Origin of the sequence: Neorhizobium sp. T25_13, assembly GCF_002968675.1 — a bacterium.
Classification (GTDB): Bacteria; Pseudomonadota; Alphaproteobacteria; order Rhizobiales; family Rhizobiaceae; genus Neorhizobium; species Neorhizobium tomejilense.
Genome location: NZ_PVBI01000014.1, coordinates 55,279 through 155,420, shown reverse-complemented (window position 1 = coordinate 155,420; position 100,142 = coordinate 55,279). Strand labels below are relative to the sequence as shown.

Below are 100,142 nucleotides of genomic sequence, written 5' to 3'. Positions count from 1 at the left end.
ACAAAAGCGCACCATCGATGACACCTGGCGTCACATCGGCAGACTGGTCGAAACAATCCTGCCCGACGAATGCGCCAACTATCTCACAAATGCAGGATATGCTTCCGTCAAAACATGAACCGCTCTAGCGTGGCAGACGCCTTGAGCGGCCAGAATAGCTGCGAAAGCGCAAGCCAATACAGAGAATTTTCTACAATAATACTATCAGTATACCGGTATTTTTATACACCATTACTATTTCCAGGCTTTCAGCGCAGGCCGAAACGGAAATTATTCTTTCGCTTCCATAGGTTACCGATATTTAAGTTTTATCATTTCCGGTTTCATGTCATTGAGAGAGCAGAAGAATTCCCTCCGGCGACCACGCTTCCGGCGGATTTGCGCCGCAGGACGGCGCAGCGGGAGATTTAGTCCCGGTTGTATCGCTACCCAGCAAAGGACAGACCGTTGAACGTGCAGAACACCCCCGACCCGGCAACAAAGACCAGCGGCACGCCCGATCTCGCCGCGATCCTGGCCACTTCGGGAAACCAGCGCAAGAAGCGCCGCTGGGTCTGGCCGACGGTCCTTGTTGTTGTCGTTGCCGCCGCGGCAGGCGCCTACAGCTATTTCGGCAGCAGCGGCCCGCGCTATGACTACACCACCCAGCCGTCAAAGCGCGGCGGCCTCTCGGTCATCGTCACGGCGACCGGCTCGGTCCAGCCGACCGATCAGGTGGACATATCGAGCGAATTGTCCGGCACTGTCCGCAAGGTCAATGTCAGCTACAACAGCGCGGTGAAACAGGGCGACGTGCTCGCCGAACTCGACACCAACAAGCAGGAGGCGGATGTCCAGAGCGCTCGCGCCCAGTTGGCATCGGCAAGGGCCAACGTGCTGAAGGCCGAAGCGGAAGCTGCCTCGGCCAAAAATTCGCTCGACCGCCTGACCGGCCTCGTCAGCAACCGCATTTCGACCCAGCAGGAGCTCGACGCGGCGAAATTTACCTATGATTCGGCGCTCGCCACCAAGGCCGTCAACGAGGCGTCCGTTCTTTCCGCCGAAGCCAATCTGCGGCTCTCGGAACTCAATCTTCTAAAGCTCAAGATCGTTTCGCCGATCGATGGAATCGTGCTGACCCGCGACGTGGATCCTGGCGCGACCGTCGCCTCCTCGCTGAATGCGCCGGTGCTCTTCACCATCGCCGGCGACCTGAAGCGCATGGAACTGCAGGTCGCCGTCGACGAGGCGGATGTCGGCAATGTCCAGGAAGGACAGTCGGCGAAATTCTCGGTCGACGCCTATCCCGACCGCAACTTTCCGGCCACGATCCAGGCGGTGCGCTTTGCATCCGAAACCGTCTCCAACGTCGTCACCTACAAGGCGATCCTGACGGTCGACAATGCCGACCTGCTGCTGCGTCCAGGCATGACGGCAACCGCCGACATCACCGTGCAATCGGTCACCGACGCGCTCCTCGTGCCGAACGCGGCGCTGCGCTACTCGCCGCCGACAACGGCGCGCAGCCGCGGCAACTTCCTCACCCGGCTTTTCGCACCGCCCCGGCCGCGCGGCAATCGCGGTGGCGACAATGCCTCGAGTGCAGGCCGTGCCGTCTGGGTGCTGCGCGCCGGCGTGCCGACACGGGTTCAGGTCGAGACCGGCCCGACCGACGGGCAGTTCACGGTGCTGAAATCCGGCGAGGTCAAGCAAGGCGACCTGCTGATCACGGACGCCGTCGCCCGGGCGAGCTGAGGAGGGTTTTGATGACGCTCCCTCCCATCATCACCTTCAGGCAGGTCTCGAAGTTCTACGGGCACGGCGAAGCGACGATCCGTGCGCTTGATCATATCGACCTGTCGATCACGGCGGGCGAGTTCGTATCGATCATGGGTCCGTCCGGTTCCGGCAAATCCACAGCGATGAACATCATCGGCGGGCTCGACGTGCCCACCTCCGGTGAATATCTGTTCCAGGGCATTCCGACGAGCGGCTTCGACCGCGCCCAGCTGACGCTGCTGCGGCGTCACATGCTCGGCTTCGTGTTCCAGGGGTTCAACCTGCTCGCCCGCACATCCGCTGTCGAAAATGTCGAGCTTCCGCTCGTCTATCGCGGCATGGATCATCGCGAGCGGCGCAGACGCGCGATGATCGCGCTGGAACAGGTGGGCCTCAAGGGGCGCGAGGGCCATACGACGCAGGAACTGTCCGGCGGCCAGCAGCAGCGCGTGGCGATCGCGCGCGCCATCGTCACCGATCCCGCCGTGCTGCTCGCCGACGAGCCGACCGGCAATCTCGACACCAGGACCAGCGCAGAGATCATGGAGCTGATCACCCGGCTCAACCGCGACAACGGCATTACCGTGATCATGGTCACCCACGAGGAGGACATCGCCGCCTATGGCAAGCGGCTGCTGCGCTTCATCGACGGTCATCTCGCTTCGGATCAGGCGCAGGTGAAGGAGCACGACCATGTTCTTTGAGACGGCGAAATTGGCCTGGCGTGCGATCAGCCGTAACATGCTGCGTTCCTTCCTCACCGTGCTCGGCGTGGTCATCGGCGTTGCAGCGGTCATCGCCATGGTGACGGTCGGCAACGGCACGACGGCGAAGGTGCAGGCCGAACTTTCCCGCCTCGGCACCAACACGCTGTTCGTTCGCCCGGGCCAATGGGGGCCGGGACGCGCCAGCAGCGAGGCCAAGCGCTTCAACGACAAGGATGTCCTGGCGATCCAGGAACAGGTGGCCGGGCTTCGCGCCGTGGCGCCCGTCAACCGCGGCACGGCGACCGTGATTGCCGGCGGCGCCAACCATTCGTCGAGCGTGATCGGCACCAACAACGATTATCTGATCGCCCAGGACTGGGACCTGTCGCTCGGCCGGTCATTCCTCGCCAACGAGGACCGCGGCAGCCAGGCTGCCTGCATCATTGGCGAGACGGTGCGCAAGGAACTCTTTGGCGCGGCCAATCCGGTCGGGCAGAATATCCGCGTCAGCAATATCGCCTGCCCGGTGGTCGGCGTGCTCGCCGTCAAGGGCCAGTCCGGCATGGGCGACGACCAGGACGACACGGTCATCATGCCCTTGAAACTCCACCAGCGGCGGATCGGCGGCACGACGACGATCAGCAGCATCATCCTGTCGGCGCAGGACGGCGTGGCGACCACAAAGGTCCAGTCGGACGTCGAAAGCCTGCTGCGCGAACGGCGCAGGATCGCGATCGGCCGCGAGGACGACTTCTCGGTCAACGACATGTCGCAGATTGCCGCGGCGATGACCGGCACGACGGTGCTGCTGACCGGCCTGCTTGGCGCGGTCGCGGCCGTGAGCCTGCTGGTCGGCGGCATCGGCATCATGAACATCATGCTGGTTTCGGTCACCGAACGCACCCGCGAGATCGGCATTCGCCTCGCGATAGGTGCGCTTGAGCGGCAGGTGCTGACCCAGTTCCTCGTCGAGGCGGTGATGCTGTCGATCTTCGGCGGCGTCAGCGGCATCGTTGCCGGCCTTGCGCTTGCCTATGGCGTCGTCAGCTTCCTCGGCGTGCCCTTCGTCGCCAGCCCGACGATCATCCTGCTTGCCTTTGCCTTCTCGGCAGCGATCGGCATGGTGTTCGGGTATTTCCCCGCGCGGCGTGCGGCGCAGCTCAATCCGATCGAAGCGCTTCGTCACGAATGAGCATCGCGCCTCTGGCCGCCAGGGCGCTGACGACCACTATATACCGCAGACTGATATATCAACTCGGCTTGCCATCCCAAATGCGACATGTCACCGTCTGATATATCAGAGAGGAACACCATGACTTCCGAAGCAGAATCGCTCAGCAGACAGGCCTATCACCGGCTTGAAAGCATGATCGTCACCATGAAGCTGCCGCCCGGTGCGCTGGTTACGGAAAAACAGCTCATCGGCCTTGCGGGCCAAGGCCGCACACCGGTGCGCGAAGCGATCCAGAAACTCGAATGGCAGGGATTGATGCGGGTGCGCCCGCGCGTCGGGCTGCAGGTCACCGAGATCATCGAGAGCGACCACGACAGCATCATGCAGGTGCGGCGCCAGCTTGAACCGGTTGCAGCAGCCTTGGTGGCGGAACATGCCAGCGATGAGCAACGCAGCGCCCTGCTCGACTGCGCCAAGGCAATGGGTGCCGCAGCGGCGACCGGTGACATTCACGGCTTCCTGGATGCCGACAAGCGTTTCGACGAGGTTCTGGAGGAGGCCTGCCCCAACCGGTTCCTGACGTCGGCGCTGGCGCCGCTCCAGACCCATTCGCGGCGGCGGTGGTTTTCGACGGCCTCTATCGAACGGCTGGATCAGGCCGTGACCCAGCATGTCGCCGTCATCCGCGCTATCCGGGCGGGCGACATCGAAGCGGCACGAAGAGCGATGGAGACGCTCCTCGCCTATCTGACGAATTCATGAAGGTAATCAGGCGTGGACTTCGGTTTCGCGCTGCTTTGCGAGCGCGGCGAGATCCGCAGGCTTCAGCTCGACCGATTCGCCGCAGCCGCAGGCAGACGTCTGGTTCGGATTGACGAAGGTGAAGCCGGAGCGCATCTGCGTGACTTCGAAATCCATCTGGGTGCCAAGGAGATAAAGCACGGCGGAAGGTTCGATCCAGACGCTCGCGCCGTCATGCTCGATCATGTCGTCCTTGGCATTGGGCTCGGTGACGAGATCGACCGTGTATTCCATGCCGGCGCAGCCGCCCTTCTTGATCCCGACGCGCAGGCCCTTGGCCTCCGTTCCGGAATTGGCGACGAGCTGCTTGACGCGCGTCGCCGCGGCATCGGTCATGGTCATAATGGCGAAGCCCATGGGCTCATTCTCCTTCCGCACACGGATTCAAGGTCCGGTGTTTCACGATTCAAATGTAGTACCGACCGATTAATCGATCAATACCAGCCGACAGCCACCTGGGCTTCTTCGGACATGCGCTCCGGCGTCCACGGCGGATCGAAGGTCATCTCGACTTCGACGCCGGACACGCCTTCGACGGCGCCGACGGCGTTTTCCACCCAGCCCGGCATTTCGCCGGCGACCGGGCAGCCTGGGGCAGTCAGCGTCATCATGATCTTCACCATGCGGTCGTCCTCGATGTCGATCTTGTAGATCAGACCGAGTTCGAAGATGTCGGCAGGGATTTCCGGATCATAGACCGTTTTCAGCGCTCCGATCACGTCGTCGCTCAGTCGCGCCAACTCATCGGCCGGAATAGCGGATTGGATCAGTCCTTCGCGGGCGTCCCACTTCAATTCCGTTTCATCGGCGGCCATGGCAATAGTCCTCAAGCAAAGAAATTTCGCGCGTAGTCGAGCGCATCGGCCAGCGCATCCACTTCGGCACGGGTATTATACATGCCGAACGATGCCCTGCATGTGGAGGTGACGCCGAAGCGCTTCAAGAGCGGCATGGCGCAATGGGTGCCGGCGCGGACCGCCACGCCCTTTCGGTCGATCACCATCGAGACGTCATGGGCGTGGACGCCCGCGAGCTCGAAGGAGAAGATGCCGCCCTTGCCCGGCGCATTGCCGATGATCCGCAGCGAGTTGATGGCGCGCAGGCGTTCCGCCGCGTAAGCGGCAAGATCCGCTTCATGACGGGCGATCGCGGCGCGGCCGATCTTGTCCATGTAGTCGAGCGCATAACCGAGCCCGATCGCCTGGACGATCGGCGGCGTACCCGCCTCGAAACGATGCGGCGGATCGTTGTAAGTGACGATGTCCTCGGTAACGTCGACGATCATCTCGCCGCCGCCCTGGAACGGCCGCATCTCCCTCAACCGGTCCGACTTGCCGTAAAGCACGCCGATACCGGACGGACCATAGAGCTTGTGGCCGGTCATCACGTACCAGTCGCAATCGATGTCGCGGACATCGACCGGCATGTGCACGGCGCCCTGGCTGCCGTCGATCAGAACCGGAATGCCGCGCTCGTGGGCGATACGGCAGACTTCCTTGACCGGAACCACGGTGCCGAGCGCGTTCGACATATGGGTGATGGCGACCAGTTTGGTCTTTTCGGTGAGAGACTTTTCGAAATCCTCGATATGGAAGGCACCCTCGTCGTCGACCGGCACCCAGACGAGCTTGGCGCCCTGCCGCTCGCGGATGAAATGCCAGGGCACAATATTGGAATGGTGCTCCATGATCGTCACGACGATCTCGTCGTCGGCACCGATATTCGGCATGCCCCAGCCGTAGGCGACCGTGTTGATCGCCTCGGTCGAGTTCTTGGTGAAGACGATCTCGTCCACCGAACCGGCATTCAGGAACCGGCGCACCTTTTCGCGCGACGCCTCATAGGCTTCGGTCGCCGCATTCGAGAGGAAATGCAGGCCGCGATGGACGTTCGCATATTCGCTGGAATAGGCGTGGCTGATCGCGTCGATCACCACCTGCGGCTTTTGGGCAGAGGCCCCGTTGTCGAGATAGACCAGCGGCTTGCCGTGCACCATCGTCGACAGGATCGGAAAATCCCGGCGGATCGCTTCCACATCGTAGGTCATCGAGGGTGCACTCTGGTCCATATCGGGCCCCTTCTCAGGCGTGTTTTTCAAGCCAAGCCGAGATGACGCCTTCCAGCGCCTCGACCAGCTTTTCTTCCTCGAGTTCCTCGACGATCTCGGCAACGAAGGCATTGACCAGCATGGCCCGCGCCTTGTTTTCCGGAACGCCGCGCGCCATCAGGTAGAAGAGATGGCTGCTCTCGATATCGGCAACCGTCGCGCCATGGCCGCAGACGACGTCGTCGGCGAAGATTTCGAGCTCGGGCTTGGCCGAGAACCCACCATCATCGGTCAACAGAAGCGTGTTGCAGGACATCTTGGCGTCTGTCTTCTGGGCATCCGGAGCGACCCGGATCATGCCCTGGAAGACGCCGTTGGCGCGGTCGAACACGACGTTGCGGATGATCTCCGTCGAGTTGGTGTTCGGCACGTTGTGGCCGAGAACGAGCGTGACGTCGGTGTGGCTTTCCGCGCCGAGCAGGTTGACGCCGCGCAGCGTCAGTTCGGCACCCTCGCCGGCCACGTCGATGCGCAGTTCCTGGCGCACCAGCTTGCCGCCGGCATTGATGACGAACAGGCGCAGCTTGGCATCGGTGCCGAGCTTTACGCGGATCTGGCCGAGATGGGTGTCCTCTGCGGCCTGTTGCTGCAGGATGATCCAGGTGATGTCAGCGCCGTCCTCCAGTGCGATGTCACTGATCGAGGACACAAGCGCTGAACCTTCCGCCACCGACCGGTGACGCTCGATGATCGTCGCCTTCGAAGCAGCGCCGAACGAGACCGGGAAGCGCGTATGGACCTGGCCCGCGCCGTGCAGGGCCTGCAGTTCGATCGGCGCATCCAGTTCCGTATTGGCCGGAACGGCGATCGCATAACCATCACGCACGAAGCTGCCGTTGATGCGGCCGATCGCGTCGTCCTTGTCGAGCGCCGTCAGGCCGGCCGCGGCTGAGCCGTCGGCGAGCCTGTCCCTGAAGAGCGCGATCTCGACACCGTCAACGGCGGCCTTCGCATCGGCAGTACCCTGCAGGATCGAAAGGACCTTCGAGCCCTCGACCAGAGGCGCGGCCGGATCGATTGCCGAAACGGTCGCGGCGTCTGGCAGGACGCGCAGCAGGTTCTTGAGGTCGGTATAATGCCAGGCCTCGATGCGGCGTGTCGGCAGGCCGGACTTCTTGAGATCGTCCAGAAGCCGGTCCCGCGTGCCGATCACGGCGCCATTGCCCGGCAGGTCGCCGATCTGCGCGCCGAAGGCTTCGACCAGCGCGGTTTCCGCAGCCGTGAGGCGGCTTGTCGTCTGCATGTTCATGACAACATCCTTCCCTTCGGGCCGCTTAAGCCGCTTCTCCGATGATATCGGCATAGCCGTTCTCTTCCAGCTCAAGCGCAAGCGCCTTGTCGCCGGAGCGGATGATCTGGCCCTTGTAGAGCACATGAACCGTGTCCGGCACGATGTAGTCGAGCAGGCGCTGGTAATGGGTGATGACGATGGTGGCGCGGTCCGGCGACTTCAGCGCGTTGACGCCGTCGGCGACGATCTTCAGCGCGTCGATGTCGAGGCCGCTGTCGGTCTCGTCGAGGATGCAAAGCTTCGGCTCGAGCAGCGCCATCTGCAGAATTTCGGCGCGCTTCTTTTCGCCGCCGGAGAAACCAACGTTGAGCGGGCGGCGCAGCATGGCCTGGTCGATCTTCAGCTTGTCGGCGGCTTCCTTGACGCGGCGGATGAAGTCCGGCGTCGTCAGTTCGGATTCGCCGCGCGCCTTGCGCTGCTCGTTCATCGCAACCTTCAGGAACTGCATGGTGGCGACGCCCGGAATTTCGAGCGGGTACTGGAAGGCGAGGAAGATGCCCTTGGAGGCCCGTTCGGCCGGGTCGAGTTCCAGAATGCTCTCGCCGTTATAGAGGATATCACCCTCGGTGACTTCGTAATCCTGGCGGCCCGACAGGATGTAGGAGAGCGTCGACTTGCCGGAGCCATTCGGGCCCATGATGGCCGCAATTTCGCCGGCCTTCACGGTGAGGTTCAGGCCGCGGATGATCTCGGTGCCGTCTTCGGCGATGCGTGCGTGCAGGTTCTTGATCTCAAGCATGTTTCTTATCCTTCCGGATTTATTCGGTGACGCGTCAATGCGCGATATTCGGACAGCGGGCCATCAGCCCACGGAGCCTTCGAGCGAGATGCCGATCAGCTTCTGGGCCTCGACGGCGAATTCCATCGGCAACTGCTGGATGACGTCCTTGACGAAGCCGTTGACGATCAAGGCGATGGCTTCCTCTTCGGGAATGCCGCGCTGCATGACGTAGAACTTCTGGTCCTCGGAAATCTTCGAGGTCGTCGCTTCGTGCTCGATCTGTGCCGATGCGTTCTTCACGTCGATATAGGGCACGGTATGAGCACCGCACTGGTCACCGATCAGGAGCGAGTCGCAATTGGTGAAGTTGCGGGCATTGGAAGCCCGGCGGTTGATCGACACCTGGCCGCGATAGGTGTTGTTCGAATTGCCGGCGGAAATGCCCTTCGAGATGATGCGGCTCGACGTGTTCTTGCCGAGATGGATCATCTTGGTGCCGCTGTCGATCTGCTGATAACCGTTGGAAACGGCGATCGAATAGAACTCGCCGCGGCTATCGTCGCCGCGAAGAATGCAGCTCGGATATTTCCAGGTGATCGCCGAACCGGTCTCGACCTGCGTCCACGAGATCTTCGAGCGGGCGCCGCGGCAATCGCCGCGCTTGGTGACGAAGTTGTAGATGCCGCCCTTGCCCTGGGCATCGCCCGGGTACCAGTTCTGGACCGTCGAATATTTGATCTCCGCATCGTCGAGAGCGATGAGTTCGACCACGGCGGCGTGAAGCTGGTTCTCGTCACGCTGAGGAGCCGTGCAGCCTTCGAGGTAGGAAACGTAAGCGCCTTCCTCGGCGATGATCAGCGTGCGCTCAAACTGGCCGGTGTTCTTTTCGTTGATTCGGAAATAGGTGGACAGCTCCATCGGGCACCGTACGCCCTTCGGCACGAAGACGAAGGAACCGTCGGTGAACACGGCGGCGTTCAGCGTCGCATAGAAATTGTCCGAGGTCGGAACGACCGAACCCAGGTATTTCTTGATCAGCTCAGGATGTTCGCGGATCGCCTCGGAGATCGACATGAAGATCACGCCGGCCTTCTGCAGTTCCTTCTTGAAGGTGGTCACGACCGAGACGGAGTCGAAGACGGCATCGACGGCGACCCGGGGCGTCTCGACGCCAGCCAGAATCTCCTGTTCGCGCAGCGGAATCCCGAGCTTCTCGTAGACCCTCAACAGTTCCGGATCGACTTCTTCGAGCGACTTCGGGCCGGCGCTGCTTTTCGGCGCGGCATAATAGTAGAGGTCGTTGAAGTCGATCTTCGGATATTCGACGCGTGCCCAGGTGGGCTCTTCCATGGTCAGCCAGCGACGATAGGCGTCGAGACGCCATTCCAGCATCCATTCCGGCTCCTGCTTCTTGGCCGAGATGAAACGGATGATATCTTCCGAAAGACCCTTTGGCGCCTTGTCCACTTCGATGACGGTTTCAAAACCGTATTTGTACTGGTCCACATCGATTAGGCGAACCTGATCGATTGTTTCCTGCACGGCAGCCATGTTCATACTCCAATTCTTGCCGGTTCAAATTCCGGCAATTCTTGTCATCAATCCGGGGGGACAATTGCCTCCCTTATGTAGGCGCCAGAAGGCGGTTTTCACACCTTTTGGCAAGCGGAAATTTGCGCATCCGCATTTTTGGAAGCGGTCACGCCGCCTCGCCCGCCGGTTTTCGCCGGCCGGCAATCTTGGCGAAGGCGGCCAGCGCCTGCGCGATATCATCTTCGGTCGTGTCGACGCCGAGCGAGATCCGCAGAGCACCGAGCTTCGGATCATGCCCCATTGCCGTCAAAACATGGCTTTCGCCAACCTTTCCGGCCGAGCAGGCGGAGCCGGCGGACAGAGCGATGCCTTCGAGATCGAAAGCGATCTGGCCGGTCTCCGACTTCAGCCCCGGCAAAGTGAAAAAGCAGGTATTCGCTACGCGCAGAACTGCCTCGCCATGGATGATCGCATCGGGCGCCGCCTGGTGCATTCCCGCTTCCAGCCGGTTGCGCAACTCTTCGATTGCGCCATTGCGGTCATGAAGGTTTTCGCGCATTGCTTGGGCCGCCGCGCCGAACCCGACCACGGCATGGAAATTCTCGGTGCCGGAGCGATGGCCCTTTTCCTGGCCGCCGCCGCGGATCAGCGGTTTCGGCATCAGCACCTCGCCGCGCGAGACGAGCGCGCCGACGCCCTTCGGACCGCCGATCTTGTGTGACGACAGGATCAGGAAATCCGCATCCAGCGCATTGATGTCCACCGGAATGCGGCCGACCGCCTGCACGACGTCCACCACCATCAGGCCGCCATGGGCGTGAGCGATCGCGGCAGCTTCCCGCACGGGCTGAATGATGCCGGTCTCGTTATTCACCAGCATCACGGCGACCATCGGCATGCCGGTGCTGCCGTCGTGTTCGGCCAGCAGCGCCTCGAGTGCGGAAAGATCGACGATACCCGCCGGCGTCACCGGCACTTCGGTCACCTGCGCCGGATCGAAGCGACCGCCTTCGCGGATCGCGGGATGCTCGATCGCAGAGACATAGACGCGGCCCATCGCCAAAGGCGCCCGGCCCATGCGGAAATCCGGGGTCAGGACGTGATTGGCCGCTTCCGTCGCGCCGCTGACGAACGTCACATGCGCAGGCTCTGCACCGACCAGCGCCGCCACCTGCCGGCGCGCCTTGTCAATTGCGGCGCGTGCCGCCCTGCCCTCGCCGTGAACCGACGAGGCATTTCCCGGCAACTGCAGCGCATCCAGCATGGCGGCGCGGGCCGGCGCGCTCAAGGGCGCCGTCGCGTTCCAGTCCAGATATGTGCGGTTCAGCGCCATTGCCTGATCGGCTTCCGTTTCTAGATAGATGTTGAATTACAGATGGGGCGGACGGGGACCCGCATTTTCCTTGAAATTTCCGTCGGCCTTGCCGTAAGAGACATCGCATCGGGCGCGCATCCAGCATGCAGCCCAAAGTTTCGAATGGTTCTAAACTGAGTTTTAGAAAAGCTGAGCGGCTTCGTCAAGTCCAACTCGACGTGATACTCGTCTAGAACCTGAACATATTGACCGGAGTACCGATGCCCGAAGTCATTTTCAACGGCCCAGCCGGCCGCCTTGAAGGTCGTTACCAGCCATCCAGGGAAAAGAGCGCCCCGATCGCCATCATCCTGCACCCGCATCCGCAGTTTGGCGGCACGATGAACAACCAGATCGTCTACCAGCTCTTTTACATGTTCCAGAAGCGCGGTTTTACCACCCTGCGGTTCAATTTCCGCGGTATCGGGCGTAGTCAGGGCGAATTCGACCATGGCGCCGGCGAACTTTCGGATGCCGCCTCCGCGCTCGACTGGGTGCAGAGCCTGCATCCCGATTCGAAGAGCTGTTGGGTCGCCGGTTACTCCTTCGGCGCCTGGATCGGCATGCAGCTCCTGATGCGCCGTCCCGAGATCGAGGGTTTCATGTCGATCGCGCCGCAGCCGAACATCTACGACTTCTCGTTCCTCGCCCCCTGCCCGTCGTCCGGCCTGATCATCAACGGCGACAGCGACAAGGTGGCGCCCGAAAAGGACGTCAACGGGCTTGTGGAAAAGCTGAAGACGCAGAAGGGCATCCTAATCACGCACCGGATGGTCGAGGGCGCCAATCACTTCTTCAACGCTCAGGTGGACACGCTGATGGCCGAATGCGAGGATTATCTCGACCGCCGCCTCAACGGCGAACTGGTGCCGGAACCGGCGGCCAAGCGCATTCGCTGATCTGTTTCCAGAACTGTTGGGAAAAACTATCGGAATGGCCGCCTCGGCGGCCATTTTCATTTGACGGCTTTGATCGATTTCGGCTGCGGGGAGCCGATGTGCGGCGCCTGCCTGACGCGGTTGCGGCCGGAGCGCTTGGCTTCGTAGAGAGCGGCATCGGCGTCCCGCATCGCCCCTGCAAGATCGCCGCCCGGCGCAAGCTCCGCCACGCCGAAACTCGCGGTTACCGCGAAGGAGGGCGCAAGCCCGCTTACAGCCATCTCCATCGTCCCGCCCCTGAGCGCCTGCGCAGACAGTGTCGCCATGTCGAGCGTCGTGCTCGGGAGGAAGATCGCGAATTCTTCGCCCCCGATACGGCCGACCACCGCATTCTTGGCAGCGCTTGTCTGCAACAGATCGCCGAAGGCCTGGATCACAAGGTCGCCGACGTGGTGGCCATAGGTGTCGTTGATGCGCTTGAAATGATCGAGATCGCAGATAATGACCGCGTGCGCGGCCTTCGGCGCCAGCGCCATCGCGGCCTTGACGCCATTCTCGAAGCCGCGGCGATTGGCGAGACCTGAAAGCGCATCCTTTTCCGAATTGCTGCGCTCGTCCGCCATGATCTCCAGGACCAGAACCGACAGCAGCGTCAATCCGACCGCGACCATCAGCACCGCCGTCGAGCTTTGCGAGATCAGCGCGTAGTTGGTGCCGATATAATCCTTGGCGGTCGTGCCCGCCCCCGCGATCACCGCAAGGCTCGCCTTGGCGAAGAAATGCAGGCCAGTCACCAGCAGCAGATAACCAAGTGCCCGGTCGATCGCCAGCCGGCGGGTCGATGAAAAGATGGCCGCCGCGCTCGAAAGGAGCGTCAATGCAAACGGTGTCTGGTAGGAAAAGGCATGTGCGGCAGTTCCGCGCGGCAGGTCGTAGATCAGCAGGTCGAGGCAGATGCCCGCCGCCAGGAAACAACCCGCCCAGACGGGCGCGACCTTGCGGCCGTAGAGACTGCCGATACCGACCCTGAGCAAGGTCATGCCGCCGAGCACTGATGCGAAGGCGCAGATTGCCCAGAATTTCGTGAGATACGCATAGGCGACCAGCAATTCGCAGACTGACGAGAGCGAGGCGACGGTAAAAGCGGCGGCAAACCAGAGCGCAGCCGTCCGCGAGCGGCTGCGCGTGGAAACCACAACGAAAACCGCGCCGAAGCATATGGCGATGATAAAATTCACCGCGAGGAAAAAGGCAGCCCCGTTCATCAGCCCATCAGTGCAGGAGACCTGCACACCACCCGGTTACCGTGTCCGGGCCGGATGTTAAAAGCGTATGAAACAAGAAACCGTTAATGCATAAACTGCCTTTTCGCACTCACTATTGCGTCTCGGGAACTGCATGGTCCCTTGGTGGCCGCCGCCCATTCGTCGCGCTGATCACACCTAACATCACTTTTGAAGTGATTACCGGCAAAAACAGTGCTAGAGGCGCGGCCACATATCCCAAAACCCCACCCTGCCAGAGTTAGATCATGTCCAGGTTCAAGTCCGATTTCCTCCGCACGCTCGACGAGCGCGGTTTCATCCACCAGGTCTCCGACGAGACCGGGCTCGACGAACTGTTTTCCAAGGAAATCGTCACCGGCTATATCGGCTTCGACCCGACGGCGCCGAGCTTGCATGCCGGCAGCCTGATCCAGATCATGATGCTGCACTGGATGCAGAAGACCGGCCACCGGCCGATCTCGCTGATGGGCGGCGGCACCGGCATGGTCGGCGACCCCTCGTTCAAGGACGAAGCCCGCCAGCTGATGACCATTGACACGATCGAAGGCAATATCGCTTCGATCAAGCGCGTCTTCTCGAACTATCTCGCCTATGGCGAAGGTCCGAAGGACGGGCTGATGATCAACAATGCGGACTGGCTGCGCAGCCTCAACTACCTCGAATTCCTGCGCGACGTCGGCCGGCATTTCTCGGTCAACCGGATGCTGTCTTTCGAGAGCGTCAAGACGCGCCTCGATCGCGAACAGTCGCTGTCCTTCCTGGAATTCAACTACATGATCCTCCAGGCCTATGATTTCGTGGAACTGGCCAAGCGGACCGGCTGCCGGCTGCAGATGGGCGGCTCGGACCAGTGGGGCAATATCGTCAACGGTATCGACCTCGGTCACCGCATGGGGACGCAGCAGCTTTTCGCGCTGACTTCGCCGCTCCTGACCACGTCTTCCGGCGCCAAGATGGGCAAGTCGGCGACCGGCGCCATCTGGCTCAACCCGGACATGTTGTCTGCCTATGATTTCTGGCAGTACTGGCGCAACACCGAGGATGCCGACGTCCCGCGCTTCCTGAAGCTTTACACAACGCTGCCGATGGACGAGATCGCGCGGCTTTCAGCGCTCGGCGGCTCGGAGATCAACGAGGTCAAGAAGATCCTCGCAACCGAGATCACGGCCATCCTGCACGGTCGCCCAGCTGCGGAAGAAGCGGCAGAGACCGCCCGCAAGACGTTCGAGGAAGGCGGGCTTTCCGAAAACCTGCCGTCGGTCGAGGTTCCCACCGCCGATCTCGAAGCCGGGATCGGCCTCCTGTCGCTGATCGTGCGCGCCGGCCTTGCCGGTTCGAACGGGGAAGCACGCCGTCACGTCCAGGGCGGCGCGGTACGCATCAACGACCAGGCCGTCAGCGACGAACGCATGACCATCGGCACCGGCGAAATCACTGGCGACGGCGTCATCAAGCTCTCGCTCGGCAAGAAGAAGCACATCCTGGTGCGCCCGGCCTGAAACCGCTCTCCTCAGCAATGAATTGAAACGGGCCGCTTTCGCGGCCCTTTTTATTGGAATTCAAAGATCTGGCGGAAAATGCCGGGCGCGATCAGCGACAGCGGGTTAACGGTCAGCCTCGGCTTTTCGAACGGGCCTTCGAGCTTGAAGGTGATGCCGAGCAGGCCGCGATCGCGGCCGTTGCCGAGAATGGCGCCGATCAGCGGCAGCTCGCCGAACAGGCGGTTCAGGCCGTAAGCCGGCATGAATGTTCCGGTCATCTCCATATTGCCCTTGGCATCGCGGACCAGGCCCTGGAAGGTCGCACCGATCTGCTCGCCGCGCACGACACCGTTTTCTATGGCAAACGAGCCATTGCGATAAAGCAGGCTTGCAAAACCGCGCTGGAATTTGGCCGAATTGACATCGATGTTCTTTTTCGTGGCCGTGTTCAAGCTGCGGCCTTCCTGATCCGGCGTCGCGACGAGAGACTGGAGCTTGGTTTCGTTGACCAGCGCGAAATTGCGCAGGTCGATGGCGCCGGTCCAGGCATCGCCCTGCGCCTTCAGGCGCAGGTTCAGGAGCCCGCCGCGCATGTTGTCGTAGAGGTTCATGAAGCGGATGATAGCGCCCGCGTCGCCGCTGGTGATCGATATCGTGTCGCCTGCATTCATCTCGCTGACGACCGCCTGACCGCTTTCCGTCGAGCCGGAAAAATCGGCCGTCGAGATATTGCCGCCGCGGCTTGAAAACAGGAACGACACGTTCGAGAGGGTCTGGTCGTTGAAGCCGATCATGCGGTCGAGCTTGCCGCGCACGGTGGCGTTGCTCGTATCGTCGTCACCGCGCTTGGCGCCGCTGCCGCTCTTTCCGCCTCCGCGGATCTTGGTGACGACAGGTCGCATATCGACGACGGAGCCGCTGATCGAGACGTCGAAATTACCCTTGGCGCGTTTGACGCTCACCGCATAATTGTCGGACGGCGAGAGCTGCATATGCGAGAAGTCCGCCGACGTCAGGCTCCCGCCATTGAGCGCGAAGCTGCCGCGCGCGCCAAAACCGTCGCCGGAGAGTTCGAAGTTGCGGATATCGGAACGCCCTCCGGTGTCAGACAGCTCGAACTGCGCCTTTGCTGGAATGCCGCCGCCCTTGGTCCAGCCGAGCCACGGGATGGAAAGCGTCGCCCGGCTGAGATCGAGCGAGACCGTCTGACGGGTTTCATCGATCCGCGTCAGCTGAGCCGTCACCGTCCCATCAATGACGTCGGAGAGACCGGGGGCGAGTTTTTCTCGCTGATCGTTGTTGAGAACGGTCTTGATGATCCGCTCGCGCTTCGTCGGAGAGCCCGGACCGACGGGTTCGACCAGCGTGATATCGGCCGGCACATCATCGATCTTCCCTTTGGCGCTGAGCCGCGCCGTCAGGTTGTCGATGTCGAGCGTGCCATCCAGATCGCCGATCTTGCGACCGGAAAATTGCGGGCCGAGATCGACGCCTTCGAGAGCGACATGGGCGTTCCAGGTGGGCTTCGGCGGGTTGTGCGCCAGGATCAGCCCCATATGGGCCTTGAGATCGACGCGCGCATGGCCGGTAAAATCCTCCGGCTTGAATTCGGTCCCCTTCAACGCATTGATCGGTCGGAAATTCGCAAGCTCGGTCATCGCGTCGGCGGGTCCGGCAATCTTGAGCGAAAGGTCGGCCATCAAAGGCTTGGCATAGGTGGACGGGATCGAGAACCGGCCGCCTTCGACGGCGACGAAACGACCGGACGGGAAGAAGGAGGAGGCGCGCGCGACATCGACCTGCATCACCTCGCCCTTCAAATCAAAGCGGCCGTCGATATCGCGCAGCGGGGGCACGTCGCCTGGCAGGTTGATCCGGGCATTGGCGAGATCGAAGCCGATCTGCAGCTCGTTCTTGTCGAGCTCCATCGGAATGCCAGGCCCCTTCATCCGGCCGGCCGGAATGAAGACGGCGATCGAACCGTTGGTAATGGTGCCGCCGAACATATTGTCCATCACCCAGTCGCGCGGTTTCCGCGCCATCCAGAACGGCCAGAGCTGTTTGACCCCGGTCACTTCCATATGCGGCAGCTGCGCGCCGAAACTGATCTCTGGAGACTGGTTGCCGAACCGTACCTTCAGGGAGCCGGCCATGCGGCCGAGGGGGCTGGAAACCGCCATTTCATCGAACTGAAGCTCGCGATCCGCCGACAGGTAACGCCCGTTCGCCTTGAGATCGAAGCGCGCAGGCTGCTCGCTTGTCGTGGCGCCGACGGCCGTCGCCCCGCTGATCAGAACGTCGAGGCCGAAACCGGGACGCTTGTCGTCCGGGTTGAGCCTGTCGAGATCGATCACCGCGCCCGTGAACGGCAGGATGGTCGGGCCGAAACGGGCTTCGGACTTCAGCAATTCGATCGAATTCTTCGAGAAGTCGTAGGCCACATTGATATTGGCGCCGCTCAAGATCTGCTGGATGCCGTCGAAATAGAAGTGGCCGGGCGACTGGCGAAGGGTCGCGGTGATAGCCGGCTTTACGGCCTCACGTGAGCGAACCGCGGAAAGATCGAGATCGAGGGAGCCCTCGATCCCCTCGCGCGGCCGGCCATCCTCGGTTCGCTGCAGCATGAAAGATGTCACTTCGAGGCCCGTCAACTTGGCCGAGAGCGACGAGGTGACCCCTTCGACGGTCTTCGACGCCGCCACGAGAACCGCCTTGCGGCCGTTGAGGCTGATCGCACCGTTGATCTCGACCTCTCCTTCGGCGCTGCGCGTGAGCTCGAGATCGTCGACGACCAGCGCGATCGGTTTGCGTCCGGGTGCTGCCGGCAGCAGGATTTCGATACCGGCGATGCTGACGGAGCCCGTCCCGGTTCGCTCGATGAGCGCGCGTGCTTCGTCGAGGCGCTGGAAAATTTCTTCCAGCAGCGCCGGCATGGCGTCGATGCGGAGTTCCGAGATCGGCAGCGGATCGCCCGACGGCAATTGCGCGGTGTCGAGACGGATATGTTCCGCCTCCATATGCTTGATCGACACCCGGCCGCCGAGAAGCGCCAGCGGATCGACCGCCATGCGCATGGCGCCAGCGCGGCTCAGATGTTGGCCGGTCGCCTGTTCGACGATATCGACGTCGCGTGCCTCAAGCGCAAGGCGCAACCTCGAATCGAACCGGATGGCCGTCGAGCCAACCGTGGCTACGTAACGCGGACCGATGGCGTTGTTGATGGCGCTCTGGGCGCGCGACGAAAGCGTGCTGTCGACCATGCCGCCCTCGATCGCGAAAACGGCGCTGCCGATCGCAAGAAACACCAGCAGGAGGAAAAGCAGCACGGTCTTGCCGAATCGCCTGCCCCGCCGGCTTGGCAGCGGGCAGTGCACGATGATCGGATCTTCGACCTGCGCGGAAGGCAATTCATGCAGCGGAACGAGTTCTTTCCGGCTGAAACTGACCCTTTCTCCGCGAATTTCCGACATCAGGTTGAGGACTCGTCTTTCTGCAATGGTATTCGGACCGGGCGCGACCGCTCTGGACGTCGCTCGGGCGAATATATACCGATTGCGGCAAATATCACTCACGATACCGGCGAAAGAAAGGAAATCCATGGCCAACCTGACCATTGGCGACATCGCACCGGACTTCGAACTTCCACGCGACGGCGGCGGCACCGTTTCCCTCAAGGCTTTTTCGGGAAAACCCGTCGTCCTCTACTTCTATCCCAAGGACGACACAGAGGCCTGCACCAAGGAGGCGATCTCGTTTACGGGCCTTTTAGCCGATTTCGAAAAGGCCGGTGCGCCGGTCATCGGCGTATCGCCCGATAGCGTCAAAAAGCATGACAAGTTCGCCCAGAAACACGCGCTTTCGGTCATTCTCGCGGCCGACGAGGACACTTCCCTTGCCAATCTCTATGGCGTCTGGAAGGAGAAGAGCATGTATGGTCGCACCTATATGGGTGTGGAACGCACGACCTTCCTGATCGGCGCCGACGGGCGCGTCGCCCGGATCTGGCCGAAGGTGAAGGTAAAAGGGCATGCCGAGGAGGTGCTAGAAAGCCTCAAGGCGTTGTAAGCAGGAGACATCGATGGCGGGCGAGTTTTCGATCACGTCGCTTCGGGGCGGCGCAACGGCGGCAATCCTGTCGGCCGATCTCGATATCAAGACGCGGCTGGCGCAGGAGACCGCCACCCGCTGGTTCGAACGTCGGCTGTCGCTCCGCTCGCCGCTCGATCCGCCCCTGCCCGAGCGGCCCGGCCGGCCGGCAAAGCCCGAGCTGGTGCCGCCGAAGGCAGTTGGCAAACGTTCGCTGCACACCGTCAACGGCCGTATCGCGACGCTGCATGCGATCGCCCATATCGAGCTCAATGCCGTCGACCTGGCGCTCGATATCGTCGCCCGCTTTGCGACCGAGCCGGTGCCGAACTCCTTCTTCGACGGATGGATGCAGGTGGCTTTCGAGGAGGCCAAACATTTCCGGATGGTGCGGGCTCGGCTGAACGACATGGGCGCCGACTATGGCGACATGCCCGCCCATGACGGCCTCTGGCAGGCGGCCCATTCCACCCGCAACGACCTTACCGCCCGCCTCGCCGTCGTGCCGCTCATTCTCGAAGCCCGCGGGCTCGACGTAACGCCATCGCTGCAGGCGAAGATGCGCGAGACCGGCGATCTCGAAAGTGCAGCCGTTCTCGACGTAATCTACAATGACGAAAAGGGCCATGTGGCGATCGGCGCGAAATGGTTCCGCTTTCTGTGCGCCCGCGAGCGCAAGGATCCGGCCGCGACTTTCCAGCAGCTGGTGCGCGCCAATTTCCGTGGATCACTCAAGGCACCGTTCAACGATATCGCCCGGGCCGAGGCGGGCCTTACGCCGTCATTCTACCGATCGCTGACCTCCACCAGCTACGCTTGAACGCCTCGATTAAAGCGTTCGTTAACCATATCCATGTGTAATCCCACCAATGGGAACAGCGGCCGGACGAGTCGCATCTCCGGGAGATCCGCGTGGCGAAGGGAACCGAAAACCGGGTATTTGGGAAGCGGGCGCCCCAGCACGTTCTCATTTTCGCCAGCGGTGAAAAGATCCGCCACATGACCATCCGGCCTTGGATGGCCGCGTTGACCTTCTGTTTTCTCGGCGTTTTCGCCATCGGCTATCTCGGTGCCACCTCCTATCTGGTCATCCGCGACGACCTGATCGGTGCGACGATGGCGCGGCAGGCTCGCATGCAGCACGATTACGAGGATAGGATCGCTGCGCTGCGCGCCCAGCTCGACCGCATCACCTCGCGCCAGCTTCTCGACCAGCAGGTGGTCGAGCAGAAAGTCGAAAAGCTGCTGGAACAGCAGAACGCCCTCTTTTCGCGCCACGGCAAACTTGGTTCTCTTCTGAACCGCGCCGAGGAGTCCGGCCTCACGACGCCTGAAACACCGGCACCGACCGTGTTTCAGCCGCCGGCCAAGGAACGCCAGGCCTCGCTTTCCGGTGGCAGCGGCGGCGTCAAGGCGATCGAGAAACTCCTCTCGGGCGAAACTTCCGCCACGCCGCTCCAGATGTCGACCGCGCTTGGTTATGCGCCGCTCCGCGAAAACATCGCCGACAGGGCCGATCGGGTCTTCTCCAGAGTGACGCTGTCGCTGAAGAACATCGAGAAGGAACAGCTTGCCAAGATCGCCAACCTGACGACCGGCGCCTCGGAAACCGCAGATGCGATCGCCGCAATCCTGAAGCGGACGGGCGTCGAGGTGGCATCCGCAGACAAGGTGACGGAAGACGCCACGAGCGGCGTTGGTGGCCCCTATGTCGCACCGCAAACCCAGATCGGTGCCTTCGATGCCTCGCTCGACGAACTCGATGCCGCACTCAGCCGGCTGGAAGCCGTGCGCGAGACGGCGCGCGACCTGCCCTTCGGCAATCCCGCGCCCGGCCGTCCGGTCACCAGCCGCTACGGCAACCGCATCGATCCCTTCCTCGGCCGGCTTGCGCTGCATGCGGGGATCGATTTTCAGGCCTCGACCGGCGACGACGTGAAAAGCACCGGCGCCGGCAAGGTGGTATCGGCCGGCTTCACCAGCGGTTACGGCAACATGGTCGAGATCGACCATGGCCAGGGCATCGCCACACGCTACGGCCATATGTCGAAAATCCTGGTGAAGGAAGGTGACGAAGTGGCTGCCGCGGACGTGATCGGCAAGGCAGGCTCGACCGGCCGCTCCACCGGCCCGCACGTCCACTACGAGGTCCGCCGCGACGGCAATCCCATCGATCCCGTGCACTTCCTCAATGCCGGCATGAAGCTCACCACCTACCTCAATTGAGGTAAGCTGTCGGCCAAAAGGCAATCCTTTGCCGGCAGAACGATAGCCGGCTTGCCCCGCGAGCATCTTCATTCACCAATCCGGCGGCCAATCGCCTTGCTTTCCTTGACTTTTGGACATTTTGGTCCTATGTCGCGGGCCAGTTGTCGAGCAGCCATGCATCGACTCCCATAGTGTTCGTACAGAACCGGAACGGAAACAGAATTCCCTTTGACCACATTTGCTGATCTTGGCCTGAGCCAGAAAGTCCTCTCCGCTGTCACAGACGCGGGTTATACGATCCCCACGCCCATCCAGGCAGGGGCGATCCCGCATGCTCTGCAGCGCCGCGATATCTGCGGCATCGCCCAGACCGGCACGGGCAAGACGGCCTCCTTCGTTCTCCCGATGCTGACGCTTCTGGAAAAGGGCCGCGCCCGCGCCCGCATGCCGCGTACGCTGATCCTCGAGCCGACCCGCGAACTCGCCGCCCAGGTCGCCGAAAATTTTGAAAAATACGGCAAGAACCACAAGCTCAACGTCGCGCTTTTGATCGGCGGCGTTTCCTTCGACGACCAGGACCGCAAGCTGGAACGTGGCGCCGATGTGCTGATCTGCACGCCCGGGCGCTTGCTCGACCATTGCGAGCGCGGCAAGCTGCTGATGACCGGCGTCGAGATCCTCGTCATCGACGAGGCCGACCGCATGCTCGACATGGGCTTCATCCCGGATATCGAGCGGATCGCCAAGATGATCCCTTTCACCCGGCAGACGCTGTTCTTCTCGGCCACCATGCCGCCGGAGATCCAGAAGCTCGCCGACCGCTTCCTGCAGAACCCGGAACGGATCGAAGTCGCCAAGCCTTCGTCGACCGCCAAGACCGTGACGCAGCGCCTCGTCGCTTCGCACAACAAGGACTACGAGAAGCGCGCCGTGCTGCGCGATCTCATCAAGGCCCAGGACGATCTGAAGAACGCGATCATCTTCTGCAACCGCAAGGTCGACGTCGCCGATCTTTTCCGTTCGCTCGAGCGGCATGGCTTCTCGGTCGGCGCGCTGCATGGCGACATGGACCAGCGTTCGCGCACGACGATGCTGCAGAATTTCCGCGACGGCAATATCCAGCTGCTGGTCGCCTCCGACGTCGCCGCACGCGGCCTCGATCTTCCGGATGTCGGCCACGTCTTCAACTTCGACGTACCGATCCACGCGGAGGACTATGTCCACCGCATCGGCCGGACGGGCCGCGCCGGCCGTTCGGGCCGCGCGTTTACCCTCGTCACCCGCTCCGACACCAAATATCTCGCTGCCATCGAGAATCTCATCAACGAGAAGATCGAATGGCTGAACGGCGACATTTCCGCCCTTCCGGCGCCGATGGAAAGCCATGAGAGCGAACGTGGTGGTCGCAAGGGCCGGGATCGTGATAAGGAGCGCGGCCGCGGCAGACGAAGCGATTCGGGACGTGCTGATTCTGGGCGCGGGGATTCGGGTCACAAGGCTGACACGAAGATTCAAGATAATCCGATTGAAGCAGTCGAAGAGGCATTTGTGGAAGCTAGGGTGGAAACCGTGAAACCGGAACGCAAGGCAGACAGGAAGCCGCAGAACAGTGGCGGCAACCGCAACTCGCGGCCGACACCTGCCCCGGCACCCGCAAACGACGACAATCGCGAGCGTCGCCAGCGTTACCACCGCGATCACGACGACGGCCCTACCCCGATCGGCTTCGGCGACGATATTCCGGCTTTCATGCTGATCGTCGCAAACGGCGGCAAGGCTTAACACTTCCGTGTTCACGCCCGGCGTTGATTTTCCTGGCGTCGGTGCCGGGCTGGTGATTCTGCGCGACGACGGCAAGGTTCTGCTTTGCCGTCGCCTGAAGGCGCCGGAAGCGGGCTTCTGGAACATTGTCGGCGGCAAGGTCGATCCGATGGAACCTTCCTCGGAAGCCGCCCGCCGCGAGGCGGAGGAAGAAACCGGCCTCACCATCGGCAAGGTCGATTTTCTCTGCATGGCCGAAGAGATCATCGAAGCCGACTTGCAGCACTGGGTGTCGCTGATCTACGTCACCAAGGATTTCACCGGCGAACCTTCGCTCACGGAGCCCGACAAACTGTCGGACATCGGCTGGTTTGATCCTCACAACCCGCCTCAGCCGCTTTCTGCCTTTTCTGCCAGGGCCTTTTCATATCTCCCAAAATGAGTGCAAACGAAAACCGCTCCGGAGAACCGAAGCGGTCGACTTGATGAAATCATTTTGACAGAATTTCCGGATGCAAGCTTGCCGAGAGATTCGGCGGCCGACGTCCCTCAATATGCGGTGAACGGTATGTGCTTCGGACCCTGTCGGGCAAGATGCGAAATCTAGCACTCAGGGTTGAAGTTCAGGATTTGGAGTTGGCGCGCACGGCCGCGTCGAATGCGAGCCGCACCCATTTGCGCATCTCGTCGGGATCGTCGAAGGCGTCTTCCGGCACCGACCAATAGGGCATCAGCACCGGCTTTCCCTTCTTTCCCTCATAGAACCATTGCCTGGCGCCGGCCGCTTCGAATTCCGGCGCGCTGACGGCATCCACCTTCAGCATGATCTCGCCGCGCAGATCGATCGCAACGATCAAACCATCGTGATAGATGCCCTTGCCGCCGAACATGCGGCGGATCGAGACCGGGCCGAGCCCCTCGAACATTTCCTCGATGTCGGAATTGTCCATTCGCCTACCTTTTCAAAATCCCGCCGGCGGCCGTCACCGCCTCCGGCGTATCCACGTCCAGATGCGCGGCAGGACCTATATCCACGTCGATCACCGAAAGTCCGGAGTTTTCGATGATCGCACGAGCTCCGACATCGCCTTCCAGCCGCAATACGGCATCATAGGCTATCCGCGGGAGAATGATCGGGTTGCCGCGCTTTCCATCCGAGACCGAACGGACCACAACACCGCCGCCGGCCTGCCGGAAGGCGGCGATCAGCATGTTCAGATGCTCCGTCGTGACGCCCGGCATGTCGGCCAGCATGACCAGGATGCCGTCCTTCTGGGCCAGTTCCGGACTGGAGAAACCGGCAACCAGCGAACTTGCCATGCCGGAGGCGTAGTCCGGATTGAAGTGAGAGCTGATATCGAGGCCGGTCAGCGCCATCTCGATCTCGTCGCGCCGATGACCGGTTACGGCGACCACGGGCGAGGCCTGCGACGCCAGCAGGATACCGGCGGTGCGGCGGACAAGCGGAATACCGTCGAACTCGGCGAGCAGCTTGTGCGGTCCCTCCTTGCCCATGCGCCGCGCCTGGCCGGCGGCAAGCATCAGGGCACCGACAGACAATGTTGCCGCCTTTTCCGCCGTGGCATCGCGCGGACGCGGGCGGGTCGGAATCTCCATCAACAGGCCGCCGACGCCCATACCGGTGATATCGAAGGAGGTCGGCGTCTCGCCGGCCATCAGCCGGTTCAGCACCCAGTCGAAACCGTTTTCCTTTGGCGAACGGGCACAACCCGGCGCGCCCAGCACCGGGACCTTGCCGATCCGGCCTAGAACCAGCAGATTGCCGGGGTCGACGGGCATGCCGACCTGATCCACCTCACCGCCTGCGCGGCGGATGGCGGCGGGAATGACGTCGTCGGGATCGGCCACAGCCGAGGCGCCGAAGACGATAATCATAGCCGGCTCATTAATTTCCTCCAGCCGAAGCCGCTGAAGAACCTCGGTAAGGCGTTCGGCGGAATGGGGAATGCGGATCTCTTTTATTAGCCGACTACCGGATGGCGCCAGCCTCTGCTCCAGCAGCTTCGCGGTCCGATCCATGACCGACACTTTCAGCGAGGCAAGCTCCGTCGCGACCAGCGTCACCGCACGGGGACTGAAGGCCTTTACCTCGAAGGCGACCGATTCCGCCAGCAGCGCCACGGCTTCCGCGACCTTTGCCCCGCCAACGGCAAGCGGAATGATCTTCACCGTCGCTACCATGTCGCCGGCGCGCACCGCCACATGGTCGGCAAGACAGGCAAGCGTGATCGCCGGATCGATCCGGTTCAGGGCGTCCACCACCGTCTTGTCGGCGACAAAAAGCCCATCCACCCTGGCATAGATGTTGACGCGGCCGGTCGTCGCCTCCGAGAAGCGCAGATTGTCCGGCGCGATCGCATCGGCGATCGCCTGGGCCGCGTCGTCCTCCAGCATGTCGCCGGGATCGAGCCGCACCGCGACGACGGATGCGACGCCCTCTTCCGAAAGCCGGGCGATATCATCCCGCGACAGCAGTTGCCCCTTCGACATGCGGCCGGCGGCCAGTCTGATACTGTGCGCCAGCACCACGCCTTCAGCTTCGCCGAGTTCGAACGTCCCGTATCTCATGGCGTCACCCCGCGGTGACGAGATCGCGCCGGCGGAACGCCTGGACGATCTGGGCCAGCGTGGCGAGCGCGATCTCGGCGGGGCTCGCGGCCCCTATGTCGAGGCCGATCGGAGCGGCTATACGGCCGATCTCGTTGTCGGTGCGGCCCATTTCCTTCAGCCGCTCCACACGCTTCGCATGGGTTTTCCGGCTGCCGAGCGCGCCGACATAAAAGCACCCGACCCGCAGCGCTTCGGAGAGCGGGAAATCGTCGATCTTCGGATCATGGGTGACCGCCGCCAATGCCGTATAGGCGTCGAGCGGGCGATCCTTCAACACGTCTTCCGGCCAGTCGGCGATCAGCTCGACACCCTCGAAACGCTCTTCGGTTGCGAAAGCCGTGCGCGGATCGATGATCGTCAGGTCATATCCGGCGACTGGGGCCAGTCGTGCCAACGCCTGGCTGATATGCACGGCGCCGATCACCACGATGCGCGGCGGCGGCAGGTGCACGTTGAGGAACAGCGACCGGCCTTCGACCTCGACCGTCCCCGCCTTGCCGCTGCGAAACGTCTTAGCGATCTCCTCGTCGAGCGGACCGGAGGCGGCCTCGCCCTCCAGGACGACCCGCGTGTCATCGCTGGCAAGATCGGTGACGACCATGGCAGCCCTGCGAGAGCGCCTTGCGGCGTTGAGTTTCGTCAATACCTCGAGCTGCATCAGCCGAGCCTTTCCACATAGACGCGAATCCGGCCGCCGCAGGACAGGCCGACCCGCCATGCGGTCTCGTCGGCAACGCCGAATTCCAGCATTTTCGGAGCGCCGCTCTCGATGACATCGATCGCCTCCGTGATGACAGCGCCTTCGACGCAGCCGCCGGAGACGGAGCCTTCGAAATTGCCCTCGCCGTCGATGACGAGATGGCTGCCGGTCGGCCGCGGAGCCGAGCCCCAGGTCTCGATCACCGTTGCGATCGCCACGTCGCGGCCGGCCTGCTTCCAGCTCTCGGCGGTCAGCAACGGGTCCAGAATTTCGGAAACGGTCATGCGACCCTCCTCATGTCCAAATAGCGCCGCGGGTCCGCGGCCTTTGTATGATCATCCGACAATGCAATCGCCAAATCGGCAAGCGAGCGCAGGTTATGGACGGCGCGAAACTCGTCCACATGCGGCAGCATGGCGCGTACGCCGCGCGCCCGGGCCTCGAAACCATCGAAGCGCAATAGCGGGTTCAACCAGATCAGACGGCGGCAGGAACGGTGCAGCCGGTCCATTTCCCGTGCCAGTTCCTCGACGCCTTCCCGCTCCAGGCCGTCGGTGATCAACAGCACGACGGCGCCCTGCCCCAGCACGCGGCGGGACCAGAGCCGGTTGAATTCGGCGAGCGTCGCGCCGATCCGCGTTCCGCCGGACCAGTCGCGCACCGCATCGGTGCAACCGGACAGTGCTTCATCCGGATCGCGGCGGCGCATCTGGCGGGTGACGTTGGTCAGCCGAGTGCCGAACAGGAAGGTATGCACCCGGGTGCGCTTTTCGGTCAGCGCATGCAGGAAATGCAGGAAGATTCGGGTGTACTGGCTCATCGAGCCGGAAATATCGGCGAGCACGACCAGCGGCGGCGGGGCCGTCTTTCGCTGGCGGAACCGCGGCAAAATGAGATCGCCGCCGCTCTTCATTGCCTGGCGCATGGTGGCACGCGGGTCGATCCTCGGTGGGCGGCTGGACGGCCGGAACCGCCGCGTTGCCACCTTATCCAAGGGCAGAGCGAGCTTGACCAATTGGCGCCGGGCTTCGGCCAGTTCGGCCGCGCTCATCTGGGCGAAATCCATGCGCTTGAGGATCTCGCCGGCGGAGGTCGTGAAGCGGGAATCCACCTCGATCTCCGGCGGTTTCTTGCGGTTTGGGGTCTCCGGGTGGTCGGCCGTGAGAGCCTCGCTGACGCGGGTGGCGCCGGCCTTCTGCTTTTCCCTTTCGCGATTGTCGGCAGCTTTCGGCGACATCATCGCGATCATCTTGCCGACCAGATCGCGGGAACGCCAGAACAGGCGAAAGGCCTCATCGAAGACAGGCTGGTCCTCGTGGCGCTTGACGAAGACGGCCGACAGCGCCGCGTGGAATTCCTCGCGCGAACCGATGCCGATCGCATCGACAGCGGCAATCGCGTCGCCGGCAGCGGCCGGCCCGGTCTTCAGCCCGGCACGACGCAATACACGCGAAAAATAGACGAGATTGTCGGCGAGCCGGCCATCGTCGGCAGACCTCGCCAGACCGAACCCTCCAGCGCCGGCCGGAACCGGCGGGACAATCATTCCGTCGTCGCTCAAGCCTGCCATGGCCCTACCCTGCTGCCAGAAGTTCTGCCTTCACTTCGGAAAGCACCCGCTCGCCCTCGCCGCCTTTGATGCGGGCGATATCGTCCTGATATTTCAAGAGCGTGCCGAGCGTATCGGCGATCGTTTCCGGATCGAGCGCGATCCGGTCGAGCTCGGTCAGCGCCGTCGCCCAGTCGATGGTTTCGGCGACGCCGGGGTTCTTGAAGAGATCGACTGTCCGCAGCCTCTGCACATAGGCGACCACCTGCCGCGACAAGGTTTCGGAGCATTGCGGCACCTTACGTCGGATGATCTCCAGTTCCTGTGCCGCATCCGGATAATCGACCCAGTGATAGAGGCAGCGCCGCTTCAGCGCGTCATGGATTTCGCGGGTGCGGTTGGTGGTGATGATGACGATCGGCGGCTCTTGCGCCTTGATCGTTCCAAGTTCCGGGATCGTCACCTGGAAGTCCGAAAGCACTTCCAGCAGGAACGCTTCGAAGGCCTCGTCCGTGCGGTCGAGTTCGTCGATCAGGAAGACCGGCGCCGGACCACCCGGCTGGCCGAGCGCCTGCAGCACCGGCCGGCGGATCAGGTGGCGTTCGGAAAACAGATCCGCCTCGATGCGGGTGCGATCCTTGACGCCGGATGCTTCCGAAAGCCGGATGTCCAGCATCTGGGCCGGATAATTCCATTCGTAGACCGCCGAGGAGATATCGAGGCCCTCGTAACACTGCAGCCGGATCAGCGGCCGGTTCAAGGCCTTGGCCAGCGTCTTGGCAATCTCGGTCTTGCCGACGCCCGCTTCGCCCTCGAGGAAGAGCGGGCGCTTCATCTTCAGCGCCAGGAAGATCACCGTGCCGAGCGAACGTCCGGCAAGATAATCCTCGGCGCCCAAAAGCGCGATCGTCTCGTCGATCGAGGTCGGTAGAGCGCTCGTTTTTCCTTCAGGCATAATCACACCCTTTCAAACGGCATCCTATATGCTACGAAAGCCGCGATCCAGATAGATGAGCGAGGGGTTCGCCTCGCCGAAATGCATGGCCTTCACTTCGCCGAACATGACGAAATGGGTCGAAACCCGTTTTATGTCGGTCAGCCGGCAATCGAAGCTGACGACGGCGTCGGCCAGTACCGGAGCGCCGGTCACCAGCGTCTTCCAATCTCCGAGCGCAAACCGCTCCTCGGCGGGAACGCCGCTCAGGCCCGCAAACCCCGTCGCCAGCGCCTGATGATGCGCCGCCAGCGAATTCAAAGCAAAAACGCCGCTCCTCTCGAAGATGGCATTGCTTGCATTGCTGCCGTTCAGGCAAACGAGCACGGTCGGCGGGTTGTCAGAGACTGAGCAGGCTGCCGTCACCGTCACGCCGCGCCGCACGCCTTCGAATTCCGTTGTCACAACCTGGACGTGGCCAGCGTATCGTGCCATGCCGTTCCGGTAGTGGACGGGATCGAGGAAAGGCTGGTCCGTCAAAGGCATCTCTTGAAAGGCATCGGGGGACTGCTGTCAGTCCCGCATTACTCTTTGAGATATGGTGGCAAAAACCCTTGATGTCCACCGGAGTTGCGGCTTTTTACTTCGACAAGCCGATTCTCTTTGACGGCTGCGATCAGAAAGCTAAATGTCGCTTCAAGAAAGAATCCCAGGAAAAACATGACAGCACGACGTTTCATCATCGCCGGACTGCTGGCTTCGTTTCTCGGATGCGGATCGGCACCGGCGGCAGTGATCGGGGTGGTCGCGCCGCGCTCCGGCCCATACGCACCGCTCGGCACCCAGGTCTTTCAGGGCGCACGCGCCGCAGCGGAGGCGGGCGGCGACACCGTCGTCGAGATCGACGAGAGCTGCGATGAAAACGGCGGCGCTGCCGCCGCCAAGGGCCTCGCCAACGCGAAAGTGTCCGCCGCGGTCGGTTTCCTCTGCGTCGAGACGCTCTCCACCGCATTGCCGCTGCTGAAGACCGCACAGATCCCGGCCATTACCGTATCAGTGCGCTCGAAGATCCTGATGGAAGACACGTTGCGCAACGGCTGGCCGTTCTTCCGCATGGCGCCAGCCGAAGGCGACGAGGCGGAGAAACTGTCCGAAACCATCCTCAGCATCTGGAAGGCGGAGCCGATCGCGCTGGTCGAGGACGGCACGATCTACGGCCGCGAACTTGCGAGCGCCATCCGTCAGCGCCTCGAACCGATGGGCATCACGCCGATCTTCACCGACACGTTCCGGCCTGGTCAGGAGCAGCAGGTGGCGCTGGTGCGTCGTCTTGCCAAGGCGGGGGCAAGCCATGTGTTCGTCGGCGGCGACCGCAACGACATGGCGATCATCGCCCGCGACGGCGCTTCGGAAAACTTTCCCCTCACCTTGCTCGGCGGCGATAACTTGCGTGCGGCCAACCGTCCGGTGCCCCTGCGCGAGGGCGTCCTGGCCGTCGCCCTCCCCGACTATGCCACCCTGCCCTCCGCGGCAGCGGCCGTCGCAGCCCTGCGCGCGAAAAATATCGACGCGGACGGTTATCTGCTGCCGGCCTATGCCGCGACCGAACTTGTTCACCAGGCGGTGACCGCGGCGACAGGCCAGCCCCTGGCGCAGACAATCGGCAGCCGTTCCTTCAATACCGTGATCGGCCCGATCGCCTTCGATCGCGGTCACGAACTGAAGGACAATCCGTTCCGCCTGCTCGAATGGCGCGGATCCACGTTCATCCTCTCGCGTCCGGCGACAGACTGACGATTGTTCCGTCCACGCCGCAATGTTAGAGGGACCGTCGACAACCGGAGACTTTCGACCATGACGCTCGCCACCGCCCTGCCGATCCGCATCGCCCCGTCCATTCTCGCGGCCGATTTTTCAAAGCTCGGCCAGGAAGTGCGCGACGCCGTCGAAGCGGGAGCAGAATGGGTCCATCTCGACGTGATGGACGGGCATTTCGTACCGAACATCTCGTTCGGTCCCGACGTCATCAAGTCGCTGCGGCCTTATACCACCGCCTTTTTCGACTGCCACCTGATGATCTCGCCGGCCGATCCTTACCTCGAAGCCTTCGCCAAGGCCGGATGCGACGGCATTACCGTGCATGTCGAGGCTGGGCCGCACCTGCACCGCTCGCTTCAGACGATCCGCTCGCTCGGCAAGAAGGTCGGCGTCACGCTCAACCCGGCAACGCCGCTCTCGGCGATCGAAAACGTGCTGGACGATATCGACCTGATCCTGATCATGAGCGTCAATCCGGGCTTCGGCGGCCAGAAGTTCATTCCCGCGATGACCGACAAGATCCGCGCTGCCAAGGCGATGATCGGCAGCCGGCCGATCGAGCTGGAAGTCGACGGCGGCATTACCGCGGACACGATCGGCGCGGCAACCGCTGCGGGCGCCAATGTCTTCGTTGCCGGATCTGCGGTTTACAAAGGCGAAGGAATCGCGGCCTATCGTGAGAACATCGCGCGGCTGAAGGCTGCGGCGGAGGACGGACGCAGATGATATCAGCCTTGCGATCTTCGGTTCCGGCATTTGCGGCGATGTTGTTCGCCGGTTCCACATCCGCGGCCGATATCGCAAGCGTGCGCCCGATCGGCTTTTCCTCCGACGGCGCCGTTTTCGCCTTCGAGGAATACGGCATCCAGGACGGATCCGGCTTCCCCTATGCCAATATCTACGCGCTCGACCTCAACAAGGATACCTACCTGCCGGGAACGCCATACCGGGTCCGGCTGGAACAGGATGGAGCGACGATCGCCAAGGCCCGCTGGCAGGTGCACAACGACGCGGATGTGATGATCGAAACCCACGAGCTCGCCAATCATCCAGGTGAACTGGTCGCTTTCAACCCCATCACCGAGATCGGCAACGCTCCTCATCAGCTGCGCTATCGCAGCGTTCCGGCCGTACCGCCGGTCGGAGAAGCCAATACGCTTGTCCTCGACGAGGTCCCGCAACCGCTCGGGCCGCAATGTGAAGGCATAGTCGAAAAGACGGTCTCCTTGCGCCTTCGCTTTACCGAGCGGAACGGGAAGCCCGTCAACGACGTGGTTCACGAAGACCAGCGCATTCCGGCTTCGCGCGGCTGCGTCACCGGTTACCGGCTGGCTGGCGTCGTCAGCAGCTCGTCGCTCGAAGGCGCTCCGGTGGAAGTCGCGTTGATCATGGTCCTCAGTGCCGGTTTCGAGGGCCAGAACGGCCGCTGGATCGCCGTTCCGGTCAAGACAGCGCCGTAATCCTGTTTGATTGCCTCAAAAACTTGAGCTTCGCCGCGCTTCTTGCTACAGCGCAGCCGACACTCGTGAAGGAAACGACAAGCCCATGATCCCCCGTTACTCGCGGCCCGAAATGGTCGCCATCTGGTCGCCCGAAACAAAGTTCCGCATCTGGTTCGAGATCGAGGCTCATGCCTGCGATGCGCTTGCGGCGATCGGCGTGATCCCGAAGTCGGCAGCGGAGACGATCTGGGCAAAAGGTGGCTCGGCCACGTTCGACGTCGCCCGCATCGACGAGATCGAAGCCGTCACTAAGCATGACGTCATCGCCTTCCTCACCCATCTCGCCGAATTCGTCGGACCCGACAGCCGCTTCATCCACCAGGGCATGACGTCTTCGGACGTTCTCGACACCTGCTTCAGCGTGCAGCTGGTGCGCGCCACGGATCTGCTGCTTGCCGATATCGACAAGCTGCTCGAAGCGCTGAAGCGTCGCGCCTTCGAGCACAAGGACACGGTCACGATCGGTCGCAGCCACGGCATCCACGCAGAGCCGACGACGTTCGGCGTCAAGCTCGCCCAGGCCTATGCGGAATTCGACCGCAACAAGACGCGCCTGCTCGAAGCCCGCGACGAGATCGCCACCTGCGCGATTTCCGGCGCTGTCGGCACCTTCGCCAACATCGATCCCCGCGTCGAGGAACACGTCGCCGCCGCCCTGGGCCTGAAGCCGGAACCGGTCTCCACCCAGGTCATTCCGCGTGATCGTCATGCCATGTATTTCGCGATACTGGGTGTGATCGCCTCGTCGATCGAACGGCTGTCGATAGAGGTCCGCCACCTGCAGCGCACCGAAGTCCTCGAAGCGGAAGAGTTTTTCTCGCCGGGCCAGAAGGGCTCGTCGGCCATGCCGCACAAGCGCAATCCGGTGCTGACCGAAAACCTGACGGGCCTTGCCCGCATGGTGCGCTCCTACGCGTTTCCGGCCATGGAGAATGTCGCGCTCTGGCACGAGCGGGACATTTCGCATTCCTCGGTCGAGCGCATGATCGGCCCGGACGCGACGGTAACGCTCGATTTCGCGCTGGCGCGCATGACCAGCGTGATCGACAAGCTGCTCGTCTACCCTGAGAACATGATGAAGAACATGAACAAGTTCCGTGGGCTTGTTCACTCGCAGCGGGTACTGCTTGCCCTTACGCAAGCCGGGATCTCCCGCGAGGACGCCTATCGCCTCGTGCAGCGCAACGCGATGCGGGTCTGGGAAGAAGGCAAGGATTTTCTCGAGGAGCTGCTGGCGGACCAGGAAGTCCGTGCCGCACTTTCCGAAGAGGACCTGCGCGAAAAGTTCGACCTCGGCTATCACACCAAACACGTGGACACGATCTTCCGCCGGGTCTTCGGCGAGGCTTGATCTTGACCCTCTGCGAACACAGATAGGCGCCATGAAGGCATCCGAAGCAGATATATTGATCGTCCCCGGCTACACCAATTCCGGACCGCATCACTGGCAGACCCGTTGGGAGCAGAAGCTGACGACGGCCCGCCGGGTCGAGCAGGAGGAATGGTCGAAGCCAGTGCGCGAGGACTGGGTCACACGTGTCGCCGAAGAGGTGAACCGTGCGACGCGGCCCGTCGTCATCGTCGCCCATTCGCTCGGCATCCCGACCGTCATTCATGCCGTTCCGCTGTTCACGAAACCGGTGGCCGGCGCCTTTTTCGTGGCTCCGCCGGAAGTGGACAATCCGTCCATCCGGCCCAAGCACCTGCAGACCTTCGGCCCCTACCCGCGCGATCCGCTTCCCTTCCCGTCACTGACGGTCGCAAGCCGCAACGATCCCTTCGGCTCCTACGAACATGCGGACGACATCGCTTCCGCCTGGGGTTCGATGCTGGTCGATGCCGGAGAAGCCGGCCACATCAACCAGGATTCCGGCCATGGGCCGTGGCCGGAAGGCACAATGGTTTTTGCCCAGTTCCTCAGTCGCCTCAAGCCCTGAAAATACGACGGAATAGGCGTTGACCCCTAATTTTCGGGTGCGTCAATTCGAACAGCATTTTTAAGCTGGACTTAATTGACACTTGTTAAGGTACGCGCTCGTTTTCTAGCGCGCCAGGCTGTGCCGATGCCGTCAAATGTTCTCTCACGCCTATTGGACTCCGGCCCGGGAGACGAGATCGGCGTTCTTGAGACGGTATTTGAAGCGGCTCCTTTCCCGATTGCCATTATCGATCATGCCGCGGTGCTGCTGTTCGCAAACAGTACGTTCAAACGCGAATGGATCGGCGAAGGCCGCCTGCCGACGACCTTGTCGGCCCTCCTGCATCCCGATGACCAAGCCAGCATACCTCGGGCGATCCAGGGCCTGAACATCGATTCCCCAGCGGAACGTCTGGAACTGTGCATCGTGAGCCCGGCCGGTTCTCAGCGATGGGTGGTGGCGACCGTCACGCCGCTCGGAAAAAATTTCAAAGGCCAGTGCCTGTTTGCGGCCCACCTGACTGACATCACTGACCAAAGGCGGCAGTTCGAAGAACTTGCCGAGCGCGAAAGCCGCTGGGACAACGCGCTGGTCAGCTCCGTCTCAGGCGTCTGGGACCATAATTACGCGACCGGCCGGAAGTATTACTCGCCGGTGTGGCGGCAGATTCGGGGAATGTCGCCGGAGGACCCGCTGGCCGCCAGCACGGAGGAATGGCTGGAGCTTGTCCATCCGGATGACCACGACCGTGTCATCCATGCGATGGAGCGGCAGAATGCCGGCGACCCGGCATATGCCGTCTTCGACTATCGCGAACGCCACAAGCAGGGGCATTGGGTCTGGATCGAATGCCGGGGCGCCTGCGTCGAATGGGACGCCAACGGCAAGGCGACCCGCGTCGTCGGCACCGACACGGACATCACCGCCCGCAAGGCCGCGGAGGAAACAACGGCGCAGATGTCGCGGCGGCTCGACATGGCTCTCGAAATATCCGGCATCGGCGTCTACGAATCCGACTTCGCCACCGGCGAGGTTGAATGGGACGAACGGATGTTCCGGATCTACGGACTGGAAAAGAGCGAGGAAGTGAAGATCGGCGGGCTCTGGGAGAGCTTCCTGCACCCGGACGATGCTGCCCGCGTCCAGGCGAACGTTCTCGACAATATCGAGGAGGGCAAACGCTTTTTCGATGAATACCGCGTGATACTGCGGGACGGCTCCGAACGTGTGATACGCACCCGCACCATGTCCTTCATCGACGGCAACGGTCACCAGAAGATGGTTGGCGCCAACTGGGATGTCACAGCCGATGTGACGCTCCACCGCGAACTGGAACGGGCAAAGACCCTCGCCGAGGCGCGCAACCGCGAACTCGAAGCCGCTCGCAGCAGCATCGAGCACAATGCGATGCACGACTACCTGACCGATCTCCCCAATCGGCGTTATCTCGACGAAATGCTGGATCGTATGGCGGCGGAATGCGCCCGCGACCGGCACGGCATCGCAATCCTGCATATCGACCTCGATCGCTTCAAGCAGATCAACGACACGCTCGGCCACAGTGCCGGCGACACGATGCTGAAGCATGTGGCGAAAGTTCTCAAAGGCACGATCCGCAAGGGAGATTTCGTCGCCCGTATCGGCGGCGACGAGTTCGTCATCCTGTCGAAATTCGAAGGATCGCCGCGCAAGCTCTCGCATCTGGCCGACCGCATCATCAAGGAACTGCGCAAGCCGGTATCCTATGAGGGCCACGACTGCCGTTTCGGCGCCAGCATCGGCATCGCCTGCCATACGGGAGCGGATGTGGATGCGAGACAGCTTCTCCTGAACGCCGATATCGCGCTCTACCGGGCCAAGAACCGCGGCCGCAACCGGCATGAATTTTTCTCTGCCGAGACACAGAACGAGATCATCAGCACCAAGCGCATTTCCGACGAGATCCTTCTTGCTCTCGAGCGCGACGAGTTCATTCCGTATTATCAGCTGCAGTTCGATGCGAAGACGCTGGAGATCGCCGGCGTGGAAACGCTGGCGCGGTGGATGCACCCGGAACGTGGCATGCTGTCTCCCGACAAGTTCCTCGATATGGCCGAGGAACTCGACGTCGTCTCGGTGATCGACGGGACCATCCTCGACAAGGCGCTTGCCGATTTCCGGGACTGGCGCGCGCAAGGCCTTCCGATCCCAAAACTTTCGGTCAACGTTTCCTACCGGCGCCTGCGCGATGCCTCGCTGGCGCGCAAGCTTAGGAAACTCAGGATCGAGCCCGGCACGGTATCCTTCGAGCTGCTCGAATCGATCTTCCTCGACGACTGCGACGAGGATGTCCTGAGGAACCTGGCGCGTATCAGGAAGCTGGGCATCGAGATCGAGATCGACGATTTCGGCACCGGCCACGCCTCGATCATCGGCCTCCTGCGGCTCAATCCGCGTGCGCTGAAGATCGACCGCGAACTGGTTCGTCTCGTCTCGCAGTCGCAAAAGCAACGAAAGATGGTCGGATCGATCATCGAGATCGGCAAATCGCTGAATATCGAGGTTGTCGCGGAAGGCGTCGAGACCACAGAACAGATCCGCATCCTCCGCGATCTTGGCTGCGACATCCTGCAGGGTTATGCGCTCGCAAGGCCGATGCCGCGCAGTAGCATTCCGGATTTCATACTTTCCGGCCGCTGGCGCCTCGGCGAAAGCCCGCAGCCCGACAGCCGCAAGCGGCTCCCCACTGACCGCTGAGAACCCGCTTTGAGGGGCATAAGAAAGGCCGCGCCCGACGGGACGCAGCCTTCATGCCAGGCTTTGAATAAGCTGGTTACTGGTTCTCGATCTGCTCAACCGCCTGAGCCAGGAGCTCCACCATCTTGGTGCGGATATCCTGGTCGGAGATGGAGACGCCGCCGGCATCGAGATCGCCGCGCAGCTTGCGGAATACATCCTCGTCGCCCGCTTCCTCGAAGTCGGCAACCACGACTTCCTTCGCGTAAGCGTCAGCGTCTGTTTTGCCGAGCAGGCCGGCTGCCCAGAGGCCTGCGAGCTTGTTGCGGCGGGCGAGCGCCTTGAACTTCAATTCCTGGTCCAGGGCAAACTTGTTTTCAAAGGCTTTTTCGCGATCGCTGAGGCCACTCATCTCGGGTCTCCCAAAGTGAACTTTATGGGAACCCCATAATCAAAAGAGGAGCGGAGCGCAATCGGCGGGATGTCGATTCCGGCAGAGACGGGAGCGGAATCGTGGCCGGCAATTGACGAATGCGAATTCCGCGTCAGGGCAACCGGCGCCACGCCGACTTTGCCCGCGCACCACTGACCTCGTCTGGCAGCAGGTCCGGCATCGCCAATCACAGATCCCTGCCTGGAATTGCGATACCGGCCGCGTCGAAATCATGACGCAATTTGGTGGCTAAGTCCTGCGGAGCCTCCCTGATTTCCTGTTCATTACCGCCCTTTCAGCCCGGGCGCCCCCAGTTGTTAGAGCAAAACCTTCGAGAACCCGTGTAATCTGAAGCTCACTGATTCCTGGTTGCGCTTCGCAACCCCTCACCCACAAAGGTTTGGAGGCCCGCATTGTGAAACCCGTTCTTTTCCGATAAGGGACCGCTCAACATCATCCATTGCGTCCGCCAGGGGCGCCAACAATGAGACAAGAATCATGAACCGTCGCCGCCGTATCTACGAAGGCAAGGCCAAAATCCTTTATGAAGGCCCCGAGCCCGGCACGCTGATCCAGTTTTTCAAGGACGACGCCACTGCCTTCAACAAGAAGAAACATGACGTCATCGACGGCAAGGGCGTTCTCAATAACCGTATCTCGGAATACCTCTTCACCCATCTGAACAAGATCGGCATCCCGACGCATTTCATCCGCCGGCTGAACATGCGCGAGCAGCTGATCAAGGAAGTGGAGATGATTCCGCTCGAGATCGTGGTGCGCAACGTTGCCGCCGGATCGCTCTCGGCCCGCCTCGGCATCGAGGAAGGCATGGTCCTGCCGCGCTCGATCATCGAGTTCTACTACAAGTCCGACGCGCTCGCCGACCCGATGGTCTCCGAGGAACACATCACCGCTTTCGGCTGGGCAAACCCTGCCGAACTCGACGACATCATGGCGCTCGCCATCCGCGTCAACGACTTCCTGTCGGGGCTCTTCCTCGGCGTCGGCATCCAGCTCGTCGATTTCAAGATCGAATGCGGCCGCCTGTTCGAAGGCGACATGATGCGCATCATTCTCGCCGACGAGATCTCGCCGGACAGCTGCCGCCTCTGGGATATCGAGACCCGCGAAAAGATGGACAAGGACCGTTTCCGGCAGGATCTGGGCGGGCTTGTGGAAGCTTATTCGGAAGTCGCGCGGCGTCTCGGCATCATCAATGAGAACGAACCCGTCCGCGGCACCGGGCCGGTTCTCGTCAAGTAATCTGGGGGTTGGATCTGTGATCAAGGCACGCGTGACGGTCACGCTCAAGAACGGCGTTCTCGATCCGCAGGGCAAGGCCATCGAAGGCGCGCTCGGCAGTCTCGGTTTTTCCGGCGTCGGCCATGTGCGCCAGGGCAAGGTCTTCGACCTTGAACTCGAGGGCACCGACAAGGCGAAGGCCGAGGCGGACCTCAAGGCCATGTGCGAGAAGCTGCTGGCAAACACTGTGATTGAGAACTATACTATCGCTCTCGACTGAAGGTTGCGGAGCGTGTGATGGCCGAAGTCACAAGTGAACTGATGTATGAGCTGATGAGGCGCATGCATGCGGATATTGCTGATTTGAAAGTCGGCCAGCGCGAGATAAAGGCTGAAATGAATGCGATGCGTGGGACAATGGTCTCCATGCATCAGGATATTCATAACATCTACATGACTTTGGAAAGGCACGGACAGCGCCTTGACCGCATCGAAAACCGCCTCGAACTGCGCGAGCTCGCCGAGGCCCAGGCAAGGTTTGAACCGCACCCATGAAATCCGCCGTCGTTCAGCTTCCCGGTCTCAATCGCGATCGCGACATGATCGCCGCCCTCACCAAGATTTCCGGCAAGGCGCCGATCACCATCTGGCAGACCGAGACCGACATTCCGAATGATGTCGACCTCATCGTCATTCCGGGCGGTTTTTCCTATGGCGACTACCTGCGCTGCGGAGCGATTGCAGCCCGCATGCCGGTCATGCAGGCGATCAGGGACAAGGCAGACAAGGGCGTCAAAGTGCTCGGCGTCTGCAACGGTTTCCAGATCCTCGTCGAAGCCGGCATGCTGCCCGGTGCCCTGATGCGCAATTCCTCGCTGAAATTCGTCTGCAAGGAAGTGAAGCTCGAAGTGGTCAATGCCGAAACGGATTTCACCCGGGCCTATGAAAAAGGCCAGGTGCTCCGTTGCCCGGTCGCCCATCACGACGGCAACTATTTCGTCGATGCGGAGACGTTGTCGGGCATGGAAGACCGTGGCGAAATCGTCTTCCGTTACGCGGAAGGCACCAACCCGAACGGCTCCCTGAACGACATCGCCGGCGTCATGAACACGCGCGGCAACGTGCTCGGCATGATGCCGCATCCGGAAAACCTGATCGAAGCCGCCCATGGCGGCAATGACGGGCGCGGGATTTTCGCCTCGGCGCTCGATGTGATCGCCGCGACCGCCTGAGCCTCCATCTTATCCGGATCGATCCCAGAACGATCGAAACCACGTCAGGACGTTTGATGCCGTTCACTTATCGCCTGCTCGCTGCATTTCCTCTCGCCGCCCTTGGCATAGCGCTTTCCGCCTGCCAAACGGAACGTCCGGCAGCGGTGACGGCGGACCGTGCGGCGCTGCCGACGATGGAACGCGTGGCGGTCGCCGCCAATAGCTGCTGGTTCAAGTCGGGCGACACGGCCTTCAAGCCCTATCGGCTGGCACCGGAACTCAACTCCTTCTCCGGCCGGCCGCGCATTCTCGCCGTGCCGCGCAACAGTCCCGAATCGCGCCCGATGCTGGTGGTCCAGGCGGAGGGCAACCCTGCCCGTCTCGACGCGTTCGGTCCGATGATGGGCGGCCCGGAAGGCGAAAGAATCAAGCGCGATGTGCTCCGCTGGGCCCGCGGCGCCAGCGGCTGCTGATATTAACCATTTGAATTTACATCTCTGTAAACAATCTGTTGCAGCTCTGCACCGGCCTGCCCGAATCTTTGCGTTTTTTCGCCACAAGTCATAACGGTCTGTGAACCGGCGCTGGACGGGCGCTACCCGTCATTGTACCACTTTCGTCATCGAGAAGCGGGCGGCCCGTATCGGGATCGCGCCAGCCGCAGAAAATCGCGGCGCGTATGAGGGCGATGGAATGAACAAGGCAATTTTCGGATCCGTGGTCGGTGCAATCCTGGCGGTGTCGACGCTGCCTTCTACGGCCGTTGCGCAGGAGCGGCTGTTCGATGAAGTGCGAATCGGCGTTTCCGGTTCGATCCAGAGCAAGAGCACGTTCGAGAAGGGCGCATTCCCGTCCGCCACAGTCTTCTTCGACCCCTTCGACCAGCGCCATGCCCAGAGCTTCGTGGACCACATGCTGCGTCCGCGCGTCCATGTCGGCGCGATCGTGTCGACGGCGGGCGAAGCGAGCCAGGTCTTTGCCGGCTTCACCTGGACGGCACCGATCACCGACAAGATCTTCGTCGATCTCGGCTTCGGCGGCGCCTTCAACAACGGCAACCTCGACAAGCCGAACGACGGTCCGAAGCTCGGCTGCCATGTGCTTTTCCATGAGTCGCTCGGTCTCGGTTACAACATCACCAACAACTGGCGCGTCCTTGCGACCGTCGAGCACTCTTCGAACGCCGATCTGTGCGATCACAACGACGGCCTCTCCTACGCAGGCATCGCGGTCGGCTACAAGTTCTGATCCAGATCGCGTATTTTCCAACTGAGGCGCCGGTTTTCCGGCGCTTTTTGTTTTCCGGCCGCCACGCCGTACCGCCGCATGGCAGTATTTTCCTGTCGCGCCGCACTGCGACATAGGTTAAAGAGCGCCAAGAGCTTGGCCCTTCAATCCAGAGAAGATCATGACCATCCCGAACAGTATCGCGATCACCCCCGAACTCGTCGCCTCGCACGGCTTGAAGCCCGACGAATATCAGCGGATTCTCGATCTGATCGGCCGCGAGCCGACATTCACGGAGCTCGGTATCTTCTCGGCCATGTGGAACGAGCATTGCTCCTACAAATCCTCGAAGAAGTGGCTGCGAACGCTACCGACCAAGGGACCGCGCGTCATTCAAGGGCCGGGTGAGAATGCCGGCGTCGTCGACATCGACGATGGCGATTGCGTCGTCTTCAAGATGGAGAGCCACAACCACCCGTCCTATATCGAGCCCTACCAGGGCGCGGCGACCGGTGTCGGCGGCATCCTGCGCGACGTCTTCACCATGGGCGCCCGCCCGATCGCGGCCATGAACGCGCTGCGCTTCGGCGCGCCCGATCATCCGAAAACCAAACATCTTGTGTCCGGCGTCGTTGCCGGCGTCGGCGGCTACGGCAATTCCTTCGGCGTCCCGACGGTCGGCGGCGAAGTGGAGTTCGATCCGCGCTACAACGGCAATATCCTGGTCAACGCGTTTGCGGCCGGGCTTGCCAAGTCGAATGCCATCTTCCTGTCGGAAGCCAAGGGCGTCGGTCTGCCGGTCGTCTATCTCGGCGCCAAGACCGGCCGCGACGGTGTCGGCGGAGCCACGATGGCATCGGCCGAATTCGACGAGTCCATCGAGGAGAAACGCCCGACCGTTCAGGTCGGCGACCCCTTCACCGAAAAGTGCCTGCTGGAAGCCTGCCTCGAACTGATGGCGACCGGCGCGGTGATCGCCATCCAAGACATGGGTGCGGCCGGCCTCACCTGCTCGGCCGTCGAAATGGGCGCCAAGGGCGATCTCGGCATCGAACTCGACCTCGACAAGGTGCCGGTGCGCGAGGATCGGATGACGGCTTACGAAATGATGCTTTCGGAGAGCCAGGAGCGCATGCTCATGGTGCTGCAGCCGGAAAAGGAAGACCAGGCCAAGGCGATCTTCGTCAAGTGGGGCCTCGATTTCGCGATCGTCGGCAAGACCACCGACGACCTGCGCTTCCGCGTTCTGCACCAAGGCGAGGAAGTCGCCAACCTGCCGATCAAGGATCTCGGCGACCAGGCCCCGGAATACGATCGGCCGTGGGTCCAGTCGGATGTTCGCCCCCCCCTGCCCGCCTCGCAGGTCGCAGCGCCCGCTGACTATAACCAGGCCCTGTTGAAGCTCATCGGTTCGGCCAACCAGTCCAGCCGCCGCTGGGTCTGGGAGCAGTATGACACGCTGATCCAGGGCAATTCGCTGCAGCGTCCGGGCGGAGATGCCGGCGTCGTGCGCATCGAAAGCCATCCGACCAAGGCGCTCGCCTTCTCGTCCGACGTCACGCCGCGTTATGTCGAGGCCGATCCGTTCGAAGGCGGCAAGCAGGCGGTCGCCGAATGCTGGCGCAATATCGTCGCCACCGGCGCGGAACCGCTCGCCGCGACCGACAACCTCAATTTCGGCAATCCGGAAAAACCGGAAATCATGGGTCAGCTGGTCGGCGCCATCAAGGGCATCGGCGAGGCCTGCAAGGCGCTGGATTTCCCGATCGTTTCCGGCAACGTATCGCTCTACAACGAGACCAACGGCGTCGCGATCCTGCCCACACCGACGATTGCCGGCGTCGGCCTGCTGCCCGACTGGCAGAAGATGGCGAAGATCGGTTCTGCCAACGACGGCGACAAGCTGATCATGATCGGCACGGATGGCAGCCATCTCGGTTCTTCGGTCTATCTGCGCGACATTCTCGACACGATCGACGGCCCGCCGCCGGAAGTCGATTTGAAGGCCGAGCGCCGCAACGGCGATTTCGTCCGCTCGCTCATCCGCAACGGCCAAGTGACGGCCTGCCACGACATTTCCTCGGGCGGCCTTGCGATCACGCTTGCCGAAATGGCGATGGCGTCAGCCAAAGGTATGAAGGTCAGCCTCAAGGAACAGCGCGGTGCAGCCCATGGGCTGCTGTTCGGCGAAGATCAGGCCCGCTATGTGATCGCGGTGCCAGCCGATCTCGCCAATTTCGTGCAAGCGAATGCTGAAGGCGCAGGTGTGCCCTTCCGCACGCTCGGTACCGTCGCCGGCGACAGCTTGGTGATCGACGACCTCATCAGCATTGCGGTCCCGCAGCTTGCGGAAGCCCACGAAAGCTGGTTCCCGGCCTTCATGGCCTGACACTCAGCCGGAACGCACCGGCGCGATAAACCGCGGCCCAGGGATCGCGGTTTATCTGCACGCGTGAACAAAAGTTGAAGCGCGGGGGATTGATGGACTCGGGCTATCCCGATAAGCATTGCGGTTTTCTGAAATAGGAAAGTAAGCGCGCAAAAATGCTTATGCCGATTTTGACCTGGTTGAGGTCATCGGGCCCGACCTGGCACTACAAGCGCATCTGGCTCGATGCACTGATCGTCACCCTTTGCCTGAACGTTCTGGCTTGGATGATTTTTTCGAAGATGGGTATGACCACCCGCGACATCTTCAATGAAGACGGCCCCATCGAAGACATTCAGTCTGCTTCGCTTGCCATCGCCGCCCTTTTTGCCGTCATGGCGGCATTGGGGACGCGGATATTGGCCCGGTTCGTCGCAATCACGACAGCCTGCATCTCCATCATCTTCTTCATGCGAGAGATGCCACTATGCCGCGACAATGTGACAGTTTATTGCGTGTCGAAGACCTGGCTGCCGATTATTATCGGCGCGACCGCTCTCATCCTGCTGATCGCGACGATCGTGTTCGAATATCGCCATAGAGGAGGTCTTCTCCGAGCCATTCACCCGCGCCTCTCCTGGCCGCTGGCCCTGATTGCCGCCGCTCTCGCCTGCAGCCAATTTGCCGAGCATTTCGATATTGTCGTGATGGAGGAGAGCATCGAATCCTACGGTTTCATGATCCTGACCCTGAGCTCCATCTGGCTTTTCCGCTTCTCCCGCACCCAGCATCTTCCACCGCTCAGAACCCGAGCCAAAGCCAGCCTCCACAAAGTGAAACACGTATTCTTGCACCATTGAGGCGGAGCTGTTCGATCCAGCTTTGACCGGAGAGCAGCTTTGAGGCAGTGTATCCTGACAAAAGGTTCTGCGGTCTTGAGTCCCGCGGAGAGATAAAAGGGATGACATCATGGCTATGAGACCCGGTGAAATCGAAGACCTGATCAAGGCCGGCATTCCCGGTGCCAAGGTCACCATCCGGGATCTTGCCGGCGACGGCGACCATTATGCCGCGGAAGTGGTGGCAGAAGCGTTCCGGGGGAAAAGCCGGGTGCAGCAGCACCAGATGGTCTACGAGGCCCTGAAGGGCAATATGGGCGGCGTGCTCCACGCGCTGGCATTGCAGACTTCGGCTCCGGCGGAGTGAGCGATGCCTGACCTGATCAAGGAGATCGTTACCGGCCTGGTCGAGACTGCCCTGAAGGAACTTCTCGGTAAGTCGCATGGTCGGACGCCCGCCAAACGCAAGAAGCGGCAGATCCGCTCGGCCACTACCGGGCGTTTCGCCAGAAAGACTGCACGCACCAAGACCACAGCCAGACGCTCGGCGAAGCCGGCGACGAAACAAGTGAGCCGCCGGCGCACGACGGCAAGTCGCAGCAAGCAGCGCAGCCGCTGACCCCAATGTACCCGGTCCAAGGGTTAAACGGCAGTCATGCGAGGCAATAAGCGCTTTCCGACGGACTATTCCGCTGGAATTCCCGATGCCACGTTGCTATTTAAGGCAGATGACGCAGCGCAGCGGCCCTTGAAACCGCATGTGAAAGGATAGGACATGAGCGGAATTACCGATTTTATCGCCAACGAAGTGAAGACCAATGATGTGGTTCTCTTCATGAAGGGCACCCCGCAGTTCCCGCAGTGTGGTTTCTCCGGCCAGGTCGTGCAGATTCTCGACTATCTCGGCCTGGACTACAAGGGTGTCAACGTGCTCGCCGATGCGGAAATCCGCCAGGGCATCAAGGACTATTCCAACTGGCCGACCATTCCGCAGCTTTACGTCAAGGGCGAATTCATCGGCGGTTGCGATATCGTCCGCGAGATGTTCCAGTCCGGCGAACTGCAGACTCACCTGCAGGAACAGGGCATCAGCGTCCGCGGCGCGGCCTGAGATCTTCCGGGCTTCGGTCCGGGATTTTTATAAGATATTTTCAAGGCGCCGCTCCCAACGGCGCCTTTCACGTTGTTTTTAGGAAGCTGCTGTGACCAATCCTTCACAAACGGCCCCGGACCGCCTGCGCGGCATGGGCCGGGTCGAATTCATCGCGATGATGGCGATGTTGATGGCCATCAATTCGCTCGCCATCGACATCATGCTCCCTGGCCTGCAGGAGATCGGCGCCTCGCTCGGCGTCGTCAACGAGAACCATCGGCAATATGTCGTTTCCGCCTATCTCTTCGGCCTCGGCGCCGCGCAGATCATCTACGGATCGATCTCCGACCGTTTCGGTCGCAGGAACCCGATGCTCTTCGGCCTCGGCCTCTATTTCGTCTGCGCGGTCGGTGCCGTCGTCGCGCCATCGTTCGGAGCGCTGCTGGCCCTTCGCTTCATCCAGGGTGCCGGAGCGGCCGCAACACGGGTGATTTCCATTTCGATCGTGCGCGACGTATATGGTGGTCGCGCCATGGCGGAAGTCATGTCGCTGATCATGATGGTCTTCATGGTTGTGCCGGTCATCGCGCCGGCGACGGGCCAGGTGATCATGCTATTCGGCAACTGGCACCTGATTTTCGTGTTCATGGCAATCGCCGCGCTCGGCATCGGCTTCTGGATGTATTCGCGCCTTCCGGAAACACTCGATCCGGCCGATGTGCGTCCCTTCACCATTTCCTCGATCCTGCACGCCTTCCAGATGGTTCTGACCAATCGCCTCGCCCTCTGCTACACGATTGCCAGCACATTCATCTTCGGCGCCCTGTTCGGCTTCATCAATTCGGCCCAACAGATTTATGTCGGGATCTATGACGTCGGCGTCTGGTTTCCGGTGGTCTTCGCCTGCGTGGCGGTGTTCATGTCTGCCGCATCCTTCCTGAACGCCAAGTTTGTTGGGCGTTTCGGCATGCGGCGCCTTTCGCACGGCTCGCTGTTTGGCTTTATCGGCATCACGCTCGTTTGGATGCTCGTGCAGATCTTCGGGCCTCAACCCATGCCGCTCGTGATCTTCATCGTGTTTTTCGGGCTCGCCATGTTCCAGTTCGGCTGGATCGGCTCGAACTTCAATTCGCTCGCCATGGAGCCGCTTGGCCATGTCGCCGGAACGGCGTCAGCCGTCCTCGGCTTCATGAGCACGGTCGGTGGCGCGCTGATTGGCGTCGCGATCGGCCAGGCCTTCGACGGTACGGCCCTGCCTCTGGTCGCAGGCTTCTTCACCGTCTCGATCATCGGACTGATCTTCGTGCTGATCGGCGAAAAGGGAAAACTCTTCCAGCCGCATAATCCGAAGATCTGAGATACATTCCCCAACGAAAGAGGCCGGAGCAATCCGGCCTCTTTCTTGCTGATGGCCGCTATTTCAGTGGCCAATGATCTCGTTGCGCAGCATCTGCCAGCTTTCCTTGTCGGTCGCGAGCAGCAGCCCGCCGTCGACATGGTGCGGCATGTAGGGGGAACCGTCGAAGCGCGCCACGTAACCGCCCGCCTCCGTGCCGATCAGCGTGCCGGCCAGATGGTCCCAGGGCATCAGCTTGTTGTAGAGCACGAACTGCACGTGGCCGCCGGCAAAGGTGCGGTATTCATGGGCCGAGCAGCGATAATTGGCGAAGAACCGGACCTTGGCGAGATTGCCGAGAATCCGCTCCCGCTCGCCGCCGAAGAAATATCCGGGCGATGCCATGCCGATCATGGCTTCGATCGGCCGGGTTTCGGCGACAGCAAGGCGGATCGCTTCGCCGTCCGGACGCCGCAGGAACGCTCCGGCGCCCCTTTCCGCCATGACCCAGTCATCGCCCATCGGATCGTAGATGATCCCGGCGACCGTCTCGCCCTTCCAGACGACGGAGGCCATGACGCCGAAGGCGGGGATGCCCGAGGCGAAGTTGAAGGTGCCGTCGACAGGATCGACGACGACGGCGAAATCCGCATCGGCGAGCTTGGCGAGCAGCGACGGATCGGCCGCCACCGATTCCTCGCCGACGAAGAGGGCGCCGGGCGCAAAGGCTTCGAGCTCACGGCGGATCATCCGCTCGGCGGCCTCGTCGGCCTCGGTCACCAGGTCGGACGGCTCGCTCTTGGAGCGGACGTCGCCGCTGCCGAGCCGCCGGAAACGCGGCAGGATTTCGGCCTTGGCGGCGAGGCGCAGAAGATCGGCAAGCTTCGTGATGTCGAGCGGAAGGGTCATGACGTGGTCTCTTGGGGGATTGGTGCGGGAAGACTGGGTTCGGGAGGAATTCAGAGACTTTGGGTGGCTTGCAGGCCGGAAAAATCGAAGAGTTTCGGATCGAGCAGGTGCGACGGGTTCACGTGCGCGAGCGCGCGCAGCATCGTATCCTTGCGGCCCGGCATGCGGGCCTCGATATCGGCAAGCATCGCCTTCATGGAATTGCGCTGCAGGCCATCCTGCGAGCCGCAGAGATCACACGGGATGATCGGGAACTGCAAGGCGGCGGCGAATTTGGCCAGATCGTCCTCGGCGCAATAGGCAAGCGGCCTCAGCACCATCACGTCGCCCTCGTCGTTCAAGAGCTTTGCCGGCATGCCCGCGAGCCTGCCGCCATGGAAAAAGTTCATGAAAAAGGTTTCGAGTATGTCTTCCCGGTGATGGCCGAGCACCAGAGCATCGCAGCCCTCTTCGCGGGCGATCCTGTAGAGGTTGCCGCGCCGCAGCCTGGAACAGAGCGAGCAATAGGTGGCGCCTTCCGGGACCTTTTCCTTCACGATCGAATAGGTATCGCGATATTCGATGCGGTGCTTCACGCCGATCGAAGCGAGGTATTCCGGCAATATATGCTTCGGGAAGTTCGGCTGGCCCTGGTCGAGATTGCAGGCAAGGAGTTCCACGGGCAGCAGGCCGCGCCATTGCAGATCGAGCAGTATGGCGAGCAGCGAATAGGAATCCTTGCCGCCGGAGACACCGACCAGCCAGCGTTTCTGGCCGTTCAGCATGCCAAAATCGTCGAAGGCCTGCCGCACCTGCCGGAGCAGGCGCTTGCGCAGCTTGTTGAACGAAACCGAGCTCGGCGCATCCCTAAAGAGCGCCGGCACGAGGCCGCTTTCGACCTCGTCCAGCTCGTCGTCGATCTTGGCCGTCACGCCCATTGGTCTTCCTTTGAAACCGAAAAGCGGGCCATACCCGCTTCCGGTGTTTGTCGTCAGGCGCCGAGAGCGGCTGCCACCGCGTCAAGCGCCTCATTGGCCTTGGCGCCATCGGGGCCACCAGCCTGGGCCATGTCCGGACGGCCGCCCCCGCCCTTGCCGCCAAGCGCCACAGATGCGATTCGGACCAGGTCCACGGCGCTGAAGCGCTCGACCAGATCCGGCGTGACCGCGACCACGGCGCTTGCCTTGCCGTCTTCCGAAACGCCGATCAGCGTGACGACGCCGGAGCCGAGGCTCGCCTTGCCTTCATCCGCCAGGCCCTTGAGGTCCTTTGCATCGATGCCGTTGAGCGCCTTGCCCATGAACTTGATGCCGCCGATCTCCTTGAAATCGCCGGCCGAACCGCCCTGCCCGCCGCCCATGGCAAGCCGGCGCTTGGCATCCGCCAGTTCCTTCTCGAGCTTGCGGCGCTCGTCGATCAGCGCTTCGACGCGCGACACCAACTCCGCCGGCTGCACCTTCAAGGCGCCGGCGAGCGTCTTCACGCGCTCATCCTGCTCAGCGAGATAGGCCCGCGCCGCCTCGCCCGTCACGGCTTCGACACGGCGAACGCCGGCGCCGACGGCACTTTCGCCGAGAACGCGGACAAGGCCGATATCGCCGGTCGCGTTGACATGCGTGCCACCGCAGAGCTCGACTGAATAGGGCTTGCCGGCCTTCGGACCTTCGATCGCCTTTCCCATCGCAACGACGCGAACTTCTTCGCCGTATTTTTCGCCGAACAGCGCCATGGCGCCTTCGGCGATCGCGTCGTCGACGCTCATCAGTCGGGTCGTGACCGGTGCATTCTGCAGGATGATGGCGTTTGCCATGTCCTCGACCTTCTGCAGTTCCTCCGCCGACATCGGCTTCGGATGCGAGACGTCGAAACGCAGCCGCTCGGGCGCTACCAGCGAACCCTTCTGGGCCACGTGGGTGCCGAGCACTTCACGAAGCGCCTCATGCAGCAGATGGGTGGCCGAATGGTTGGAACGCAGGCGCGAGCGACGGACGTGATCGACTGTCAGCGCCACCGCATCACCGACCTTCAACGTGCCTTCAGCGACGGTCGCGACGTGGACGAACAAGCCTTCGCCCTTCTTCTGGGTATCCGAGACATTCAGCTTGGCATTGTCGGTCGAGATTACGCCGGTATCGCCCATCTGGCCGCCGGATTCGCCGTAGAACGGCGTCTGGTTGACGACGATCTGGATCTGTTCGCCGGCGGAGGCGCTGTCGACAGCCTTGCCGTCGCGAACGATCGCCTGCACCACGCCTTCAGCGGTTTCCGTGTCATATCCGAGGAATTCGGTCGCGCCGTGCTTTTCCTTGAGTTCAAACCAGATCGTTTCCGTCGCCTTGTCGCCGGAACCGGTCCAATGCGAGCGGGCTTCCGCCTTCTGGCGCTGCATGGCGTCGGTGAAACCGGAAATATCGACGCCGATTTCGCGGGCGCGCAAAGCGTCCTGCGTCAGATCGAGCGGGAAACCGTAGGTGTCGTAGAGCTTGAAGGCGGTCTCGCCATCGAGCATGTCGCCCTTGTGAAGCGTGTTCGTCGCATCCGACAGCAGCGAAAGGCCGCGCTCCAGCGTCTTGCGAAAACGGTTTTCCTCGAGCTTCAGCGTTTCCGAAATCAGCGATTCCGCACGCACCAATTCCGGATAGGCGCGGCCCATCTGCTGGATGAGCGCCGGCAGCAGTTTCCAGAGCAGCGGATCGCGGGCGCCGAGAAGCTGCGCATGACGCATGGCGCGGCGCATGATGCGGCGAAGCACATAACCGCGGCCTTCGTTCGAGGGCAGGACGCCGTCGGCAATCAGGAACGCGGAGGAGCGCAGGTGGTCGGCGATGACGCGGTGGCTGCCGCGATGCTCGCGTTCCGCCTTGATGCCGGTCGCCTCTTCCGAGGCAGAGATCAGGGCGCGGAACAGGTCGATATCGTAATTGTCGTGCTGCCCCTGCAGGACGGCTGCAACACGCTCCAGGCCCATGCCGGTGTCGATCGACGGGCGCGGCAGGTCGATCCGTTCTTCCTTCGTCACCTGCTCGTACTGCATGAAGACGAGGTTCCAGATCTCGATGAACCGGTCGCCGTCCTCTTCCGGCGAACCGGGCGGGCCGCCCCAGATATGGTCGCCGTGGTCATAGAAGATTTCCGAGCACGGGCCGCAGGGACCGGTATCGCCCATCGCCCAGAAATTGTCGCTGGTCGGAATGCGGATGATCCTGTCGTCCGAAAGACCGGCGATCTTCTTCCAGAGGTCGAAAGCCTCGTCATCGGTGTGGTAGACGGTGACCAGGAGGCGCTTGGCGTCGAGGCCGAATTCCTTGGTGATCAGGTTCCAGGCAAGCTCGATCGCATTCGCCTTGAAATAGTCGCCGAAGGAGAAATTGCCGAGCATTTCGAAGAAGGTGTGGTGACGAGCGGTATAACCGACATTGTCGAGGTCGTTATGCTTGCCACCGGCGCGAACGCATTTCTGTGCCGTCGTCGCGGTCGTATAGGGGCGTTTTTCAAGACCGGTGAACACGTTCTTGAACTGAACCATGCCGGCATTGGTGAACATCAGCGTCGGATCGTTGCGCGGCACCAGCGGACTGGAGGAGACGACCTCGTGTCCGTTCTTTCGGAAATAGTCGAGGAAGGTCGACCGGATTTCATTCACGCCGCTCATGCTACGCCCTTTTTACCGCCGGATGCGGTCCTATTATTCGAAAACCAAAGGCTTGTATCGCCCACACCCCCAACTGTCCAGCCGCCCCGCCGCCTAACCGAACGAGAAACCGGCCGCACATCTTTCCATGCGCGGCCGGTTCAAAAGCAATCAGCCGGAGAAAACTCCGAGTGCGGCGGGAGGGCTTACATATCTGCAGCCGCGTCGCCGTCGTCAGCGTCCGGGCCGCCATTCTGCAGGAAACGGTCGGCGATGAGGCCGGCATTCTGGCGGAGCGACGTCTCGATCTCGCGGGCGAGTTCGGGATTGTCACGCAGGAAGGTCTTGGCGTTCTCGCGGCCCTGGCCGAGGCGCTGGCTGTTATAGGAGAACCAGGCACCTGACTTCTCGACGATGCCGGCCTTGACGCCGAGATCCACCAGTTCGCCGGTCTTGGAAACGCCTTCGCCATACATGATGTCGAATTCGACCTGCTTGAAGGGAGGCGCCATCTTGTTCTTGACGACCTTGACGCGGGTCTGGTTGCCGACCACTTCCTCGCGTTCCTTGACCTGGCCGATACGGCGGATGTCGAGGCGAACAGAGGCGTAGAATTTCAAGGCGTTGCCACCGGTGGTGGTTTCGGGGGAACCGAACATCACACCGATCTTCATGCGGATCTGGTTGATGAAGATCACCATCGTATTCGACTTGGAAATCGAAGCGGTGAGCTTGCGCAGCGCCTGGCTCATCAGGCGTGCCTGAAGGCCCGGCAGGCTGTCGCCCATTTCGCCCTCGATTTCGGCGCGCGGCGTCAATGCCGCAACCGAATCGATAACGAGCACATCGACGGCACCGGAACGGACCAGCGTGTCGGTGATTTCAAGCGCCTGCTCGCCGGTATCCGGCTGCGAGATCAGAAGGTTCTGGAGATCGACGCCAAGCTTGCGGGCATAGACCGGGTCGAGCGCATGTTCGGCATCGACGAAGGCGCAGATGCCGCCCTTCTTCTGGGCTTCGGCGATCGTCTGCAATGCAAGCGTCGTCTTGCCGGAGCTTTCCGGGCCGTAGATTTCAACGATGCGGCCCTTCGGCAGGCCGCCAATGCCGAGCGCGATATCGAGGCTGAGAGAGCCGGTGGAAACCGTCTCGATTTCGACAATGCTCTCGTTTGCACCGAGCTTCATGATCGATCCCTTACCGAAGGACCGTTCGATCTGCGACAATGCCGCTTCCAGCGCCTTACTCTTGTCCACGCCTTTATCCTCTACGAGCCGCAAACTATTCTGTGCCATCTGGTCCCACCTTTAGGTTATTGCCGCCGCGCACGCAATGAAGCAGCCGATAAAGGTGATGTACCTATTTTGTTCTCATTTGACAAGGGTCGCTCAAGCGATTGAGTCAAAATAGATATTTCGATTTCGTTCTCAGGATGTTCACGCCCGCCTGGGTGTGGAAAATTCCCGTTTGAAATCAAAGCTGCGCCGCAATTTGACGAGGAAATCGCGGCGCTTGAAATTTATGAGAGACAATCCGATTCTCACTCCGAATCGAGCATTTCCCGGACCGCCACGGCAAGCTGCTTCAGCGAGAAGGGCTTCGGCAGGAAGCCGAACTTGGCGTCGGCCGGCAGGTTGCGGGCAAACGCATCCTCGGCATAGCCCGAAACGAAGATGAACTTCATGTCCGGATAGATCTTGCGCAGCTCGGTCAAAAGCGTCGGCCCATCCATTTCCGGCATGACGACGTCGGAGACGACGATATCCACCTTGCCCTGCAGCTCTTCCATGATGTCGAGCGCTTCGGTGCCGGAACCCGCCTCGTGCACGGTGTAGCCACGGGTTTCCAGCATGCGCTTGCCGCCGCGGCGGACGGCCTCCTCGTCCTCGACGAGCAGGACCACCGCCGACTTTCCCGTGAGGTCGAGGTCGTCGGAAGCAGGCGTCGACACGACAGGCGCGATAGCGGCCGGCTGCGCCTGCGTACCGGTTGCGGTAACGTCCTGGACGATGACAGGCGTTTCGGGAATGTGGCGTGGCAGGAACATGCGGAAACTCGTGCCGCGTCCGACTTCCGATTCGGGATAGATATAGCCGCCGGACTGTTTGACGATGCCGTAGACCATCGAGAGGCCGAGGCCGGTGCCCTTGCCCACTTCCTTGGTGGTGAAGAACGGTTCGAAGATCTTGTCCATGATTTCGGGCGAAATGCCCGTGCCGGTGTCGGAAACCTCGACCATCACGAAATCCTCGGCCGGCAGATCCGCCTGGTTGAAACCGCCGGCATCCTCGGCGGATACATTGCGGGTCTTGATCAGGATCGTGCCGCCCTGGGGCATGGCATCGCGCGCGTTGACGCAGAGGTTGATCAGCACCTGCTCGAATTGCGACAGGTCGGTGCGCACCGGCCAGAGATCGCGGCCGTAGTCCACTTCGAGCTTCACATTGGTGCCGGAGATCAGCCGGTCGACCAGCATGCGCAGGTCGCCGACGACATCGGTGAGGTTCAGCACCGCCGGACGCATGGTCTGCTTGCGCGAGAAAGCGAGCAGCTGGCGCACCAGCACGGCGGCGCGGTTGGCGTTGCGCTTGATCTCCATCAGGTCGGCAAAGCTCGCGTCGGAGGGGCGCGCCTGCAGCAGGAGGTGATCGGAGGACAGAAGGATCGCGGTCAGGACGTTGTTGAAGTCGTGGGCGATGCCGCCCGCCAGCGTGCCGACCGCATTGAGCTTCTGGGTCTGGGCCATCTGGGTTTCGAGCGCCTTCTGCTCGGTCGTCTCGACGGCGTAGACGATCGCGGCTTCTTCCGGCGCCTCGTCGCTCTCGTCGATCACGGCGTTCACATAGAAGCGCACATAGCGGTTCTCGTCACCGGGGTGGCGCGAATCAATCGGGGCGATATCGCCCTGCCCGTCCTTGGCAGCGGCAATCGCCTGCATCAGATGCTGGCGTGAATTGTCGTGAACGATGCGGTCGAGTTCGATACCGGCATCCACGTCGTCGCGGGAAACGACGCCGGCAAACAGTTTGAGGAACGGCGCATTGATGCGCAGGATCCTGCCCTCGCCATCGACGGAGGCGATCGCCATCGGCGTGTTGTTGAAGAAGCGCGTGAAGCGCATGGCGGAAGCCGACTGGTCGCCCTCGCCGCCCTTTGGCCGTGCCAGCACGATGGTCCGGCTCTCGCCCGGCGCACCATCGCGGGTGGCGCTGACATTGTGCACCAGGCGCACGGGCAGGCTCTGGCCGTTGGCGCGGCGAAGGTCGAGATCGAGCGTCTCAGTGCGTTTCAGCCCGGGTGCGGCCTGCACCGACTGGATCAGCGCCATGCCCTCGCCTGCCACCAGATCGGCGATTGTCACCGAGCGCGGCACGAACTTGGTCAGGTCGATGCCGAGCCACTCGGCAAGCGTGGCGTTCAAATAGAAGATTTCACCCTTCTTGCCGGCGGAGAAGAACCCGGCGGGCGCATGGTCGAGATAGTCGATGGCGTTCTGCAGTTCGCGGAAGAACCGTTCCTGGTCGTCTCGTTCCGAGGTGATGTCGGTGATCTGCCAGATGTCGAGCTGGCCCTTGCGGCTGTCGGCGGGCGTCAGCAGCCGTGCCTTGAGACGGTACCAGTGTGCACCGGAACCGTTGCCGGTCGTCCGTCCGATCGGCTGGAGAAGCCGGAACTCCTCATGGCCTTCCCGGCCTTCGCGCAGAGCCGTCGTCAACCTGTAAAGCGCCTCGGTCGATTCGCGGGTCTTAGACAAAAGCGCTTCGAGCGACTGCACGTTGCTCGCCTTGGTCGCGCCGGTCATCCGGCCATAGGCGGCATTGGCGTAGAGAATACGGCCCTTGGCGTCGGTGATCAGAATTCCGTCGGGATGATTGGCGAGGAAACCGCGGGCCAGCTCGTCAGAACGCGACTGCGGCATGACCTCGACGAGGCCGATGATCGACGACACCAGGAAGAAGATGCCGACCATGGCGAGAATGCCGAGCAGGCCGAGCACCAGTTCGTTGTCGAGCGCATGCTGAAACAGCACGAATCCGGCGGCCACGCCACAGAGAACGAGCGCCAGGAGGACGATACGGATGATGGTGCCGCCACGCGTCCCTTTTTCCACCAGGGGCGCCTCGTAGTTGCCGCTCTGCTGCAACTTCGTCATCAATTCCTCGCATTTCGACCGGCGCTGCGGCCATGAACATTCAGGGATCGGGAATCCCGCGATTCCTTATTAGCAAGTTGCAGGTTAAGCAAAAAGCTCTGCTTCGCCACAAAACCCGGGACAGTTTGGCGGAGTGACCTATCTTTGCTTTTCTACGCTGTTTTTCAGCGCGGGACAGTGACAGTTAGCAGCTTGCTTCGGTAGGAAAAAAGTCGTTTTTTACCGCGGCGTTCATATGAGGAGTGGCAAGAGATGTTCGAAGAGCTGATGGGCGCCTATGGAGGCCGCCTGGTAATCGCAGTCGTCGGCGTCGGCATTGGGCTTCTCGTCCTGATCGGCGTGCTCTGGCTCATCCGCAGCCGTTCCGGCCCTTCGCCCTTCGTGCGCGGCGGCAAGAACCGCCAGCCGCGGCTTCAGGTCCTGGATGCGGCGGCCGTCGATGCAAGGCGTCGCCTGGTTCTGATCCGCCGCGACGGGGTCGAACACCTGATCATGATCGGCGGACCGACCGATATCGTCATCGAAAGCGGAATATCGACGGCCGCACATGCCATGCCGGCGACAGCGGCCAGCCGGTTCCAGCCGATGGACATGACGGTTCCCGCTCAGGCCGCAGCCGCCATGGAAGCCCGACCGGCTGCCGTTGCCGAACCACGCCCTGCCCCGATCCCACGCCCCGCGGCTCCGGAACCGCGCGTCGAGCCGGCCCGGGAAAGCGTCGTGCCGCCGCGAGAGACGCCGCGCGCCGCTCCGCCGGCGGCTCCCGCTAGCGGACCCATACCGATGAGCGGCACACTGGCGCCGCGGCCTGCATCGCCTGCCCAGGCCAACAACGCAGCAGCTGCCGAGCCGGCCGCCGCCCCCCGGATCGAACCGCCGGCACGTCAAGCCCCGGAGGTAAAATCCGAACAGTTGCGGCCGATCGCGGCACTGGCAGCCGCTGCTGCACCTCCGCTGCCGCCTGCCCCAGCCCCTGCCCAGGTTCCGGCTTTCGACGACGCAGCCGACGTGCTCGACGCCGCCCGCGGGCGGGTCTTCCAGGAAGCACCCGAGTCGCGCGCCGTGCCGGTCAGCGCCGCGATCGTGCCGCCTGCCCTGCAATCGGCCGCCGACAAGCCGAAACAGCTCGGCAGCGATTTTGAGCGGATTCTCGAAGAGGAAATGGCCAACAACCTTGCGGCCCGCGAAACTGCCGTCATCCCTCAGCCGAATCGCCAGATACAGCCAAGGAACCCCGGCGTCCCGCCGGTCACCGGTGCCACGCCGGAACCGAGCCTGCAGTCGGAAGTCGCCCGCATCTTCGGCGAGATGTCCGTCACCCGCGACAAGTGAGCTGGCACCCGCGACAAGTGAGCCGGCGCTAGGATTGAATTTTCTGCCAAGAAAAAAGGCACGGAAAACCGTGCCTTGAATTCGTTTTCGACTGATCGGGCGGATTATTCGTCCCGATAGACCTTTTCGCGGCGCTCGTGGCGTTCCTGTGCCTCGATCGACAGCGTGGCGATCGGACGAGCGTCGAGACGCTTGAGACCGATCGGTTCGCCCGTTTCCTCGCAGTAACCGTAGGTGCCATCTTCGATGCGCTGCAAGGCGGCATCGATTTTGGAAATCAGCTTGCGCTGGCGGTCACGGGCTCGAAGCTCGATAGCTCTGTCGGTTTCGGAGGAAGCCCGGTCGGCGAGATCCGGGTGGTTGGCGCTCTCTTCTGCCAGGTGACCCAGCGTTTCGCGCGCTTCTCTCAGGATATCGTTTTTCCAGGCGATAAGCTTTGCCCGGAAATACGCCTTCTGATTTGCATTCATGAACTCATCGTTTTCAGAGAGCACATAATTGCTAAGATCGATCTTCTCACTCAACGCGATTCTCCTGAAGAACATCTCATGCGGCGCTCTATATCCTATCCTCCCATCCGGATTCAAGCCTCGCGCTCAGTATTAAGGCATTTTTAAAACTGTCATAAAAATCCGCTAAACGGCTATTTTTTAAGCTTTTATTCTGAACGTCCGAAACTCTTCTCCACAGGAGGCTTTGCCGGGCCAGCCTAATTCAGAACATCTGCGGCAGTTGACGAGTCTCGTGCCGAAAGGCTACCCATCGCTTCCATCCTCTCACTAGCGGTGCCGGGCATGACGACGATCACTCCTCCTCCTTCCCGCATCTACCTGCTGCGCCATGCCAAATCCGGCTGGGCGGAGCCGGGACAGCATGACTTCGATCGCCCTCTCGACAATCAGGGTTTCGCACAGGCCGAGATCGTTGCCGACAAGGCCGCCGATCGCAACTACAGGCCTGATATCCTTCTCAGTTCCACCGCCACGCGATGCCGCCAGACCGCCGAAGCGATCCGCCGCGCGATCAGCGAGGAGATCGAGCCTGTCTTCATCGACGAACTCTACAACGGCTCGCTCGGCACCTACCTTGCGATTCTTGGCGGCCAGCGGGACAGCAACTCGGTCATGCTCGTCGGCCACAACCCGACCATGGAAGAAGTGCTGGAAGGGCTGATCGGCGCCGACCAGATGGTGGCGGCCATCCCCGGCGGCTATCCTCCTGCCGGCCTCGCCGTGCTCGACTATCGCGGCTTTGTCGCCGGCTCGGATGGAGCCTGGACACTGACCGACTTCCTGACGGCCTGAACTGGACCCAGGCGACGGCTTTGCGGCCTCGCTCCGGCTTCCTATATAGGCGTAAACTCTGGACCCGGAACGACGCCTTGCCGCCTTCGCTTACCAGCTTCTCGGATGACGCGCGCATCGCGCTCGACAATCTCGCCGACCGTGCCTCGGGCCTCGTGCATCCGACCATCAGGCTCGGCGTGACCGGCCTGTCGCGGGCCGGCAAGACCGTGTTCATCTCGTCCCTCGTCCACAATCTCCTGAACGGCGGCAGGTTGCCGCTCTTCGAGGCGTTCCGGTCCGGCCGGATCTCCGCCGTGCGGCTCGAGCCGCAGCCGGACGACGCCATCCCGCGCTTCCAGTACGAAGATCACATCCAGGCCCTGGTGCGCGACCGCATCTGGCCGGATTCGACCCGCGCTATCTCGGAACTGCGCATCACCCTCGACTACCAGAGCGCCAGCGGCTGGGGCCGGATGTTTTCGCGCGGTCGGCTGTCGATCGACATCGTCGACTATCCGGGCGAATGGCTGCTCGACCTGCCGCTGCTGGCGCAGGATTTTCGCACTTTCAGCGACAATACCGTAACCCTTGCCGGGACCGGCATCCGCGAGGAATTGTCGCGGGAATGGCTCGCCCTCGCAAACGGCATAGATGCGGACGCTCCGGCTGACGAAATGACCGCGAGGCGGTTGTCGGAAGCCTTTGCGGGCTACCTCAAGGCCTGCAAGGCGGACGAACGGTCGCTTTCGACCCTGCCGCCCGGCCGTTTCCTGATGCCCGGCGATCTCGAAGGCTCGCCGGCGCTGACTTTTGCGCCGCTGCCGAACATGTCCGAGACCAAAGCGCCGAAAGGCTCGCTGCGGGCGATGATGGAGCGCCGCTACGAGGCCTACAAGAACGTCGTGGTCAAGCCGTTCTTCCGTGAGCATTTCGCGCGGCTCGACCGCCAGATCGTGCTGATCGACGCGCTGCAGGCGATCAATCGCGGACCCGAAGCGGTGCAGGATCTCGAACGGGCGCTGACCGACGTGCTCGCCTGTTTCCGTCCCGGCCATAACAGCTTCTTCTCCTCCCTGATCGGCCGCCGGATCGACAAGGTGCTGGTCGCGGCCACCAAGGCGGATCACCTGCACCACGAAAGCCACGACCGCCTGGAACGGCTCACCGGCCGGCTGGTCGATCGCGCCGTGCAGCGGATCGGCATGGCCGGCGCCGGCATCGAGGTGATGGCGATCGCATCGGTGCGCGCCACCCGCGAGGCGACCGTCAAGGAAGACAATCATCTCCTGCCGGTCATCGTCGGCACGCCGATTGCGGGCGAGATGATCAATGGCGAACGTTTTGACGGAAACAAGAAGACTGCGATATTTCCCGGCGACTTGCCGGAAAATCCTGAAGCATTTTTTCAACAGCTGGATTCCATCCACGCGGAGCTTCCGGAGATCAATGTGGTGCGCTTTCGTCCGCCGGCGCTGGAAGAGGCTAACGGCGGCATGAAGCTCTCCGTGCCACATATCCGGCTCGACCGCGCCATGCAGTTCCTGTTCGGAGACCGCCTCGCATGAGACCGCCCGAATCACCTCAGAACGGCAAGCGCCGCCCCGCATCTTTCTTGGTCGAAGAGGAAAGTGCTGCCCGAAACGAAACCTTGCCTGTCCCTCGCCGCAGCCCGCGCAGCTTCGAGGACGGCGTCGTGGTGACGCCCGACGAACAGGATCCGTTCGCGACGCCGCCCGAACTCGCCGCAGAAGCCATCCCGGTCGCTGAGCCCCAGGCCCGCAAAAAATTCTCGTTCGTCAACCTGGCGGCGGCCGCTTTCGGCACCTTCCTGTCGCTCGCCTTCGGCCTGTGGGCCGATAGCGTCATCCGCGACCTGTTCACCCGTGCCGACTGGTTGGGATATGCGGCGCTTACCGCGCTTGCCATCGGGCTTGTCGCCGTCGCCGTGATCGTCGGCCGCGAAATCTTCGGCATGATGCGGCTTTCCGCCGTCCAGACCCTCAAGGCCCAGGCGGAAGAGGCAGCCCTTTCCCCTCGCCCTGCAGCTGCCCGCACCGTCGTCGCCGCGCTCACCAAGATCCTCAGTCACCGGGCAGAGACCGCCAAGGGCCGCGCCAACCTCGACGCCACCAAAGACGAGATCATCGACGCCCCGCAACTCATCGAACTGGCCGAACGGGAACTCCTGGCGCCGCTCGACCGCAAGGCCCGCGCGCTCATCCTCGGATCGTCCAAACGTGTCTCGATCGTCACCGCCGTCAGCCCGCGCGCCATCGTCGATCTCGCCTATGTGCTTTTCGAAGTGACGCGACTGATTCGCGCCATGGCCGAGCTTTACGGCGGCAGGCCGGGCACGCTTGGGCTCATGAGGCTGATGCGGGACGTCATCGCCCATCTCGCCGTGACCGGTTCGATCGCCGTCGGCGACGGTGTCGCGCAACAGCTTCTGGGACACGGCCTCGCCTCCAAACTGTCCAAGCGTTTGGGCGAAGGCGTGATCAATGGCCTGCTGACCGCGCGAATCGGCATCGCCGCTATGGATCTCTGCCGGCCGCTGCCCTTCCGGGCGGTCAAAAGGCCCGGGATCGGCGATTTCATCTCGGATATCGCGACCGTCGGCGGGCGAAAAGATGAACAATAGGGTGTCCGACCATGGCTCAAACCCGGCCATCGTCACCACTCGTTAACCATTCCCACCTAAATTACGGGACACTTAAAGTTGCTGCTCGTCAGGGGAAAGTTCATGTATTCGCGCTTCTTTTCGCTTCTTGGCGGGTTCGCCATTCTGACTGTCGCGGCCACCTCCGCCGTGGCGCCGCAGGCTGAGGCCGCTCCGCGTGACAAGGCTTTCTTCCAGTCGGTCGCGGGCGTCTGGAAAGGCCCAGGCGAAATCGTCGCCGGCAAGTACAAGGGCACGAAATTCAGCTGCAATTTGACCGGTGCAGCTATCCCGGACAGCGATGTCGGCATCAAGCTCGACGGGACCTGCCGCGTTGGCGTGTTTCAGCAGCCGATGTCGGCAACGATTACCCAGAGCGGCCGAGGTTACACCGGCAAGTTCCTGGACGGCGCCGAGGGCAAGGGGCTCGATATCATTTCCGGTTCGGTCAGCGGCGACAAGGTCGTCATGGGCATCAACCGCAATCAGCTCAACGGCGCGATGGTCGCGAGCCTGCGCGGCGAGAACAAGATGAACATCACCATCTCGATCAAGGTCGAAGACCAGATGGTTCCGGTGATCGGGCTCAGCCTCGACCGCGACATGGATTCGATCGCCGTCGGTTCGATCCAACAATGAGACACCAAGGGGCGCCTTAGGCGCCCTGCCACCAGTCCTGGCTGTCGCGCGCGACCTTGATGCCGGCAGTATCGGCTCCACCAAGCCAGTCGCGCACTTTCCTTCCCTTCACCAGAAGATCCGGGGCGATATCGGCGAGCGGCATCATCACGAAGCCGCGGTCGGTCATGCGCGGATGCGGCACTTCCAGTTTTTCGCTTCTCTGTTCCCGCGTCCCATAGGTCAGGATGTCGATATCGATGGTGCGTGGCCCCCAGCGCTCCAGGCGAACGCGCTTCATGCCGCGCTCGATCGACAGACAGACGTCCAGCAGGTCCTCCGGCTCCAACGAAGTCTCCACCAGAACGCAGCAGTTGAAGAAATCCGCCTGGTCGGTCTTGCCCCAGGGCGGGGTCGAATAGAGTTTCGAGACGGCGAGAACGCGGCAGTCTTCGCGCCCATCGAGCTGCCTGAGCGCATCGGCCATGGACGACGGCGGATCGCCGATATTGCCGCCGAGCCCGAGAGCCGCGACCTCGAACGTCTTTTCAGGCGAAATGCTCAACACGCACCTCCGCATAATCGAGGATGCCGGGGATCGGCACGCTCGGCTTGCGCACGGCGATCTCTGCCCGGCGGATCTGCGGCGACCAGGCGCAGAGCGCCTTGGCGATGTCCTTGGCGAGCGTCTCGATGAGGTTGCGGCGGTGGCCGGTCACCACCTTCTCGACGATTTCGTAGGCGATGCCGTAATGCACCGTGCTCGCGACATCGTCGTTTTCAAGTGCCTCGTCCGCCTCGACGTCCATGATGACGTCGATGAAGAACCGCTGGCCGAGCGTGGCCTCCTGCTCGAAAGCGCCATGCTTGGCGTAGAACGCACAGTTCTTCAGCGTGATCGTGTAGGTCGCCATCAAAGGCCCTCTCTAGCGTTGTAAGCGGAGGCTGCGGCGAGAACCGCGTCGGCCATCGCCAGCGCATCGCGGTTAGCAGCGACATTGTGGACACGGAAGATCGACGCCCCCGCAAGGCGCAGGATCGCCGTGGTCGCGGCGGTGCCGACGTCCCGCTCGCTCGCCTTTTCCCGTCCCGTCAGGGCGCCGATGAACCGCTTGCGCGAGGTGCCGGCGAGCAGCGGAAAATCGAGCCGATGCAGTTCGGCAAAACGCGCCATCAATTCCAGATCGTCGTCCCGGTCCTTGGCAAAGCCGAAGCCGGGATCAAGCACGATCGCCTCGTCGGAAATGCCGGCGCTGCGAGCGATCTCGAGAGACTGCCGCAGGAAAAACTCCTGGTCGGCGATACGATCGGGCCGCTTTTTCTGCTCACGTCCGCGGCCGGTATGCATGATGCAGACCCCGGCAGATGTTTGAGCCGCAACGGTCGCGATCTCCGGCTCACGCTGCAGGCCATGGACGTCGTTGATGATATGGGCACCCGCCGCCATCGCCAGGCGGGCGGTTTCGGCACGATAGGTATCGATCGAGATCAGCGCATCGGTCTCCGCGGCGAGTTTTTCGATCACCGGCAGGACCCGGTCCTGCTCTTCCGCCGCCGTCACCTCGGCGGCGCCGGGCCTGGTCGACTCACCGCCGATATCGAGGATGGCGGCACCGTCGCGGACGCAGGAAATGGCGTGAGCCACCGCAGCATCGATGTTTGCGTAGTTTCCGCCGTCGGAAAAGGAATCGGGCGTGATGTTGATGATCGCCATAATCTGGCCTTGGCGACCGAGTTCAAGGACACGGCCCCGCCCGACACGCCAAGTGCTGTTGCGCTGCGATATCACCGGCCGGCCGTCTTTCGAAGGGTAACGCAAAATTTGATGCCTTTGTGTTGCGCTCAGGCTGGCTATGCCCCAAGGTCCCCATAAGTTCAACGTCGCAGGCCATAGAATGTTCTCCATGCGCAGAGTCCGCCGGTTTTTCGGTGTCTTTCTTCTCCTCTGCGTGATCCCTGAGACGGCCATGGCAGAACCGATCATCAACAAGACCTATTCCTATTTCCGGATCGGCGGCCGCACGGCCGAGGACCTCGACAAGGAACTGGAAAACCGCGGCCCTCTCACCCGCAGCACCGGCCATCGCCATCCCGGCGCCACCGAGATCAAGTTCGGCGGCGACGTCACCTATGTGGAAAAGGGCGGCCGCTGCTCGGTCGGCGGGTCGCGCGTGACACTCCGAACCCACATTATCCTGCCGCGCTGGGGCAATCGCGGCCGTGCCACCGCCGACCTCGGCTTCATCTGGGATACTTTGTCGAAGGACATCAAGCGCCACGAGGAGCGGCATGCGGAAATCGCCCGCAACCACGCGCGCCAGCTCGAACGGGAACTGCTTGGCCTCCCCGCCAACAGAACCTGCGATGCGCTGGAAAGACAGGTGGCGGAGACGACCCGCCGTGTTCTTGAGGCGCATGACCGGGAGCAGCTGCGGTTCGACCAGATCGAGGCGGCCAATTTCGACTCGCGGATGATTCGGCTGCTGCAGTATCGCCTGAAGCGATCCGGCAACTGATCCGCTTTTTGGGGTGAATCAGCCCGACCAACCGCGCCCAGGCTTTTGCCGAGCTTGCGCCATCCCTCGTCAATGATGGGTGATTTATGGTGATAGTCTAAAATACGAATCCCGGATATAACCTAAGACATAGCTTACCTACCAACGCTTCGAAAGACGAAGCAGATGAGGTAGATAGCCGCAGGATCAGCGTACCTTTCCGGTTTTCGAACCGATGTGTCGGACGCGGTTGCTTCAGGTGTTCCTGAGTTTGGTTTCCAGTGTTTAGTTCTCCTGGCGCGTCTTCAAGCCGCAGGTGGTTCCTCCCTCCCCTGCTGGTGATGCGCCCGCCTGGCCTCGCTTGCCGCTTTTGCGGAGCGAGGCTTTTTTTTGCCCGGAAACATCTTTTGCTCTGGAACAGGCATGTCGGCAAAGTGGCGATCAGGCCAAGATCAGGCTTGACGCTCGGGTACGTTGACAACGAGCCCGTCGAGATCCGCTTTGATCTTGATCTGACAGGAGAGGCGCGAGGTCGGCTTCACCTCGAAGGCGAAGTCGAGCATGTCTTCCTCCATGGGAGCCGGCGGGCCGACCTTTTCGGTCCAGGCCTCGTCGACATAGACATGACAGGTGGCGCAGGCGCAGGCGCCGCCGCATTCGGCCTCGATGCCGGGAACGGAATTGCGAACCGCATTCTCCATAACCGTGGAGCCCGGCTCGGCTTCGATATCGAAGCGTGTTCCGTCAAAGGCAACGATGGTCAGTTTCGTCATGATAGGGAAATCCGGGATGTTGAAGGGTCAGGGCACACTATTTAAGGGCGCTGTCTTCCGATAAAACCCCGGCGCAGTCAACATTTTCGGGCGCCGCCGGCTGTTCAATCGGCGCCCTTGCGTACCGATTCGGCGAATCGCTCAGCGGCAGAGCTTGTTGATGAAGTTTTCGGCCTCGACGACGGCGGCAGCGACCGCGGCCCGCAACGAGGCGTCGGAGGCGTTGTCTTCAAGACGCTCGGCAGCGGTCGAAACCTTGAAGGCACCGACAGCGCTGGCCGCACCCTTCAGGCGGTGCGCGGCTGCGACGACATAGGCGCTGTCGGCGCTTGCGATGTCATGCAGTGCGCGGCGTGCCTGGCGCGCGAACATCTGGAGCACTTCGATTTCGAGGGTCTTGTCGCCCATGGTCTGTGTCGCGAGATGAACGAGATCGATCGGACGGGACTGGGAAGGGCTACCGCCCCTCAGCGTTTCTGGAGCTTCGAACGCGATACTGACCGCTGCCATTGCCATGAACCTGTTTTCCCTGTTGCTCTTCTGATAATGTCCCGAATTGTGCGGGCCAATCGGAGCTATCCCGTTAAATTCCGGCACAATCTGGGCCGGTTTCTTCCCATATGGTTAATTTCTGCTAAGCTCCCGGGATTTTAGGAGTTTTGCATCTTCGTATGGTTTAAATTCTGTTAACAACATTCCACGGCATCATTCGAAGGCAGGCGTCTTAATTGTGCAGGGTGGCCGAATGTGCCACTACAATACGCCTAAGGTGGCGAGGAATATCGTCCTTTTGCCCCGGATGGTAGGTTGGTAAGCTTTCATTATCATCCGTTTGAAAGAACGGCCATCCGACTTGAAAATGAATAGGAAACTGGAAATCCGCTTTGTGGGTGGAAAGTTTCCGGCAGGCAGCGTTCCATCTGTCGGTCTGCGGGCGGCAGCGCGTCAGATGGGATTTGCCGGGCGAGTATGTAACGAGGCGTAACCGCATGGCAAAGAACCCTAGCAGCGAGTCGATCGATGAGACGGCGTTCCAGGCGTTGGAAGATGCCCTAAAAATCAACTTCAACGATGATCAGTCGCGCCAAAGATCAGTGCCCCATGCCTCGGAGGCCAGAGTGCCAGATACTAACAAACCGCGTCAGACCCAGTACCAGGACGATGCCGCCGAATCATACAGATCGGCAGCCACCGAGACCGCTGCCAAATCCCCCACGTTCCAGCCCGCCAACGATGCGGGCAAACGCAGTTCGACTGCGATCCTGCGGACGCTGGAAGGCGGCGCGATGCGCTCGTCCATCCGCAATGCGGTGATCGTCTCGATCCTCTGGGCAATCGGCGGCATCGCGCTCGGGCAGATGATCTACGGCAACCAGCTCTGGCAGATCACCTCGGTCGAAGGCGTTCTCGCCGCTCCCGGCATTGTCGCGCTGGCGGTCTGTATCCTCATTCCCATCATGCTGTTCTTCGCCTTCGCGATCATGATGGCGCGCGCCCAGGATCTGAGAACCGCCGCCCGTTCGATGGCCGAAGTGGCACTTCGCCTGTCCGATCCGGAAACCGTCGCCTCCGAGCGTATCATGAGCGTCGGCCAGGCCGTGCGTCGCGAAGTCTCGGCAATGAACGAAGGCATCGAGCGTACCATCGCCCGCGCCGCCGAGCTCGAGACGCTCGTGCATTCGGAAGTGAATGCGCTGGAGCGGAGCTTCACCGACAACGAACTGCGCGTTCGCGGCCTCGTCCACGAACTCGGCGCCGAACGCGACGCGATCGTCAACCATGCCGAGCGCATCCGTTCGTCGATCGTCGGGGCCCATGATCAGCTCAAGGAAGAGCTGTCGCTTGCGACCGAAGAAATCTCCATTCGCCTGGCGACTTCAGGCGAAGCCTTTGCCTCGATGATCGAGACGCGCGGCGCGGCGCTGATGGAGAAGTCCAACGCCGCCGGCGAAGCACTCGGCAGCCTGCTGACGACCAAGACCGAAAACCTGCTGCAGACGCTCAATTCCTCAGGCTTCGCACTCGCCCACGAGTTCGACGAGCGCATGGATGCGATCAATACGGTGCTGTCGCAGCGCGGCCAGGCGCTTCTCAACGAATTCCAGACGCGCGCCTCTTCTCTCGACGCCAATACCGAAAAGCTCAACGCGGCGCTTGCGGACCGCACCCGCCAGCTGAACGAGACGCTGCTGGCCCGCACGAAGGAAATCACTGACGGACTTGCCGAAAGCGAACAGACGCTCACCGGTTCGCTCGGCGGCATCCTTGCGGCCCTCAACAGCTCGCTCGAAGAAAAGAGCTCGTCTTTCCGCCAGAACCTGCAAAGCACGGTCGAAGACGTTGTCCTCGACCTCGACATGCGCACCGGCTTCTTCGAAGAGCGCCTGCAGACGACCGTCGGCCTGCTCAGCACCACCTTCGACGACAACATCTCGCAGTTCACCTCCGCCTTCGACCAGCGTGCCGGCACGCTTGACAGCAAGCTGATGGACAGCCTCGCCCGTATCAACGAGACGGTGGCAAGCGGTTCGGATGCGTTCGAAAACATCCTGTCGTCCAGCGTCGAGCGCATCAGTTCCTCGCTGACCGACCAGTCGCTCGCACTCGAGACGACGCTCGGCACCGGCCAGGAAATGCTGGATGCCATGCTCGGAAGCCGCTCGCGCGAACTGTCCGACGCATTGTCGGCCCGCAGCACTGAAATTCAGGATACGCTGGCCTCCCGCGCCACCGAAATCCAGGATGCGCTCGTGACGCACACGGGCGAACTCCAGGACGTCCTCGGATCCAGGACCAGCCAGCTTCGGGATGTACTCGGAACACGCACCAGCGAACTCCAGTCCGTGCTCGTCTCGCGCACCGAGGAACTTCAGGGAGCCCTTGAAGCACGCACCAGCGAGTTCCAGGACGTCATCACCACGCGCACCGGCGCACTCCACGAAGCACTGGAAACACGCACCACCGAGCTCCAGGACGTATTGACGACGCGCACCAGCGAACTCCAGGGCGTACTCGCCTCGGGCACCGGGGAACTGCACGGAGTGCTCGGGACGGGCACCACCGAGCTTCAGGACGCGCTTGCATTGCGCACCGGTGAACTCAAGGACGTGTTTGCATCCGGCACCGGCGAACTTCACGCCGGCTTTGCAGGCGCGCGTCAGGACATCGAATCAACGCTCACGGAGCGCAGCAGCAGCCTTCTCAGCACGCTTTCGGAAAACCAGGCAAAGTTCGAACAGAGCCTGGCCATCCGCTCGGGCGCCATTGTCGCTGCCCTTTCCGGCAGCCACGATCATCTGACCGAAGTGCTGAGCCAGAAAGCCAGTGCGATCGAAACGCTGATGTCCGGCGCACCGGAGCGGCTCGCCGGCATGTTCGACGAAAAGTCGGAGCACATCTCGCGCACGCTCATTGCCAGCGAACAGCGGCTCGGTGACGAGCTGGGTCGGCGCGCTTCGCAAATGCAGACGTCGCTCGATACCAACCGCGAGCGGATTTCCGAAATCCTCGAAGACAAGTCGATGGAACTCGCCACGTCCTTCGCGCTCGGCGAAGATCGCCTCGCCGGCATGCTCGACGAGAAGTCGGATTCCATCACCCGCGCACTTTCGGAAACCGAACAGCGCATGAGCGGAGACCTGGCCCGCCGTAGCTCGGAAATCAACGAGGCGCTGGGCGTCAACCGGGACAGGCTCGCAGAAATCCTCGACGACAAGTCGATGGAAATCGCCACCTCCTTCGCGCTTGGCGAAGACCGCCTCGCCGGCATGCTGGACGAAAAGTCGACGGCAATCGCCAACACCTTCATCGATGCCGATGTCCGCATCGAGCAATCCTTCGCGGCCCGCGCCGAAGCGATCCGCAACGCCTATGCCGATAACCAGCTCAATCTCGACCTGTCGCTCGAAAACCGGACGGCCGAGATCGCCCGCGTTCTCGAAAGCGGCGGCGATCGCCTCGAACAAACCGTCGGCAGCGCAAGCGGCCGCATCGAGACCGCGCTCACAACCGGCGCACAACGTTTCGAAACGGGCATGGCGGACGGACTGGAGCGTGTCGAAGCCGTTCTCGGCTCGACGCAGGAGCGTATCGCCGCAACCATCGGCCTTGGTCACCAGCAGCTGGAAACGACGCTCGGTTCCGGTTACGAGCAGATCCGCGACACCCTGGACGACCGCACGAAGTCGCTCACGACAACGCTCAGCGACGCCCAGAGCCAGATCGGTGACCTGATGCAGGATCAGGTCACCTCCTTCGGAACCTCGATCGCGGCCAGCGCCGGAATGCTGGAAATGTCGCTTGAAACGCAGCAGAACGCGCTGCGCGACGCTATCGACACTGCGGGGCAGTCTCTCGAAGAACGTCTGCGCGACAATGTCGGTACGCTCGCCGTCCGGCTTTCCGATGCCGCGAGCGAAATCGGCCGCTCGGCCGACGCCTTCTCCAACCGCATCCGCCAGACGGTCGGCGGGGTTCAGGGCGCACTCGAAGAAACCGGCAGCCGCATCGAATTGACGTTCGGTGGGCTCGAAGGCCGGATCCGGGGCGAAATCCTCGAGGCGGCCCAGCTCGTCGACGAGGCCGGCGTCAATCTCTCCACCACGCTCACCAACCGCACGGCCGATCTGGAACGTGTCGCCGTCGAGGCTTCGGACCGCATCACCGAGACCATGGATGGCCGCACCGCCCGTATCGAGGAACGCCTCGGCACGATCGACCGCGCGCTGACCATCGGTCTCGACAACGTCACCAAGACCATCGAAAGCAAGGCCGTTGGCCTTGCCTCGACCCTGCGTGAAGCAGTCGGCGCCGCGGCCCAGAGCATGGACAGCGAAGCCACCCGCTCCGCCGAAGTGCTGGCGCGTGCCGGTGCCGAGTTCACCGAGGAACTCACCAACCGCAACGCCGAATTCACCAAGGCGATCGAGGAACGGTCGACCCAGATCGTCGGCCGGATTTCGGAAACCCAGAACCGGCTCGCCGGCCAGGCTGCTACCGTAGCACTTGCCTTCTCGGAAGCCGGCAATGCGATCGTCCACAAGGTCGCGGAGGCCGACAGCCTGGTGAAGCGCCAGGTCACGGCAATCTCCGAGGCGCTGGACGAAGCACAGAAAGCGCTTGACTCGCGCGGCGACGGTATCCGCACCACGCTCGCCGATACGGCAAACCAGCTCGACACCGCCATGGACGCCGTCGACCGGGCACTCGCGGCCCGCGGCGACGCCATCCACTCGGCTCTCGACGCCCGCGCCCGCGACCTGAACTCCATGCTCGCCGGTCGCTCGGCTGAATTGGCACGCCTTCTCGATGAAAAGGCAAAGCCCATGGTCGAGGAATATGCCGCGACCGGCCGAACCGCCATCGAACAGATGACGACCGCTGCCCAACAGGGTGCAGAGATGCTCTCGGCCGCAGCGCAAGAAACATCGGCACGGCTTTCCTCCGCTACGGAAGAATCGACGGCGCGCATTCGCAACGAGAACTCGGCGCTTGTCGACGCGATCGCCGCGCGGACCAACGAGACGCTCGCCGCCATCACGCAGCGGACCGAGAGTGCCGCCGGCACCATGCGTCACGTCGAACAGGGCCTGTCAGCCAGCGTCAACAGCCTTATCGACAAGCTGGCGGAAAGCAATTCGAACATTTCCGCGATGGTCCAGGAGACAGCGAAGGAATTCGGCAGCACCGCCGATGCCGTCGCCCATCACCTTTCGGAAGCCGACCGCAAGCTCGGCGTCACGGCCAACCGGTTCGTTCAGTCGGCTACCAACTCCGCCGATATCGTTTCCGGCTCGACCCGCATGCTCGAAGACAATATCGGCCGCATGTCGGACGTCTTCGGCAATACGCTCGAGCAGGTCAGCAGCCTCGTCGGCCGGTTTGACGACCACTCGAGGGTGCTTGTCGAAGCATCCGAACTCCTCGGTGCGGCACAGTCCAATCTCGTCAGCACGCTGGACGAACGCCAGAATGCACTGCGCAACCTGTCGACCGGCCTGGTCAAGCGTTCCGAGGAAATCGAGACGACGATGCGCAGCCTGACGACCCTGGTCGACGGCGCTTTCGAGCGGGCGGAAGAACGTTCGCTGCAGGTCGGCTCGCGGCTCCGCGAAAGCCTGCATGCCTCGTTTGCCGATATCGGCCGGACGCTCGGGGAAACCCAGCATCGCGCCGAAGTTACCGCCGATGCGATGCGCGAAGCGCTGATCAGCGCCGGCAGCGACGCCAACCACGCCATCGAGACGACGCTGTCCGACGCCGAGAAGCGCACTCGTGACCTTTCCGAGCGGATGCGCGGCAGCATTTCGCAGTCGCTCAGCGACGTCGAACAGCTGCTGTCGGATGCCACCAGCCGCTCCGGCAGCGCCGCCGAACAGCTGCGCGACACGCTCCGGGAATCGGTCGAGGAAGCCATCAACCGCTTCGCCGGCGCGACCGACGAAATCCGCCGCTCGGCGCAGGATATCCGCCGCGAGCTGGATACGACCCGCACCGAACTCAAGCGCGGCGCCTTCGACCTGCCGGAAGAAGCCAAGGAAAGTGCGGCCGCCATGCGGCGTGCCGTCGCCGAGCAGATCAAGGCGCTGCAGGACATCTCGGCGCTGGTCGGTCGCTCGACGCAGAACTTCGAGATTGCCGAGCCTTCGGCACCACGCCAGGCGCCTGCTCCGCAGCCGGCTCCTGCGCGTCCGCAGCCTCAGCCTGCTGCCGCAGCCATCCCGCAGCCACCTGCGCCACGCAACGATCCCTATGCTGGAAACGCCCTGCGCGGCACGCTGCCGCTCGATCGCCAGGCACAGGCGCCCGTCGCCCGCGCGCCGGAGCCACGCGGCACCGACGGCGGCTGGATCAGCGACCTGCTGCGCGGCGCATCTCGCGACGAGGTGGCGGAGACACCGCCGGCACCCCGCCAGCAGCCGCAGCCGGCACCGCGTGCGGCCGAGCCGGCCCCGGCTCCACGCGGCAACGGCGACAACCGCAACCCCCGCCATATGGTGGAATCGCTGAACTCGCTGTCGGTGGATATCGCCCGCGCCATCGATCATGACGCATCGGTCGACCTGTGGCGGCGTTACCAGCGTGGCGAGCGCGACGTGTTTACCCGTCGCCTCTACACGCTGAAGGGCCAGCAGACCTTCGACGAGATCAAGCGCAAGTACGACCGTGAACCGGAATTCCGCACCGCTGTCGACCGCTATATCGCCGATTTCGAAAAGCTGCTCGCCGACGTCGCCCGCACCGACCGCGACAAGACGGTAACCCAGAGCTACCTCACCTCGGATACGGGCAAGGTCTACACGATGCTGGCCCACGCCGCCGGCCGGTTCAACTAAGAACCGGATCGGAACAACTGATACTTAAAAGCCGCCTTTCGGGGCGGCTTTTTTGTTTGGAGACAACGAAGTCCGGATCAGAGATTGATGTCAAGAAGCGGCAAAGGCAGATCGGATTTCCGGTCGCTGGAAAAGAGGACATGCAAGGCTCTCGGCGGCCTATCCCATGACTCGCCTTCGGTCGCCGGCTTGGCCCACTCAGCACCGATAGCGTCGAGAGAACTCACGAACCTTTGGAAAAGATTGGGATTGTGGCGATATAAGAAGACGCCGTTCAGTATAACAATATTGATACTACCGGTTTCGATCCAAGACAGATCGCACATGGCCTCATCGAAACCGTCCCAATTAAGCTGGCTATAGGGCATGGACAAGCCGCGGATGACGGCAGCGAAGAGGTCTTCTTCTTTCGTACATCCATGAAAATCGATTTCGCGGGGTTGGACGCAGTCGCTCGTCGCGCTGATCCGACGAGACAGAGCATCCCCGTCGGCAGTGCACTGGATCACATAGGGTCGGCCCGTGGTATTTAGAACATCCCTGAACCGGACTTTGGCCATTGATGCATCACATCGACTTCAGTGACCAGTCGACGATCTCGGCGCCGACCTTGGCGAAGGCACGATCCAGGGCCTCGATGAAATCGCGGTTCTCGGCGCCCGAGACCGGGGCGGTCGCCTTGAACACGTTCTGAGCACGCACGGTGCCATTGCGGTCGTTGAGGATCTTTGCCGAGATTTCGACGTTGGCGAGACGCGGGCTGCCGGCCGTGACCTCGAAGGCGCGGATATCGGTGACGACCTGATAGTCGATCGCAAGGCCCTGCCCCGGCTTGCCGACGCCGCCGAGGCGGCCGGAATTCTCGAAGGCCTCGACCAGCTTCGACTGGACGAGCGCCGGCAGGCGGTCGCCCCAGCGGGAATCGGCGAGATACTGGATTTCGGAAGCGGAAACGCGCACCACGACCTGTTCGCTGTTCAGCAATTTCAGTGCCGTCGGTTCAGGCACGAGAATCTGCCGGTTGCGGGCAGAGACACCCTGGCCGGACGGGGTGATCGACAGGTCGAACGTGTCGTTGTTGGCCTTGCTGCCGCAACCGCCCAACAGCGCCGCGACAAGCGGCAGCGCAAGCATAACCGGGGCACGGGCCGCGCGTCGCATCAGAACCTCAGAACCGGTCATCAAAATCCACTCTTTCCAACACTGAAAATGCCCCGCCTACCGCCGCGTTCTGCCGTCATATTGCTTCACCGTCTCGCCGCCGAAGATCAGCCGCTGCGGGTTCTGGTCGAAATTGTTGATCGTCTGGTCGAGCGACTGCACCGTGCGGCGCGCGTCGTTGACCAGCGTCTGAATGTCCCTGAGGCCGCCTGCCGAAAAGCGCGACAGATTGTCGGCGATCGGCCCGACCCGCGCATTGATGTTGTCGGCAACGGTGCGGAAGGATTCCAGCGTCTTGCGCGCCTCGGCGAACAGGCCCTGCGAATCGTCGCTCGAAACAAGCCCGTCTACCTTGGCAAGAATGCCGTCGACACGGGTCGAGGCTTCGTTGAGCTTCTTTGCCAGGTCGGTGAAATCGCCGATCGCGCGGTCGATATCGTCCTTGCGGTGCGCGAAATTGTCGACCACGCTGCGGGCAGAGCCGATGGTCTGGCGGGCGTCCTCGGAGGCGGCGGTGATATTGCGGATCGTCGTCGCGACCTGGTCGGTATTGACGGCACCCAGCACGGTATCGGCGCGCTTCAGAAGGACCTGGGCGTCCGCTCCCGCCTTCTCGAAATTGGCGGCGGCGTTCCGGACATTGATCACCAGGTCGTCGAACTTATCCGAGGCCGTGGCGATATTGCGGGTGGCGCGCTCCGTATTGGAGACCACGGCATTGATCTTTTCCGCGTCGATCGCGCTCACCAGCCGTTCGGCGGCTGCAAGCGTGGAGTTCAGCGTTCCGGAGACCCGGTCAATCGTCGTCGAAAGCGTCGAGAGGCTGTTCAGGAACTTGTCGATGCTGTCGGAATTCTGGGCAAGTGCCGAGGTGAAGGTTTCCACGTTGCGGATTGTCTGGGTCAGCGGACCTCGCGCGTCGGCGACGAAGCCTTGAATATCGCTGATCGCCGCGTCGGCCCGGTCGAGGATCTTGTCGGCTGTGGCGAGCAGGTTGGTGACGCTCGACTGCTCGGCGATCAGCACCGCCGGCCGGCCGTTCTCGATCGATTTCTGGAGGATGTTCTCCTCCCCCTTGGCGCCGCCGGAAAGCTCTATATAGGCAGCCCCCGTCAAGCCCTGCACCTCGAGTGCGGCCTGGGTGGACTGATAGACGGGCGCATCGGCCCGCACTTCGGTGAAGGCGATCGAATAACGGGGGTCGTCCGGGTCGATCGTGAGGCTGCGCACCGAACCGACCGGAATGCCGTTGAACCGAACCGGAGAGCCGACGGACAAGCCGTTCGCCGAGCCCGGGATGCGGATCGCCAGGTCGGCCATCGGTCCGCCGCGGCCGGATTGCGCCATCCAGTAAACGAAGCCGAAAGCGGCAGCGATCACCAGCAAGGTGAAGAAACCGACAAGGGCGTAGTTGGCTCTGGTTTCCATAGATTACGTCACTCTTCTACTTCTGCCGCAGGCTGCTTTTCTTGGACCACGACTGACCGCGCCCGCTTGCCGCGGAAATAGGACTTTACCCATGGATCGTCACAGGCAAACATATCCTCAAGCGTACCCTCGACCAAGACCCGTTTCTCGCCAAGCACAGCAATTCTGTCGCAGACCGAGAAGAGGCTGTCGAGATCGTGGGTCACCATGTAGACGGTCAGGCCCAGCGTATCGCGCAGCCTGGCGATCAAAGCATCGAAATCGGCGGCACCGATCGGATCGAGGCCGGAGGTCGGCTCATCGAGGAAAACGAGGTCCGGATCGAGCGCCAGGGCACGGGCAAGTGCAGCGCGCTTGATCATGCCGCCCGACAGTTCGGATGGATATTTGTCGGCGGCGTCAGGGGGCAGGCCGACCATCTCGATCTTCAGATAGGCGAGTTCGTCCATCAGCGACTGCGGCAGATCGAGATATTCGCGCATCGGCAGCTGGATGTTTTCCTTGACCGTCAGGGCCGAGAACAGCGCTCCGTGCTGGAAGAGCACGCCGAGCCGCGTATCGAGCGCCATGCGCTCGTCTTCCGAAACCGTGTCGTAGTCAGCGCCGAGAATGTGGATCGTGCCGGAACGGTGCGGCAGAAGGCTGAGCACGGTGCGCATCAGCACCGATTTTCCGGTGCCGGACGCGCCGACGAAGCCCAGGATCTCGCCGCGATAGATGTCGAGGTTCAGGTGGTCGAGCACCAGCTTCTCGCCGAAGCCGACCGTCAGGTCGCGGACCGACAGCACCACCTGCCGGCCATTCGACTTGTCCTTGATCGCGGTCTGCGGCACCTCTTCCAAACCGTTCTCCATCAGAAATCGATCGCCGAATAGAAAAGGGCGAACATCGCGTCTATGAAGATGACGGCGAAGATCGATTTTACCACCGAGGTGGTGACGTGCTGGCCGAGCGATTCGGCGCTGCCGCCGACCTTCATGCCCTCGACGGCGGCAACGATGCCGATCGCCAGCGCCATGAACGGCGCCTTGATCATGCCCGAAGCGACGGAGGTATGGTCGATCGCCTCATGAAGGCGCGACAGATAGGTATCGAAAGTGATGCCGGAATAGGCAAGAGCAACGACGGCCGCTCCGAACAGGGCCGAAAAGTTGGCGATGATCGTCAACAGCGGCAGCGCCACGGTCAGGGCCACGAGGCGCGGGAAGATCAGCACGCCGACGGGGTTGAGACCGATCACCGTCAATGCGTCGATCTCCTCGCGCATCTTCATCGAACCGATCTCGGCGGTGATGGCGCTGCCCGAACGGCCGGCGATCATGATCGCCGTCAGCAGCACGCCGATCTCGCGAAGCTGCAGGATGCCGACCAGATCGACGACAAAAATCTCGGCCCCGAAATACCGGAGCTGGAAGGCGCCCTGCTGGGCGATGATCGCGCCGATCAGGAAGGACATCAGCACGATGATCGGCACCGCGCGCACGCCCATGCGGTCGATGTGGGTGACGACCGACGCCGGCGATACGCCGGCACCGCGGCCGAATTTCATCTGCGCGCCGCGAACCGCCGAGCCGAGAATATGCATGGCTGCGTAGAAATCGCCGCCGAGCGAAACCATTATTTGGCCAACCGGGGCAAACAGGCGCTCGAACAGGTTTCCCTTAGCTCCGCCGTCCGCAGGCGGCGCAGGAACGTGTTCCGGCAAGACGCCGATCAGTTCCCGGATGGGGCCTTCGCCGCCCACCAGGGCCGCTTCTCCGCCCTGCCCGCCCTTGGCGGTCATCAACCGCCGGATGAGCCAGGCGCCGGCCGTATCGACGCCGGTGATACCGGAAAGATCGATCTCCACCTTGCCCCGGTTTGCGGCATTTTCGAACCGTTCGAACTCCTTGAGCACAGGTGCTATCGTCGGGCCGCGCCATTCGCCGGCCAATACGTATCGTTCACCGCCATCGCCGGGCATATTTTCGGCCTTGATTTCGGCTGGCTGGAACGTCACGTGTTTCTTTCGCGCTTAGGCTTGTCAGAAGTTTCAATACGATGCGGTTGATCGCACTTTCGAGACCGGCAATATAGCTGCGTCATAGGGATTTGCCACAACGGGACGCGTAAAACCATGAGCCGTCACCTCGAAGCCACAATAGAGACGTTTCCAATCTCCGGTTCGTTCACGATCTCCCGCGGCTCCAAGACCGAGGCGGAAGTCATCACCTGCGTCGTCCGTGAAAACGGCGTTTCCGGCCGTGGCGAATGTGTGCCTTACAAGCGTTATGGCGAGAGCCTGGACGGCGTGATGGCGGAGCTCGAAGCGATCTCCGATGCCATCCGCGCCGGTCTGAGCCGTGCAGAACTGCAGAGGCGGATGAAGCCCGGCGCCGCCCGAAACGCCGTCGACTGCGCTCTCTGGGACCTCGAGGCGAAGCTCGGCGGACAGCGCGTTGCGGATATGATCGGCGCCACCAGCCGCAAACCCTTCGTCACCGCCTTCACGCTGTCGCTCGGGGAACCGGCGGCCATGGCGGCCGAAGCTGCAAGGAACGCGCAACGTCCGCTCCTCAAGGTCAAGCTCGGAACCGACAATGACGAGGCGCGGCTGAGGGCCGTTCGCGACGCCGCGCCGGCCGCACGGATCATCGTCGATGCGAACGAAGGATGGACCGAGGAAAACCTCGCCCACCACATGGCGATTGCCGCGGAAACCAATGTGTCGTTGATCGAACAGCCCCTGCCTGCCGGCCGGGATGCGGCGCTTGGCCGTATCCGCCGCCTCGTTTCCGTCTGCGCCGATGAAAGCGTGCACGCCACGCAGGACCTGGAAAGCCTTCGCGACCGGTACGACGCGGTCAACATCAAGCTCGACAAGACCGGCGGATTGACCGAGGCGCTGGCGATGAAGGCGGAAGCACAGCGGCTCGGATTTGCCGTGATGATCGGCTGCATGGTCGGCTCCTCGCTTGCCATGGCGCCGGCCGTGCTGCTTGCCCAGGATGCGGACTATGCGGATCTCGACGGGCCGCTGCTGCTTTCCCGCGACCGGCCGGACGGGCTGCGCTACGAGGGTTCCCTCGTCTATCCGCCGGAAGCGACCCTCTGGGGCTGAATTCTTGCCGCAAGCGCGATGATCGACAGGCCGACCAGCGCCAGAACCGACATCGCCACATAGCTCGTCGGGCCGAACTGGCGGTAAAGTACGCCGGAAAGCACCGTCGCAAGCGCCAGAAAGACGCCGTTGTAGAAGACATAGGCGCCTTGCATCGAGGCTTCCTGGTCTTCGCGCACCGCCTCGACCAGCCGGTGCTGGATGCCGATATGGACGAAGGCGAACGTGAAGGCGTGAGTGGCCTGCAGCGCCAGATATCCCCAGAAATCGAGCGGCATCGGAAAGAGCGTCCAGCGGACCACCGCGACCGCGCATCCGACCCGCATCAGCGTCCAGGGAGAAATCCGTCTGGCGATCCAGCCCGCCGCGAAAAAGACGATGATCTCCGACACGACGGCCGCGCTCCACAGGACGCCGATCGAGCCGCTCGAAAACCCGATCTGCTGCCAGTGGATGGTGCCGAACGTATAGAACATGCCGTGCCCTGCCTGCGCCACCGACGCGCCGATCATCAGCACGTGCAGGTCGAGCCTTCTGAGCGAGCTCGGCTGAGGCATCCTGTCCGGGTCCGGCCTTGCAACCGCCCGGCCGAGCTTCGGAGCTGCGAAGGCAACGGCGACGGTCAGGAGAAAACCGACCACTATCGCCCAAGGAATAGCCTGGAAACCCCAGAAGCCGCGCAGTTCGCCGACGAGGAGCGCCACGGCCACGAAACCGACGGATCCCCAGACGCGCATCGAACCATACTGAAAACCCCAGCGCCGGACCCCGCTGACAGCGATCGATTCGACGATCGGCGCATAGGGCGCGAAGACCGCCGCCTGAACGGCGATGACGATGAGAACCGGCCAGAAATCGCGGGTGAAGAACATGGCGAATGCCGTCAACAACGACAACGCGCCGGACCAGGCGAGCATCAGGGTCCGTTCCGTCATCCGGTCGGCAAGCAGGCCGGCAACCGGGGCGGCAGCCACGCGCAGGAAAAGCTGGGCTGCGAGCACGAGGCCGATTTCGAATTCGGTAAAGGCAAGCCCGTCGAGCCAGACGGGCAGATAGGGCAGAATCACTCCGTTCACCCCGAGCGGCGCCCCATAGGCGATCGCACAGCGCAACTGGAAGAACCGGGGCGCTGTCTGCGCCGTATTTGAGGGAATCACGATTTCACGGGTGGGTTGCTGAAGTTTCAGCTTACCTAACACACACCCTTGTGCCTGCCTATGGCAAGATATAGCCCTCTGGCAGGCCCATCCATCTGTTGCAGGCCGCTCAGGCGGCCCGCATGTCCTCGATGGATTGCGGCGCCGGCAAGGACTTGATTTCCGCCGTGGCGGCCATGTTCTGCCAGGAAATCAATTCCAGCGTGCCGTCGAAATTCTCGGCAATTGCCGTGCAGCTTTCCACCCAGTCGCCGGTATTGACGTAGTGGATGCCGTCGATGTCCTCCATGACGGCATGATGGATATGGCCGCAGATAACGCCATCGACATTGTTGCGGCGGGCTTCGTCGGCTACGACCCGCTGGAACTCGCCGATGAAATTGACCGCGTGCTTGACCTGCAGCTTAGCCCAGGCGGAGAAGGACCAATATGGCATGCCGAGGCGGCGGCGGATGGCAGCGAGCCCGATATTGATGACGATCGCCGCGTCATAGGCCCAGTCGCCGAGATAGGCGAGCAGGCGGGCATTGCGGACCACGACGTCGAATTCGTCGCCATGCAGGACCAGGTATTTCTTGCCGTCGGCCATCTCGTAGATTTCGCGCTCGGCGACTTCGATGCCGCCGAAATGCGTGCCCGGGAAGGAACGCAGGAATTCGTCGTGGTTGCCGGGGATGTAGACGATGCGGGTGCCCTTGCGCGCCTTGCGCAGCAGCTTCTGGACCACGTCGTTGCAGCCCTGCGGCCAGTACCAGTTGCGCTTCAGCCGCCAGCCGTCGACGATGTCGCCGACCAGGAAAATGGTATCCGCTTCATGATAGCGCAGGAAATCCAGGAGGAAGTCCGTTCGGGCTGCCTTGGAGCCCAGATGAACGTCCGAAATGAAGAGCGTTCTGAAATGTCTTGTATCCATCTCACCGGTCACGAAGTCGTCCTTTCGCTGCCGCTTCTGTTGGCTTCAAAACCAGACTCGTGTTTCAGGATGATGACAGGGACCGGGAAAGGTGCGTCCCGCGCCCGAGCGCCCATGTTCCAATTTCCGCGATGACCGCAAATTAGCTGCTGTTGCTTTGGGTCGTTTGATGTAATGAGGGGTCTCTCCTTTCGACCCCTCAAAGACAGAAAAAGCAAGCCAGGAGGAAACATGAACGCGCAGGACAAACCGAAGTCGCCGACCATGCCGGTCAGCGGCGATCTCGACGAGCAGGCGCTGTTCTTCCACCGCTACCCGCGGCCCGGCAAGCTGGAGATCCAGGCGACCAAGCCGCTCGGCAACCAGCGCGACCTGGCGCTTGCCTATTCTCCGGGCGTTGCCGCTCCCTGTCTGGCGATCCGCGACAACCCGGATTTGGCCGCGGACTATACCGCCCGCGCCAACCTCGTCGCCGTCGTCTCTAACGGTTCGGCCGTGCTTGGGCTTGGCAATATCGGCCCGCTGGCTTCAAAGCCCGTCATGGAAGGCAAGGCCGTCCTCTTTAAGAAATTCGCCGGCATCGATGTGTTCGACATCGAGATCGACGCGCCCGGCATCGAGGCGATGGTCTCGACCGTTTCGGCGCTCGAGCCGACCTTCGGCGGCATCAACCTCGAAGACATCAAGTCGCCGGAGTGTTTCGAGGTCGAACGCCGGCTGCGCGAAAAGATGAACATTCCGGTCTTCCACGACGACCAGCACGGCACCGCGATCATCGTCGCCGCCGCAGTCCTGAACGGGCTGGAACTCGCCGGCAAGAACATCGCCGACGTAAAGATCGTGACGTCGGGCGCGGGTGCCGCAGCACTCGCCTGCCTGCATCTCCTCGTTTCGCTCGGCGCGAAGAAAGAGAATATCTGGGTCCACGACATCGAAGGCCTCGTCTATGACGGGCGCAATACGCTGATGGACGAGTGGAAAGAAATCTATACCCAGAAATCGGACAAGCGTGTGCTTGCCGACAGCATCGGCGGCGCAGACGTGTTTCTCGGCCTGTCCGCAGCCGGCGTGCTGAAGCCCGAACTCCTGGCACAGATGGCCGAAAAGCCGCTGATCATGGCGCTTGCCAATCCGACGCCGGAAATCATGCCCGAGCTTGCCCGCGCCGCCCGTCCCGACGCGATGATCTGCACCGGCCGTTCGGACTTCCCGAACCAGGTCAACAACGTGCTGTGCTTCCCCTACATCTTCCGCGGCGCGCTCGATTGCGGCGCCCGGACGATCAACGAAGAAATGAAGATGGCGGCGGTCAAGGCCATCGCGGCGCTTGCGCGCGAGGAAGTCTCCGACGTCGCGGCGCGCGCCTATTCCGGCGAGTCGCCGATTTTTGGCGCAGACTATCTGATCCCCTCGCCCTTCGATCCACGCCTCATCCTGCGCATTGCGCCTGCGGTCGCAAAGGCAGCTGCCGAGACCGGCGTCGCCGCGCGTCCGATCCATGATTTCGAGGCCTATCTCGACCAGCTGAACCGCTTCGTCTGGCGCTCCGGTTTCGTCATGAAGCCGATCTTCAGCGCCGCCAAGGTTTCCGAAAAGAACCGCGTGATTTTCGCCGAGGGCGAGGACGAACGCGTATTGCGCGCCGCCCAGGTTCTGCTCGAGGAGAAGACCGCAACCCCCATCCTGATCGGCCGTCCTTCCGTCATCGAGGCGCGGCTGGCGCGTTTCGGCATCCGTATCCGGCCGAATGTGGATTTCGCGGTGGTCAACCCGGAAGACGATCCGCGCTACCGCGACTATGTCGACGAATATTTCGCACTGGTCGGCCGCGAAGGCATCAATCCGGAAGCGGCGCGCACCATCGTGCGCACCAACAATACGGTGATCGGTGCGCTGGCGGTCAAGCGCGGCGATGCGGACGCGCTGATCTGCGGCGTCGAAGGACGCTACGACAAGCACCTCGGCGACGTGAACCAGATCATCGGCAAGCGGCCGGGCGTCTGCGCCTTCTCGGGCCTCAGCCTGGTCATCTCCCAGCGCGGCGCGATGTTCTTCACCGACACGTTCGTGAATTACAACCCATCCGCGCAGGAGATCGCCGAGATCACCATTCTGGCAGCAGAGGAAATCCGCCGGTTCGGCATCGCCCCGAAGGCGGCGCTGATCTGCCACTCGAATTTCGGCTCGCGCGATTCCGAAAGCGCCCAGAAGATGCGGGCTGCCCTGAAGCTGGTCCGCCAGCGGGCGCCGGAGCTGGAAGTGGACGGCGAAATGCAGGGTGGCTCGGCATTGTCGGAAACGCTGCGCAAGCGGGCCATGCCGGACAGTTCGCTGACCGGCGAAGCCAACCTGCTGGTTTTCCCGAATCTCGATGCGGCAAACATCTCGCTCGGTCTGGTCCGCAACCTCACGGACGCTCTGCATGTCGGGCCCATTCTTCTCGGCGCGGCCCAACCGGCGCATATCCTGTCGTCCTCGGTGACGTCTCGCGGCGTGGTGAACATGGCGGCGCTCGCCGTCGTGGAAGCCTCGCAGCCAAATCTGCAGATTCAATCCTGAGTTGCCGATCTTCTCGTGCTTTAGCGCGGGCCCCGTTCGGGGCTCGAATGGCATGCGGGCTTGATTTCACCGTGCGGTGATCGCGGCTTTATGAGATTATCAACCGGCACGTTCCATGATGCCATCTCCCACTAGGAGAGGATGCCGGAATTGCCGATACCGCTTCGCGGCCTGCTGACCATACCGCTCTTGCTTCTGCCTGCCGCAGCGCTGGCGGGGGACCCTGCCGTTTGTGCAGCCCTTTACCGGAAACTTGGAAACAGCCCGCAGATCATCGGCAACACGTCTGCGGCGCGCAGCTACGCCCAGCAGCTTGGCGAATACAATGCCGATATCCGGGAATTGCGGGTCGACATGCGCCGGGCCGGCTGCGGCAATGGCAGCGTCGTGGTTCTGGGTGGCCCGAATGCCGAGGTCTGCGGCCAGATGCGGGATGCGCTGGAAAGAATGGAACAGAGCCGCGACGCGCTGGCGGCGGAACGGAACAGTTCGCGGCAGATGATCCTGCCCTCGGAAGAGCGGAATGCCATCCTCGCCGCCATTCGCGAACAGCGCTGCATCCCCTCCTTCGAGCCGCTGCCGCCTGTTGTCGACGACCGCCGAAAGGTGCCGGGCATCGAACTTCCGAGAGAAGAGCAACCGTATTCCGGGATCACCAAGCTGCCGACCCGCCCGCAAAAGCCGCAGGCCGCGGTCCAGCCGCCGGTGCTCACGCCGCCGCCGGAGCGGCCATACGATCCAAACAAGAAGGTGCGCACCGTTGGGCCGGCTTTCCTGCCCGAAGCGGATATCGACCTCAGCAATCCGAAATCCGCAGGACCGCAGCCGCAGCAGTGATCAACGGTTATCCCAGCGATCCTGAAAGATCAGCTCCTCCAGGGCCAAGCGCTGGCGCCAGCCCTTGAGCGCCAATTCCGGCTCGGCGTAGAGGCGGTCGGTATAACCGAGGCACAGCCACGCGACGATCTCGACGCGATCGGGAATGCCCAGCAGCGCACGCACGTCCTCCTCGCGAAAAATGCTGACCCAGCCGACACCGACGCCCTCGGCCCTTGCCGCAAGCCACAAGTTCTGCACGGCGCAGACGGTCGAATAGACGTCCATGCGCGGATTGTGGGTTCGGCCGAGCACGACCGGGCCGGCACGGTCCGGATCGCAGGTGACGCAGATCGACAGCGGCGCCTTGACGATGCCTTCGAGCTTGAGGCTGCGATAAAGGTCGCGGCTCCGCTCCGGAAACATCTCCACGGCTTCGTCATTGGCGCGCGAAAAGGCGGCGCGAGCCGCCTCCCGCACCGAGGGATCGCGGATGAGGATGAAATTCCAGGGCTGCATGAAGCCGACCGAGGGTGCCGAATGCGCGGCGCCCAGCAGCCGCTTTACCAGGTCGTCCGGCAGTGGATCGGGCAGGAACTGGTCGCGCACGTCCCGGCGCGTCTCGATCGCCCTGTAGACGGCCGCACGCTCGGCCTTCGAAAATTCACCGGCAGGCAGCAAGGCATGCGCGAAAGGATCAGGCTGCATCGTTTGTCCCCAACAATGCCGTCGCTCCCTTGCCTTTCAGAAGCAAGGAGAGGTCCGAAACCTTTCCGCCGTCCGCGCGGGCTGGTCTATCTTGTCAGGCCGGTCTTCTGACTTGGCTTCGTCCGCCTCAACCGCCGCCTTCCCGGTTTCCCAGTGGCTTATCCTGCGGCCGAGCGTCCACCTCACAGCGTTGGGCACGTTCCGGCTCCACCCGGATTCCCGATTCTCCGGCTTGTCGCCGGCACCTGACAGGATCGGTTATGCCCTTACGCTATCCTCGGCGCAAGGCGCTCATGCGACTAGGAAATAGCGCACGTAGGCAAACTCATCGCCATCCGGCGACCAGTTCGGTGAATTCATCGTGCCCTGCCCGCCGAAGAGCTCGAACAGCGTTTCGACATTGCCGCCGTCCATGTCCATCAGCCTGACGCGGACGTTGAGATCGCGCGGGTGGTCGAAGACATCGGCGTCGTAGGAGATGAAGACGATCTTGTCACCCTTCGGTGACGGATGCGGAAACCAGTCGCCGTAACCCCCGCCGGTGATCCGCTCGGCCACGCCGCCGGCGGCCGGGACGCGCCAGATCTGCGTCAGCCCGGTGCGACTGGAATTGAAATAGATCCATTTTCCATCCGGCGAATAGTCCGGCCCGTCGTTGCGGCCCTCGCCGAACGTCAGCCGCGTCTCGTTGCCGCCCTCGCTGCCGATCGAATAGATATCGAACTCGTCGCCACGGATGCCGCAATAGGCGAAGCTCTTTCCGTCCGGCGACCAGCCATGCCAGTAGGACGGCAGGTTCCGGGTCACCAGCCGCGGCACGCCGCCGCCCGCGGGAAGAACATAGATCGCCGATTTGCCGAACTCTACCTTGTCGGAAATGGCGATCAGCGAACCCTCCGGCGAAATGCCGTGGTCGTTGTTGCATTGGCGGGCAAAGCCCGTATCGACCAGTTCAGGCCCGTCATCACCCGCCGGTGACAGACGATAGATCAGGCCCTCGCTGTTGAGCATCAAGTAGCGCCCGTCGGGCGACCAGTTGGGCGCCTCGAACAGGGCTTCCGTCTGCCAGACCACCCGCATCGTCCTCGTCCGGATATTGAAGATCTCGACCGAGCTGCGCAGGGCCATGATCCTCTCCTACCGATCGCGGAAACGGTTGGTGATCGGATAACGCCGATCGCGGCCGAAGTTCTTCTTGGTGATCTTGACGCCCGGCGCCGATTGGCGCCGCTTGTATTCGGCGAGATAGAGCAGGTGCTCGATCCGGTGAACGGTTGCGATGTCGTGGCCGCGGGCAACGATCTCCTCGGTCCCCATCTCCAGCTCGACCAGGCATTCGAGGATGTCGTCGAGCACCGGATAGGGCGGCAGCGAATCCTGATCGGTCTGGTTGGGTCTGAGTTCCGCGGACGGAGCCTTGGAGATGATGTTCTTCGGGATCACCTCGCCGCTCGGGCCGAGCGCCGTCGGCGGCAGGTGTTCGTTGCGCCAGGCGGCCAGCGCATAGACCTGCATCTTGTAGAGGTCCTTGATCGGGTTGAAGCCGCCATTCATGTCGCCGTAGAGGGTCGCGTAGCCGACCGACATTTCCGACTTGTTGCCTGTCGTCACCACCATCGAGCCGAACTTGTTGGAGATCGCCATCAGGATCGTGCCGCGCGCGCGGCTCTGGAGGTTCTCCTCGGTGATCCCCTCCTCGGTTCCTTCGAACAGCTCGGCCAGCGCCGACGAAAAACCGTCCACCGGCTCGGCGATCTGCACGATGTCGTAGCGGCAGCCGAGCGCCTTGGCGCAATCAGCCGCGTCCTTCAGCGAGTCCTCGGACGTATAGCGGTAGGGCAGCATCACCGTGCGCACCCTCTCCTCGCCCAGCGCATCGACGGCGATCGCCGCGCAGATGGCACTGTCGATGCCGCCGGACAGGCCGAGCACAACCGACTTGAAGCCGTTCTTGTTGACGTAGTCGCGGAAGCCCAGAAGGCAGGCGCGATAGTCCGCCTCCTCCTTTTCCGGAATGCGGGCCATCGGCCCGCGGGCGCAATGCCAGGTCTCGCCAATCCGTCTCCATTCGGTGACGGCGACGGCCGGCTCGAACTGGCTCATCTGGAAGGCGAGCGACTTGTCGGTGTTGAAGCCGAAGCTTGCGCCGTCGAAGACCAGTTCGTCCTGGCCGCCGAGCTGGGCAGCATAGATCATCGGCAGGCCGGTCTCGATCACCTGCTTCAGAACGACCTGATGGCGGATGTCGACCTTGCCGCGAAAATAGGGCGAGCCGTTCGGCACGAGCAGGATTTCCGCCCCGCTCTCCGAGAGCGTCTCGCAGACGCCGAGATCGCCCCAGATATCCTCGCAAATCGGGATGCCGAGCCGGACGCCGCGGAAATTGACCGGGCCAGGCATCTCGCCGGCGATGAAGACCCGCTTCTCGTCGAACTCGCCATAGTTCGGCAGGTCGATCTTGTCGCGCACCGCGATCACCTTGCCGCCGTCGAGCACGGCGATCGAATTGTGCCGGCCTTCCGCGCCCTGACGCGGGAAGCCGATGATGACGCCGGGGCCGCCGTCCGCCGTATCGGCCGCAAGCTCCTCCACTGCCTTCAGGCAGGCGTTGAGGAAAGCCGGTTTCAGGACGAGGTCCTCCGGCGGATAACCGGACAGGAAGAGCTCGGTGAACAGGATGAGATCCGCCTCTTCGCGGGCCGCATCCTTTCGTGCTTCTCGGGCCAGCGCCAGGTTGCCGGCGATATCGCCGACAGTCGGGTTGAGCTGGGCAACGGCGATGCGGAGTGTCTGGCTGATGTCCTGGGTCATGGTATCGATTTAACGTTCCGTGCGAGAGGTCGCAACGTTGTTCCCGAGAGATTTTTCGTCCGCATCAAAAATGTTCCCGATTCGCGAACCCGGCCGCCCCCCCGCAAGAGCATGCAGCGCCCCACCCGAACAGCAGGAAATTGTGGATTGGAAGTGTAACCTATGGGCGTACGTTAAGTATTCTTTAGATTTTCGCGCCGATTATATTAGTGATAACTAACTCAACAATGGGGCGCATCGATGGGGTTTTTATCACTGATAAGATGCAAATCCGGAGGTTCAGCCGTCGAGTTCGCCATCGTCGCTCCCATCCTCTTCCTCACACTGTTCAGCCTGATTGCCTACGGCATCTACCTGAGTGCCGCACATGCGGTGCAGCAGATCGCCGCGGACGCCGCGCGTACTGCGGTGGCTGGCCTGAACGATACCGAACGCAAGCAACTGGTGCGCGACTTCCTCAGCCGTTCCACCCTCAATCACGCGCTGCTCGAGGTGAAGAACTTCACGCTCGACGTCAAGGAGGATCCGAAGAACCCCAATCAGTTCACGGTCTCCGTCGACTACGATGCGAGCCATCTGCCGATCTTCAACCTCTACAGCTACGCCATGCCCGACGCGCATATCCGGCGTTTCTCCACGATGCGGATCGGAGGCATCTGAAATGAACCGGCTCCTTCATCGCCTCTATCACAACAAAGCGGGCAATATCGCCATATCCGCCGCCATTACCATGCCGCTGGTCGTTGTCAGCCTGGCGCTCGGGGTTGACTACGGTCACTTGACGCTGCAGCAGCGCGAACTGCAGAACACCGCAGACTTGGCTGCCATCGCGGCGGCCGGACGCCTGAGCGAGCCGGAAAAGGCGGTACTCGACTATTTCATTCTCAACAGCGAGAACTTCGCGGTGCGGACTGCATCCGGGCTGCTGACGGCAGATGGTGAGGTTCCCTTCAACGAGGCAAGCGTCTACCAGGACTACACCGCCTATGCGCAACTGACGAAAGGCCGGTACGTGGCCGATCCGTCACGCCCGGTGGAAACCCGTTTCCAGGCCGGGGCAACACCCACCGATGCGATCCGCGTGACCATGCACCAGAAGGGGCAGATCTTCTTTGCCGGCAGCTTTGCAGAGGCGCCGGAACTTGGCGCCACCGGTACCGCCAGTGCCGACAAGCTCGCCGCCTTCTCGATCGGCTCGCGGCTCGCCAGCCTCAACGACGGCATCGTCAATGCCCTTCTCGGCAAGCTCCTTGGCACGACGATCTCACTGAAAGCCATGGATTATCAGGCGCTCGTCGATGCAAATGTCAACCTTCTGCAGACGCTCGATGTCCTTGCGATCAATCTGGGCGTCACCGCCGGCACCTATTCCGAACTGCTCGACATGGAGATCACCTACGGACAGTTTCTGGATGCACTCGGCAAGACGACCGGTCTCACGCCCTCCGTCCGTGCCGTCCTCGATACGCTCGAGAAAACCCTCAACCACACCCAGGTCAAACTGAAGCTGGAGGAAATCCTGGCCCTCGGGCCGCTTTCGGAGAACCTGATCGGACAGGGTAACGGTCTTAACGTCAAAGCCAGCGTGATGGACATCGTCTCGGCGGCCGCCGTTGCCGGCAGCGGCGGCAAGCAAATCGCCGTCGATCTCGGCGCGACCATCCCGGGACTTGCGTCGGTCACGCTTGACATCGCCATCGGCGAGCCTCCGGTCGGCACTCCACCGAACGCGGTCGGGAGGCCTGGCACCATCGTGCGCACCGCCCAGATGCGGGTGGCCCTCCACGTCGTCGTCGATGGCCTCGCCGGGATCGCCGGCCTCAAGGTCGACGTGCCGCTCTACCTCGAAGTCGCTCATGCGGAAGGGCGCCTTGCGGATATCCGCTGCGGCGGCGGTTCACGCAGCAACGGCACCGTCGATGTCGAAGTGGTTCCAGGCGTGGCTGCGATCGGGCTCGGCACTGTCAACCAGGCCGCGTTTGAAAATTTCGGTACCACGCCACGCGTCACGGAAGCCAGTCTTCTTGACTCCGCCCTGATCAAGATTTACGGCAAGGCCGATATCAACGCCGGCAATCTCGCCAAAAAAACGCTGACCTTCTCGGCCAGTGACATCGCCTCCGGCAAGATCAGAAGCGTATCGACGAAGGATACGTTGACCAGCCTGGTCACCTCGCTGCTGAAACGCCTGGAACTCGATATCAAGCTCGGGCCACTGGCTCTCGGCACGCCGACACTGATCCAAGCGGCTTTGGCCGACACGCTGACCGGCATGACGAAACCCCTCGACACGGTCCTCTACAATATCCTGCTGACGCTCGGCGTGAGGATCGGCGAAGCGGATGTCCGTGTCGGCGACGTCGCCTGCCGCAACCCCGTTCTCGTCCAATAGGCTCGGTACCTGGACGAGAAACGAAGAAGGCCGGCGTTCCCCCGCCGGCCTTCTTCAATTTCCAACGATCGCGCGCGACGGTTCAGCCGTTGACGACCATCCGCTTTTCGTCGCGGCCGCTCTTCATCCGCTCGGCGAGCAGGAAGGCGAGTTCCAAGGCCTGGTCGGCATTGAGGCGCGGGTCGCAATGGGTGTGGTAGCGGTCCTGCAGGTCGCCGGCCGAAACCGCACGGGCGCCGCCGGTGCATTCGGTGACGTCCTTGCCGGTCATCTCGATATGGATGCCGCCCGGATGGGTGCCTTCCGCACGATGGATCTGGAAGAAGCTCTCGACCTCCGACAGGATCCGCTCGAACGGCCGGGTCTTGTAGTTGTTGAGGGTGATCGTGTTGCCGTGCATCGGGTCGCAGGACCAGACCACCTTTTTGCCTTCGCGCTCGACGGCGCGGATCAGCTTGGGCAGGTTCTCGGCAACTTTGTCATGGCCGAAACGGCAGATCAGCGTCAGGCGGCCGGCTTCGTTGGCCGGGTTGAGCGCGTCAATCAATTCGATCAGGTTGTCGGGCTGCAGCGACGGACCACACTTGAGGCCGATCGGGTTCTTGATGCCGCGGAAATATTCGACATGTGCATGGTCGAGCTGGCGGGTGCGGTCGCCGATCCACAGCATATGGCCCGACGTCGCATACCAGTCGCCGGAGGTAGAGTCGACGCGGGTGAACGCTTCTTCGTAACCGAGCAGCAGCGCTTCGTGGCTGGTGAAGAAGTCGGTCTCGCGCAGGCTCGGCTGGTTTTCCGAGGTGATGCCGATCGCGGTCATGAAGTCCATCGTCTCGCTGATGCGGTCTGCGAGCTTGCGGTAGCGTTCGCCCTGGGGGCTATCCTTGACGAAACCGAGCATCCACTTGTGGACGTTTTCGAGATTGGCGTAGCCGCCCATGGCAAAGGCGCGCAAAAGGTTGAGGGTTGCCGCCGACTGGCGATAGGCCATCATCTGGCGTTCCGGATCGGGAATGCGCGACTCCGGCGAAAACTCGATGCCGTTGATGATATCGCCGCGGTAGGACGGCAGTTCGACGCCTCCCTGCACTTCGACATTCGAAGAACGCGGCTTGGCGAACTGGCCGGCGATGCGGCCGACCTTGACGACCGGAAGCTGGGCGCCATAGGTCAGGACAACCGCCATCTGCAGGAACGAACGGAAGAAGTCGCGGATGTTGTCCGCACCGTGTTCGACGAAGCTTTCTGCGCAATCGCCGCCCTGCAGCAGGAAGGCATTGCCTTCCGCGACACTGGCGAGCTGCTTCTTCAGGCGGCGGGCCTCACCGGCAAACACGAGCGGCGGAAAGGTGGCGAGCTGAGCTTCAGTCGCCGCCAACGCAGCCTTGTCCGGGAATTCCGGGAGCTGCTGGATCGGTTTTTGCCGCCAACTGCTCGGGGTCCAATTCTGTGCCATCTCGCTCACCTGTTTCAGCCTCGGCCATCTTCTGCCGGGCAAGTCTTTAAATCGAGGCGGCTTATAGACCTTAACAGCCGCGTTGCATAGCCGTTTTGCCCGCTTTCACCGCCGGCCCGTCCCCCGCGAAAGGCCACGAATATCAAGCTGACGCCGTACCCGGGCGGATCGTATGCAGTATGAAATCAGGACATGCCTTGAATTTTAATCCCGTTCTTAGCCACAATTTCACGAATTTGCGCGACGTTCCTGCAGGGTTTTCTTGCTGGGGAGCAGGCGATGCATCCGATGACACGTTTCTGGAAGGATCGCGGCGGCAATTTTGGCGTCATGACTGCCTTTCTACTGGTTCCGCTGATCGGAACGGCCGGCCTGGCGCTCGATTTCGGCCACGCGCTGACCGTCAAGCAGCAACTCGTCGGCGCGGCCGATGCGGCGGCCGTCGGCGCGATCGCTGAAAAATCGAAGGCTGTCGCTCAGGCGATGCAATTGCAGGGCGACGGAAGCGTGGCGCTCGATCCGGCCGAGGCCCGAAGCATTTTCCTCGGTCAGATGTCCGGCGAGCTTTCCACCCTGCCGGTCAACGTCGATATCGCGGTCGCGAAGAACAACGGCATCCTGACCTCGCGCGTATCGTTCAGCGCGACCTTGCCGACCACTTTCATGACGATCCTTGGCAAGGACGACATCACCGTTTCCGGCCAGGCCACCGCGCAATACCAGACGCCGTCGTTCCTCGACTTCTACATGCTGCTCGACAACACGCCTTCGATGGGCGTTGGGGCGACACCTGTGGACGTCGCCAAACTCCGGGCAGCCACTATCAATGGCCGCAACGGAAAAGACAAGGATTGCGCGTTCGCCTGTCACGTCGTTTCGGAAAGCGGCGTCGAGGACAAGGATAGCTATTACAACCTCGCCAAAAAGATCGGAGCGACGATCCGCATCGACGTTGTGGCCGATGCGGTCGCCGCGCTGATGACGACCGCCAAGGATACGCAGACCGTTAGCAGTCAGTTCCGGATGTCGGCTTATACGTTCGGGCGCTCCGCACTCGACGCGAACCTCTATACGGTCGCCAGTCCGACGACCGATCTGGAGGCCCTCGGCAAGGCCACGGAAAATATCGGGTTGATGAGCATCCCAAGTCACGATTACCCGAACAATCAGACGGACTACAATGCGGCTCTCGCCGGCATCGACGAGAAGATCAAGTCGACGGGCAATGGCACCAGCACTGCCGACCGGCAGGCGATCGTCTTCCTGGTTGGCGATGGCGTCAGCGATGCGCAGCGCTCCAACTGCAAGAAAAAACTGACCCACACGAAAAAGGGGTCGGAACAGCTGCCGCGCTGCATGGAACCGATCGACGTACAATACTGTAACGACATAAAACTTCGGGGCGTGAAGATTGCCGTGCTCTACACAACCTATCTGCCTCTTCCGGAGAACGACTTCTACAAGAGCTGGATCGCGCCATTCCAGCCAAGCATACCGAACAACATGCGGGCCTGCGCCACCGAAGGTTATTATTTCGAGGTCAGCCCGACCGAAGGCATCGCCGCCGCCATGAATACCCTCTTCCGCAAGATCGTCAGCGCGCCGCGGATCACCAGCTAGCGGGAACTCGCGAGCGCGTCAGACGCGCTCGCCGTTCTTCACCCGGTAGCTCGGGTTGTACATGGTGACGAGCTCTTCCGAAGCCGTCGGATGGACGGCCATGGTGCGGTCGAAATCATCCTTGGTGACGCCGGCCTTCAGCGAAATGCCGAGAAGCTGTGCCATCTCGCCGGCATCGTGGCCCAGGATGTGGGCACCGACCACCTTGCGGCTTGCCGCGTCGACGACCAGCTTCATAATCATCTTCTCCGACCGTCCCGAAAGCGTCGCCTTCATCGGCCGGAATTCGGCGCGGTAGACCTCGATCTCCGGATAGCGCTTGGCGGCCTCCTCTTCCGACAGCCCGACCGTGCCGATCTCCGGCTGCGAGAAGACGGCGGTGGCGATCAGGTCGTGGTCCGGGGCGGTCGGATTGCCCTTGTACTCGGTTTCGATGAAGCACATCGCCTCGTGGATCGCCACGGGCGTCAACTGTACCCGGTCGGTGACATCTCCGAGCGCATAGATATGCGGCACGCTGGTGCGGGAATATCTGTCGACGACGATGGCACCACGCTCGTTCATCTCGACGCCCGCGGCCTCCAGGCCCAACCCCTTGGTATTCGGATCGCGCCCGAGCGCCAGCATGATGGTGTCGACGGCCATCGTCTCGCCGTTGAGCGTCCTGGCAACAAGCCCACCGGCCGGCGCCTTGGTGACCTCCTCGATCACATCGGTCAGCACGATGCGGATGCCCTTCTCGACCATCGCCTTGTGCAGGCCCTGGCGCATGTCGTGGTCGAAGCGCGACAGGATCTCCTTGCCGCGGTAGATCAGCGTCACGTCGACGCCGAGGCCGTGGAAGATGTTGGCGAATTCGACGGCGATATAACCGCCGCCGGCGATCAGGATGGAGCGCGGCAACTCGGGCAGATCGAAGGCCTCATTGGACGAGATGCAGAGCTCATGGCCGGGCAGCGCCGCATGCGGGTTGGGCGCGCCGCCGGTGGCGATGACGATCCTTTCGGCGGTCACGGTCCTACCGGTCTTCACGAGCTGGATCGTATGGGCATCGACCAGCTCGGCGCGGGTCTCGAGGATTTCTGCACCGTTGTTTTCAAGACCCTTGCGATAGAGGCCTTCGAGGCGGGCGATCTCCCTGTCCTTGGCGGCGATCAGCTTCTTCCAGTCGAACGTGCTCGCACCGACTTCCCAGCCGTAACCGACCGCATCCTCGAAATGTTCGTGATATTGCGATGCGTAGACGAAGAGCTTCTTCGGCACGCAGCCGCGAATGACGCAGGTGCCGCCGAAACGATATTCCTCGGCGATCGCCACCCGCTTGCCGAGCGATGCCGCCACGCGGCCCGCCCTCACGCCGCCCGATCCGCCGCCAATCACGAAGAGATCATAGTCATAGGCGGTCATGGTATTCTCCTTGAGAGCAGGCGGCTGGATGTGGCTCACATATAGGGATGAGAGGCCCAAAAGGAAAAGCCCGGATTGCTCCGGGCTTCCTTAAAATTCGACGGGCCGACGATGTTATCAGGGCTTCGGCGCGGGCGCCGGAGCCGGCTTTGCAGCCGGGGCGGCGGGCTTTGCCGGAGCGGTAGCTGCCGGAGCAGCGGGCTTGGCCGCAGGCGCAGCAGCAGCGGGCTTGGCAGGGGCTGGCGGAGTGGCGGGCTTTGCCGGCGCGGGTGCAGCGGCCTGTGCTTCCGCCGGAGCCGGATCGACGACCGGCGCCTGGATCGGATTTGCGTCGATGATGCCGCGCAGCTTTTCCGAGCTGTGGTTGGTCAGGTCGCGGGAAATCCCGTTTGCCCAGATTTCAGCGGCCTTGGTCAATTCACGGCTGACGAGCGGCTGGTTGGTCAGCAGCTTCTTGCCGGTCTCGGTGTTGAAGAAGGTGGAAATCGACTTCAGTTCATCGACCGAGAAGCTCTTGGCATAAATGGTCGCCGCTTCCTTTTCGAGATCGGCACGGCGCGGTGCCAGCACGAGCGCCTGCTCGTCGACGACGTTGGAGATCTGGCCCTGGAAGTTTGGGGAGGCCTGGATGAACTGGGCCTTCAGACGCTCTGCCAGGTTGGGCAGGATATTGTCGTAACGATCCGTGACGTTGAGAGACGCGATCGCATCGCGCGCAGCGGCAAGCTGGGCTTCCGAAACTTCCTGCGCGCGAGCCGATACCGTGAAGGCGCCGGAGAAGAGGATGGCCACAGCGGCGGCACGGCCGAAAAGCGCGAATCTGATCATGAGTTGGTTGCTCCTAGTTTACTTCGCCTCGAGCGTCCGCGCTCCAGCCTCACCGGCAATGATCGCTAAGGACGCCATATGAATGAACAGCCCGTGTTCCACGACACCGGGAATGAAATTAAGCTCCGCCGACAGTGCGTCTGCATCAGGAATGCGGCCAAAAGATGCGTCGAAAATGTAGTGGCCGCCATCTGTCGTGAAGACTTCAGCCCCCGATTTGCGCAGCTTCAATTCACCGGTCAATCCTAACCGGGAAGCGGCCTTTTCGATGGCAATCTGCGTCGCTGTCTGGCCGAAAGGATTGATCTCGATCGGCAGCGGATAGGCTCCGAGCATATCGACCAGCTTGCTTTCGTCGGCAATCACGATCATGCGGGCAGAAGCCGCGGCGACGATCTTTTCGCGCAGCAATGCACCGCCGCCACCCTTGATCAGGGTCAGGTTGGCATCGACTTCATCGGCACCGTCAATCGTCAGATCGAGTTCCGGAAGCTCTTCGAGCGATTTCAGCGGAATGCCGAGTTCTACGCAGAGCCTCGCGGTGCGCTCGGATGTCGGCACGCCTTCGACTTTGAAACCGCCGTGGACCTTTTCGGCAAGTAGCCTGACGAATTCGTCCGCCGTCGAACCGGTGCCGATACCCAGCCGCATGCCGTCCTCGACATAGGCCAGTGCCGCTTGCGCCGCCTTGACTTTCATTTCCCGGGCGTCCATCCGCCAAAAGCTCCCCGCTGTTTTCGCCGACCCGCTGTTTACACGCCTCTCCCCACAAACGAAAGTCCCCTCGCGGCGGGTTTTACGAAGCCATGGGTTTTACGAAGATGGGCGAATCTCGCATATTTGCTTTTCACGGCAGCATTGCTTAATCCGGGGCATCTCCCGAACGACGCTCACGAGGTTCCATTGACCGCTCCACTCGTCATTTTCGACCTCGACGGCACGCTGATCGACACCGCACCGGATCTTATCGACAGCCTCAACTATACGATCGAGGACATCGGTCTCCAGCCAGTGACGTTCGAGGACCTCACCCATCTCGTCGGCCAGGGCGTGCGCGTGATGATCCGCCGCGCCTTCGAACTTCGCAGGGTTCCGCTCGACGAGCCGACGGCGGCCAGGCTGTTCGATCGCTATATGGAGCACTACGAGGCGCAGATGCCAGGCAGGAGCCGCCCCTATGACGGCGTCGTCGCATGTCTCGACCGCCTGTCAGCAGCCGGGATGCGGCTCGCGGTCTGCACCAACAAGTCCGAGCGGCTCGCCTTCCCGCTTCTCGAAAAGCTCGGCCTCCTGGATCGCTTCGTCGCGATGACCTGCGGCGATACCTTCGCCGTCCGCAAGCCGGATGCCCGGCACATTTTCGGTACGATCGAACGGGCCGGCGGAAATCCGGCGACGAGCGTCATGATCGGCGACAGCGTCAACGATATCCTTGCCGCACAGAATGCCGGCATTGCCTCCGTCGCCGTGACCTTCGGTTATTCCGACGTCGCAGTCGATACGCTCAACCCGGATCGGGTGATCAACGATTATGACGAGCTGACCGTGGGGATGGTGGAAACGCTGATTTCCGCCGACGTGAAGAAGCTGGCGGCTGCCAAATAAAAAGCGGCCCGGAGGCCGCCTTCTTCTGCAATCCGAAACTCATCCTCAACTCAAAGCTCAGCTCTGCGCCGCCCGGACCTTGGTGGTTGCCACGAAAGCCTTCACCGTCGCATTGTCGCGGCCGTAGACGTCGTCGAAATACTCGACCTTGCCGTCCTTGTTCGGCCAGGCGGTGAAGTAGGCGACGTAGACCGGTATCCTGACCGGCACCTTGGCCGAGACGTTCTCGCCGGCGGCGATCCGTCCGTTCACGTCGTCGATCGTGGTGCCGAGTACGGCGGCCGCCATCTTGCGCGGTTCGGCAAGACGCACGCAGCCGTGGCTCAGCGCCCGCATGTCGCGCTGGAAGAAGCTCTTCGAGGGCGTGTCATGCATGTAGATCGCGTGGCTGTTCGGGAACAGGATCTTCAGGTCGCCGAGCGCGTTGTCACCCGACGGTGGCTGACGCACGGAGATCTTCTCGGTGGAGCCGAACCAGTTGATGCTGCTCGACGAGACCGCCCTGCCGCCGACCGACACCTCATAACCCATTCGGTCGAGGTAGCTCGGATCCTGGCGCAGGTGCGGCAGCATCTCGTTGATGATGATCGACTGCGGCACGCCCCAATAGGGGTTGAACTCGACGGTTTCGATTTCGTCCTGGAAGAAATAGGTCTGGTTGGACTTGCTGCCGACCACGACGCGCATCGAAAACTGTTCGGCACCACGGTCATGGTAATAGACCGTGAAGGCCGGCTGGTTGATGAAGACGTAACGCTGGCCGAGATCGTCCGGCAGCCAGCGCGCCTGTTCCATGGCGACTTCGACCTTCTCGATCTTGTCCTTCGACGTATGGCCGACCATCTTGCGCACCGTCGCATTGCCGATGACGCCATCGGCCTTGAGACCGACTTCCGCCTGGAAGGACTTCACGACGTCGACGAGTTCCGGCGTGTAGTCCGGGGTCTGCTGATAGGCCGTCAGCGTCGCCGCATGCTTGGTCCTCAGCGCTTCCGAGCCGGTGTGCTGGATGGCGGCGATGATGCTCGCCATATCCGCGCTGCTCTTGCCCGGCTTCAGGAGAATGTCGCTCGGCAGCGAGATCTGCGGACCGTCATTGGCCGCTGCGGCGCGCAGCGTTGCAAGCTCGGCCTTCAGCGCCTGGAATTGAGGGCTCTGCGGCGCGAGGCCTTCGAGGTAGGCCGCGACATCGGTGCCGGTCTGCGCGAAAGGCAGGACGAGCGGGAGCTTGACGTCCTTGCGCTTGAAGTCGTGGTAGCCGGACACCTTGTTCGGGTCGATACGGCCACGCATCATGTCCTGCGCGAAGGTCAGCACCTTTTCCGACAGCGCCAGTTCGAACTGCATCAGCGCGCGATCGTGGCTGTCGGCGGCGGAAGCCGGTGCAGATGTCGTTGCGGAGACATTGATCGGGGCCGCCGCATCCGTCGGCGCAGCAACGCTTGCCGTGGTCAGTGCCGGGACCGGCAGGATGTAGTCGGCGGGTTCGAGCCCGTATTCGCCGGCCCGCTCGAAGAGCGACAGCACGCCCCTCGCCTTCTCGTTGACGTCACCGGCGGTGACCCAGAGAGGCTCCGCAGCCTTGCTGTAGAAGGCTTCGAGCGCGGTCGCGATTTCCGCCGGCGCCGAAACCTTGGCCTCGGCGATGAGGCGCGTGCCGTCCGTCGCGGACGCTGCAGCGAAGGCGGTCGTCTTCACGGCCCGCTCGGCATCCGGCTTGTAGGTGTAATATCGAGGACCGGAGACTTTCGGCAGCGGCTCGGGATCGGCGAGGCTGCGCTCGGTCGGCATGCCGGAATTGCCGCCGACGCCCGGCAGGCCGTTATCGTGCCGCCCTGCCCGTTCCGCGCCGGGACCGCCGCGCAAGAGATCGAGAAGTGTTACGGCATGTGCGGGAACGGCCGCACCGGTAAACATCGAGATGCCGGAGACGAGCGCCAATGCGATCGAAGTTCTTTTGTGTTTGTACTGCAATGTCGTCCCCGTCACCTGCATCCGCGTCTTGATCCGCGGGCTCGAATATATATCACGCCATCTAACCGATCGCGTGAGGGATGGAAAGAAACGCCCGAGCGGCCGGCGGGTTTCGGCTCCGCCGGAAACAGCATCGGTGCGCAGCCGGAAGGTTAAGAAACTATTCGTTAAATTTTTACTGACGACCATCGACAAGCACCCGGCCAGAGGGCGGATTCCGCTGTATAATTCCGCTGTCCGTGTCATAAAAGGCACGACGAAAGCCTGCCAAAAAGCCTGTTCGGCCGGCTTGCGGACGTTCACCAATCGTATAGTAATGCCGCCGGCCGGCTCCGACGCGGTAACGCGTTGTTGATCTTTCAAGACACCGGCAGCGACCACGAGCAAAAAGAGGCAGCGAAGATGGCATCGACCCGCACCGAAACCGATACGTTTGGCCCGATCGACGTGGCGAGCGACCGTTATTGGGGGGCCCAGGCGCAGCGCTCGCTCGGCAACTTCAAGATCGGCTGGGAAAAACAACCGCTCGCGGTCGTGCGTGCGCTCGGCATCGTCAAGCAGGCCGCCGCCCGCGCCAATATGGAACTGGGCGGCCTCGACGCTTCGATCGGCAAGGTCATCGTCGAAGCGGCCCAGGAAGTCATCGACGGCAAGCTCGACGACCATTTTCCGCTGGTCGTCTGGCAGACGGGCTCCGGCACCCAGTCGAACATGAACGCCAACGAAGTGATCTCCAACCGCGCGATCGAAATGCTCGGCGGCGTGATGGGCTCCAAGAAGCCCGTGCATCCGAACGACCACGTCAACATGAGCCAGTCGTCGAACGATACCTATCCGACGGCCATGCACATCGCCTGCGTCGAAACCATCGTGCGCCACCTAATCCCGTCGCTGAAGCAGCTGCACGAAGCGCTGGAAGTGAAGGTCAAGGCCTTCTCCCACATCATCAAGATCGGCCGCACCCACACGCAGGATGCCACTCCGCTGACGCTCGGCCAGGAATTCTCCGGTTATGCGGCGCAGGTCGGCTCGGCGATCGCCAATATCGAGCTGACGCTGCCGGCACTTTCCAAGCTCGCCCAGGGCGGCACGGCGGTCGGCACCGGCCTCAACGCCCCGGTCGGCTTTGCCGAAAAGGTCGCCGAGGAAATCTCGAAGATCACCGGCCTGCCCTTCGTCACGGCCCCCAACAAGTTCGAAGCGCTCGCCTCGCACGACTCGATGGTTTTTGCGCACGGCGCGATCAACGCCGCCGCCGCCGCTCTCTTCAAGATCGCCAACGACATCCGTTTCCTGGGCTCCGGCCCGCGTGCCGGCCTTGGCGAACTGTCGCTGCCGGAAAACGAGCCGGGTTCGTCGATCATGCCGGGCAAGGTCAACCCGACCCAGTCGGAAGCGCTCACCCAGGTCTGCGCGCACATCTTCGGAAACCATGCGGCTCTCACCTTCGCCGGCAGCCAGGGCCATTTCGAGCTCAACGTCTACAATCCGATGATGGCCTACAATTTCCTGCAGTCGGTGCAGCTGCTCGGCGACGCCGCGGTCTCCTTCACCGACAATTGCGTGGTCGGCATCGAAGCCCGGGAAGACAATATCAGACGCGGCGTGGAAAACTCGCTGATGCTGGTCACCGCCCTTAACACCAGGCTCGGCTACGACATCTGCGCTAAGATCGCCAAGACCGCCCATAAGAACGGCACAACACTTCGTGAAGAAGCGGTCGGCGGCGGATACCTGACGAACGAGGAGTTCGACCAGTATGTCCGCCCTGAAAACATGATCGGTCCCAAATAAGGGGACCTGATTTACAATATAACCAGCAAGCCCGCCTCCCGATTAGCGGGCTTTCTCTTTCGGTCAGCCTACATTGGTTAATTCCGACAATATATCAACATTCTACAGGTGAATATCTTTTCGGGCTCGAAGTCTGTAAACCCATTAGTTTTGAGGGAAAATCGGGTATTTCAGAAATGAGAAATAAATTTAAGAATAAGCTCTTCAGCTCGCACCCCTTAATTCTTTTCGAACATTTTTCACATACTACTTCAGTTTATAGCATACAGGTGGGATCTAGTGGGGATCGTCGATGACGACGGCAACGGCGCCGAGAGCGCAATCTAGCGATCTGATCGGCCAGATCATCTACGCGGTGCGATCGATGGGCGTCGCCCCGATCCCTCGCAATTATCAGCTTTTTTACGAGGCCTATATCGGCTCCAATCCTGACCTGACCCGTGATCTAGCGGGGCTCGGAAGCCGCGCCACGCAGGAGGAGCTGGACGCGCTTTCGCATCGCTATCTTGGTACCGGCCAGGTGGCGGTCATCGAAGACGCCCATACCAGGATTCTTGGCGAACTCGACGCGCTCCTGA

Annotated in this window: 88 protein-coding genes, 1 pseudogene and 1 riboswitch (1 of these 90 running past the window's edge); of the genes and pseudogenes, 46 read left to right on the top strand and 43 right to left on the bottom strand. The window is 62.1% G+C overall.

What is annotated here, in order from left to right:
• The 5 genes and pseudogenes from C5J22_RS25985 to C5J22_RS25965 all read left to right on the top strand — a co-directional run.
• Nucleotides 1-118: pseudogene (locus C5J22_RS25985) on the top strand (IS630 family transposase); the annotation flags it as partial.
• Nucleotides 119-447: 329 nt separating this feature from the next.
• Nucleotides 448-1,734, top strand: coding sequence for an efflux RND transporter periplasmic adaptor subunit (locus tag C5J22_RS25980; protein WP_371412670.1), 1,287 nt, complete (start codon nt 448-450; stop codon nt 1,732-1,734).
• 11 nt (nt 1,735-1,745) lie between these two features.
• Nucleotides 1,746-2,462, top strand: a complete 717-nt coding sequence (locus C5J22_RS25975; protein WP_105440580.1) for an ABC transporter ATP-binding protein — start codon at nt 1,746-1,748, stop codon at nt 2,460-2,462.
• Nucleotides 2,452-3,657, top strand: a complete 1,206-nt coding sequence (locus tag C5J22_RS25970; protein ID WP_105440579.1) for an ABC transporter permease — start codon at nt 2,452-2,454, stop codon at nt 3,655-3,657. The genes C5J22_RS25975 and C5J22_RS25970 overlap by 11 nt, the downstream gene beginning before the upstream one ends.
• Before the next feature lie 120 nt (nt 3,658-3,777).
• Entirely contained in the window at nt 3,778-4,401 is a 624-nt protein-coding gene (locus tag C5J22_RS25965) for a GntR family transcriptional regulator (RefSeq protein WP_105440578.1), read from the top strand.
• A gap of 6 nt (nt 4,402-4,407) precedes the next feature.
• Here C5J22_RS25965 and sufA read toward each other — a convergent pair whose 3' ends face one another.
• The 7 genes from sufA to C5J22_RS25930 form a co-directional block, all read right to left on the bottom strand.
• Nucleotides 4,408-4,797 carry a Fe-S cluster assembly scaffold SufA gene (gene sufA / locus C5J22_RS25960; protein ID WP_105440577.1) on the bottom strand — a complete coding sequence of 130 codons (390 nt, stop codon included), beginning with the start codon at nt 4,795-4,797 and terminating at the stop codon, nt 4,408-4,410.
• Between the two features lie 77 nt (nt 4,798-4,874).
• A complete protein-coding gene (locus C5J22_RS25955; RefSeq protein WP_038586774.1) occupies nt 4,875-5,255 on the bottom strand; it encodes an SUF system Fe-S cluster assembly protein in 381 nt (126 codons plus the stop codon).
• Between the two features lie 11 nt (nt 5,256-5,266).
• Nucleotides 5,267-6,508, bottom strand: a complete 1,242-nt coding sequence (locus C5J22_RS25950; protein WP_105440576.1) for a cysteine desulfurase — start codon at nt 6,506-6,508, stop codon at nt 5,267-5,269.
• A 13-nt stretch (nt 6,509-6,521) separates the two neighbouring features.
• Nucleotides 6,522-7,796, bottom strand: coding sequence for a Fe-S cluster assembly protein SufD (sufD, locus tag C5J22_RS25945; protein WP_105440575.1), 1,275 nt, complete (start codon nt 7,794-7,796; stop codon nt 6,522-6,524).
• Nucleotides 7,797-7,821: 25 nt separating this feature from the next.
• Nucleotides 7,822-8,577 carry a Fe-S cluster assembly ATPase SufC gene (sufC, locus tag C5J22_RS25940; RefSeq protein WP_105416098.1) on the bottom strand — a complete coding sequence of 252 codons (756 nt, stop codon included), beginning with the start codon at nt 8,575-8,577 and terminating at the stop codon, nt 7,822-7,824.
• 63 nt (nt 8,578-8,640) lie between these two features.
• Nucleotides 8,641-10,110 carry a Fe-S cluster assembly protein SufB gene (sufB, locus tag C5J22_RS25935; protein ID WP_105401464.1) on the bottom strand — a complete coding sequence of 490 codons (1,470 nt, stop codon included), beginning with the start codon at nt 10,108-10,110 and terminating at the stop codon, nt 8,641-8,643.
• A 148-nt stretch (nt 10,111-10,258) separates the two neighbouring features.
• Complete coding sequence (locus C5J22_RS25930) at nt 10,259-11,425, bottom strand: cysteine desulfurase family protein (RefSeq protein WP_105440574.1); 1,167 nt, start codon at nt 11,423-11,425, stop codon at nt 10,259-10,261.
• A 242-nt stretch (nt 11,426-11,667) separates the two neighbouring features.
• Here C5J22_RS25930 and C5J22_RS25925 point away from each other — a divergent pair, with 242 nt between their 5' ends.
• On the top strand, nt 11,668-12,345 hold the full coding sequence (locus C5J22_RS25925; RefSeq protein ID WP_105401381.1) for an alpha/beta hydrolase: 678 nt from the start codon (nt 11,668-11,670) through the stop codon (nt 12,343-12,345).
• Between the two features lie 56 nt (nt 12,346-12,401).
• Here C5J22_RS25925 and C5J22_RS25920 read toward each other — a convergent pair whose 3' ends face one another.
• Entirely contained in the window at nt 12,402-13,589 is a 1,188-nt protein-coding gene (locus C5J22_RS25920) for a diguanylate cyclase (protein WP_105440573.1), read from the bottom strand.
• A gap of 266 nt (nt 13,590-13,855) precedes the next feature.
• Between C5J22_RS25920 and tyrS the strand changes: the two genes are divergently transcribed.
• Nucleotides 13,856-15,109, top strand: coding sequence for a tyrosine--tRNA ligase (gene tyrS / locus C5J22_RS25915; RefSeq protein WP_046667109.1), 1,254 nt, complete (start codon nt 13,856-13,858; stop codon nt 15,107-15,109).
• Nucleotides 15,110-15,159: 50 nt separating this feature from the next.
• Here the strand turns inward: tyrS and C5J22_RS25910 are convergent, their stop codons facing one another.
• Nucleotides 15,160-18,561 (bottom strand): AsmA-like C-terminal domain-containing protein, encoded by a 3,402-nt coding sequence (locus tag C5J22_RS25910; protein ID WP_105440572.1) that lies wholly within the window; start codon nt 18,559-18,561, stop codon nt 15,160-15,162.
• Nucleotides 18,562-18,688: 127 nt separating this feature from the next.
• Here C5J22_RS25910 and bcp point away from each other — a divergent pair, with 127 nt between their 5' ends.
• The 5 genes from bcp (at nt 18,689) to C5J22_RS25885 (ending at nt 23,588) form a co-directional block, all read left to right on the top strand.
• On the top strand, nt 18,689-19,156 hold the full coding sequence (gene bcp, locus C5J22_RS25905) for a thioredoxin-dependent thiol peroxidase (RefSeq protein ID WP_105440571.1): 468 nt from the start codon (nt 18,689-18,691) through the stop codon (nt 19,154-19,156).
• Between the two features lie 13 nt (nt 19,157-19,169).
• Nucleotides 19,170-19,997, top strand: a complete 828-nt coding sequence (locus tag C5J22_RS25900; RefSeq protein WP_037082047.1) for a ferritin-like domain-containing protein — start codon at nt 19,170-19,172, stop codon at nt 19,995-19,997.
• 92 nt (nt 19,998-20,089) lie between these two features.
• Nucleotides 20,090-21,403 carry a M23 family metallopeptidase gene (locus C5J22_RS25895; RefSeq protein WP_105440570.1) on the top strand — a complete coding sequence of 438 codons (1,314 nt, stop codon included), beginning with the start codon at nt 20,090-20,092 and terminating at the stop codon, nt 21,401-21,403.
• Nucleotides 21,404-21,613: 210 nt separating this feature from the next.
• On the top strand, nt 21,614-23,167 hold the full coding sequence (locus tag C5J22_RS25890; RefSeq protein ID WP_105440569.1) for a DEAD/DEAH box helicase: 1,554 nt from the start codon (nt 21,614-21,616) through the stop codon (nt 23,165-23,167).
• A gap of 7 nt (nt 23,168-23,174) precedes the next feature.
• Nucleotides 23,175-23,588, top strand: coding sequence for an NUDIX domain-containing protein (locus C5J22_RS25885; protein ID WP_105440568.1), 414 nt, complete (start codon nt 23,175-23,177; stop codon nt 23,586-23,588).
• A gap of 181 nt (nt 23,589-23,769) precedes the next feature.
• On the opposite strand, the gene C5J22_RS25880 is transcribed toward C5J22_RS25885, so the two are convergent.
• The 7 genes from C5J22_RS25880 to C5J22_RS25850 are packed head-to-tail and all read right to left on the bottom strand — an operon-like array spanning nt 23,770 to nt 29,506.
• Nucleotides 23,770-24,096 (bottom strand): TfoX/Sxy family protein, encoded by a 327-nt coding sequence (locus tag C5J22_RS25880; RefSeq protein ID WP_105440567.1) that lies wholly within the window; start codon nt 24,094-24,096, stop codon nt 23,770-23,772.
• Between the two features lie 4 nt (nt 24,097-24,100).
• Nucleotides 24,101-25,735, bottom strand: a complete 1,635-nt coding sequence (locus tag C5J22_RS25875; RefSeq protein ID WP_105440566.1) for an NTP transferase domain-containing protein — start codon at nt 25,733-25,735, stop codon at nt 24,101-24,103.
• A 4-nt stretch (nt 25,736-25,739) separates the two neighbouring features.
• Nucleotides 25,740-26,435: an XdhC family protein gene (locus C5J22_RS25870; protein WP_105440565.1), complete on the bottom strand. Its 696-nt coding sequence runs from the start codon at nt 26,433-26,435 to the stop codon at nt 25,740-25,742.
• On the bottom strand, nt 26,435-26,761 hold the full coding sequence (locus C5J22_RS25865; protein WP_105440564.1) for an XdhC family protein: 327 nt from the start codon (nt 26,759-26,761) through the stop codon (nt 26,435-26,437). The genes C5J22_RS25870 and C5J22_RS25865 overlap by 1 nt, the downstream gene beginning before the upstream one ends.
• Nucleotides 26,758-28,023, bottom strand: coding sequence for a VWA domain-containing protein (locus C5J22_RS25860; RefSeq protein WP_245440544.1), 1,266 nt, complete (start codon nt 28,021-28,023; stop codon nt 26,758-26,760). The genes C5J22_RS25865 and C5J22_RS25860 overlap by 4 nt, the downstream gene beginning before the upstream one ends.
• Nucleotides 28,024-28,051: 28 nt before the next feature.
• Nucleotides 28,052-28,981 carry a MoxR family ATPase gene (locus C5J22_RS25855; RefSeq protein WP_105440562.1) on the bottom strand — a complete coding sequence of 310 codons (930 nt, stop codon included), beginning with the start codon at nt 28,979-28,981 and terminating at the stop codon, nt 28,052-28,054.
• A gap of 24 nt (nt 28,982-29,005) precedes the next feature.
• The gene (locus tag C5J22_RS25850) at nt 29,006-29,506 is read right to left on the bottom strand and encodes a flavin reductase (RefSeq protein ID WP_105440561.1); all 501 of its coding nucleotides are present in this window, start codon (nt 29,504-29,506) and stop codon (nt 29,006-29,008) included.
• Between the two features lie 174 nt (nt 29,507-29,680).
• On the opposite strand from C5J22_RS25850, the gene C5J22_RS25845 reads away from it, so the two are divergent.
• From C5J22_RS25845 to C5J22_RS25820, 6 genes are all read left to right on the top strand, one after another.
• On the top strand, nt 29,681-30,754 hold the full coding sequence (locus C5J22_RS25845) for an ABC transporter substrate-binding protein (RefSeq protein WP_105440560.1): 1,074 nt from the start codon (nt 29,681-29,683) through the stop codon (nt 30,752-30,754).
• A gap of 60 nt (nt 30,755-30,814) precedes the next feature.
• A complete protein-coding gene (gene rpe, locus C5J22_RS25840) occupies nt 30,815-31,504 on the top strand; it encodes a ribulose-phosphate 3-epimerase (RefSeq protein ID WP_046626418.1) in 690 nt (229 codons plus the stop codon).
• A complete protein-coding gene (locus C5J22_RS25835; RefSeq protein ID WP_105440559.1) occupies nt 31,501-32,238 on the top strand; it encodes a DUF2259 domain-containing protein in 738 nt (245 codons plus the stop codon). Before rpe ends, C5J22_RS25835 begins: the two co-directional genes overlap by 4 nt.
• An 85-nt stretch (nt 32,239-32,323) precedes the next feature.
• The gene (gene purB, locus C5J22_RS25830) at nt 32,324-33,631 is read left to right on the top strand and encodes an adenylosuccinate lyase (protein ID WP_105440558.1); all 1,308 of its coding nucleotides are present in this window, start codon (nt 32,324-32,326) and stop codon (nt 33,629-33,631) included.
• A 31-nt stretch (nt 33,632-33,662) separates the two neighbouring features.
• Complete coding sequence (locus C5J22_RS25825; protein ID WP_046606790.1) at nt 33,663-34,217, top strand: alpha/beta hydrolase; 555 nt, start codon at nt 33,663-33,665, stop codon at nt 34,215-34,217.
• A gap of 126 nt (nt 34,218-34,343) precedes the next feature.
• A complete protein-coding gene (locus C5J22_RS25820; protein WP_105440557.1) occupies nt 34,344-36,935 on the top strand; it encodes an EAL domain-containing protein in 2,592 nt (863 codons plus the stop codon).
• 76 nt (nt 36,936-37,011) lie between these two features.
• Here the strand turns inward: C5J22_RS25820 and C5J22_RS25815 are convergent, their stop codons facing one another.
• Entirely contained in the window at nt 37,012-37,326 is a 315-nt protein-coding gene (locus tag C5J22_RS25815) for a DUF1476 domain-containing protein (RefSeq protein ID WP_105416677.1), read from the bottom strand.
• A 519-nt stretch (nt 37,327-37,845) separates the two neighbouring features.
• On the opposite strand from C5J22_RS25815, the gene purC reads away from it, so the two are divergent.
• The 12 genes from purC (at nt 37,846) to C5J22_RS25755 (ending at nt 46,687) form a co-directional block, all read left to right on the top strand.
• Complete coding sequence (gene purC, locus C5J22_RS25810) at nt 37,846-38,610, top strand: phosphoribosylaminoimidazolesuccinocarboxamide synthase (RefSeq protein WP_105440556.1); 765 nt, start codon at nt 37,846-37,848, stop codon at nt 38,608-38,610.
• Nucleotides 38,611-38,626: 16 nt separating this feature from the next.
• Entirely contained in the window at nt 38,627-38,869 is a 243-nt protein-coding gene (gene purS, locus C5J22_RS25805) for a phosphoribosylformylglycinamidine synthase subunit PurS (protein WP_007770062.1), read from the top strand.
• Nucleotides 38,870-38,886: 17 nt separating this feature from the next.
• Nucleotides 38,887-39,144: a hypothetical protein gene (locus C5J22_RS25800; RefSeq protein ID WP_046636394.1), complete on the top strand. Its 258-nt coding sequence runs from the start codon at nt 38,887-38,889 to the stop codon at nt 39,142-39,144.
• Nucleotides 39,141-39,821: a phosphoribosylformylglycinamidine synthase subunit PurQ gene (purQ, locus tag C5J22_RS25795; RefSeq protein ID WP_105440555.1), complete on the top strand. Its 681-nt coding sequence runs from the start codon at nt 39,141-39,143 to the stop codon at nt 39,819-39,821. Before C5J22_RS25800 ends, purQ begins: the two co-directional genes overlap by 4 nt.
• A 56-nt stretch (nt 39,822-39,877) precedes the next feature.
• The gene (locus C5J22_RS25790) at nt 39,878-40,276 is read left to right on the top strand and encodes a hypothetical protein (RefSeq protein WP_105440554.1); all 399 of its coding nucleotides are present in this window, start codon (nt 39,878-39,880) and stop codon (nt 40,274-40,276) included.
• A gap of 220 nt (nt 40,277-40,496) precedes the next feature.
• Nucleotides 40,497-41,051, top strand: a complete 555-nt coding sequence (locus tag C5J22_RS25785) for an acyloxyacyl hydrolase (protein ID WP_105440553.1) — start codon at nt 40,497-40,499, stop codon at nt 41,049-41,051.
• A 160-nt stretch (nt 41,052-41,211) separates the two neighbouring features.
• Nucleotides 41,212-43,419, top strand: a complete 2,208-nt coding sequence (gene purL, locus C5J22_RS25780; RefSeq protein ID WP_105440552.1) for a phosphoribosylformylglycinamidine synthase subunit PurL — start codon at nt 41,212-41,214, stop codon at nt 43,417-43,419.
• A gap of 161 nt (nt 43,420-43,580) precedes the next feature.
• Nucleotides 43,581-44,258, top strand: coding sequence for a hypothetical protein (locus C5J22_RS25775; protein ID WP_105440551.1), 678 nt, complete (start codon nt 43,581-43,583; stop codon nt 44,256-44,258).
• A gap of 109 nt (nt 44,259-44,367) precedes the next feature.
• Complete coding sequence (locus tag C5J22_RS25770) at nt 44,368-44,604, top strand: BolA family protein (RefSeq protein WP_007770085.1); 237 nt, start codon at nt 44,368-44,370, stop codon at nt 44,602-44,604.
• Between the two features lie 3 nt (nt 44,605-44,607).
• On the top strand, nt 44,608-44,856 hold the full coding sequence (locus C5J22_RS25765) for a hypothetical protein (RefSeq protein WP_105440550.1): 249 nt from the start codon (nt 44,608-44,610) through the stop codon (nt 44,854-44,856).
• A gap of 156 nt (nt 44,857-45,012) precedes the next feature.
• The gene (gene grxD / locus C5J22_RS25760) at nt 45,013-45,348 is read left to right on the top strand and encodes a Grx4 family monothiol glutaredoxin (protein WP_007770088.1); all 336 of its coding nucleotides are present in this window, start codon (nt 45,013-45,015) and stop codon (nt 45,346-45,348) included.
• Nucleotides 45,349-45,439: 91 nt separating this feature from the next.
• A complete protein-coding gene (locus tag C5J22_RS25755; protein ID WP_371412669.1) occupies nt 45,440-46,687 on the top strand; it encodes a multidrug effflux MFS transporter in 1,248 nt (415 codons plus the stop codon).
• A 63-nt stretch (nt 46,688-46,750) separates the two neighbouring features.
• On the opposite strand, the gene C5J22_RS25750 is transcribed toward C5J22_RS25755, so the two are convergent.
• From C5J22_RS25750 to cckA, 5 genes are all read right to left on the bottom strand, one after another.
• Nucleotides 46,751-47,575: an inositol monophosphatase family protein gene (locus C5J22_RS25750; protein WP_105440549.1), complete on the bottom strand. Its 825-nt coding sequence runs from the start codon at nt 47,573-47,575 to the stop codon at nt 46,751-46,753.
• A gap of 50 nt (nt 47,576-47,625) precedes the next feature.
• On the bottom strand, nt 47,626-48,492 hold the full coding sequence (ttcA, locus tag C5J22_RS25745; protein ID WP_105440548.1) for a tRNA 2-thiocytidine(32) synthetase TtcA: 867 nt from the start codon (nt 48,490-48,492) through the stop codon (nt 47,626-47,628).
• Between the two features lie 53 nt (nt 48,493-48,545).
• Nucleotides 48,546-51,206, bottom strand: a complete 2,661-nt coding sequence (alaS, locus tag C5J22_RS25740) for an alanine--tRNA ligase (protein WP_105440547.1) — start codon at nt 51,204-51,206, stop codon at nt 48,546-48,548.
• A 185-nt stretch (nt 51,207-51,391) separates the two neighbouring features.
• Nucleotides 51,392-52,480, bottom strand: coding sequence for a recombinase RecA (recA, locus tag C5J22_RS25735; RefSeq protein ID WP_038542844.1), 1,089 nt, complete (start codon nt 52,478-52,480; stop codon nt 51,392-51,394).
• A 245-nt stretch (nt 52,481-52,725) separates the two neighbouring features.
• Complete coding sequence (gene cckA, locus C5J22_RS25730) at nt 52,726-55,338, bottom strand: cell cycle histidine kinase CckA (protein WP_105440546.1); 2,613 nt, start codon at nt 55,336-55,338, stop codon at nt 52,726-52,728.
• A 252-nt stretch (nt 55,339-55,590) separates the two neighbouring features.
• Between cckA and C5J22_RS25725 the strand changes: the two genes are divergently transcribed.
• Nucleotides 55,591-56,670, top strand: a complete 1,080-nt coding sequence (locus tag C5J22_RS25725) for a flagellar biosynthetic protein FliO (RefSeq protein ID WP_105440545.1) — start codon at nt 55,591-55,593, stop codon at nt 56,668-56,670.
• Between the two features lie 104 nt (nt 56,671-56,774).
• Here C5J22_RS25725 and dksA read toward each other — a convergent pair whose 3' ends face one another.
• Entirely contained in the window at nt 56,775-57,194 is a 420-nt protein-coding gene (dksA, locus tag C5J22_RS25720; RefSeq protein ID WP_007771163.1) for an RNA polymerase-binding protein DksA, read from the bottom strand.
• 270 nt (nt 57,195-57,464) lie between these two features.
• Between dksA and C5J22_RS25715 the strand changes: the two genes are divergently transcribed.
• The 4 genes from C5J22_RS25715 to C5J22_RS25700 all read left to right on the top strand — a co-directional run bounded on the left by C5J22_RS25715 (nt 57,465) and on the right by C5J22_RS25700 (nt 61,254).
• A complete protein-coding gene (locus tag C5J22_RS25715; RefSeq protein ID WP_105440590.1) occupies nt 57,465-57,974 on the top strand; it encodes a histidine phosphatase family protein in 510 nt (169 codons plus the stop codon).
• Between the two features lie 77 nt (nt 57,975-58,051).
• Entirely contained in the window at nt 58,052-59,521 is a 1,470-nt protein-coding gene (locus C5J22_RS25710) for a YcjX family protein (protein ID WP_105440544.1), read from the top strand.
• Nucleotides 59,518-60,597, top strand: a complete 1,080-nt coding sequence (locus C5J22_RS25705; RefSeq protein ID WP_105440543.1) for a YcjF family protein — start codon at nt 59,518-59,520, stop codon at nt 60,595-60,597. Before C5J22_RS25710 ends, C5J22_RS25705 begins: the two co-directional genes overlap by 4 nt.
• A 102-nt stretch (nt 60,598-60,699) precedes the next feature.
• The gene (locus C5J22_RS25700) at nt 60,700-61,254 is read left to right on the top strand and encodes a hypothetical protein (RefSeq protein ID WP_105440542.1); all 555 of its coding nucleotides are present in this window, start codon (nt 60,700-60,702) and stop codon (nt 61,252-61,254) included.
• A 16-nt stretch (nt 61,255-61,270) separates the two neighbouring features.
• Here C5J22_RS25700 and folK read toward each other — a convergent pair whose 3' ends face one another.
• From folK to folP, 3 genes are read right to left on the bottom strand one after another with little or no spacing between them, the layout of a single operon-like run.
• A complete protein-coding gene (folK, locus tag C5J22_RS25695) occupies nt 61,271-61,813 on the bottom strand; it encodes a 2-amino-4-hydroxy-6-hydroxymethyldihydropteridine diphosphokinase (protein WP_105440541.1) in 543 nt (180 codons plus the stop codon).
• Nucleotides 61,782-62,147, bottom strand: coding sequence for a dihydroneopterin aldolase (gene folB / locus C5J22_RS25690; protein ID WP_046626632.1), 366 nt, complete (start codon nt 62,145-62,147; stop codon nt 61,782-61,784). Before folB ends, folK begins: the two co-directional genes overlap by 32 nt.
• Nucleotides 62,147-62,947, bottom strand: coding sequence for a dihydropteroate synthase (gene folP, locus C5J22_RS25685; RefSeq protein ID WP_371412668.1), 801 nt, complete (start codon nt 62,945-62,947; stop codon nt 62,147-62,149). The genes folB and folP overlap by 1 nt, the downstream gene beginning before the upstream one ends.
• Before the next feature lie 253 nt (nt 62,948-63,200).
• Between folP and C5J22_RS25680 the strand changes: the two genes are divergently transcribed.
• Entirely contained in the window at nt 63,201-63,749 is a 549-nt protein-coding gene (locus C5J22_RS25680; RefSeq protein WP_371411981.1) for a DUF922 domain-containing Zn-dependent protease, read from the top strand.
• 431 nt (nt 63,750-64,180) lie between these two features.
• On the opposite strand, the gene C5J22_RS25675 is transcribed toward C5J22_RS25680, so the two are convergent.
• Together C5J22_RS25675 and C5J22_RS25670 are read right to left on the bottom strand one after the other, a co-directional pair.
• The gene (locus C5J22_RS25675) at nt 64,181-64,501 is read right to left on the bottom strand and encodes a 2Fe-2S iron-sulfur cluster-binding protein (protein WP_046638420.1); all 321 of its coding nucleotides are present in this window, start codon (nt 64,499-64,501) and stop codon (nt 64,181-64,183) included.
• A 141-nt stretch (nt 64,502-64,642) separates the two neighbouring features.
• The gene (locus C5J22_RS25670) at nt 64,643-65,011 is read right to left on the bottom strand and encodes an Hpt domain-containing protein (protein WP_105440589.1); all 369 of its coding nucleotides are present in this window, start codon (nt 65,009-65,011) and stop codon (nt 64,643-64,645) included.
• Between the two features lie 608 nt (nt 65,012-65,619).
• On the opposite strand from C5J22_RS25670, the gene C5J22_RS25665 reads away from it, so the two are divergent.
• A complete protein-coding gene (locus C5J22_RS25665; RefSeq protein ID WP_371412667.1) occupies nt 65,620-71,835 on the top strand; it encodes a hypothetical protein in 6,216 nt (2,071 codons plus the stop codon).
• Between the two features lie 77 nt (nt 71,836-71,912).
• Here C5J22_RS25665 and C5J22_RS25660 read toward each other — a convergent pair whose 3' ends face one another.
• Genes C5J22_RS25660 through C5J22_RS25640 form a run of 5 tightly spaced genes read right to left on the bottom strand, consistent with a single transcriptional unit; the run spans nt 71,913 to nt 76,387 of the window.
• A complete protein-coding gene (locus C5J22_RS25660; protein ID WP_105440537.1) occupies nt 71,913-72,395 on the bottom strand; it encodes a barstar family protein in 483 nt (160 codons plus the stop codon).
• Nucleotides 72,396-72,402: 7 nt separating this feature from the next.
• Entirely contained in the window at nt 72,403-73,017 is a 615-nt protein-coding gene (locus C5J22_RS25655; RefSeq protein WP_105440536.1) for an ABC-type transport auxiliary lipoprotein family protein, read from the bottom strand.
• Between the two features lie 36 nt (nt 73,018-73,053).
• Nucleotides 73,054-74,424: an MlaD family protein gene (locus tag C5J22_RS25650; protein WP_105440535.1), complete on the bottom strand. Its 1,371-nt coding sequence runs from the start codon at nt 74,422-74,424 to the stop codon at nt 73,054-73,056.
• Between the two features lie 8 nt (nt 74,425-74,432).
• Nucleotides 74,433-75,278 (bottom strand): ABC transporter ATP-binding protein, encoded by an 846-nt coding sequence (locus C5J22_RS25645; RefSeq protein ID WP_105440534.1) that lies wholly within the window; start codon nt 75,276-75,278, stop codon nt 74,433-74,435.
• Nucleotides 75,278-76,387, bottom strand: a complete 1,110-nt coding sequence (locus tag C5J22_RS25640; protein WP_105440588.1) for an ABC transporter permease — start codon at nt 76,385-76,387, stop codon at nt 75,278-75,280. Before C5J22_RS25640 ends, C5J22_RS25645 begins: the two co-directional genes overlap by 1 nt.
• 153 nt (nt 76,388-76,540) lie before the next feature.
• On the opposite strand from C5J22_RS25640, the gene dgcA reads away from it, so the two are divergent.
• Nucleotides 76,541-77,524: an N-acetyl-D-Glu racemase DgcA gene (gene dgcA / locus C5J22_RS25635; RefSeq protein WP_105440533.1), complete on the top strand. Its 984-nt coding sequence runs from the start codon at nt 76,541-76,543 to the stop codon at nt 77,522-77,524.
• Here dgcA and C5J22_RS25630 read toward each other — a convergent pair.
• Both C5J22_RS25630 and C5J22_RS25625 read right to left on the bottom strand, forming a co-directional pair.
• Complete coding sequence (locus tag C5J22_RS25630) at nt 77,494-78,681, bottom strand: MFS transporter (RefSeq protein WP_172746782.1); 1,188 nt, start codon at nt 78,679-78,681, stop codon at nt 77,494-77,496. The genes dgcA and C5J22_RS25630 overlap by 31 nt on opposite strands.
• A 109-nt stretch (nt 78,682-78,790) precedes the next feature.
• Nucleotides 78,791-79,594 carry a UDP-2,3-diacylglucosamine diphosphatase gene (locus C5J22_RS25625; RefSeq protein WP_172717146.1) on the bottom strand — a complete coding sequence of 268 codons (804 nt, stop codon included), beginning with the start codon at nt 79,592-79,594 and terminating at the stop codon, nt 78,791-78,793.
• Nucleotides 79,595-79,825: 231 nt separating this feature from the next.
• On the opposite strand from C5J22_RS25625, the gene C5J22_RS25620 reads away from it, so the two are divergent.
• Nucleotides 79,826-82,153, top strand: coding sequence for an NADP-dependent malic enzyme (locus C5J22_RS25620; RefSeq protein ID WP_105440531.1), 2,328 nt, complete (start codon nt 79,826-79,828; stop codon nt 82,151-82,153).
• A 150-nt stretch (nt 82,154-82,303) separates the two neighbouring features.
• Nucleotides 82,304-82,990 (top strand): hypothetical protein, encoded by a 687-nt coding sequence (locus C5J22_RS25615; protein ID WP_172746781.1) that lies wholly within the window; start codon nt 82,304-82,306, stop codon nt 82,988-82,990.
• On the opposite strand, the gene bluB is transcribed toward C5J22_RS25615, so the two are convergent.
• From bluB to C5J22_RS25600, 3 genes are all read right to left on the bottom strand, one after another.
• Nucleotides 82,991-83,677, bottom strand: coding sequence for a 5,6-dimethylbenzimidazole synthase (gene bluB, locus C5J22_RS25610; RefSeq protein ID WP_105440529.1), 687 nt, complete (start codon nt 83,675-83,677; stop codon nt 82,991-82,993).
• Between the two features lie 79 nt (nt 83,678-83,756).
• Nucleotides 83,757-83,941, bottom strand: a riboswitch (cobalamin riboswitch).
• A gap of 27 nt (nt 83,942-83,968) precedes the next feature.
• The gene (locus tag C5J22_RS25605; RefSeq protein ID WP_105440587.1) at nt 83,969-84,799 is read right to left on the bottom strand and encodes a TolB family protein; all 831 of its coding nucleotides are present in this window, start codon (nt 84,797-84,799) and stop codon (nt 83,969-83,971) included.
• Nucleotides 84,800-84,814: 15 nt separating this feature from the next.
• On the bottom strand, nt 84,815-86,488 hold the full coding sequence (locus C5J22_RS25600; RefSeq protein ID WP_105425936.1) for an NAD+ synthase: 1,674 nt from the start codon (nt 86,486-86,488) through the stop codon (nt 84,815-84,817).
• A 240-nt stretch (nt 86,489-86,728) separates the two neighbouring features.
• Here C5J22_RS25600 and C5J22_RS25595 point away from each other — a divergent pair, with 240 nt between their 5' ends.
• Together C5J22_RS25595 and C5J22_RS25590 are read left to right on the top strand one after the other, a co-directional pair.
• Nucleotides 86,729-87,148: a TadE family protein gene (locus C5J22_RS25595; RefSeq protein ID WP_105440528.1), complete on the top strand. Its 420-nt coding sequence runs from the start codon at nt 86,729-86,731 to the stop codon at nt 87,146-87,148.
• A 1-nt stretch (nt 87,149) separates the two neighbouring features.
• Nucleotides 87,150-88,880: a pilus assembly protein TadG-related protein gene (locus tag C5J22_RS25590; RefSeq protein ID WP_105440527.1), complete on the top strand. Its 1,731-nt coding sequence runs from the start codon at nt 87,150-87,152 to the stop codon at nt 88,878-88,880.
• 82 nt (nt 88,881-88,962) lie between these two features.
• Here the strand turns inward: C5J22_RS25590 and C5J22_RS25585 are convergent, their stop codons facing one another.
• A complete protein-coding gene (locus C5J22_RS25585) occupies nt 88,963-90,336 on the bottom strand; it encodes a class II 3-deoxy-7-phosphoheptulonate synthase (RefSeq protein ID WP_105440526.1) in 1,374 nt (457 codons plus the stop codon).
• Nucleotides 90,337-90,615: 279 nt separating this feature from the next.
• Between C5J22_RS25585 and C5J22_RS25580 the strand changes: the two genes are divergently transcribed.
• Nucleotides 90,616-91,956, top strand: a complete 1,341-nt coding sequence (locus C5J22_RS25580) for a TadE/TadG family type IV pilus assembly protein (RefSeq protein ID WP_105440525.1) — start codon at nt 90,616-90,618, stop codon at nt 91,954-91,956.
• A gap of 18 nt (nt 91,957-91,974) precedes the next feature.
• On the opposite strand, the gene gor is transcribed toward C5J22_RS25580, so the two are convergent.
• The 3 genes from gor to rpiA all read right to left on the bottom strand — a co-directional run bounded on the left by gor (nt 91,975) and on the right by rpiA (nt 94,905).
• Nucleotides 91,975-93,363 (bottom strand): glutathione-disulfide reductase, encoded by a 1,389-nt coding sequence (gene gor / locus C5J22_RS25575; protein WP_105440524.1) that lies wholly within the window; start codon nt 93,361-93,363, stop codon nt 91,975-91,977.
• Nucleotides 93,364-93,480: 117 nt separating this feature from the next.
• Entirely contained in the window at nt 93,481-94,191 is a 711-nt protein-coding gene (locus C5J22_RS25570; protein WP_105440523.1) for a DUF2059 domain-containing protein, read from the bottom strand.
• Between the two features lie 18 nt (nt 94,192-94,209).
• A complete protein-coding gene (rpiA, locus tag C5J22_RS25565; RefSeq protein ID WP_105401328.1) occupies nt 94,210-94,905 on the bottom strand; it encodes a ribose-5-phosphate isomerase RpiA in 696 nt (231 codons plus the stop codon).
• Nucleotides 94,906-95,094: 189 nt separating this feature from the next.
• On the opposite strand from rpiA, the gene C5J22_RS25560 reads away from it, so the two are divergent.
• Nucleotides 95,095-95,796, top strand: a complete 702-nt coding sequence (locus tag C5J22_RS25560; RefSeq protein WP_245440541.1) for an HAD family hydrolase — start codon at nt 95,095-95,097, stop codon at nt 95,794-95,796.
• Nucleotides 95,797-95,853: 57 nt separating this feature from the next.
• Here C5J22_RS25560 and C5J22_RS25555 read toward each other — a convergent pair whose 3' ends face one another.
• On the bottom strand, nt 95,854-97,791 hold the full coding sequence (locus C5J22_RS25555) for a L,D-transpeptidase family protein (protein ID WP_105440522.1): 1,938 nt from the start codon (nt 97,789-97,791) through the stop codon (nt 95,854-95,856).
• A gap of 381 nt (nt 97,792-98,172) precedes the next feature.
• Between C5J22_RS25555 and fumC the strand changes: the two genes are divergently transcribed.
• On the top strand, nt 98,173-99,564 hold the full coding sequence (fumC, locus tag C5J22_RS25550; protein WP_046606369.1) for a class II fumarate hydratase: 1,392 nt from the start codon (nt 98,173-98,175) through the stop codon (nt 99,562-99,564).
• 292 nt (nt 99,565-99,856) lie between these two features.
• Nucleotides 99,857-100,142 carry the start of a GGDEF domain-containing protein gene (locus C5J22_RS25545; RefSeq protein ID WP_105440521.1) on the top strand. The gene runs 785 nt beyond the window's last position, so 286 of the gene's 1,071 nt are visible here — the first part of the coding sequence; it begins with the start codon at nt 99,857-99,859; its stop codon lies beyond the right edge, outside the window.

Excerpts from the sequence above, each read along its gene's own strand:
- C5J22_RS25975 (WP_105440580.1), top strand. The coding sequence starts at position 1,746 with ATGACGCTCCCTCCCATCATCACCTTCAGGCAGGTCTCGAAGTTCTAC.
- C5J22_RS25970 (WP_105440579.1), top strand. The coding sequence starts at position 2,452 with ATGTTCTTTGAGACGGCGAAATTGGCCTGGCGTGCGATCAGCCGTAAC.
- C5J22_RS25965 (WP_105440578.1), top strand. The coding sequence starts at position 3,778 with ATGACTTCCGAAGCAGAATCGCTCAGCAGACAGGCCTATCACCGGCTT.
- sufA (WP_105440577.1), bottom strand. The coding sequence starts at position 4,797 with ATGGGCTTCGCCATTATGACCATGACCGATGCCGCGGCGACGCGCGTC.
- C5J22_RS25955 (WP_038586774.1), bottom strand. The coding sequence starts at position 5,255 with ATGGCCGCCGATGAAACGGAATTGAAGTGGGACGCCCGCGAAGGACTG.
- C5J22_RS25950 (WP_105440576.1), bottom strand. The coding sequence starts at position 6,508 with ATGGACCAGAGTGCACCCTCGATGACCTACGATGTGGAAGCGATCCGC.
- sufD (WP_105440575.1), bottom strand. The coding sequence starts at position 7,796 with ATGAACATGCAGACGACAAGCCGCCTCACGGCTGCGGAAACCGCGCTG.
- sufC (WP_105416098.1), bottom strand. The coding sequence starts at position 8,577 with ATGCTTGAGATCAAGAACCTGCACGCACGCATCGCCGAAGACGGCACC.
- sufB (WP_105401464.1), bottom strand. The coding sequence starts at position 10,110 with ATGGCTGCCGTGCAGGAAACAATCGATCAGGTTCGCCTAATCGATGTG.
- C5J22_RS25930 (WP_105440574.1), bottom strand. The coding sequence starts at position 11,425 with ATGGCGCTGAACCGCACATATCTGGACTGGAACGCGACGGCGCCCTTG.
- C5J22_RS25925 (WP_105401381.1), top strand. The coding sequence starts at position 11,668 with ATGCCCGAAGTCATTTTCAACGGCCCAGCCGGCCGCCTTGAAGGTCGT.
- C5J22_RS25920 (WP_105440573.1), bottom strand. The coding sequence starts at position 13,589 with ATGAACGGGGCTGCCTTTTTCCTCGCGGTGAATTTTATCATCGCCATA.
- tyrS (WP_046667109.1), top strand. The coding sequence starts at position 13,856 with ATGTCCAGGTTCAAGTCCGATTTCCTCCGCACGCTCGACGAGCGCGGT.
- C5J22_RS25910 (WP_105440572.1), bottom strand. The coding sequence starts at position 18,561 with ATGTCGGAAATTCGCGGAGAAAGGGTCAGTTTCAGCCGGAAAGAACTC.
- bcp (WP_105440571.1), top strand. The coding sequence starts at position 18,689 with ATGGCCAACCTGACCATTGGCGACATCGCACCGGACTTCGAACTTCCA.
- C5J22_RS25900 (WP_037082047.1), top strand. The coding sequence starts at position 19,170 with ATGGCGGGCGAGTTTTCGATCACGTCGCTTCGGGGCGGCGCAACGGCG.
- C5J22_RS25880 (WP_105440567.1), bottom strand. The coding sequence starts at position 24,096 with ATGGACAATTCCGACATCGAGGAAATGTTCGAGGGGCTCGGCCCGGTC.
- C5J22_RS25875 (WP_105440566.1), bottom strand. The coding sequence starts at position 25,735 with ATGAGATACGGGACGTTCGAACTCGGCGAAGCTGAAGGCGTGGTGCTG.
- C5J22_RS25870 (WP_105440565.1), bottom strand. The coding sequence starts at position 26,435 with ATGCAGCTCGAGGTATTGACGAAACTCAACGCCGCAAGGCGCTCTCGC.
- C5J22_RS25865 (WP_105440564.1), bottom strand. The coding sequence starts at position 26,761 with ATGACCGTTTCCGAAATTCTGGACCCGTTGCTGACCGCCGAGAGCTGG.
- C5J22_RS25860 (WP_245440544.1), bottom strand. The coding sequence starts at position 28,023 with ATGATTGTCCCGCCGGTTCCGGCCGGCGCTGGAGGGTTCGGTCTGGCG.
- C5J22_RS25855 (WP_105440562.1), bottom strand. The coding sequence starts at position 28,981 with ATGCCTGAAGGAAAAACGAGCGCTCTACCGACCTCGATCGACGAGACG.
- C5J22_RS25850 (WP_105440561.1), bottom strand. The coding sequence starts at position 29,506 with ATGCCTTTGACGGACCAGCCTTTCCTCGATCCCGTCCACTACCGGAAC.
- C5J22_RS25845 (WP_105440560.1), top strand. The coding sequence starts at position 29,681 with ATGACAGCACGACGTTTCATCATCGCCGGACTGCTGGCTTCGTTTCTC.
- rpe (WP_046626418.1), top strand. The coding sequence starts at position 30,815 with ATGACGCTCGCCACCGCCCTGCCGATCCGCATCGCCCCGTCCATTCTC.
- C5J22_RS25835 (WP_105440559.1), top strand. The coding sequence starts at position 31,501 with ATGATATCAGCCTTGCGATCTTCGGTTCCGGCATTTGCGGCGATGTTG.
- purB (WP_105440558.1), top strand. The coding sequence starts at position 32,324 with ATGATCCCCCGTTACTCGCGGCCCGAAATGGTCGCCATCTGGTCGCCC.
- C5J22_RS25825 (WP_046606790.1), top strand. The coding sequence starts at position 33,663 with ATGAAGGCATCCGAAGCAGATATATTGATCGTCCCCGGCTACACCAAT.
- C5J22_RS25820 (WP_105440557.1), top strand. The coding sequence starts at position 34,344 with ATGCCGTCAAATGTTCTCTCACGCCTATTGGACTCCGGCCCGGGAGAC.
- C5J22_RS25815 (WP_105416677.1), bottom strand. The coding sequence starts at position 37,326 with ATGAGTGGCCTCAGCGATCGCGAAAAAGCCTTTGAAAACAAGTTTGCC.
- purC (WP_105440556.1), top strand. The coding sequence starts at position 37,846 with ATGAACCGTCGCCGCCGTATCTACGAAGGCAAGGCCAAAATCCTTTAT.
- C5J22_RS25800 (WP_046636394.1), top strand. The coding sequence starts at position 38,887 with ATGGCCGAAGTCACAAGTGAACTGATGTATGAGCTGATGAGGCGCATG.
- purQ (WP_105440555.1), top strand. The coding sequence starts at position 39,141 with ATGAAATCCGCCGTCGTTCAGCTTCCCGGTCTCAATCGCGATCGCGAC.
- C5J22_RS25790 (WP_105440554.1), top strand. The coding sequence starts at position 39,878 with ATGCCGTTCACTTATCGCCTGCTCGCTGCATTTCCTCTCGCCGCCCTT.
- C5J22_RS25785 (WP_105440553.1), top strand. The coding sequence starts at position 40,497 with ATGAACAAGGCAATTTTCGGATCCGTGGTCGGTGCAATCCTGGCGGTG.
- purL (WP_105440552.1), top strand. The coding sequence starts at position 41,212 with ATGACCATCCCGAACAGTATCGCGATCACCCCCGAACTCGTCGCCTCG.
- C5J22_RS25775 (WP_105440551.1), top strand. The coding sequence starts at position 43,581 with ATGCCGATTTTGACCTGGTTGAGGTCATCGGGCCCGACCTGGCACTAC.
- C5J22_RS25770 (WP_007770085.1), top strand. The coding sequence starts at position 44,368 with ATGGCTATGAGACCCGGTGAAATCGAAGACCTGATCAAGGCCGGCATT.
- C5J22_RS25765 (WP_105440550.1), top strand. The coding sequence starts at position 44,608 with ATGCCTGACCTGATCAAGGAGATCGTTACCGGCCTGGTCGAGACTGCC.
- grxD (WP_007770088.1), top strand. The coding sequence starts at position 45,013 with ATGAGCGGAATTACCGATTTTATCGCCAACGAAGTGAAGACCAATGAT.
- C5J22_RS25750 (WP_105440549.1), bottom strand. The coding sequence starts at position 47,575 with ATGACCCTTCCGCTCGACATCACGAAGCTTGCCGATCTTCTGCGCCTC.
- ttcA (WP_105440548.1), bottom strand. The coding sequence starts at position 48,492 with ATGGGCGTGACGGCCAAGATCGACGACGAGCTGGACGAGGTCGAAAGC.
- alaS (WP_105440547.1), bottom strand. The coding sequence starts at position 51,206 with ATGAGCGGCGTGAATGAAATCCGGTCGACCTTCCTCGACTATTTCCGA.
- recA (WP_038542844.1), bottom strand. The coding sequence starts at position 52,480 with ATGGCACAGAATAGTTTGCGGCTCGTAGAGGATAAAGGCGTGGACAAG.
- cckA (WP_105440546.1), bottom strand. The coding sequence starts at position 55,338 with ATGACGAAGTTGCAGCAGAGCGGCAACTACGAGGCGCCCCTGGTGGAA.
- C5J22_RS25725 (WP_105440545.1), top strand. The coding sequence starts at position 55,591 with ATGTTCGAAGAGCTGATGGGCGCCTATGGAGGCCGCCTGGTAATCGCA.
- C5J22_RS25715 (WP_105440590.1), top strand. The coding sequence starts at position 57,465 with ATGACGACGATCACTCCTCCTCCTTCCCGCATCTACCTGCTGCGCCAT.
- C5J22_RS25705 (WP_105440543.1), top strand. The coding sequence starts at position 59,518 with ATGAGACCGCCCGAATCACCTCAGAACGGCAAGCGCCGCCCCGCATCT.
- C5J22_RS25700 (WP_105440542.1), top strand. The coding sequence starts at position 60,700 with ATGTATTCGCGCTTCTTTTCGCTTCTTGGCGGGTTCGCCATTCTGACT.
- folK (WP_105440541.1), bottom strand. The coding sequence starts at position 61,813 with ATGCGGAGGTGCGTGTTGAGCATTTCGCCTGAAAAGACGTTCGAGGTC.
- folB (WP_046626632.1), bottom strand. The coding sequence starts at position 62,147 with ATGGCGACCTACACGATCACGCTGAAGAACTGTGCGTTCTACGCCAAG.
- folP (WP_371412668.1), bottom strand. The coding sequence starts at position 62,947 with ATGGCGATCATCAACATCACGCCCGATTCCTTTTCCGACGGCGGAAAC.
- C5J22_RS25680 (WP_371411981.1), top strand. The coding sequence starts at position 63,201 with ATGGCAGAACCGATCATCAACAAGACCTATTCCTATTTCCGGATCGGC.
- C5J22_RS25675 (WP_046638420.1), bottom strand. The coding sequence starts at position 64,501 with ATGACGAAACTGACCATCGTTGCCTTTGACGGAACACGCTTCGATATC.
- C5J22_RS25670 (WP_105440589.1), bottom strand. The coding sequence starts at position 65,011 with ATGGCAGCGGTCAGTATCGCGTTCGAAGCTCCAGAAACGCTGAGGGGC.
- C5J22_RS25660 (WP_105440537.1), bottom strand. The coding sequence starts at position 72,395 with ATGGCCAAAGTCCGGTTCAGGGATGTTCTAAATACCACGGGCCGACCC.
- C5J22_RS25655 (WP_105440536.1), bottom strand. The coding sequence starts at position 73,017 with ATGACCGGTTCTGAGGTTCTGATGCGACGCGCGGCCCGTGCCCCGGTT.
- C5J22_RS25650 (WP_105440535.1), bottom strand. The coding sequence starts at position 74,424 with ATGGAAACCAGAGCCAACTACGCCCTTGTCGGTTTCTTCACCTTGCTG.
- C5J22_RS25645 (WP_105440534.1), bottom strand. The coding sequence starts at position 75,278 with ATGGAGAACGGTTTGGAAGAGGTGCCGCAGACCGCGATCAAGGACAAG.
- C5J22_RS25640 (WP_105440588.1), bottom strand. The coding sequence starts at position 76,387 with ATGCCCGGCGATGGCGGTGAACGATACGTATTGGCCGGCGAATGGCGC.
- dgcA (WP_105440533.1), top strand. The coding sequence starts at position 76,541 with ATGAGCCGTCACCTCGAAGCCACAATAGAGACGTTTCCAATCTCCGGT.
- C5J22_RS25625 (WP_172717146.1), bottom strand. The coding sequence starts at position 79,594 with ATGGATACAAGACATTTCAGAACGCTCTTCATTTCGGACGTTCATCTG.
- C5J22_RS25620 (WP_105440531.1), top strand. The coding sequence starts at position 79,826 with ATGAACGCGCAGGACAAACCGAAGTCGCCGACCATGCCGGTCAGCGGC.
- bluB (WP_105440529.1), bottom strand. The coding sequence starts at position 83,677 with ATGCAGCCTGATCCTTTCGCGCATGCCTTGCTGCCTGCCGGTGAATTT.
- C5J22_RS25600 (WP_105425936.1), bottom strand. The coding sequence starts at position 86,488 with ATGACCCAGGACATCAGCCAGACACTCCGCATCGCCGTTGCCCAGCTC.
- C5J22_RS25595 (WP_105440528.1), top strand. The coding sequence starts at position 86,729 with ATGGGGTTTTTATCACTGATAAGATGCAAATCCGGAGGTTCAGCCGTC.
- C5J22_RS25590 (WP_105440527.1), top strand. The coding sequence starts at position 87,150 with ATGAACCGGCTCCTTCATCGCCTCTATCACAACAAAGCGGGCAATATC.
- C5J22_RS25585 (WP_105440526.1), bottom strand. The coding sequence starts at position 90,336 with ATGGCACAGAATTGGACCCCGAGCAGTTGGCGGCAAAAACCGATCCAG.
- C5J22_RS25580 (WP_105440525.1), top strand. The coding sequence starts at position 90,616 with ATGCATCCGATGACACGTTTCTGGAAGGATCGCGGCGGCAATTTTGGC.
- gor (WP_105440524.1), bottom strand. The coding sequence starts at position 93,363 with ATGACCGCCTATGACTATGATCTCTTCGTGATTGGCGGCGGATCGGGC.
- C5J22_RS25570 (WP_105440523.1), bottom strand. The coding sequence starts at position 94,191 with ATGATCAGATTCGCGCTTTTCGGCCGTGCCGCCGCTGTGGCCATCCTC.
- rpiA (WP_105401328.1), bottom strand. The coding sequence starts at position 94,905 with ATGGACGCCCGGGAAATGAAAGTCAAGGCGGCGCAAGCGGCACTGGCC.
- C5J22_RS25555 (WP_105440522.1), bottom strand. The coding sequence starts at position 97,791 with ATGCAGGTGACGGGGACGACATTGCAGTACAAACACAAAAGAACTTCG.
- fumC (WP_046606369.1), top strand. The coding sequence starts at position 98,173 with ATGGCATCGACCCGCACCGAAACCGATACGTTTGGCCCGATCGACGTG.